Origin of the sequence: Lelliottia nimipressuralis (assembly GCF_041464075.1) — a bacterium.
Lineage (GTDB): Bacteria > Pseudomonadota > Gammaproteobacteria > Enterobacterales > Enterobacteriaceae > Enterobacter > Enterobacter nimipressuralis.
Genome location: NZ_CP167172.1, coordinates 802,924 through 918,266 on the forward strand (window position 1 = coordinate 802,924; position 115,343 = coordinate 918,266).

Annotated in this window: 100 protein-coding genes, 4 tRNA genes, 3 rRNA genes and 1 pseudogene (2 of these 108 only partly in view); 69 read left to right on the forward strand and 39 right to left on the reverse strand. The window is 55.0% G+C overall.

Annotation, left to right across the window (positions count from 1 at the left end):
• A protein-coding gene (gene acnB / locus ACB496_RS03740; protein WP_100777596.1) for a bifunctional aconitate hydratase 2/2-methylisocitrate dehydratase crosses the window boundary here: on the forward strand, positions 1-1,477 show its 3' portion. 1,121 nt of this gene lie to the left of the window's left edge; the window shows 1,477 of its 2,598 coding nt (coding positions 1,122-2,598); its start codon lies off the left edge, out of view; the stop codon is at positions 1,475-1,477.
• A 159-nt stretch (positions 1,478-1,636) separates the two neighbouring features.
• Positions 1,637-1,999, forward strand: coding sequence for a protein YacL (gene yacL / locus ACB496_RS03745; protein ID WP_100777595.1), 363 nt, complete (start codon positions 1,637-1,639; stop codon positions 1,997-1,999).
• A gap of 31 nt (positions 2,000-2,030) precedes the next feature.
• Here yacL and speD read toward each other — a convergent pair whose 3' ends face one another.
• From speD to ACB496_RS03760, 3 genes are all read right to left on the reverse strand, one after another.
• Positions 2,031-2,825: an adenosylmethionine decarboxylase gene (gene speD / locus ACB496_RS03750; protein ID WP_100777594.1), complete on the reverse strand. Its 795-nt coding sequence runs from the start codon at positions 2,823-2,825 to the stop codon at positions 2,031-2,033.
• 1 nt (position 2,826) lies between these two features.
• A complete protein-coding gene (gene speE / locus ACB496_RS03755; protein WP_100777593.1) occupies positions 2,827-3,696 on the reverse strand; it encodes a polyamine aminopropyltransferase in 870 nt (289 codons plus the stop codon).
• Between the two features lie 116 nt (positions 3,697-3,812).
• Positions 3,813-4,160, reverse strand: coding sequence for a YacC family pilotin-like protein (locus ACB496_RS03760; RefSeq protein WP_100780766.1), 348 nt, complete (start codon positions 4,158-4,160; stop codon positions 3,813-3,815).
• Between the two features lie 145 nt (positions 4,161-4,305).
• Between ACB496_RS03760 and cueO the strand changes: the two genes are divergently transcribed.
• Positions 4,306-5,877 carry a multicopper oxidase CueO gene (gene cueO, locus ACB496_RS03765; RefSeq protein WP_194512719.1) on the forward strand — a complete coding sequence of 524 codons (1,572 nt, stop codon included), beginning with the start codon at positions 4,306-4,308 and terminating at the stop codon, positions 5,875-5,877.
• An 84-nt stretch (positions 5,878-5,961) separates the two neighbouring features.
• Here the strand turns inward: cueO and ACB496_RS03770 are convergent, their stop codons facing one another.
• Positions 5,962-8,352 (reverse strand): glucose/quinate/shikimate family membrane-bound PQQ-dependent dehydrogenase, encoded by a 2,391-nt coding sequence (locus ACB496_RS03770; protein WP_129035411.1) that lies wholly within the window; start codon positions 8,350-8,352, stop codon positions 5,962-5,964.
• Between the two features lie 204 nt (positions 8,353-8,556).
• Between ACB496_RS03770 and hpt the strand changes: the two genes are divergently transcribed.
• On the forward strand, positions 8,557-9,093 hold the full coding sequence (hpt, locus tag ACB496_RS03775; protein ID WP_371974496.1) for a hypoxanthine phosphoribosyltransferase: 537 nt from the start codon (positions 8,557-8,559) through the stop codon (positions 9,091-9,093).
• Between the two features lie 106 nt (positions 9,094-9,199).
• Here the strand turns inward: hpt and can are convergent, their stop codons facing one another.
• On the reverse strand, positions 9,200-9,862 hold the full coding sequence (gene can / locus ACB496_RS03780; RefSeq protein ID WP_095280808.1) for a carbonate dehydratase: 663 nt from the start codon (positions 9,860-9,862) through the stop codon (positions 9,200-9,202).
• Positions 9,863-9,969: 107 nt separating this feature from the next.
• On the opposite strand from can, the gene ACB496_RS03785 reads away from it, so the two are divergent.
• The 4 genes from ACB496_RS03785 (at position 9,970) to ACB496_RS03800 (ending at position 13,522) form a co-directional block, all read left to right on the forward strand.
• Positions 9,970-10,896 (forward strand): ABC transporter ATP-binding protein, encoded by a 927-nt coding sequence (locus ACB496_RS03785; protein WP_100777589.1) that lies wholly within the window; start codon positions 9,970-9,972, stop codon positions 10,894-10,896.
• Complete coding sequence (locus tag ACB496_RS03790) at positions 10,893-11,663, forward strand: ABC transporter permease (RefSeq protein WP_100777588.1); 771 nt, start codon at positions 10,893-10,895, stop codon at positions 11,661-11,663. Before ACB496_RS03785 ends, ACB496_RS03790 begins: the two co-directional genes overlap by 4 nt.
• 107 nt (positions 11,664-11,770) lie before the next feature.
• Positions 11,771-12,211, forward strand: coding sequence for a PTS sugar transporter subunit IIA (locus ACB496_RS03795; protein ID WP_100777587.1), 441 nt, complete (start codon positions 11,771-11,773; stop codon positions 12,209-12,211).
• Between the two features lie 63 nt (positions 12,212-12,274).
• Positions 12,275-13,522: a polysaccharide deacetylase family protein gene (locus tag ACB496_RS03800; protein ID WP_100777586.1), complete on the forward strand. Its 1,248-nt coding sequence runs from the start codon at positions 12,275-12,277 to the stop codon at positions 13,520-13,522.
• Between the two features lie 2 nt (positions 13,523-13,524).
• On the opposite strand, the gene panD is transcribed toward ACB496_RS03800, so the two are convergent.
• The 9 genes from panD to thpR form a co-directional block, all read right to left on the reverse strand.
• Positions 13,525-13,905 (reverse strand): aspartate 1-decarboxylase, encoded by a 381-nt coding sequence (gene panD / locus ACB496_RS03805; RefSeq protein WP_095284178.1) that lies wholly within the window; start codon positions 13,903-13,905, stop codon positions 13,525-13,527.
• A gap of 111 nt (positions 13,906-14,016) precedes the next feature.
• A complete protein-coding gene (panC, locus tag ACB496_RS03810; RefSeq protein WP_100777585.1) occupies positions 14,017-14,871 on the reverse strand; it encodes a pantoate--beta-alanine ligase in 855 nt (284 codons plus the stop codon).
• Between the two features lie 11 nt (positions 14,872-14,882).
• Positions 14,883-15,674: a 3-methyl-2-oxobutanoate hydroxymethyltransferase gene (panB, locus tag ACB496_RS03815; protein WP_371974499.1), complete on the reverse strand. Its 792-nt coding sequence runs from the start codon at positions 15,672-15,674 to the stop codon at positions 14,883-14,885.
• 122 nt (positions 15,675-15,796) lie between these two features.
• A complete protein-coding gene (gene folK / locus ACB496_RS03820; RefSeq protein ID WP_371974501.1) occupies positions 15,797-16,276 on the reverse strand; it encodes a 2-amino-4-hydroxy-6-hydroxymethyldihydropteridine diphosphokinase in 480 nt (159 codons plus the stop codon).
• The gene (gene pcnB / locus ACB496_RS03825) at positions 16,273-17,673 is read right to left on the reverse strand and encodes a polynucleotide adenylyltransferase PcnB (protein WP_100777582.1); all 1,401 of its coding nucleotides are present in this window, start codon (positions 17,671-17,673) and stop codon (positions 16,273-16,275) included. The genes folK and pcnB overlap by 4 nt, the downstream gene beginning before the upstream one ends.
• 175 nt (positions 17,674-17,848) lie before the next feature.
• Positions 17,849-18,739, reverse strand: coding sequence for a tRNA glutamyl-Q(34) synthetase GluQRS (gene gluQRS / locus ACB496_RS03830; RefSeq protein ID WP_371974503.1), 891 nt, complete (start codon positions 18,737-18,739; stop codon positions 17,849-17,851).
• A gap of 71 nt (positions 18,740-18,810) precedes the next feature.
• Positions 18,811-19,266 (reverse strand): RNA polymerase-binding protein DksA, encoded by a 456-nt coding sequence (gene dksA, locus ACB496_RS03835; RefSeq protein WP_001155232.1) that lies wholly within the window; start codon positions 19,264-19,266, stop codon positions 18,811-18,813.
• 174 nt (positions 19,267-19,440) lie between these two features.
• Positions 19,441-20,145, reverse strand: a complete 705-nt coding sequence (gene sfsA / locus ACB496_RS03840) for a DNA/RNA nuclease SfsA (RefSeq protein WP_100777580.1) — start codon at positions 20,143-20,145, stop codon at positions 19,441-19,443.
• A 13-nt stretch (positions 20,146-20,158) separates the two neighbouring features.
• Positions 20,159-20,689 (reverse strand): RNA 2',3'-cyclic phosphodiesterase, encoded by a 531-nt coding sequence (gene thpR / locus ACB496_RS03845; protein WP_123429470.1) that lies wholly within the window; start codon positions 20,687-20,689, stop codon positions 20,159-20,161.
• A 72-nt stretch (positions 20,690-20,761) separates the two neighbouring features.
• On the opposite strand from thpR, the gene hrpB reads away from it, so the two are divergent.
• From hrpB to fhuB, 6 genes are all read left to right on the forward strand, one after another.
• Positions 20,762-23,191: an ATP-dependent helicase HrpB gene (hrpB, locus tag ACB496_RS03850; protein ID WP_371974507.1), complete on the forward strand. Its 2,430-nt coding sequence runs from the start codon at positions 20,762-20,764 to the stop codon at positions 23,189-23,191.
• A gap of 83 nt (positions 23,192-23,274) precedes the next feature.
• Complete coding sequence (gene mrcB / locus ACB496_RS03855; protein WP_100777577.1) at positions 23,275-25,797, forward strand: bifunctional glycosyl transferase/transpeptidase; 2,523 nt, start codon at positions 23,275-23,277, stop codon at positions 25,795-25,797.
• A 238-nt stretch (positions 25,798-26,035) separates the two neighbouring features.
• Positions 26,036-28,282, forward strand: coding sequence for a ferrichrome porin FhuA (gene fhuA / locus ACB496_RS03860; RefSeq protein ID WP_371974508.1), 2,247 nt, complete (start codon positions 26,036-26,038; stop codon positions 28,280-28,282).
• A gap of 47 nt (positions 28,283-28,329) precedes the next feature.
• Positions 28,330-29,127, forward strand: coding sequence for a Fe3+-hydroxamate ABC transporter ATP-binding protein FhuC (gene fhuC, locus ACB496_RS03865; protein ID WP_371974509.1), 798 nt, complete (start codon positions 28,330-28,332; stop codon positions 29,125-29,127).
• Positions 29,127-30,017 (forward strand): Fe(3+)-hydroxamate ABC transporter substrate-binding protein FhuD, encoded by an 891-nt coding sequence (fhuD, locus tag ACB496_RS03870; protein ID WP_100777574.1) that lies wholly within the window; start codon positions 29,127-29,129, stop codon positions 30,015-30,017. Before fhuC ends, fhuD begins: the two co-directional genes overlap by 1 nt.
• Positions 30,014-31,996 carry a Fe(3+)-hydroxamate ABC transporter permease FhuB gene (gene fhuB / locus ACB496_RS03875; RefSeq protein ID WP_371974510.1) on the forward strand — a complete coding sequence of 661 codons (1,983 nt, stop codon included), beginning with the start codon at positions 30,014-30,016 and terminating at the stop codon, positions 31,994-31,996. The genes fhuD and fhuB overlap by 4 nt, the downstream gene beginning before the upstream one ends.
• Positions 31,997-32,052: 56 nt before the next feature.
• Here fhuB and hemL read toward each other — a convergent pair whose 3' ends face one another.
• Entirely contained in the window at positions 32,053-33,333 is a 1,281-nt protein-coding gene (gene hemL, locus ACB496_RS03880; protein WP_100777572.1) for a glutamate-1-semialdehyde 2,1-aminomutase, read from the reverse strand.
• Positions 33,334-33,511: 178 nt separating this feature from the next.
• On the opposite strand from hemL, the gene clcA reads away from it, so the two are divergent.
• Both clcA and erpA read left to right on the forward strand, forming a co-directional pair.
• Complete coding sequence (clcA, locus tag ACB496_RS03885; RefSeq protein WP_107702230.1) at positions 33,512-34,912, forward strand: H(+)/Cl(-) exchange transporter ClcA; 1,401 nt, start codon at positions 33,512-33,514, stop codon at positions 34,910-34,912.
• Positions 34,913-34,997: 85 nt separating this feature from the next.
• Positions 34,998-35,342 (forward strand): iron-sulfur cluster insertion protein ErpA, encoded by a 345-nt coding sequence (gene erpA / locus ACB496_RS03890; RefSeq protein WP_100777570.1) that lies wholly within the window; start codon positions 34,998-35,000, stop codon positions 35,340-35,342.
• Positions 35,343-35,416: 74 nt separating this feature from the next.
• Here erpA and ACB496_RS03895 read toward each other — a convergent pair whose 3' ends face one another.
• The 3 genes from ACB496_RS03895 to mtnN are packed head-to-tail and all read right to left on the reverse strand — an operon-like array spanning position 35,417 to position 37,558.
• Complete coding sequence (locus tag ACB496_RS03895) at positions 35,417-36,040, reverse strand: TRIC cation channel family protein (RefSeq protein ID WP_100777569.1); 624 nt, start codon at positions 36,038-36,040, stop codon at positions 35,417-35,419.
• A gap of 29 nt (positions 36,041-36,069) precedes the next feature.
• Entirely contained in the window at positions 36,070-36,867 is a 798-nt protein-coding gene (gene btuF / locus ACB496_RS03900; protein ID WP_129035400.1) for a vitamin B12 ABC transporter substrate-binding protein BtuF, read from the reverse strand.
• Positions 36,860-37,558, reverse strand: a complete 699-nt coding sequence (mtnN, locus tag ACB496_RS03905; protein ID WP_100777567.1) for a 5'-methylthioadenosine/S-adenosylhomocysteine nucleosidase — start codon at positions 37,556-37,558, stop codon at positions 36,860-36,862. The genes btuF and mtnN overlap by 8 nt, the downstream gene beginning before the upstream one ends.
• Before the next feature lie 82 nt (positions 37,559-37,640).
• On the opposite strand from mtnN, the gene dgt reads away from it, so the two are divergent.
• The 3 genes from dgt to cdaR all read left to right on the forward strand — a co-directional run bounded on the left by dgt (position 37,641) and on the right by cdaR (position 42,046).
• Positions 37,641-39,155 (forward strand): dGTPase, encoded by a 1,515-nt coding sequence (dgt, locus tag ACB496_RS03910; RefSeq protein ID WP_312155753.1) that lies wholly within the window; start codon positions 37,641-37,643, stop codon positions 39,153-39,155.
• 130 nt (positions 39,156-39,285) lie between these two features.
• Positions 39,286-40,734 carry a serine endoprotease DegP gene (degP, locus tag ACB496_RS03915; protein WP_100777565.1) on the forward strand — a complete coding sequence of 483 codons (1,449 nt, stop codon included), beginning with the start codon at positions 39,286-39,288 and terminating at the stop codon, positions 40,732-40,734.
• A 154-nt stretch (positions 40,735-40,888) separates the two neighbouring features.
• Entirely contained in the window at positions 40,889-42,046 is a 1,158-nt protein-coding gene (cdaR, locus tag ACB496_RS03920; RefSeq protein ID WP_107702226.1) for a DNA-binding transcriptional regulator CdaR, read from the forward strand.
• Positions 42,047-42,130: 84 nt separating this feature from the next.
• Here the strand turns inward: cdaR and ACB496_RS03925 are convergent, their stop codons facing one another.
• From ACB496_RS03925 to map, 4 genes are all read right to left on the reverse strand, one after another.
• Positions 42,131-42,520: a DUF3461 family protein gene (locus tag ACB496_RS03925; RefSeq protein WP_100777563.1), complete on the reverse strand. Its 390-nt coding sequence runs from the start codon at positions 42,518-42,520 to the stop codon at positions 42,131-42,133.
• A 111-nt stretch (positions 42,521-42,631) separates the two neighbouring features.
• Positions 42,632-43,456 carry a 2,3,4,5-tetrahydropyridine-2,6-dicarboxylate N-succinyltransferase gene (gene dapD, locus ACB496_RS03930; protein ID WP_008501915.1) on the reverse strand — a complete coding sequence of 275 codons (825 nt, stop codon included), beginning with the start codon at positions 43,454-43,456 and terminating at the stop codon, positions 42,632-42,634.
• A gap of 34 nt (positions 43,457-43,490) precedes the next feature.
• Positions 43,491-46,166 (reverse strand): bifunctional uridylyltransferase/uridylyl-removing protein GlnD, encoded by a 2,676-nt coding sequence (gene glnD / locus ACB496_RS03935; protein ID WP_107702225.1) that lies wholly within the window; start codon positions 46,164-46,166, stop codon positions 43,491-43,493.
• A gap of 64 nt (positions 46,167-46,230) precedes the next feature.
• Positions 46,231-47,025 carry a type I methionyl aminopeptidase gene (gene map, locus ACB496_RS03940; RefSeq protein WP_102104629.1) on the reverse strand — a complete coding sequence of 265 codons (795 nt, stop codon included), beginning with the start codon at positions 47,023-47,025 and terminating at the stop codon, positions 46,231-46,233.
• A 322-nt stretch (positions 47,026-47,347) separates the two neighbouring features.
• Between map and rpsB the strand changes: the two genes are divergently transcribed.
• The 20 genes from rpsB (at position 47,348) to tilS (ending at position 70,843) form a co-directional block, all read left to right on the forward strand.
• Positions 47,348-48,073: a 30S ribosomal protein S2 gene (gene rpsB / locus ACB496_RS03945; RefSeq protein ID WP_100777560.1), complete on the forward strand. Its 726-nt coding sequence runs from the start codon at positions 47,348-47,350 to the stop codon at positions 48,071-48,073.
• Positions 48,074-48,194: 121 nt separating this feature from the next.
• Complete coding sequence (gene tsf, locus ACB496_RS03950; protein WP_100777559.1) at positions 48,195-49,046, forward strand: translation elongation factor Ts; 852 nt, start codon at positions 48,195-48,197, stop codon at positions 49,044-49,046.
• A 149-nt stretch (positions 49,047-49,195) separates the two neighbouring features.
• Entirely contained in the window at positions 49,196-49,921 is a 726-nt protein-coding gene (gene pyrH / locus ACB496_RS03955) for a UMP kinase (protein ID WP_100777558.1), read from the forward strand.
• A gap of 170 nt (positions 49,922-50,091) precedes the next feature.
• Positions 50,092-50,649 carry a ribosome recycling factor gene (frr, locus tag ACB496_RS03960; protein WP_095280841.1) on the forward strand — a complete coding sequence of 186 codons (558 nt, stop codon included), beginning with the start codon at positions 50,092-50,094 and terminating at the stop codon, positions 50,647-50,649.
• 98 nt (positions 50,650-50,747) lie between these two features.
• Positions 50,748-51,950, forward strand: a complete 1,203-nt coding sequence (gene ispC / locus ACB496_RS03965) for a 1-deoxy-D-xylulose-5-phosphate reductoisomerase (RefSeq protein WP_371974511.1) — start codon at positions 50,748-50,750, stop codon at positions 51,948-51,950.
• Between the two features lie 181 nt (positions 51,951-52,131).
• Positions 52,132-52,890, forward strand: coding sequence for a (2E,6E)-farnesyl-diphosphate-specific ditrans,polycis-undecaprenyl-diphosphate synthase (ispU, locus tag ACB496_RS03970; RefSeq protein ID WP_100777556.1), 759 nt, complete (start codon positions 52,132-52,134; stop codon positions 52,888-52,890).
• A gap of 12 nt (positions 52,891-52,902) precedes the next feature.
• A complete protein-coding gene (gene cdsA / locus ACB496_RS03975; RefSeq protein WP_371974512.1) occupies positions 52,903-53,760 on the forward strand; it encodes a phosphatidate cytidylyltransferase in 858 nt (285 codons plus the stop codon).
• 11 nt (positions 53,761-53,771) lie between these two features.
• Positions 53,772-55,124, forward strand: coding sequence for a sigma E protease regulator RseP (gene rseP / locus ACB496_RS03980; protein WP_102104631.1), 1,353 nt, complete (start codon positions 53,772-53,774; stop codon positions 55,122-55,124).
• Between the two features lie 31 nt (positions 55,125-55,155).
• A complete protein-coding gene (gene bamA, locus ACB496_RS03985) occupies positions 55,156-57,573 on the forward strand; it encodes an outer membrane protein assembly factor BamA (protein WP_102104632.1) in 2,418 nt (805 codons plus the stop codon).
• 122 nt (positions 57,574-57,695) lie between these two features.
• Positions 57,696-58,190 carry a molecular chaperone Skp gene (skp, locus tag ACB496_RS03990; protein ID WP_100777552.1) on the forward strand — a complete coding sequence of 165 codons (495 nt, stop codon included), beginning with the start codon at positions 57,696-57,698 and terminating at the stop codon, positions 58,188-58,190.
• 3 nt (positions 58,191-58,193) lie between these two features.
• Entirely contained in the window at positions 58,194-59,219 is a 1,026-nt protein-coding gene (gene lpxD, locus ACB496_RS03995; protein ID WP_100777551.1) for a UDP-3-O-(3-hydroxymyristoyl)glucosamine N-acyltransferase, read from the forward strand.
• 104 nt (positions 59,220-59,323) lie between these two features.
• Positions 59,324-59,779, forward strand: a complete 456-nt coding sequence (gene fabZ / locus ACB496_RS04000; protein WP_007373234.1) for a 3-hydroxyacyl-ACP dehydratase FabZ — start codon at positions 59,324-59,326, stop codon at positions 59,777-59,779.
• A gap of 3 nt (positions 59,780-59,782) precedes the next feature.
• On the forward strand, positions 59,783-60,571 hold the full coding sequence (lpxA, locus tag ACB496_RS04005) for an acyl-ACP--UDP-N-acetylglucosamine O-acyltransferase (RefSeq protein WP_371974513.1): 789 nt from the start codon (positions 59,783-59,785) through the stop codon (positions 60,569-60,571).
• Positions 60,571-61,719 carry a lipid-A-disaccharide synthase gene (lpxB, locus tag ACB496_RS04010; RefSeq protein ID WP_181827358.1) on the forward strand — a complete coding sequence of 383 codons (1,149 nt, stop codon included), beginning with the start codon at positions 60,571-60,573 and terminating at the stop codon, positions 61,717-61,719. Before lpxA ends, lpxB begins: the two co-directional genes overlap by 1 nt.
• Positions 61,716-62,312: a ribonuclease HII gene (gene rnhB / locus ACB496_RS04015; protein ID WP_102104634.1), complete on the forward strand. Its 597-nt coding sequence runs from the start codon at positions 61,716-61,718 to the stop codon at positions 62,310-62,312. Before lpxB ends, rnhB begins: the two co-directional genes overlap by 4 nt.
• 38 nt (positions 62,313-62,350) lie before the next feature.
• Positions 62,351-65,833: a DNA polymerase III subunit alpha gene (dnaE, locus tag ACB496_RS04020; protein WP_371974514.1), complete on the forward strand. Its 3,483-nt coding sequence runs from the start codon at positions 62,351-62,353 to the stop codon at positions 65,831-65,833.
• Between the two features lie 12 nt (positions 65,834-65,845).
• Positions 65,846-66,805 (forward strand): acetyl-CoA carboxylase carboxyl transferase subunit alpha, encoded by a 960-nt coding sequence (gene accA / locus ACB496_RS04025; RefSeq protein WP_100777546.1) that lies wholly within the window; start codon positions 65,846-65,848, stop codon positions 66,803-66,805.
• Positions 66,806-66,907: 102 nt separating this feature from the next.
• Positions 66,908-69,046, forward strand: coding sequence for a lysine decarboxylase LdcC (locus ACB496_RS04030; protein ID WP_371974515.1), 2,139 nt, complete (start codon positions 66,908-66,910; stop codon positions 69,044-69,046).
• 58 nt (positions 69,047-69,104) lie between these two features.
• The gene (locus ACB496_RS04035) at positions 69,105-69,494 is read left to right on the forward strand and encodes a VOC family protein (RefSeq protein ID WP_100777544.1); all 390 of its coding nucleotides are present in this window, start codon (positions 69,105-69,107) and stop codon (positions 69,492-69,494) included.
• A gap of 62 nt (positions 69,495-69,556) precedes the next feature.
• Positions 69,557-70,843 (forward strand): tRNA lysidine(34) synthetase TilS, encoded by a 1,287-nt coding sequence (tilS, locus tag ACB496_RS04040; RefSeq protein WP_371974516.1) that lies wholly within the window; start codon positions 69,557-69,559, stop codon positions 70,841-70,843.
• A gap of 28 nt (positions 70,844-70,871) precedes the next feature.
• Here the strand turns inward: tilS and rof are convergent, their stop codons facing one another.
• On the reverse strand, positions 70,872-71,132 hold the full coding sequence (rof, locus tag ACB496_RS04045) for a Rho-binding antiterminator (RefSeq protein WP_100777542.1): 261 nt from the start codon (positions 71,130-71,132) through the stop codon (positions 70,872-70,874).
• The gene (locus ACB496_RS04050) at positions 71,119-71,319 is read right to left on the reverse strand and encodes a YaeP family protein (protein WP_095280858.1); all 201 of its coding nucleotides are present in this window, start codon (positions 71,317-71,319) and stop codon (positions 71,119-71,121) included. The genes rof and ACB496_RS04050 overlap by 14 nt, the downstream gene beginning before the upstream one ends.
• Positions 71,320-71,517: 198 nt before the next feature.
• Here ACB496_RS04050 and ACB496_RS04055 point away from each other — a divergent pair, with 198 nt between their 5' ends.
• The 3 genes from ACB496_RS04055 to nlpE are packed head-to-tail and all read left to right on the forward strand — an operon-like array spanning position 71,518 to position 73,215.
• Positions 71,518-72,063, forward strand: a complete 546-nt coding sequence (locus tag ACB496_RS04055; RefSeq protein ID WP_100777541.1) for a YaeQ family protein — start codon at positions 71,518-71,520, stop codon at positions 72,061-72,063.
• Positions 72,060-72,482 (forward strand): alternative ribosome rescue aminoacyl-tRNA hydrolase ArfB, encoded by a 423-nt coding sequence (gene arfB / locus ACB496_RS04060; RefSeq protein WP_100777540.1) that lies wholly within the window; start codon positions 72,060-72,062, stop codon positions 72,480-72,482. Before ACB496_RS04055 ends, arfB begins: the two co-directional genes overlap by 4 nt.
• 34 nt (positions 72,483-72,516) lie before the next feature.
• On the forward strand, positions 72,517-73,215 hold the full coding sequence (nlpE, locus tag ACB496_RS04065) for an envelope stress response activation lipoprotein NlpE (protein ID WP_371974517.1): 699 nt from the start codon (positions 72,517-72,519) through the stop codon (positions 73,213-73,215).
• Positions 73,216-73,266: 51 nt separating this feature from the next.
• Here nlpE and proS read toward each other — a convergent pair whose 3' ends face one another.
• The 6 genes from proS to metN all read right to left on the reverse strand — a co-directional run bounded on the left by proS (position 73,267) and on the right by metN (position 78,846).
• Entirely contained in the window at positions 73,267-74,985 is a 1,719-nt protein-coding gene (gene proS / locus ACB496_RS04070) for a proline--tRNA ligase (RefSeq protein WP_371974518.1), read from the reverse strand.
• Positions 74,986-75,098: 113 nt separating this feature from the next.
• On the reverse strand, positions 75,099-75,806 hold the full coding sequence (gene tsaA, locus ACB496_RS04075; RefSeq protein ID WP_371974519.1) for a tRNA (N6-threonylcarbamoyladenosine(37)-N6)-methyltransferase TrmO: 708 nt from the start codon (positions 75,804-75,806) through the stop codon (positions 75,099-75,101).
• Entirely contained in the window at positions 75,803-76,207 is a 405-nt protein-coding gene (rcsF, locus tag ACB496_RS04080; protein WP_107702212.1) for an Rcs stress response system protein RcsF, read from the reverse strand. Before rcsF ends, tsaA begins: the two co-directional genes overlap by 4 nt.
• Before the next feature lie 107 nt (positions 76,208-76,314).
• Positions 76,315-77,130, reverse strand: a complete 816-nt coding sequence (gene metQ / locus ACB496_RS04085) for a methionine ABC transporter substrate-binding lipoprotein MetQ (protein WP_100777535.1) — start codon at positions 77,128-77,130, stop codon at positions 76,315-76,317.
• Between the two features lie 38 nt (positions 77,131-77,168).
• The gene (locus tag ACB496_RS04090) at positions 77,169-77,822 is read right to left on the reverse strand and encodes a methionine ABC transporter permease MetI (protein ID WP_003856130.1); all 654 of its coding nucleotides are present in this window, start codon (positions 77,820-77,822) and stop codon (positions 77,169-77,171) included.
• Positions 77,815-78,846: a methionine ABC transporter ATP-binding protein MetN gene (gene metN, locus ACB496_RS04095; protein ID WP_371974520.1), complete on the reverse strand. Its 1,032-nt coding sequence runs from the start codon at positions 78,844-78,846 to the stop codon at positions 77,815-77,817. Before metN ends, ACB496_RS04090 begins: the two co-directional genes overlap by 8 nt.
• Positions 78,847-79,034: 188 nt before the next feature.
• On the opposite strand from metN, the gene gmhB reads away from it, so the two are divergent.
• The 8 genes from gmhB (at position 79,035) to dkgB (ending at position 86,270) form a co-directional block, all read left to right on the forward strand.
• On the forward strand, positions 79,035-79,601 hold the full coding sequence (gmhB, locus tag ACB496_RS04100) for a D-glycero-beta-D-manno-heptose 1,7-bisphosphate 7-phosphatase (RefSeq protein WP_371974521.1): 567 nt from the start codon (positions 79,035-79,037) through the stop codon (positions 79,599-79,601).
• A 371-nt stretch (positions 79,602-79,972) separates the two neighbouring features.
• Positions 79,973-81,512, forward strand: a 16S ribosomal RNA gene (locus ACB496_RS04105).
• A 71-nt stretch (positions 81,513-81,583) separates the two neighbouring features.
• Positions 81,584-81,660, forward strand: a tRNA-Ile gene (locus tag ACB496_RS04110).
• Between the two features lie 110 nt (positions 81,661-81,770).
• Positions 81,771-81,846 (forward strand) — tRNA-Ala (locus ACB496_RS04115).
• Positions 81,847-82,053: 207 nt separating this feature from the next.
• Positions 82,054-84,960: ribosomal RNA gene (locus ACB496_RS04120) — 23S ribosomal RNA — on the forward strand.
• A gap of 95 nt (positions 84,961-85,055) precedes the next feature.
• Positions 85,056-85,171: ribosomal RNA gene (rrf, locus tag ACB496_RS04125) — 5S ribosomal RNA — on the forward strand.
• Together the 16S, 23S and 5S rRNA genes with 3 tRNA genes alongside form the textbook arrangement of a ribosomal RNA operon.
• A 55-nt stretch (positions 85,172-85,226) precedes the next feature.
• Positions 85,227-85,303 (forward strand) — tRNA-Asp (locus ACB496_RS04130).
• A gap of 163 nt (positions 85,304-85,466) precedes the next feature.
• A complete protein-coding gene (gene dkgB / locus ACB496_RS04135; RefSeq protein WP_371974522.1) occupies positions 85,467-86,270 on the forward strand; it encodes a 2,5-didehydrogluconate reductase DkgB in 804 nt (267 codons plus the stop codon).
• Here dkgB and yafC read toward each other — a convergent pair.
• A pseudogene (gene yafC, locus ACB496_RS04140) lies at positions 86,267-87,204 on the reverse strand (DNA-binding transcriptional regulator YafC). The gene dkgB and the pseudogene yafC sit on opposite strands and share 4 nt — an antisense overlap.
• 104 nt (positions 87,205-87,308) lie before the next feature.
• On the opposite strand from yafC, the gene ACB496_RS04145 reads away from it, so the two are divergent.
• The 3 genes from ACB496_RS04145 (at position 87,309) to ACB496_RS04155 (ending at position 90,271) form a co-directional block, all read left to right on the forward strand.
• Positions 87,309-88,484 carry an MFS transporter gene (locus ACB496_RS04145; RefSeq protein WP_371974523.1) on the forward strand — a complete coding sequence of 392 codons (1,176 nt, stop codon included), beginning with the start codon at positions 87,309-87,311 and terminating at the stop codon, positions 88,482-88,484.
• A gap of 138 nt (positions 88,485-88,622) precedes the next feature.
• On the forward strand, positions 88,623-89,423 hold the full coding sequence (locus ACB496_RS04150) for an endonuclease/exonuclease/phosphatase family protein (RefSeq protein ID WP_100777529.1): 801 nt from the start codon (positions 88,623-88,625) through the stop codon (positions 89,421-89,423).
• 77 nt (positions 89,424-89,500) lie between these two features.
• Complete coding sequence (locus ACB496_RS04155) at positions 89,501-90,271, forward strand: class I SAM-dependent methyltransferase (protein WP_371974524.1); 771 nt, start codon at positions 89,501-89,503, stop codon at positions 90,269-90,271.
• 55 nt (positions 90,272-90,326) lie between these two features.
• On the opposite strand, the gene mltD is transcribed toward ACB496_RS04155, so the two are convergent.
• Together mltD and gloB are read right to left on the reverse strand one after the other, a co-directional pair.
• The gene (mltD, locus tag ACB496_RS04160) at positions 90,327-91,685 is read right to left on the reverse strand and encodes a murein transglycosylase D (RefSeq protein WP_102104398.1); all 1,359 of its coding nucleotides are present in this window, start codon (positions 91,683-91,685) and stop codon (positions 90,327-90,329) included.
• A gap of 71 nt (positions 91,686-91,756) precedes the next feature.
• Complete coding sequence (gloB, locus tag ACB496_RS04165) at positions 91,757-92,512, reverse strand: hydroxyacylglutathione hydrolase (protein ID WP_371974525.1); 756 nt, start codon at positions 92,510-92,512, stop codon at positions 91,757-91,759.
• A gap of 32 nt (positions 92,513-92,544) precedes the next feature.
• Here gloB and ACB496_RS04170 point away from each other — a divergent pair, with 32 nt between their 5' ends.
• On the forward strand, positions 92,545-93,261 hold the full coding sequence (locus ACB496_RS04170; RefSeq protein WP_100777525.1) for a class I SAM-dependent methyltransferase: 717 nt from the start codon (positions 92,545-92,547) through the stop codon (positions 93,259-93,261).
• On the opposite strand, the gene rnhA is transcribed toward ACB496_RS04170, so the two are convergent.
• Positions 93,262-93,840 carry a ribonuclease HI gene (rnhA, locus tag ACB496_RS04175; protein WP_164971799.1) on the reverse strand — a complete coding sequence of 193 codons (579 nt, stop codon included), beginning with the start codon at positions 93,838-93,840 and terminating at the stop codon, positions 93,262-93,264. It abuts the gene before it with no gap.
• On the opposite strand from rnhA, the gene dnaQ reads away from it, so the two are divergent.
• The 9 genes from dnaQ to ACB496_RS04220 all read left to right on the forward strand — a co-directional run bounded on the left by dnaQ (position 93,794) and on the right by ACB496_RS04220 (position 102,888).
• Complete coding sequence (gene dnaQ, locus ACB496_RS04180) at positions 93,794-94,522, forward strand: DNA polymerase III subunit epsilon (RefSeq protein WP_371974526.1); 729 nt, start codon at positions 93,794-93,796, stop codon at positions 94,520-94,522. The genes rnhA and dnaQ overlap by 47 nt on opposite strands.
• 130 nt (positions 94,523-94,652) lie before the next feature.
• A tRNA-Asp gene (locus tag ACB496_RS04185) sits at positions 94,653-94,729 on the forward strand.
• A gap of 381 nt (positions 94,730-95,110) precedes the next feature.
• Positions 95,111-95,830, forward strand: coding sequence for a FadR/GntR family transcriptional regulator (locus ACB496_RS04190; protein WP_100777521.1), 720 nt, complete (start codon positions 95,111-95,113; stop codon positions 95,828-95,830).
• On the forward strand, positions 95,827-96,840 hold the full coding sequence (locus ACB496_RS04195) for an ABC transporter ATP-binding protein (protein ID WP_100777520.1): 1,014 nt from the start codon (positions 95,827-95,829) through the stop codon (positions 96,838-96,840). Before ACB496_RS04190 ends, ACB496_RS04195 begins: the two co-directional genes overlap by 4 nt.
• Positions 96,837-97,919 carry an ABC transporter ATP-binding protein gene (locus ACB496_RS04200; protein WP_319423982.1) on the forward strand — a complete coding sequence of 361 codons (1,083 nt, stop codon included), beginning with the start codon at positions 96,837-96,839 and terminating at the stop codon, positions 97,917-97,919. The genes ACB496_RS04195 and ACB496_RS04200 overlap by 4 nt, the downstream gene beginning before the upstream one ends.
• A 2-nt stretch (positions 97,920-97,921) precedes the next feature.
• Positions 97,922-99,436: an ABC transporter substrate-binding protein gene (locus tag ACB496_RS04205; RefSeq protein WP_371974527.1), complete on the forward strand. Its 1,515-nt coding sequence runs from the start codon at positions 97,922-97,924 to the stop codon at positions 99,434-99,436.
• 21 nt (positions 99,437-99,457) lie between these two features.
• Positions 99,458-100,399: an ABC transporter permease gene (locus tag ACB496_RS04210; RefSeq protein WP_100777518.1), complete on the forward strand. Its 942-nt coding sequence runs from the start codon at positions 99,458-99,460 to the stop codon at positions 100,397-100,399.
• Positions 100,400-100,401: 2 nt separating this feature from the next.
• Entirely contained in the window at positions 100,402-101,277 is an 876-nt protein-coding gene (locus ACB496_RS04215; RefSeq protein WP_100777517.1) for an ABC transporter permease, read from the forward strand.
• A 9-nt stretch (positions 101,278-101,286) separates the two neighbouring features.
• The gene (locus ACB496_RS04220) at positions 101,287-102,888 is read left to right on the forward strand and encodes a gamma-glutamyltransferase family protein (protein ID WP_100777516.1); all 1,602 of its coding nucleotides are present in this window, start codon (positions 101,287-101,289) and stop codon (positions 102,886-102,888) included.
• Positions 102,889-102,944: 56 nt separating this feature from the next.
• Here the strand turns inward: ACB496_RS04220 and ACB496_RS04225 are convergent, their stop codons facing one another.
• Positions 102,945-103,715, reverse strand: a complete 771-nt coding sequence (locus ACB496_RS04225; protein ID WP_107704208.1) for an amidohydrolase — start codon at positions 103,713-103,715, stop codon at positions 102,945-102,947.
• Positions 103,716-103,823: 108 nt separating this feature from the next.
• Complete coding sequence (fadE, locus tag ACB496_RS04230) at positions 103,824-106,268, reverse strand: acyl-CoA dehydrogenase FadE (protein ID WP_371974528.1); 2,445 nt, start codon at positions 106,266-106,268, stop codon at positions 103,824-103,826.
• A 318-nt stretch (positions 106,269-106,586) separates the two neighbouring features.
• Here fadE and lpcA point away from each other — a divergent pair, with 318 nt between their 5' ends.
• Together lpcA and ACB496_RS04240 are read left to right on the forward strand one after the other, a co-directional pair.
• Complete coding sequence (lpcA, locus tag ACB496_RS04235) at positions 106,587-107,165, forward strand: D-sedoheptulose 7-phosphate isomerase (protein ID WP_100777514.1); 579 nt, start codon at positions 106,587-106,589, stop codon at positions 107,163-107,165.
• 150 nt (positions 107,166-107,315) lie between these two features.
• Positions 107,316-108,083 carry a class II glutamine amidotransferase gene (locus tag ACB496_RS04240; protein ID WP_100777513.1) on the forward strand — a complete coding sequence of 256 codons (768 nt, stop codon included), beginning with the start codon at positions 107,316-107,318 and terminating at the stop codon, positions 108,081-108,083.
• Here the strand turns inward: ACB496_RS04240 and dpaA are convergent.
• A complete protein-coding gene (dpaA, locus tag ACB496_RS04245; RefSeq protein WP_100777512.1) occupies positions 108,054-108,794 on the reverse strand; it encodes a peptidoglycan meso-diaminopimelic acid protein amidase in 741 nt (246 codons plus the stop codon). The genes ACB496_RS04240 and dpaA overlap by 30 nt on opposite strands.
• A gap of 276 nt (positions 108,795-109,070) precedes the next feature.
• Here dpaA and dinB point away from each other — a divergent pair, with 276 nt between their 5' ends.
• Positions 109,071-110,129: a DNA polymerase IV gene (gene dinB, locus ACB496_RS04250; protein WP_102104390.1), complete on the forward strand. Its 1,059-nt coding sequence runs from the start codon at positions 109,071-109,073 to the stop codon at positions 110,127-110,129.
• Positions 110,130-110,241: 112 nt separating this feature from the next.
• On the opposite strand, the gene pepD is transcribed toward dinB, so the two are convergent.
• Complete coding sequence (gene pepD, locus ACB496_RS04255) at positions 110,242-111,699, reverse strand: cytosol nonspecific dipeptidase (RefSeq protein WP_371974529.1); 1,458 nt, start codon at positions 111,697-111,699, stop codon at positions 110,242-110,244.
• A 260-nt stretch (positions 111,700-111,959) separates the two neighbouring features.
• On the opposite strand from pepD, the gene gpt reads away from it, so the two are divergent.
• The 3 genes from gpt (at position 111,960) to crl (ending at position 114,230) form a co-directional block, all read left to right on the forward strand.
• Positions 111,960-112,418 (forward strand): xanthine phosphoribosyltransferase, encoded by a 459-nt coding sequence (gene gpt / locus ACB496_RS04260; protein ID WP_047174674.1) that lies wholly within the window; start codon positions 111,960-111,962, stop codon positions 112,416-112,418.
• A gap of 108 nt (positions 112,419-112,526) precedes the next feature.
• Positions 112,527-113,771: an esterase FrsA gene (gene frsA, locus ACB496_RS04265; protein WP_123430010.1), complete on the forward strand. Its 1,245-nt coding sequence runs from the start codon at positions 112,527-112,529 to the stop codon at positions 113,769-113,771.
• 57 nt (positions 113,772-113,828) lie between these two features.
• The gene (crl, locus tag ACB496_RS04270) at positions 113,829-114,230 is read left to right on the forward strand and encodes a sigma factor-binding protein Crl (RefSeq protein ID WP_100777508.1); all 402 of its coding nucleotides are present in this window, start codon (positions 113,829-113,831) and stop codon (positions 114,228-114,230) included.
• Between the two features lie 78 nt (positions 114,231-114,308).
• Here crl and phoE read toward each other — a convergent pair whose 3' ends face one another.
• Positions 114,309-115,343 carry the 3' portion of a phosphoporin PhoE gene (phoE, locus tag ACB496_RS04275; RefSeq protein ID WP_102104387.1) on the reverse strand. The gene runs 18 nt beyond the window's last position, so the window shows 1,035 of its 1,053 coding nt (coding positions 19-1,053); the start codon falls outside the window, past its right edge; its stop codon occupies positions 114,309-114,311.

Below are 115,343 nucleotides of genomic sequence, written 5' to 3' on the forward strand. Positions count from 1 at the left end.
CGTGGCGGAGAGCACTCGCGGCTACTCCCTGGCTCAGAAAATGGTTGGCCGCGCGTGCGGCGTGACGGGTGTTCGTCCGGGCGCGTACTGCGAACCTAAAATGACCTCCGTCGGTTCTCAGGACACCACCGGTCCTATGACCCGTGATGAGCTGAAAGACCTGGCGTGTCTGGGCTTCTCGTCCGACCTGGTGATGCAGTCCTTCTGCCACACGGCTGCCTATCCGAAGCCGGTAGACGTGACCACACACCACACGCTGCCAGACTTCATCATGAACCGTGGCGGCGTATCGCTGCGCCCTGGCGATGGCGTTATCCACTCCTGGCTGAACCGCATGCTGCTGCCGGATACCGTGGGTACCGGTGGTGACTCCCACACCCGCTTCCCGATCGGCATCTCCTTCCCGGCAGGCTCTGGCCTGGTGGCGTTTGCTGCCGCAACGGGCGTGATGCCGCTGGACATGCCGGAATCCGTTCTGGTGCGCTTCAAAGGCAAAATGCAGCCGGGTATCACCCTGCGCGATCTGGTGCATGCGATCCCGCTGTACGCGATCAAACAGGGTCTGCTGACCGTTGAGAAGAAAGGGAAGAAAAACATCTTCTCAGGCCGCATTCTGGAGATCGAAGGTCTGCCGGATCTGAAAGTTGAGCAGGCGTTTGAGCTGACGGATGCCTCTGCCGAGCGTTCTGCGGCAGGCTGTACCATCAAGCTGAACAAAGAGCCGATCGTTGAGTACCTCAGCTCTAACATCGTGCTGCTGAAGTGGATGATCGCAGAAGGTTACGGCGATCGTCGCACCCTCGAGCGCCGTGTGCAGGGTATGGAAAAATGGCTGGCCGATCCGCAACTGCTCGAAGCCGATGCTGACGCGGAATACGCGGCGGTTATCGACATCGATCTGGCGGATATCAAAGAACCAATCCTGTGCGCACCAAACGATCCTGACGATGCGCGTCTGCTGTCTGACGTGCAGGGCGATAAGATCGACGAAGTGTTCATCGGCTCTTGCATGACCAACATCGGCCACTTCCGCGCTGCCGGTAAGCTGCTGGATACCCACAAAGGCCAGCTGCCAACGCGTCTGTGGGTCGCTCCGCCAACGCGTATGGATGCGGCACAACTGACGGAAGAGGGCTACTACAGCGTCTTTGGTAAGAGCGGTGCGCGTATCGAAATCCCTGGCTGTTCCCTGTGTATGGGTAACCAGGCGCGTGTGGCTGACGGTGCAACGGTAGTTTCTACCTCGACCCGTAACTTCCCGAACCGTTTAGGGACCGGTGCGAACGTCTATCTGGCCTCTGCGGAGCTGGCGGCTGTTGCGGCGCTGATCGGCAAACTGCCGACGCCGGAAGAGTACCAGACCTTCGTTGCTCAGGTTGATAAGACGGCGGTGGATACCTATCGCTATCTGAACTTCGACAAGCTCTCTCAGTACACCGAGAAAGCCGACGGCGTGATCTTCCAGACCGCCGTGTAAGATGTTGCCGGGCGGCACCGCGCTGCCCGGCCTGCAAGACAATAAAACCCCGCGTTTTGCCCGCGGGGTTTTTTATTTTCCACTCCTGACACCCGTCCCGCTTTTTATCTCCTCTCTATCTGCGATAATTACGCCAATGGCTCTGCAGAGGAAAACACCATGGATTACGAATTTCTGCGCGATATCACCGGAGTGGTGAAAGTGCGTATGTCGATGGGCCACGAGGTGGTCGGGCATTGGTTTAACGAAGAAGTGAAAGAAAATCTCGCCCTGCTCGACGAAGTCGAAGACGCTGCGCAAACCGTAAAAGGCAGCGAGCGATCCTGGCAGCGCGTCGGACATGAATACACCCTCTGGATGGACGGGGAAGAGGTCATGGTGCGCGCCAATCAGCTTGAGTTTTCAGGCGATGAGATGGAAGAGGGGATGAGCTACTACGACGAAGAGAGCCTGTCGCTGTGCGGCGTGGAGGACTTTTTGCAGGTGGTAGCGGCGTACCGTGATTTCATGAAACAGAAGTAAATCAGCGGAGCTTCCTTGCCCCCCGTGCGCTTTACACGGCCGGAATATTGCGGCCGTAGTAGATTTCGCGCATCTCTTTCCAGAGCAGGTCGGTAATTTCCTTCCGCTCCTCTTCGCTTAAATCTTCTGGCCTGGTGTGGAACATGTAATGCTTCAGGTCGAATTCCTTCAGTAACATCTTGGTGTGGAAGATGTTTTCCTGATAGACGTTCACATCCATCATGTCATACAGCGCCTTCATGTCCTCGGACATAAAGTTCTGAATCGAATTGATCTCATGATCGATAAAATGCTTCATGCCGTTGATATCACGAGTGAAACCGCGCACGCGGTAGTCCACGGTGACAATATCGGATTCCAGCTGATGGATAAGATAGTTCAGCGCATTCAGCGGTGAAATCACCCCACAGGTGGAGACCTCGATGTCAGCGCGGAAGGTACACAGCCCGCCTTCCGGGTGGCTTTCAGGATAGGTGTGCACGCAGATATGGCTCTTATCGAGATGGGCGACCACCGCCTCGGGCAGCGGGCCAGGGTGCTCGGTGGGATCGATAAGCTGCGGGTCGATCGGCTCTTCGCTCACGAGGATCGTGACGCTGGCACCCTGCGGTTCATAGTCCTGACGCGCAATGTTCAGGATATTGGCCCCGATGATGGAGCAGGTTTCTGACAGGATCTCGGTCAGGCGGTTGGCATTGTAGAGTTCATCGATATAGGCGATATAACCATCGCGCTCCTCCGCTGTTTTCACGTAGCAGATATCGTAAATACAAAAACTCAGGCTTTTGGTCAGGTTGTTAAAGCCATGCAGTTTCAGCTTTTTCAATTTAGTTCACCCCCTTAGAGGACAGCGCGTCTTGCAGATATTGTGGCAGGGCAAAGGCCGCCGTGTGGACTGCCGGATTATAGTAGCGGCATTTCAGGCCTGCCTGATGGAAGCGTGCCTGGATTATCTCGGTCGACAGATGGCGTAGCGCCCCGTTATCCGTCGCCCAGGCAAAGGTCATGATGCCGCCGTAGTAGGTGGGGATCGCCGCCTGATAGAAGCTGACGTCATCAAAATAGGTGCTCAGCTTGCGATGGCTGTCGAGGGCTTCGTCCTGCTGCAGGAAACAGACGCCGTTCTGCGCCACGAAAATCCCGCCAGGGTTCAGGCAGCGTTTGCAGCCTTCGTAGAAGGACGAGGTGAAGAGCGTCGCGCCCGGCCCGATGGGATCGGTGCAGTCGGAGATGATCACATCGAAGGTCTGGCGGGTCTGATTAACGAAATTAACCCCGTCGTCGATCACCAGCGTAAAACGCGGATCGTCGTAGCTGCCCGCATTGTGGTTTGGCAGGTATTGGCGACAGAAAGAGACCACGCCGGCGTCGATCTCGACCATCGTGATACTCTCGACGGTTTTATGGCGGGAGACTTCGCGCAGCATTGCGCCGTCGCCGCCGCCGATAATCAGCACGTGTTTCGCGTGCCCGTGCGCCAGCAGCGGCACATGGGTCATCATTTCGTGATAGATAAACTCATCGCGCTCGGTGGTTTGCACCACACCGTCAAGAGCCATGACGCGCCCGAACGCGGCGTTCTCGAAAATGATCAGATCCTGATGATCGGTCTTCTCATGATAAAGCACGTTATCAACGGCAAAGTACTGACCAAACTGGTCATGCAGCGTTTCATGCCACAAGGTGTTATCGGTCACAGGCTGATACCTCCTTTGTTAACATCCATTACACCCACGCAAAATGGGCGCAACATCATAGCCAACAACGACCGCGCATGCACGGCCATCATTGCAACAAAGGGGCGCGGGAAGGGTTACTTCACGTAGGCGAGCAGGCTCAGCGAATCGCGGGCCAGCGCTTTGCATTTTTTCGCGACAGGAATGCCAATGCCGCTTAAATCGCGGTAACTGTCTTCACCGAGCGCCTTCATGTCAAAGCTATCGTAGTTGCTGAGATCCCATTGATTTTGCTGGGCAAAAAAAACCAGTGCACGACGAATCTGCCCGTTGGGTAAATTCTGGTATCCACAATCGTTTTTCAGGAAAACAAAAACTGCCGTCAGATCGGCCATATCTTCCGCTTCGTTTTCACTCAGCGCATAACTGTTCGCACTCATCGCCACCAGGCTGGCGAACAAAATTGTCCTGAAAAACGTCTTCATTGCTTTTACCACTGCGTCACGGAAATTAAACGTTAGCATACTTGATACCAGCGCGACGACCTTTATTATTGCCGCTTTACTTGACCTTCTCCCAAGGGGAGGGTTTAAGCTCAAAATATCGCCTGCACGGAAAAAAGGAATGAACATGCAACGTCGTGATTTTTTGAAATATTCAGCCGTACTGGGGGCTGCCAGCGCGTTACCTTTATGGAGCCGCGCCGCATTCGCCGCCGACAGACCCACCCTCCCCATCCCTGATTTACTGACTGCCGACGCCCGCAGTCGCATCCAGTTAATCGTTCAGTCGGGAAAATCGACCTTTGGCGCGCATCAGGCCACCACATGGGGATATAACGGTAATTTGCTCGGTCCGGCGCTTCAGCTTTCCCGGGGCAAACCGGTGACGGTGAATATTCATAATACCCTTGCGGAAGAGACGACGTTGCACTGGCATGGCCTGGAGGTTCCCGGCGAGGTCGACGGTGGCCCGCAGGGGGTGATCAAAGCGGGCGGTGAGCGCACGGTGACCTTTACCCCGGACCAGCACGCAGCGACCTGCTGGTTCCATCCCCATCAGCATGGCAAAACCGGGCATCAGGTGGCGATGGGGCTGGCGGGGCTGGTGCTCATTGAAGACGACGAAAGCCGGATGCTGCGTCTGCCAAAACAGTGGGGCATCGACGATGTGCCGGTGATCGTACAGGACAAGAAATTTACCGCTGAGGGGCAGATCGACTATCAGCTCGACGTGATGAGCGCCGCTGTCGGCTGGTTTGGCGATACGCTCCTGACCAACGGGGCGATTTATCCGCAACATTCAGCGCCGCGAGGCTGGCTGCGCCTGCGCCTGCTCAACGGCTGTAACGCGCGCTCCCTTAACTTTGCCACCAGCGATCAGCGTCCAATGTACGTGGTGGCGAGCGACGGCGGGCTGCTGGCTGAGCCGGTGAAAGTCAGCGAACTGCCGATGCTGATGGGCGAGCGTTTTGAAGTGCTGGTGGATATCAGCGACGGGAAACCGTTTGACCTCATTACGCTCCCGGTGAGTCAGATGGGGATGGCCGTTGCGCCGTTCGATAAGCCGCATCCGGTGCTGCGCATTCAGCCGCTGCGGGTGACGGCGTCCGGTACGCTGCCGGATACGCTGGCGGCCATGCCTGCGCTGCCGTCCCTCGACGGATTAACCCAGCGTAAACTCCAGCTGTCGATGGACCCCATGCTCGACATGATGGGCATGCAGGCATTGATGAACAAATATGGCGATCAGGCGATGGCGGGCATGCACCACGGCCAGTCGATGGGGCATATGAATATGGACCACGGCAAGATGGGCAACATGGGCCATATGAATCACGGCGGCGGGAAAGGGTTTGATTTCCATAACGCCAACCGTATCAACGGCCAGGCCTTTGATATGAACACCCCGATGTTTGCGGCCAGCAAGGGCCAGTACGAACGCTGGGTGATTTCAGGCGAGGGCGACATGATGCTGCATCCGTTCCACATTCACGGCACGCAGTTCCGCATTATCTCCGAGAACGGCAAAGCGCCTGCGGCACATCGAACGGGCTGGAAAGATACGGTGCGGGTGGAGGGCGGAGTAAGCGAAGTGCTGGTGAAGTTTGAGCATGACGCGCCGAAGGAGTTTGCCTATATGGCCCACTGCCATCTGCTGGAACATGAAGATACGGGGATGATGCTAGGGTTTACGGTGTAAAAAAGCCGGGCGGCGTTTCGCCTTACCCGGCCAGAGTTCTAAAAACGGCAACCCCAAGGTTGCCGTTTTGCATTTCACTCACATCTACTTCACATCATCCGGCAACGCATACGCGACGATATAGTCGCCCATCTTCGTGCCAAATGACCCGTGACCGCCCGCGGAGATGACAACGTACTGCTTGCCATTCGCTTCGTAGGTCATCGGTGTGGCCTGTCCACCGGCCGGCAGACGGCCTTGCCACAGTTTCTCACCGTTAGTCATGTTGTAGGCGCGCAGGTAGTTATCTGCGGTTGCCGCGATGAACAGGACGTTTCCGGCAGTAGAGATCGGGCCGCCGAGCATCGGCATACCCATATTGAACGGAACAGGAACCGGCATCGGGAACGGCATGCTGTCCTGTGGCGTACCAATACGTTTTTTCCATACCACCTGGTTCGTTTTCAGATCCAGCGCGGAGATATAACCCCAGGCAGGCTGTTTACACGGCAGGCCAAACGGAGAGAGGAACGGGTTCAGCGTAACGCCATACGGCACGCCGTACTGCGGCTGAATACCGGCTTCAGTGCCGCTGCCTTTCGCATCTTTCGGCTGCTCCATCGGGTTACCAGGACCGCGTGGGATCAGCTTCGAGACAAACGGCAGTGCCATCGGGTTGGCAATCGCCACCTGACGGTTTGGATCGACCGAGATGCCGCCCCATTCAAACATCCCCAGGTTACCCGGGAAGACCAGCGTGCCCTGCTCAGACGGCGGGGTGAAGATGCCTTCATAGCGCAGCTGATGGAACATCACGCGGCACACCAGCTGATCGAACATCGTGGCGCCCCACATGTCCGCACCGGTCAGATCTTTCTTCGGACGGAAGCTCAGGTCAGAGAACGGCTGCGTTTTCGAAACGTAGTCGCCTTTCGCTGCGCCCTGCGGTACCGGTTTTTCCGGAGCCGGAACCACCAGTTTGCCGTTAGAACGGTCGAGCACGAAGATGTTGCCGGTTTTCGCTGGCGCGTAGATGACCGGAACAGTTTTTCCGTTGACGGTAATGTCGGCCAGCGTTGGCTGGGACGGCATATCCATATCCCACAGATCGTGGTGAACGGTTTGATAGCTCCAGGCCAGTTTCCCGGTCGTTGCGTTCAGCGCCACGATGGCACTGGCGTAACGCTCCTGCTCTGGCGTGCGGTTCCCGCCCCAGATATCCGGCGTGGTCACGCCCATCGGCAGATAGACCAGATCCAGCTTCGCGTCATACGCTGCCGGTGCCCAGGAGTTCGGTGAGTTAAAGGTGAAGGTGTGTTCATCCGACGGGATGGCGTTAGGATCTTTCGCGCCCGGATCGAAGGCCCACAGCAGTTTGCCGGTGTTCACGTCGAAACCACGAATCACACCCGAGGTTTCACGGGTAGAGAAGTTATCCGTGACAGAACCGGCAATGACGATGGTTTTATCGGTGATGATCGGCGGTGACGTCGGCTCATACAGGCCCGGCGTGGTATCCGGCATGTTGGTCTGCAGGTTGAGGATACCTTTGTTGGCAAAGGTTTCGCACAGCTTGCCGGTTTCGGCGTTGATCGCAAACAGACGGCCATCGTTCACCGGCAGCATGATACGGCGAGGACAGTCAGCCACCACGTCCGGGCTGGCGTTGTCCGCGCGCGCTTCGTGGTAAGAGACGCCACGACAGGTCACGTGCTGGAAGGAGGTGTTGGTGTTCAGCTGCGGATCAAAGTGCCATTTTTCCTTACCGGTCGACGCATCCAGCGCGAACAGACGCTGGTGAGCGGTACACAGGTACAGCATGTCGCCCACTTTGATCGGGGTGACTTCGTTGGTCAGCTCACCCGGATCGTTCGGCTGCTTCAGATCGCCGGTACGGAACGTCCAGGCTTCTTTCAGGTTTTTCACGTTATCGGCGTTGATTTGCTTCAGCGGCGAGTAACGTTGTCCTTCCTGATTGCGCCCATACGCTGGCCAGTCGCCGTCAGCCACCTGAGAAATGGCGGCGGCAGGCGTGGAATCGGCACTCAGAGTACCTTTCACTTCCTGCGGATCGTTAAATCCGGCCCAGGTCAGAATGCCACCGGTGATGAGCAACGCCACGACCAGTGCCGCAACCGCACCGCTGGACGGCACCAGCAGGCGACGCCAGACGAAGGGCAAGATCAGCCAGATACCAAAGAAGACAAGAATGTCGCTACGCGGCGTGAGCGCCCAGAAATCGAAGCCGACCTCCCAGACACCCCAGATCATCGTTGCGAGCAGAAGTGCTGCGTAAAGCCACAGCGCGGAACGTTTACGCCGCAAAAGCAGGACGGTCACAGCAATCATAACCAGGCCCGCAATCGGGTAGTACCAGGAGCCGCCAAGCGCGACCAGCCATACGCCACCGATTAACAGATACAGCGCGCAGAATGCGGCAAAAGCGGCTGTTAACGTTACCAGTAGACGCGGCTGTTGAGATTTTATTTCAGCCATAGAAAAGTACTCTGTAGTTTGTTAATTATTTGATAGCAATTAATTATAGGTATTAACAAGTGTGATCGGAATCACAAAATGAGCTTTTTGTAACTCATGCGCCAGGCGAATCCATTTGCTGGTATACTGCCGTACTTGTGAATCATTGCCGGACGTATCTGCATCCGCAGTGATAGATTGGTTTTAAATCATACGGTTAGTAATATGAAACATAGTGTTGAAGTGATGATCCCGGAAGCGGAGATCAAAGCGCGTATCGCCGAACTGGGTCGTCAAATCACCGAACGTTATCAGGACAGCGGCAGCGATATGGTGCTGGTGGGTCTGCTGCGCGGCTCATTCATGTTCATGGCAGACCTGTGCCGTGAAGTTCGGGTGTCCCATGAAGTGGATTTCATGACCGCGTCCAGCTACGGCAGCGGTATGTCGACCACCCGTGACGTGAAAATCCTGAAAGATCTGGATGAAGATATTCGCGGCAAGGATGTGTTAATCGTAGAGGATATTATCGACTCCGGTAACACGCTCTCTAAAGTGCGCGAGATCCTGAGCCTGCGCGGCCCGAAATCCCTGGCGATCTGCACCCTGCTGGATAAACCGACTCGCCGTGAAGTTGATGTCCCGGTTGAATTTGTTGGTTTCTCGATTCCGGATGAGTTCGTGGTGGGTTACGGCATCGATTACGCACAGCGTTATCGCCATCTGCCGTATGTCGGGAAAGTGGTACTGCTGGACGAGTAATCTCAGTGGTCTAGCCCGGAAGCACTGTGCTTTCCGGGCCTGGAAAGCGTGAACGGCACATCTTAAGGCCGGGTAAGGCGAAGCCGCCGCCCGGCTTTTTTGCAGGTTATTTGTGGTTAACGTGCTTGAGCTTCAGGTTGGCAATCCCGGAACGGTAGCGCTGCTCCAGGGTTTCGCGGTTGGTGGCGGTCACTTCCAGATTGCGCAGCAATCCATCATGGATACCGTACGCCCAGCCGTGAACGGAGACTTTCTGCCCGCGCTTCCATGCTGACTGCATGATGGTGGAGTGGCCAAGGTTATAGACCTGCTCCATCACGTTAAGCTCGCACAGGGTGTCGAGGCGACGCTCCTGCGGCATTTCGCCCAGCAGTGAGCTATGTTTGAACCAGATATCGCGAATATGCAGCAGCCAGTTGTCGATCAGCCCCAACTCCGGGTTTTCGACCGCCGCCTGCACACCACCGCAGCCGTAATGGCCGCAGATAATAATGTGCTCAACTTCCAGCACATCAACCGCGTACTGCACGACGGAAAGGCAATTGAGATCGGTGTGAATGACCAGGTTTGCGACGTTACGGTGAACGAACAGTTCACCCGAATCAAGGCCTGTCAGGCGTTCCGCCGGGACGCGGCTGTCAGAGCATCCAATCCATAAAAAACGTGGATTCTGCGCCTTCGCCAGCTTCTCAAAAAATCCCGGGTCCTCTTCTACCAGCATTTTTGACCATAGTGCATTGTTGCTGATGAGTGTATCTATGTCATTCATAGAGGTTAACGACCTGTAACCGAGTAATAGCGTTGCGCTAATATAGGGTAACTCGACTTTTATTGAAACCACACAACGTGTGTCAGAACTATAGGTAAGTTTAATTCATGACTATCGCACTTGAGCTTAAGCAGCTTAAAAAAGTCTATCCGGGCGGCGTTCAGGCGCTGCGCGGAATTGATTTGCAGGTCGAAGCGGGGGATTTCTACGCCCTGCTGGGGCCGAATGGCGCGGGGAAATCCACGACCATCGGCATCATCAGTTCGCTGGTGAACAAGTCTTCGGGCAGCGTCGCGGTGTTTGGCTATGATCTCGAAAAAGATGTGGTCAACGCCAAACGTCAGCTGGGGTTGGTGCCGCAGGAATTTAACTTCAACCCGTTTGAAACCGTGCAGCAAATTGTGGTGAATCAGGCGGGTTACTACGGCGTAGAACGTCAGGACGCCATCGAGCGCAGCGAAAAGTACCTCAAACAGCTCGATCTGTGGGAAAAACGCGGCGAACGTGCGCGCATGCTCTCCGGCGGGATGAAGCGCCGTCTGATGATCGCCCGCGCCCTGATGCACGAGCCAAAACTGCTGATCCTTGATGAGCCAACGGCGGGTGTGGATATCGAACTGCGCCGCTCGATGTGGGGTTTCCTGAAGGATTTGAACGACAAAGGCACCACCATCATTCTGACCACCCACTACCTCGAAGAAGCTGAAATGCTGTGCCGCAATATCGGCATCATTCAGCGCGGCGAGCTGGTGGAAAACACCTCGATGAAGAATCTGCTGTCCAAGCTGAAGTCCGAAACCTTTATCCTCGATCTGGCGGCCAAAAGCCCGCTGCCGAAGCTGGAGGGCTATCAGTACCGTCTGGTGGACACGTCGACGCTGGAAGTGGAAGTCCTACGCGAGCAGGGCATTAACAGCGTCTTTGCGCAGCTGAGCGCGCAGGGCATTCAGGTATTAAGTATGCGTAACAAAGCTAACCGACTGGAAGAACTGTTTGTCTCGCTGGTCCAGGATAAACAAGGAGAGCAGGCATGATGCATCTTTACTGGGTGGCGCTAAAAAGTATCTGGGCCAAAGAGATTAACCGCTTTATGCGCATTTGGGTGCAAACCCTGGTGCCGCCGGTGATCACCATGACGCTCTATTTCATCATCTTCGGGAATCTGATTGGCTCCCGTATTGGTGAAATGCATGGCTTTACCTATATGCAGTTTATCGTGCCGGGCCTGATCATGATGGCGGTGATCACCAACGCCTATGCCAACGTAGCGTCGTCGTTTTTCAGCGCGAAGTTCCAGCGTAACATTGAAGAGCTGCTGGTGGCCCCGGTGCCAACGCACGTCATCATCGCCGGTTATGTGGGCGGCGGCGTAGCGCGCGGGCTGGCGGTAGGGATTCTGGTGACGGCTATCTCGCTGTTCTTCGTCCCGTTCCAGGTACATTCATGGATGTTCGTGGCGCTGACCCTGCTGATGACCGCGATCCTGTTCTCGCTGGCTGGCCTGTTGAACGCGGTGTTTGCGACCACTTTCGATGACATCAGCCTGATCCCGACCTTTGTCCTGACGCCGCTGACCTATCTCGGTGGGGTGTTCTACTCGCTGACGCTGCTGCCACCGTTCTGGCAGGCGCTGTCGCACCTGAACCCGATTGTCTACATGATCAGCGGCTTCCGCTTTGGCTTCCTCGGCATTACTGACGTGCCGCTGTTTACCACCGTCATCGTCCTCGCCGTCTTCATCATCGCTTTCTATATTCTGTGCTGGTATCTGATCCAGCGCGGACGCGGATTGCGCAGCTAATCCGCATCCCCGGCAGCACTCTGTCTGCCGGGGCATTTTCTTTGATAGTTATCACCATAAATTAATCTTCACTCCGCTAAACTACTTTCCCCTAAAGGAGAGACGCTATGTTGGGTTGGGTGATTACCTGTCATGATGACGATGCCCAGGCAATGATCGATCGCCTGGAAAAAAAATTGGGTCCGCTGCCTCAGTGCCGGGCGGTGAACTACTGGCGCGGGCTGAGCACCAACATGCTAAGCCGTATGATGTGCGATGCGCTGCATGAGACGGATACCGGTGAAGGCGTCATTTTTATGACCGACAAATCGGGCGCTGCGCCGTATCGCGCCGCCGCGTTGTTGAGTCACAAGCATGAAAACTGTGAAGTGATTTCCGGGATTAACTACGCATTGCTGGAGATGATGTACCCGCTGCGCGAAACGCTGAGCAGCGCGGAGTTCCGCGATACGCTGGTCGGGCAGGAAATCCCCGGCGTCAGTAGCCTCTGGCATCAGCAGCAGAAAAACCCGCCTTTTGTCCTGCTCCACGATCTGTATAAGAATTAAACATTGGTATTGATGTCGCTTTTGCTACAATGGCGACTGATTTTTAGTGTCGATAATAATCCCATGTTTATACGCGTTTTTTCCCTTCTGTTGCTGCTGGTCTCCGGCGGCGTCTCTGCCAGTTTATTAAGCCAGCAGGGCTTACCCGCTCAATATATGCAAACCACTGAAGATGCGGCGATCTGGGCGCAGGTGGGCAACGAGGTTGTTAACGTCGGCAATGTGCGCGCGGGGCAGATTCTTGCAGTCGTTCCTACGGCGGCAGACTACTACGAATTTCGCTTCGGCTTTGGCACCGGGTTTATCGACAAAGGCCATCTGGAAAAGGTGCAGGGGAAACAGCGCGTACAGGACAGTCTGGGCGATCTCAATAAACCGCTCAGTAACCAGAATCTGATCACCTGGAAAGACACCCCGGTGTATAACGCACCCAACAGCGGCAGCGCCCCGTTTGGTACGCTGAGTTCAAACCTGCGCTATCCCATTCTCAGCAAGCTGAAAGACAGACTCAACCAGACCTGGTTTCAAATCCGCATGGGCAACCGTCTGGCGTGGATCAGCAGCCTGGATGCGCAGGAAGACAGCGGCATTCCGGTGATCACTTATCACCATATTTTGCGCGATGAAGAGAACACCCGTTTCCGCCACACCTCCACGACCACCAGCGTGCGCGCCTTTAACAACCAGATGACCTGGCTGCGCGATCAGGGTTACACCACGCTGACGCTCTATCAGCTGGAAGGCTACGTGCGCAATAAAATGAACCTGCCCGCCCGCGCGGTGGTGATTACCTTTGACGATGGTCTGAAGTCGGTCAACCGCTACGCGTGGCCGATTCTGAAGCAGTACGGCTTTAAGGCGACGGCGTTTATCATCTCGTCGCGAATCAAAGGCCATCCGCAGAAGTGGGACCCGAAATCGCTGCAATTTATGAGCGTGTCGGAGCTGAAAGAGATTCAGGATGTGTTTGATATTCAGTCGCACACCCACTTCCTGCACCGCGTCGATGGCAATAAACATCCTATTTTGCTGAGCCGTAGCTACCACGTCATTCTGTTTGATTTTGAACGCTCGCGGCGCTCGCTGGCACAGTTCAACCCGCGCGTGCTCTATCTCTCGTATCCGTTCGGCGGTTACGATGACAAAGCGGTGAAAGCGGCGAACGACGCCGGTTTTCATCTGGCGGTGACGACGGTAAAAGGGAAGGTGAAACCGGGAGATAATCCGTTCTTACTGAAACGCCTGTATATCTTAAGAACGGATTCGCTGGAGACAATGTCGCGGCTGATCAGCAATCAGCCGCAGGGGTAACATCAGGCAACCTGAACCGGTACGGCTTTCGCGGTACGTTTCATCTCGTTGTCGCCGTCAAAATAGGCCACTTTAGGCTGCCAGCTGCGCGCCTGTTCGTCCGGCATGGTGACGTAGGTGGCGATAATCAGGATATCGCCCACGTCAGCACAATGTGCCGCCGCGCCGTTGACGGAGATGATTTTTGAGCCGCGCTCACCGGCAATCGCATAGGTAGAGAAGCGTTTGCCGTTGGTTACGTTGTAAATATCAATGGCTTCGTATTCGAGAATACCCGCCGCCTCAAGGAAATCCTGGTCAATCGCGCAGGAACCTTCGTAATGCAGGTCTGCCTGCGTCACTTTGACGCGGTGAAGCTTACCTTGCAGCATTGTGCGAATCATAACGTTACCTTTACTCTTCATGCAGTCCCTCTCCGGCTGGAGAGGGCAGGGTGGGGGGAAACATTCCCCAGGCAAATATTAGCGCAGTATTGCCCGATTTTTAGTCGCTGTCTACTGCGTCAGCTCAACCACTTTGTTGTCGATGAGGCGCGCCTGACCGAGCCATGCGGCCACCAGAATCACCGCGCGTTTGCTGGTGTCTGAAAGCGCCAGCAGCGTGTCCGCATCGCGGATTTGAACGTCGTCGGCACGCAGCCCTTTTTCGTTCAGCTCCTGTTCCGCGATAGCGATAATCTCTTCCGCCGTCAGTTCGTTAGCTTCCAGCTTCTCCGCCATCGCGTTCATGACTTTGCTCAGCGCCGGCGCGATTTTGCGCTGGTCAGCGGTCAGATACCCGTTGCGTGAGCTGAGTGCCAGACCGTCTTTGGCGCGCACAATCGGCACGCCGACGATCTCAATGTCGTAGCCCATGTCTGCGACCATTTTGCGGATCAGGGCCAGCTGCTGGAAATCCTTCTCGCCAAAGCAGGCGATATCCGGCTGCACCAGGTTGAAGAGCTTGCTGACGATGGTCGAAACGCCGCGGAAATGCCCCGGACGGCTGGCCCCTTCGAGCATGGTTGAAATGCCCGGCACATCGACGAAGGTCGCCCCTTCGGTGCCCTGCGGATAAATATCGTCAGGCGTGGGTGAGAAGACGAAATCCACATGGTGTTTTTTGAGCTTTTCACAATCTTCCTGCAGCGTGCGCGGATAGCGCGCCAGATCGTCGGCACGATCGAACTGCATCGGGTTAACGAAAATCGTCACCACGACGACATCGGCGCGGGCTTTCGCTTCGTCGACCAGTTTCATGTGGCCATCATGCAGATTGCCCATGGTCGGGACCAGGGCGATACGTTTACCCTCCTGACGCAGGCGGCGAATGTGCTGACGCAGCAGTGGCAAGGTTTCAATGATTAGCACAATGAGACTCCTTAATGGAAACTGTGTTCTTCAGCCGGGTAAACACCGGATTCGACGTCGGCAATATACTGCCTGACCGCAGCGCGCATGTCGCCCGCGGTGCTTAGGAAATTCTTCGCAAATTTAGGGATGTGGCCGCCGGTGATGCCGAAAGCGTCGTGCATCACCAGGATTTGCCCGTCGGTCACGTTGCCTGCGCCAATGCCAATCACGGGGATTGAGAGCGCTTCGGTGACGCGTTTGGCCAGTTCAACGGGCACACACTCCAGCACCAACAGCTGCGCACCGGCGGCTTCCAGCGCCAGCGCGTCGTCCAGCAGCGTTTGACCTGCTTCGCCGCGCCCCTGAACTTTATATCCGCCGAAAATATTCACCGACTGCGGCGTTAAACCGAGATGGCCGCAAACCGGCACCGCGCGCTCGGTCAGTTTTTTTACGGTGTCGACCAGCCAGGCACCGCCTTCGATTTTCACCATATTGGCGCCTGCGCGCATCACGGCGGCGGCATTTTCGAAGGCTTGTTCTGGCGTGGCATAGGCCATGAAAGGCAGGTCGGAAAGCAGCAGGCACTCTGGTGCACCGCGACGAACGGCGCGGGTATGGTAAGCAATATTTTCTACCGTCACTGGCAGGGTGGAATCATGTCCTTGTACCGTCATCCCTAACGAGTCGCCGACCAGCATGACCTTAATGCCTTCGTCGGCAAACAGCTTCGCGAAGCTGTAGTCATAGGCGGTGATCGTGGCGAAGCGTTTTTTTTCCTGTTTGCATTTCTGCAATAAGGCGATGGTGGTTGGTTTCATAATGTTTCCTGATAGCCCAAAACGAATCTTTGCGCATTCTAACAGTAACATTCGGGGGAACAATGATTTTAGGCAACCGATTAACACCAATTATTTTAGGGGTTATCAGCAAAATAACGGGATTACCAGAGGGCGGGTTTTTCGACGTTGAGCTGCTGCAAAATCGCCTGCAGCGATTCGCCGTTGGGGAAGGTTAATTCAGGGGCGACTTCCCACAGCGGCCAGAGCATAAAACCGCGATTTTTCATGTCGTAATGCGGCACCGTCAGGCGTTCCGTATTAATGACTTCATCACCGAACAGCATGATATCGAGATCCAGCGTGCGTGGTCCCCAGCGTTCTGCTTTACGCTGGCGGCCCTGCTGAAGCTCAATACGCTGGGTGCTATCCAGCAAGGTTTCGGCATCGAGGGATGTTTCAAGCACCACGGCGGCGTTCAGGTAATCAGGCTGATCCTGCGGTCCGAGCGGCGGCGTGCGGTAAAACGCAGAAACCTTCACGAGGCGGCTCTGCGGGATCTCGCTTAACGCCTGAACGGCAGCATTAACCTGCTCCAGAGGAGAGGCCAGATTGCTGCCGATGGCGATATACGCGAGGGTCATGCGCTGCCTTCGCGGCGCGGGGCGCGCTTGCGTGGGCGACGATGACGGCGACGCGGTTCTGGCTCTTCATCCAGATTGGTGAGCATCCCTTTCTGTTCCGGCGGAGCGGAAACCTGGAATTCGCCCCACCACTGGGCCAGACTTTGCAGCTCTTTGTTGTTCTCGATCTCAGCGCGCAGCGCCAGCAGATCGTAAGCCGCGCGGAATTTCGGATGTTCCATCAGCTTCCACGCGCGCTTGCCCTGACGGCGAGACATGCGTAATTGCAGCTGCCAGATATCGCGAACCAGCGTGGTGATGCGCTTAGGAATCGCCAGCGTACGGCAGGCTTCGTCCAGCACGTCGTTGGCGGCCAGCGCAAAGGCATCGTAATAGGCCAGGCCGCTTTCCTGAGCAATTTTCTGCGCAGTTTCGAGCAGCGGATACCAGAACATCGCCGCGAACAGGAACGCCGGGTTCACACGCATATCGTTATGAATGCGGGTGTCAGTGTTTTTCAGCACCTGAGCGATAATGCGCTCCATCGGGCTGTCACCGCTTTCGGTGAAGTAGCGCACGATGGTCGGGAAGAGCGGCTGGAAAAGGCTGTTTTCGCGCAGCAGTTTATAGGTTTCATACCCGTAACCGGCTTGCAGCATTTTCAGCGCTTCTTCGAACAGACGCGCCGGTGGCACGTCGTTGATAAGCGTTGCCAGACGCGGAATCGGCTCAGCGGTCTCTGGGCTTATCTGCATATTCAGCTTGGCGGCGAAGCGCACGGCGCGCAGCATGCGCACCGGATCTTCGCGGTAGCGAGTTTCAGGATTGCCAATCAGGCGAATCACGCCCTCTTTCAGGTCCTGTACGCCGCCCACGAAATCACGCACCGTGAAATCGGCCACGCTGTAGTAAAGGCTGTTGATGGTGAAATCGCGACGCTGGGCATCTTCTTCGATGGAACCAAAGATGTTGTCACGCAGCAGCATGCCGTTCTGGCCACGCTGAGAGGTCGTGCGATCGGTTGGTGCGCCGGCTTCGTGATGGCCACGGAAGGTTGCCACTTCGATAATTTCCGGACCAAACATCACGTGTGCAAGACGGAAACGACGGCCTACCAGACGACAGTTGCGGAATAATTTACGCACCTGTTCCGGCGTGGCGCTGGTCGTCACATCAAAATCTTTTGGTTTTTTGCCAAGCAGTAAATCGCGAACCCCGCCGCCCACGAGATAGGCCTCGTAGCCTGCTTTATTCAGACGATAGAGCACCTTGAGGGCATTTTCACTGATATCTTTGCGGGAAATAGTGTGCTGCTCACGCGGAATAACCGACATATGGGATTGAGCAATAGCGTCATTCGCTACGCTCTCATCGCGGCTTAGCACCTTACGGCAAAAATTAGCGACTCGAGTAAAAATAGTACACCTCGGTAGTGTGTTTCATATATTGGACAAAAAATTACACGTCATCTTTTATGCTGCCTCTGCGTTGGCTGCCTTCGCTCTCACGGGCCATTTACATGCGTAAACTCGCGGTGATTCACTCAGTTGCCGCCTTGATACAGCGGAGATGCTTCGTGTAAAAAGCGGCTAATCATAGCTCAGCGAGACGCATTTGAGAATGCTGGATTTTTGGCACGGCAGAGAGCGACCAGCCCTCGACGGCTTTTTCCAGCAATTCATCAACGGATAAATCCTGCCATTCATTGTTCACATTTTGGTTTAGAAATCGTAATGCGTCGATCAAAACGGGGCGCGGATCCCCGTCAGGCAGCGCGGGCGCGTGATTCTGCTTGGAAAGTTTATTCCCGTGTTCATTCAGCGCCAGCGGCAAATGAATATAGTCCGGAACCTTCCAGCTTAACTGCTGGTAGAGCGAAATTTGTCGCACTGTCGGTTCAATCAAATCTGCGCCGCGCACAATTTCTGTCACGCCCTGGAAATGATCGTCCACCACCACAGCAAGATTATAAGCAAATAAGCCATCGCGACGATGAATAATAAAATCTTCACGCGCCAGACGCTCATCGGCGTTAATTTCGCCGAGCAGTAAATCCTTAAAGCGGGTGACAGGATGATGCTGAAGCAGACGCACCGCCGCATTCTCCGGCCCGTTATTCAGGGTTCGGCAATGGCCGTCATAGACGCCGCCTGCCTGCTGAATACGCGCACGGGTGCAGGTGCAGTAATAAGACAGCCCTTGCTCATACAGCCACGCCAGCTGTTCGCGGTAAGCCTCGTGGCGGTTTGACTGCCACAATACTTCTCCGTCCCAGTTCAAACCGTAATGTTCCAGCTGACGCAGGATGGTTTCTGCTGCACCGGGAACTTCACGAGGGGGATCAATATCTTCGATACGCACGCGCCAGAGGCCGTGCTGAGAACGCGCTTGCAGGTAGCTGCCGAGAGCGGCGATGAGCGAACCAAAGTGCAGCTCACCAGAGGGAGATGGCGCAAAGCGCCCGATATAGTCGGATTGAGGCATAGTCACAGCAGACAAAAAGTCACAAGGCGGGAGTGACTCCCGCCTTTATGATCGTTACGACAGAACAGGAATTAACCTGCCATCTGTTTTTCGCGGATTTCAGCCAGCGTTTTGCAGTCGATGCACAGATCGGCAGTCGGACGCGCTTCCAGGCGACGAATGCCAATTTCCACACCGCAGGACTCGCAGTATCCGAAATCTTCGTCCTCGACCTTCTTCAGCGTTTTCTCAATCTTTTTGATGAGTTTGCGTTCGCGGTCACGGTTACGCAGTTCGAGGCTGAACTCTTCTTCCTGAGCGGCACGGTCTACCGGGTCCGGGAAGTTTGCTGCTTCGTCTTGCATATGGGTAACAGTGCGATCGACTTCATCCCTAAGTTGATTACGCCATGCTTCAAGAATACGCTTGAAGTGAGACAGCTGGGCTTCGTTCATATACTCTTCGCCCGGTTTCTCTTGGTACGGCTCCACCCCAGCGATGGCGAGAATACTCAGGGACGATGTTTTACGGTTTTGCCCTTCTTGCATGTTGCTTCTCCTTAACACGCACTATCGATCCCCGTGTGGGGGAAAAATCAGGTCGCTATAAATAGCAGATGCTTTTCCGTAAGGCAATTATCTAAACGTAACACTTGACAAGCCTGTGAGGAAAAGCGTATTTGCGCACGCGGCCAGAACACCAAATCGTCATCTTCTAACCCCTTATAACACAACGGGGAGCGTCGACTTCAGAGTCATATTATCGGCAGAAAGTTCCGCTTTATAAGCGAAAACTTCTACCCCCTGCTTTTGTGCCTCATTCAACAATTGTGCGTACTTTGGGTCAATGTGGCGGGCGGGTGAGAATCGTTCAATCGCTGAATGCAACACCGCAAACAGCAATACGGCGCGCTTGCCCGCCGCCGCAACACTCATTAGCTCTCGCAGATGCTTTTGGCCGCGTAGCGTCACCGCATCCGGAAAGTAGCCATTATCCCTGTCTGCTAACGTCACTGATTTGACTTCAATATAGCACTCAGGGCGGTCATCCGCCTGTAGCATGAAGTCAATTCTGCTGCCTTCCTCGCCATATTTCACTTCGCCTTTCAGCGTGCTGTAACCCATAAGCTCTGGAATCAGCCCGGCGTCGATGGCCTCTTTCACCAGCGGGTTGGCGCGCTGGGTATTCACGCAGATAAAGGCGCCTTGCTGGGTCTCGGTGATTTCCCAGGTATGCGCATATTTACGCTTAAGATTGGCAGAGGTGGAGTACCAGACCGTATCGCCCGGCGTGGCGCAGCCCGTCATCGCGCCGGTGTTCGGGCAGTGCAACGTGAGATGCTCGCCCTCGGGGGTGATCACGTCGGCCAGAAAGCGCTTGTAGCGCTGAATCAGGGTGGCTTGCTGTAAGGCAGGGCTAAACTTCATCGTGAGTCCTTGATTATTCGCTTAACGTCCAGCGCGTCAGCGGCGTGTAGCGGGTGCGTCCCTGATGGAATACGGATTCGTAGAGGACAAATTCGGTTACCGGAAAGGCCCAGCTAAAGCCTGGGGCGGGAATGGCAACCGCATGCGCGGTATTACGCAGCAGGGTGAGGTGCGGGTGAAAGGGCTGCGGACTTTGATAGCAGCCACTGCGAGCGGCCTGGGCGCGCAGCAGATTCGCCAGCTGCAACAACCCGCGCGGCGGCTGACGCGTCCCGAGCCACACAACGCGAGAGCGCAGCCACTGCCCGGCGTCGTCCAGATTGAGGGTAAAACCCGGCTGGCGGATCCGCCCGGCCATCGCCGACAGCGCTTGCTGCTTTTCTGCGCTGACCTCACCGAGAAACGCCAGCGTCAGGTGTAAGTTGGCGGCCGCAACCGGGCGGCCCGCTTCGGTCGGAAAATTCGCCGCGCGCCAGCGGACGATTTGCCGCTGAACAGTGGCCGGTGGCTCAATGGCGAAAAACAGTCGTTTTGAATCAGACATAGGGGGGCTCGGTAATGATATGCGCCGATGCTACAATGTCCGCCGTCTAATGTTAACCCTCTGGAGCTGTTCGTGTCCTCATTGCCGGTCGCCGCCGTACTTCCCGAGCTACTTGCCGCGTTACAACATGCCCCTCAGATCCTGCTGAATGCGCCCACGGGCGCCGGTAAATCGACCTGGTTGCCGCTGCAGATCCTCAAAGAGGGGAATATTCCCGGAAAAATTCTTCTGCTGGAACCGCGCCGACTGGCGGCCCGCAACGTGGCACAACGCCTCGCCGAACTACTGAATGAAAAGCCGGGCGAAACGATCGGCTACCGCATGCGCGCCGAAACCTGCGTCGGCCCCGCGACGCGCCTCGAAGTGGTGACGGAGGGCATTCTCACCCGAATGCTGCAAAACGATCCGGAACTGAGCGGCGTGGGGCTGGTGATCCTCGATGAATTCCACGAACGCAGCCTGCAGGCTGATCTGGCGCTGGCGCTGCTGCTCGATGTTCAGCACGGGCTGCGCGACGATCTCAGGCTGCTGATGATGTCGGCGACGCTCGACAACCCACGTCTGCAACAAATCCTTCCCGATGCACCGGTGATCGCCTCCGAAGGGCGGGCATTTCCCGTCGATCGCCGCTACCAGTCGCTGTCGGCGAACCAGCGCTTTGATGAGGCGGTCGCTATCGCTACCGCGGAGCTGTTGCGCCACGAGTCTGGCTCGCTGCTGCTCTTTTTACCAGGCGTTGGCGAAATTCAGCGTGTGCAGGAGAAACTGGCGTCACGCGTTGGCAGCGATGTGCTGCTCTGCCCTCTGTATGGCGCACTGTCGCTGAACGAACAGCGTAAAGCGATTCTTCCGGCACCTGCCGGGCAGCGCAAGGTGGTGCTGGCGACCAACATTGCCGAAACCAGTTTAACGATCGAGGGCATTCGTCTGGTGGTCGATACGGCGCAGGAGAGGGTGGCGAGCTTCGATCCGCGCACCGGCCTGACCCGCCTGCTCACGCAGCGCATCAGCCAGGCATCCATGACCCAGCGCGCAGGCCGCGCCGGACGCCTGGAGCCGGGGATTTGTCTGCACCTGACCAGCGCCGAGCAGGCAGAACGTGCGGCGACGCAGAGCACGCCGGAAATTCTGCAAAGCGATCTCTCCGGTCTGCTGCTGGAGCTGTTGCAATGGGGCTGCCCGGATCCGAGTCAACTGGTCTGGCTCGATCAGCCGCCTGCGGTGAATCTGGCGGCGGCGCGCAGGCTGCTTACTCAGCTTGGTGCGCTAGAGAATGAACGCCTGACACCTCGCGGCCAGAAAATGGCGACCCTTGGCAACGAACCGCGTCTGGCGGCGATGCTGGTGGCGGCAAAAGAGGATGATGAAATCGCCACTTCCGCGAAGCTGGCGGCGATTCTGGAAGAGCCTCCGCGTGGCGGGAGCAGCGATTTGGCCTCGGCCTTTTCGCGCAATCAGCCCAACTGGCAGCAGCGCGCCCAGCGGCTTTGTCAGCGCCTGAACCGCCGTGGCGGAGCGCTGGACAGCGATCTGATTCCCGGCCTGCTGGCGCAGGCTTTCCCGGATCGCATCGCACGCAGGCGGGGCATCGATGGCCGCTACCAGCTGGCGAACGGCATGGGCGCGATGCTTGACAGCGATGACGCGCTCACTCGCCACGAATGGCTGATAGCACCGCTGCTGTTGCAGGGCAGTTCGTCCCCGGACGCGCGAATTTTACAGGCGATAGCGGTGGATATCGACGCGCTCACACGCGCCTGCCCGCAGCTGTTGCAGCAGTCGGACACCATCGAGTGGGACGACGCGCAGGGCACCCTGAAAGCATTTCGCCGAAGCCAGATCGGCAAACTGACCATCAGCGTTAAACCGCTGGCGAAACCGTCGGAAGACGAGCTGCATCAGGCGATGCTCAACGGAATTCGCGATAAAGGACTAACTGTGCTGAACTGGACGCCGGAAGCGGAACAGTATCGCCTGCGCTTACACTGCGCCGCGCGCTGGCTGCCGGAGTACCCGTGGCCCGAGGTGGACGACGATGCGCTGCTGGCCTCCCTGGAAACCTGGTTACTGCCAGAAATGGGCGGTGTGCACTCCCTGAAAGCGCTGAAATCACTGGATGTGAAGGCCGCGCTTGAGAATTTACTCGACTGGTCATTACGTCAACGACTGGTGAGTTCGCTCCCCTCGCATTACACTGTGCCGACCGGAAGCCGGATCGCCATTCGATATCATGAGGATAATCCTCCGGCACTGGCGGTACGGATGCAGGAGATGTTTGGTGAAGCCACCACGCCGTCGATAGCCGACGGGCGCGTTCCACTGGTGCTGGAGCTGCTGTCGCCCGCCCATCGTCCATTGCAAATCACGCGCGATCTCGGTGCTTTTTGGGCCGGTAGCTATCGCGACGTGCAGAAAGAGATGAAAGGGCGTTATCCGAAACACGTCTGGCCGGACGATCCGGCGAATACCGCGCCGACGCGGCGGACGAAGAAGTATTCATAGGTTTTGAGAGATTTCTTCTTTCACCGTTGGGTGGAAGAAAAGAGAATCGGGCCATTGCGCCTGGAATGTTGCGGAGAGAAAGCATGGCGGGGAATGACCGCGAGCCAATAGGACGTAAGGGTAAACCTGCGCGTCCGGCGAAGGAAAAAATCAGCCGTCGTCGCCTCAGAGATGAGGAGTATGACGATGACTATGAAGACGATGATGAGGATGAACCCATGCCGCGGAAAGGAAAAGGCAAAGGGCGGAAGCCTCGTGGCAGACGCGGCTGGTTCTGGCTGCTGCTGAAGCTGTTTATTGTATTTGTTGTTCTGATGGCGATTTACGGTGTGTACCTGGATCAGAAGATCCGCAGCCGTATCGATGGTAAAGTCTGGCAGTTACCTGCGGCGGTGTACGGTCGCATGGTGAACCTTGAGCCGGACATGTCCATCAGCAAGAACGAAATGGTCAAACTGCTGGAAGCCACGCAGTACCGTCAGGTGTCGAAAATGACCCGTCCTGGCGAGTTTACCGTGCAGGCGAGCAGCATCGAGATGATTCGCCGTCCGTTCGATTTCCCGGACAGCAAAGAGGGGCAGGTGCGCGCGCGTCTGACCTTTGACGGCGACCACCTGGAAACCATTGAGAACCTGGACAGCAACCGTCAGTTCGGTTTCTTCCGTCTCGACCCGCGCCTGATCACCATGCTCTCCTCGCCAAACGGCGAGCAGCGTCTGTTTGTCGCGCGTAATGGCTTCCCGGATCTGCTGGTTGATACCCTGCTGGCCACCGAAGACCGCCACTTCTACGAGCACGACGGCGTGAGCCTGTACTCCATCGGGCGTGCGGTGCTGGCGAACCTGACGGCCGGTCGTACGGTGCAGGGGGCGAGTACCCTGACCCAACAGCTGGTGAAAAACCTGTTCCTCTCCAGCGAACGCTCTTACTGGCGTAAAGCCAACGAAGCGTACATGGCTGTGCTGATGGACGCCCGCTACAGCAAAGACCGTATTCTTGAGCTGTACATGAACGAGGTGTATCTCGGTCAGAGCGGCGATAACGAAATCCGCGGTTTCCCGTTGGCGAGCCTCTACTACTTTGGCCGTCCGGTGGAAGAGCTGAGCCTCGACCAGCAGGCACTGCTGGTGGGGATGGTGAAAGGCGCGTCAATCTATAACCCGTGGCGCAACCCGAAACTGGCGCTGGAGCGTCGTAACCTGGTTCTGCGCTTGCTGCAACAGCAGCAGGTGATCGATCAGGAGCTGTACGACATGCTGAGCGCGCGTCCGCTGGGCGTGCAACCGCGCGGTGGCGTGATTTCGCCACAGCCTGCATTTATGCAGATGGTGCGTCAGGAGCTGCAGACCAAACTCGGCGACAAAGTGAAAGATCTCTCCGGCGTGAAGATCTTTACCACCTTTGACTCCGTGGCGCAGGACGCCGCTGAGAAAGCTGCCGTTGACGGCATTCCGGTGCTGAAAAAGCAGCGCAAGCTGAGCGATCTGGAAACCGCAATGGTCGTCGTCGATCGTTATAGCGGTGAAGTGCGCGCGATGGTGGGCGGGGCAGAGCCGCAGTTTGCGGGCTACAACCGTGCGATGCAGGCGCGTCGTTCGATTGGTTCTCTGGCAAAACCGGCGACCTATCTGACTGCTCTGAGCCAGCCGAATCAGTATCGACTCAATACCTGGATTGCCGATGCGCCGATTGCGCTGCGTCAGCCGAATGGCCAGGTATGGTCTCCGCAGAACGACGATAAACAGTTCAGCGGCCAGGTCATGCTGGTGGATGCTCTGACGCGCTCGATGAACGTCCCGACGGTTAACCTCGGTATGGCGCTGGGGCTGCCGGCGATCACCGACACCTGGCAGAAACTGGGTGTGCCAAAAGATCAGCTGCACCCGGTGCCAGCGATGATTCTGGGGGCGCTGAACCTGACGCCTATCGAAGTGGCGCAGGCCTTCCAGACCATCGCCAGTGGCGGTAACCGTGCGCAGCTCTCTGCGGTGCGCTCGGTGATTGCTGAAGACGGTACGGTGCTTTATCAGAGCTTCCCGCAGGCAGAACGCGTAGTTCCCGCGCAGGCCGCTTACATGACCCTGTGGACCATGCAGCAAGTGGTGCAGCGCGGTACGGGTCGCCAGTTGGGCGCGAAATATCCGGGCCTGCATCTGGCGGGTAAAACCGGGACTACCAACAACAACGTCGATACCTGGTTTGCCGGGATTGATGGCCGCGAAGTGGTGATCACCTGGGTTGGACGTGATAACAACCAGCCGACCCGTCTGTACGGTGCGAGCGGTGCGATGTCTATCTACCAGCGTTACCTGACCAACCAGTCGCCGGTGCCGCTGAACCTGACACCGCCAGAAGATATCGTCGATATGGGCGTGGATGAGTCGGGTAACTTCGTCTGCGGCGGCGGGATGCGTTCTCTGCCGGTCTGGACGGACAAACCGGAATCACTGTGCCAGCAAAGCCAGCCAGAACAGCCGACGGGCAATCCGTTTGAGCAGTCTCAGCCTCAACAGCAGCCGCAGCAGCAACAGCAGCAGCCGCAGAATGAGAAGAAAGACAGCGACGGCGTGGCGGGCTGGATCAAAGATATGTTTGGCAGTAACTAAGTCTGAGAATTCCCTCTCCTGCGGAAGAGGGAGTTTATTCACGCATAAAGAACATATTCCTAACCCTTATTTAATCCTGCTTTAACTCCTCATTTTCCCTCTGGTTATTTCTTAAACCCTCAATTCTTGTAGGGCCGCATATCGCTTGCTATGCCGCCAGCGTTTCGCATATTATTCTGCGGTCATAATAATAATTCTCGTTTACGTTATCATTCACTCTTTCATCAGAGATATACCAATGGCGCTCAAAACTGCTCAGCCAAAGAGTCCTTCGCTGCGTAAAATCGCGGTCGTTGTAGCCACAGCGGTAGGCGGCATGTCTGCTTTTGCACATGCGGCTGACACCCCCAAAAAAGAAGACACCATTACGGTGACGGCGGCCCCAGCGGCACAAGAAAGTGCATGGGGACCGGCGGCAACCATCGCGGCGCGTCAGTCCGCAACCGGCACCAAAACCGATACCCCTATTCAAAAAGTCCCGCAGTCTATTTCTGTGGTGACCTCCGAAGAGATGGCGCTGCATCAGCCACGCTCGGTGAAAGAGGCGTTGAGCTACACCCCAGGCGTTGCAGTTGGCACGCGTGGCGCATCAAACACCTATGACTATCTGGTCATTCGCGGCTTTGCAGCCGATGGTCAGAGCCAGAACAACTACCTCGACGGTATGAAGATGCAGGGCAACTTCTACAACGACGCGGTGATTGACCCTTATATGCTGGAGCGCGCTGAAATCATGCGCGGTCCGGTTTCCGTGCTGTACGGAAAAAGCAGCCCAGGCGGTTTGCTGAACATGGTGAGCAAGCGCCCAATGACGGAGCCGCTGAAAGAGATCCAGTTCAAAGTCGGCACCGACAGCCTGTTCCAGACCGGGTTTGACTTCAGCGATGCAATCGATGATGACGGCGTCTACTCCTACCGTCTGACCGGCGTAGCGCGTTCCAATAACGCCCAGCAGGAGCGTGCGGAAGAGCAGCGTTATGCTATCGCGCCGTCGTTCTCCTGGCGTCCGGATGACAAAACTAACTTCACCTTCCTCTCTTACTTCCAGAATGAGCCAGAAACGGGCTACTACGGCTGGTTGCCAAAAGAGGGTACGGTTGATCCGCTGCCAAACGGCAGCCGTCTGCCGACCGACTTCAACGAAGGTGCGAAGAACAATACCTACTCCCGTAACCAGAAAATGGTTGGGTACAGCTTCGACCACGAATTCAACGACACCTTTACCGTGCGTCAGAACCTGCGCTTTGCTGAGAATAAAACCTCGCAAAACAGCGTCTACGGTTACGGTGTCTGTACCGATCCGTCGAATGCGGGCAGCAAACAGTGTGCGGCCTTAGCGCCGGCGGACAAAGGTCATTATCTGGCGCGTAAATACGTGGTTGATGATGAGAAGCTGCAAAACTTCACCGTGGATACCCAGTTGCAGAGCAAATTTGCGACCGGTGCCGTTGACCACACCCTGCTGACCGGCGTTGACTTTATGCGCATGCGTAACGACATCAACTCCTGGTTCGGCTACGACGACTCCGTGCCGTTGCTGGATCTCTACAATCCGGTGTACACCGATTTCGATTTCAATTCGAAAGATCCGGCTACGTCCGGTCCGTATCAGATCCTGAACCGTCAGAAACAAACGGGCCTGTACGTTCAGGACCAGGCGCAGTGGGATAAAGTGCTGGTGACTCTGGGCGGTCGTTACGACTGGGCCGATCAGGAATCCTACAACCGAGTAGCCAATACCACCTCCAAACGTGACGATACCCAGTTCACCTGGCGTGGTGGCGTTAACTACCTGTTTGATAACGGCGTAACCCCGTACTTCAGCTACAGCGAATCCTTCGAACCGGCGTCTCAGACCGATGCGCAGGGTAAACTGTTCTCGCCGTCTAAAGGTAAGCAGTACGAAGCGGGCGTGAAATATGTGCCGAGCGATCGTCCTATCGTGTTGACCGGTGCGATCTACCAGCTGACCAAAACCAACAACCTGATGGCTGATCCGGCAGGCTCATTCTTCTCCGTTGAGGGTGGCGAAATTCGTTCACGCGGCGTGGAAATTGAAGCTAAAGCGGCGCTGTCTGCGAGTGTTAACGTCGTAGGTTCTTACACCTACACGGATGCGGAATACACCACCGACACCAACTACAAAGGCAACACGCCTGCGCAGGTGCCAAAACACATGGCTTCTCTGTGGGGTGACTACACCTTCTTTGATGGCGCACTGTCTGGCCTGACACTCGGGACCGGCGGCCGTCTGACCGGTTCCAGCTATGGCGACCCGGCGAACTCCTTCAAAGTGGGCAGTTACACCGTTGTCGATGCCCTGGTCCGTTACGATCTGGCGCGCTTCGGTATGGCGGGTTCCAACGTGGCGGTTCACGTCAACAACCTGTTGGATCGTGAATACGTCGCAAGCTGCTTCAACACCTACGGCTGCTTCTGGGGTGCTGAACGCCAGGTTGTCGCCACCGCGACCTTCCGCTTCTAATCTCTCTTCGGGCACGGTTCGCCGTGCCCTTTAACAAGTTGGCCACTATGCAGGAAAATAGACCGCACTCCGATACCACGTTTGCGCTTAATAACACCTCCTTTCGCGTCCCTGGACGCACGCTGCTGCATCCGCTCTCTTTGACATTCCCTGTCGGCAAAGTCACGGGCCTTATCGGTCACAACGGTTCGGGTAAATCCACCTTGCTCAAAATGCTGGGTCGCCATCAGCCGCCGTCCGAAGGGGAGATCCTGCTCGACGGGCAGCCGCTTGAGAGCTGGAAAAGCAAAGCCTTTGCCCGCAAAGTCGCCTATCTGCCGCAGCAACTGCCGCAGGCTGAAGGGATGACCGTGCGCGAACTGGTGGCGATTGGACGTTATCCGTGGCACGGCGCGCTCGGGCGGTTTGGTGTGGCTGACAGAGAGAAAGTGGAAGAGGCGATCGCGCTGGTGGGGTTAAAACCGCTGGCGCACCGTCTGGTGGATAGCCTCTCCGGCGGCGAGCGTCAGCGCGCGTGGATCGCGATGCTGGTGGCTCAGGACAGCAACTGCCTGCTGCTGGATGAGCCGACCTCGGCGCTGGACATCGCCCATCAGGTGGATGTGCTGGCGCTGATTCATCGCCTCAGCCAGCAGAAAGGGCTGACGGTGATCGCCGTTCTGCACGATATCAATATGGCCGCGCGCTACTGCGATTATCTGGTGGCCCTGCGTGGGGGCGAGATGATTGCGCAAGGTACGCCGTCTGAGCTGATGCGCGGCGAAACGCTGGAACTGATCTACGGAATTCCAATGGGTATCCTGCCTCACCCGGCAGGGGCTGCACCGGTGAGCTTTGTGTATTGATGCTGGATCCAACTTTGATAAGTCGCCGTCGGTTACTGACGGCGCTGGCGCTTTCGCCACTGCTGTTAAAAATGAATACCGCGCGTGCGGCTTCTATTGATCCGCATCGCATCGTGGCGCTGGAGTGGCTGCCGGTTGAGCTGATGCTGGCGCTGGGCATCGCACCGTACGGCGTGGCGGATATTCCTAACTACAACATGTGGGTCAACGAGCCGAAGATCCCCGCGTCAACCATCGATATCGGCCTGCGCACCGAGCCGAATCTCGAACTCCTGACGCAGATGAAACCCTCGTTTTTGGTCTGGTCTGCGGGCTACGGCCCTTCGCCGGAGACACTGGCGCGCATTGCGCCGGGCCGGGGGTTCACCTTCAGCGACGGTAAAAAACCGCTGACCATGGCGCGTCATTCGATTAATGAAATGGCCCAACTTCTGGACCGCGAGGCGGCGGCAAAACAGCACCTCGACCATTTCGACGGTTTTATCGATTCGCTCAAACCCCGCTTTGCCGCGCGTGGCAACCGTCCGTTGCTGATGGTCACGCTGCTGGATGCGCGTCATGTGCTGGTGTTTGGCAAAAACTGCCTGTTCCAGGAAGTGCTCGATCGCTTCGCTATTACAAATGCCTGGGAAGGGGAGATGACCTTCTGGGGCAGTACCACCGTCGGCATCGATCGTCTGGCGCAGTTCCGCGATGTGGATGTGCTCTGTTTCGATCATGGCAATGACCGTGAGATGCAAACTCTGATGGCGACGCCGCTGTGGCAGGCGATGCCGTTCGTGCGCGAGCAGCGTTTCCAGCGTGTGCCTGCGGTGTGGTTCTACGGAGCGACGCTGTCGGCGATGCACTTTGCCCGCGTGCTTGATGGCGCATTGGGAGGCAAAGCATGAGATCGCGGATCGCACTTTTCCCGACGCTGCTGTTAACCGTCGTTTTCGTCGTTGCACTGTTCTTAACCTGGTCAAATCTGTCGATTGCGCTGCCGCGCGCGCAGTGGGGCCAGGCCTTCTCCGTACCGGATATCGATAACATCCAGCAGATGCTGTTCCACTACAGCCTGTTGCCACGCCTGGCGATTTCATTGCTGGTGGGCGCGGGGCTGGGGCTGGTCGGCGTTCTGTTCCAGCAGGTGCTGCGTAACCCGCTGGCGGAACCGACGACGCTTGGGGTCGCCACTGGCGCACAGCTTGGTATCACGATTACCACGCTCTGGGCGCTGCCCGGCGCACTCACCAGCCAGTTCGCTGCGCTGGCGGGGGCCTGTGTGGTCGGTGCGCTGGTCTTCGGTGTGGCGTGGGGGAAACGTCTTTCTCCGGTAACGCTGATTCTGGCCGGGCTGGTGGTGAGCCTCTACTGCGGGGCCATCAACCAGCTGCTGGTGCTGTTCCATCATGACGAGCTGCAAAGCATGTTCCTGTGGAGCACCGGGACGCTGACCCAGACCGACTGGAGTATCGTGCAACGCCTGTGGCCACAGCTGATCGGCGGCGTAGTGCTGACCCTGCTGCTGCTGCGTCCGCTGACGCTGATGGGGCTGGATGATGGCGTGGCGCGCAATCTCGGGCTGGCGCTTTCTCTGGCACGTCTCGCCGCGCTGACGCTGGCGATTGTGCTCAGCGCACTGCTGGTAAATGCGGTCGGGATAATCGGTTTCATCGGCCTGTTTGCACCGTTACTGGCGAAAATGCTCGGTGCGCGCCGCCTGCTGTCGCGACTGATGCTGGCGCCGTTAATTGGGGCGTTGATCCTCTGGCTGTCGGATCAAATCATTCTCTGGCTCGCCCGCGTGTGGATGGAAGTCTCCACCGGTTCCGTCACCGCATTGATTGGCGCGCCGCTGCTGCTGTGGCTGCTGCCGCGTCTGCGCAGCATGAGCGCGCCCGCGATGGACGCCGGGGATAAAGTCTATGCCGAGCGTCAGCACATTCAGTGGTTTGTGCTGACCGGGCTGATCGTGTTGCTGTTTGTCGCGTGGATTGCCCTCTCACTGGGGCGCGATGCGAGCGGCTGGCACTGGGCGACAGGCCCGATGCTGGATGAACTGCTGCAATGGCGCTGGCCGCGTATTTTCTCGGCGCTGATCGCAGGCGTGATGCTGGCGGTCGCCGGGTGCATTATCCAGCGTCTGACGGGTAACCCGATGGCCAGTCCGGAAGTGCTGGGCATCAGCTCCGGCGCGGCGTTTGGTGTGGTGATGATGCTGTTCTTCGTACCGGGCGATGCGTTTGGCTGGCTGATGCCTGCGGGCAGTATCGGTGCCGCCGCCACGCTGATGATCATTATGATCGCCGCCGGTCGCGGGGGCTTTTCTCCGCACCGGATGCTGCTTGCCGGTATGGCGCTTAGCACTGCATTTACCATGCTGTTGATGATGCTGCAGGCCAGCGGCGATCCGCGCATGGCGCAGATCCTGACCTGGATCTCGGGTTCGACTTACGGCGCGACGGGGACACAGGTGGTGCATTCCGGGATTGCGATGATCTTGCTGCTGGCAATCACGCCGTTGTGCCGCCGCTGGATGACGATTCTGCCGCTGGGCGGTGAAACGGCACGCGCGGTCGGGATTGCACTGACGCCATCGCGCGTCGGCTTGCTGCTGCTGGCGGCCTGCCTGACTGCCGTCGCGACCATGACCATCGGCCCACTCAGCTTTGTTGGCCTGATGGCGCCGCACATCGCGCGCATGATGGGGTTCCGCCGCACGATGCCGCATATCGTGATCTCCGCGCTGGTGGGCGGGATGATACTGGCGATCGCAGACTGGCTGGGCAGGATGGTGCTGTTTCCGTATCAGATCCCGGCGGGGCTGCTGTCGACATTTATTGGTGCGCCGTACTTTATTTATTTGCTGAGAAAGCAGAGCCGATAAAAAAACGGCAGCCGAGAGGCTGCCGTTTTTCTTTTACTTTGTTAGCCGCGTGGCGATTAAAGCTTCGCAAACACCTTACGCGCTGCGTCGATGGTGTTATTGATATCTTCTTCGCTGTGCGCTACGGACATAAAGCCCGCTTCAAACGCTGACGGTGCCAGATACACGCCCTCTTCCAGCATCAGATGGAAGAAACGCTTAAAGCGCTCAACGTCGCACTTCACCACGTCCTGATAGCAGGTCACGGTTTTCGCATCGGTGAAGAAGATCCCGAACATGCCGCCCACATGGTTCACCACCAGCGGAATGCCCGTTTCTTCCGCGGCTTCCAGCAGCCCGTTAGCCAGTTGGGTGGTCAAATCGGTCAGGGTTTCGTGAATACCCGGCTGCGCCACTTCGGTCAGGCAGGCAAAACCTGCCGCCATCGCAATCGGGTTACCGGACAGGGTGCCCGCCTGATAAACCGGACCCGTCGGGGCCAGCGCTTCCATCACCTCTTTGCGTCCACCAAAGGCGCCCACCGGCATACCGCCGCCGATGATTTTACCCAGACAGGTCAGGTCTGGTACCACGTCGTAATAAGACTGAGCACCCGCCAGCGCCACGCGGAAGCCGGTCATTACTTCGTCGATGATCAGCAGCGCACCGAATTCGTCGCACAGCGCGCGCAGGCCTGGCAGGAATTCTGGCTGCGGAGGGATACAGTTCATGTTACCCGCGACCGGTTCCACGATGATGCAGGCGATCTCCTGCGGATACTGTTCGAAGGCGGCGCGAACCGTCTCCAGATCGTTATAGGTGCAGGTCAGGGTGTGTTTGGCAAAATCTGCCGGTACGCCCGGAGAGTTCGGCTGGCCGAGGGTCAGCGCGCCGGAACCGGCTTTTACCAGCAGACAGTCGGCATGGCCGTGATAGCAGCCTTCGAATTTGATAATTTTGTCGCGACCGGTGAAGCCGCGCGCAAGGCGGATAGCGCTCATGGTGGCTTCCGTACCGGAGTTCACCATGCGCACCATGTCCATGGTCGGGACCAGTTCGGTCACCAGTTCCGCCATTTTGACTTCCATCTCGGTAGGTGCACCGAAGCTCAGGCCGCGCTGTGCCGCTTCAATCACCGCATTGCGGATAGTCGGGTGGTTGTGACCCAGCACCATCGGACCCCAGGAGCCGACATAATCGATATAGGCTTTGCCGTCCACATCGTACAGATACGCGCCGTCCGCACGTTCAATAAACAGCGGCGTTCCGCCGACGCCCGTAAAGGCGCGAACAGGAGAGTTGACCCCGCCTGGGATTAGCTCGCGTGCTGCACTGTAGAGGTTTTCAGACTTACTCATAGCGTCGTTCCTGGTTCGTAGAAAAGGGTTTAGCCAGCTATTCTAAGGGATTCGCCGAAGGTTATAAAATTTTTGCCCCAATGATCCTGAACAATTGTTTAGGATTTTTCAGGCGACGGGCAGCGTCAGGGGCATTAAAATCCCTGCGTTAATTGTATGACCAATAAAAGAAGCCGTGATGACAGCACAAAACTCCTCTTTTGAAGAACAGCAATTTGCCCGCCAGCGCCGTCGGGTCAGCGTTCGACGCTTATTGAATCGCGACAAAACGCCGCTGGTGATTCTGGTGATGGCCGCAGTAGTCGGAACGCTCGCAGGGCTTGTGGGCGTGGCGTTTGAGAAAGCCGTCAATGGCGTACAAAACTGGCGCATCGGCACGCTGGGCGGTGTGGCCGATAACCCGTGGCTGCTGTGGTCGATGGCTTTTGGATTGTCGGCGCTTCTGGCAATGCTGGGCTATTTCCTGGTACGCAAATTTGCCCCGGAGGCGGGCGGTTCCGGTATTCCTGAGATCGAAGGCGCGCTGGAAGAGCTGCGTCCGGTGCGCTGGTGGCGCGTGATTCCGGTGAAATTCATCGGTGGGATGGGGACGCTCGGGGCTGGCATGGTGTTAGGCCGTGAAGGGCCAACGGTGCAACTCGGCGGAAATATCGGGCGGATGGTGGCGGATGTTTTCCGCATGCGCAGCGGCGAAGCGCGCCATACGCTGCTGGCGACCGGGGCCGCGGCGGGGCTTTCGGCGGCCTTCAACGCGCCGCTGGCCGGGATACTGTTTATCATCGAAGAGATGCGCCCGCAGTTTCGCTACAACCTTATCTCGATCAAGGCGGTCTTCACTGGCGTGATCATGTCGAGCATTGTGTTTCGCATTTTCAACGGCGAATCCGCAGTCATTGAGGTGGGTAAGCTCACCAATGCGCCGGTGAACACGCTGTGGCTGTATCTGATTCTGGGGATGATTTTTGGCGTGCTGGGGCCGCTGTTTAATTTCCTGATACTCAAAACACAGGATATGTTCCAGCGCATTCACGGCGGTAATATCACGAAATGGGTGTTGATCGGCGGTCTGCTCGGCGGGATGTGCGGTGTGCTGGGCGTGATCGAACCGGGTGCAGCAGGCGGCGGATTCAACCTGATTCCCATCGCCGTGGCCGGTAATTTTAGCCTGGGAATGCTGCTGTTTCTGTTTATCTCCCGCGTGGTGACGACGCTGCTCTGTTTTTCCTCGGGCGCCCCGGGCGGAATTTTTGCGCCGATGCTGGCGCTGGGAATGTTGCTCGGCACCGCTTTTGGAATGGCCGCCGCAGCGGGATTCCCGGCGTATGAGTTGCAGGCCGGGACCTTTGCCGTTGCCGGAATGGGGGCGCTGCTGGCGGCGTCGTTGCGCGCGCCACTGACCGCCATCGTGCTGGTTCTGGAGATGACCGACAATTATCAGCTCATTTTGCCAATGATCATTACCTGTCTCGGCGCGACACTATTAGCCCAATTCCTGGGCGGAAAGCCGTTATACTCCACCATTCTTGCGCGTACCCTGGCGAAGCAGGAGGCGGCACTGGCTGAGAAGCAGAATACTTGAATGAATTACCAGGGTATTAGATAATGAAAAAAAGAATTGGATGTTTTTTAATCCGATTCAGTAGCAGTATTCATGGGAGCAAAAAATGAGTGATGACGTAGCGCTGCCGTTGCAGTTTACCGAAGCAGCAGCCATTAAAGTGAAAAGCCTGATTGCGGATGAAAATAATCCGGAGCTGAAACTGCGTGTTTATATTACCGGCGGTGGTTGCAGCGGCTTCCAGTATGGTTTCACCTTTGACGATCAGATCAACGACGGTGACATGACCATTGAGAAGCAGGGTGTCGCGCTGGTCGTTGACCCGATGAGCCTGCAATATCTGGTCGGTGGCGCGGTGGATTACACCGAAGGCCTGGAAGGTTCGCGCTTTGTGGTGACTAACCCGAACGCGAAAAGCACCTGTGGGTGTGGATCTTCGTTCAGTATTTAACTGTGATGCGGCCTTTTCCGACCAGGAAAGGGTACGAACACCAAAAACGGCAACCTTGGGTTGCCGTTTTGCTTTTACCTTCCGTTTTCATCCAGTGCAAACGTCGGCAGCTTCAGGTGCCAGCGAATTGCCGCCAGACGAATCACCAGGGTCACCACCATGCCGATCATCGCTGCGGTTTCTAGCTCTACGCCAAAGGTGTAGAACGCGGTTGCGTGGACAATTCCGCCGATAATACAGGCGGTGGCGTAGATTTCGGTGCGCAGAATCATTGGGATTTCGCGCGCCAGAATATCGCGGATAATCCCGCCGCCGACGCCGGTCAATACGCCCATGCAGATTGCCACCAGCGGGCCGGTTCCTGCCATGAAGGCTTTATTGACGCCAATCCCGACAAACACCGCCAGACCCACGGCATCGAGCACCGGCAAGATCCATTTTGGTAACCGGCGGGGCTGGCGCACCAGCACGATCGTCAGCAGGCACGTCACCATCGCGACCACCAGATCGGTGGGATCTTTGACCCAAAATACCGGGCCATGATCGAGCGCCATATCGCGGATCGTCCCACCGCCGACGGCCGTCACCACGCCGAGCACTAATACGCCAAAGGGGTCCATGCGTAATTTGCCCGCAAGCAGAACGCCGGAGATAGCAAAAACGGCTGTGCCAAGGATATCCAGCCAATAAACGAGCATTTTTCAATCCTCAGAGGATGAGGGCCTAATTAATGGCTCTGCGCCAGGGCAGAGCAGAGTTGTTTTGCGGCGAGGATAATACGCGGGCTTGCCCGTTCAAACCAGTCACTGTGTAGGGCAATAACGGGAATTTTTAGCTGGCTTTGCCAGAAATTTTCAATTTTCGGAATCTCACTCGCATTCCCTATCACCACAATGGCCTGTGGCTGACGCGCCAGTACCTGTTCGCGGCTGACCTGAGGCCAGGGAACGCGGCTTGCTGCGAAGATATTTTCACCGCCACACACTTCCAGAACCTGATTCTGAATAGACCCTTTTCCGGTGGTAAACAGCGGCTGGCTGCCAAACTGCAGGAAGACGCGCTTTTTCACCGGCGTGTCGTATTTTTTCTTCAGTGCAGCGTAGTCATTCAGCATTTGCTGTGCGGCCTGTAGCGCTTTTTCAGGCGTCGGGCTCCAGGGGGCTAAATCGCGTAACGCCTGCGCCACTTGCTCAATGCTGATGGCATCGACCCACAGCACTTTTATCCCCAGCGATGAGAGCTGATTGACCTGACGTTCGGCATTCCCGCCGCGCCAGGCAAGCACCAGGTCCGGCTTTAGCGCCACGATGCGCTCGAGATTCATCCCCTGCCAGGTCGAGACCTCTTCGATCTTTTTCGCTTCCGGGGGATAGTCAGAAAAGCTGCTCACACCCACGGGGGTGATCCCGGCGGCAAAAGCCAGTTCCGTATTGGCGGGGGAGAGGGTAATAACACGCGGCGCGGCCACAAGCCACGCCGGTGCAAGCAAGAAGAGGGCGACCAGCGCCCTTGCATACTTAGCCACGCGCCAGTTTCTGCACCAGGGTTTCGACCATGATGGTGGACTGTTTGGCGGCAACTGCCAGGAACTCGTCGAAGCTCAGGTGGGATTGCTGATCGGCCACGTCGGAGATGGCGCGAACCACCACAAACGGCACGCTGAAGTTGTGGCACACATGCGCAATAGCGGTCGCTTCCATCTCTACGGCAATCGCCTGAGGGAAGTTGTGGCGGATTTTCGCCAGACCGACAGAGCCGTTGATGAACGCATCACCGCTGACAATCAGACCGCGCACGGCGTTCAGGTTCAGCTCGGCGATGCAGCTTTCTGCGGCAGCAATCAGCTTATCGTCGGCTTTAAAGCCTGCCGGGCAGCCAGGCAGCTGGCCATATTCGTAACCGAATGCCGTGACATCGGCATCGTGATAGCGCGCTTCATCGGAGACCACGATATCGCCCACTTTCAGCGTAGGAGCCAGACCGCCCGCAGAACCGGTGTTGATGATTACGTCCGGTTTGCAGCGCTCAAGCAGCAGGGTCGCGCCCAGTGCTGCCGCCACTTTACCGATGCCTGATTTCAGCAGAGCGACGTCAGTTCCGTTCAACTGGCCGGTGTAGATTTCACACCCACCCAGAGAGAGCGTCTGACAGTTCTCAATTTTGTCACGCAGCAGCGTAACTTCTTCTTCCATTGCACCAATAATGCCGATTTTCATAGATTTACTCGCGATGTGCCTTGTTAAGATGCATAGTCTATCATGCGCATCAGGGGAAACGCATTCTCAGGCGGGGGAGCTCATGGCACCAATCGATTTTCGCAACAAAATTAACTGGCATCGTCGTTTCCGTTCTCCGCAGGGAGAAAAGAGTGAGCACGAGATCCTGCGTATCTTCGAAAGCGATCGCGGGCGCATTGTGAACTCCCCGGCGATCCGCCGCCTGCAACAAAAAACCCAGGTGTTCCCGCTGGAGCGCAATGCCGCGGTTCGCACGCGCCTCACCCATTCCATGGAAGTACAGCAGGTCGGGCGTTACATCGCCAAAGAGATTTTAAGTCGCCTGAAAGAGCAGCGTTTGCTCGAAACCTACGGTCTGGATGAATTGACCGGGCCGTTCGAGAGCATCGTGGAGATGGCCTGTCTGATGCATGACATTGGCAACCCGCCGTTTGGTCATTTTGGCGAGGCGGCGATAAACGACTGGTTCAAACAGAAGCTGTTCCCCTCCGATGCGGCAAGCCAGCCGCTGAGCGATGACCGTTGTATCGTCAGGGCGCTTCGTCTGCGCGAAGGCGAAGAGACCTTAAACGATTTGCGCCGCAAGGTGCGGCAGGATCTTTGCCAGTTCGAAGGCAATGCGCAGGGGATTCGGCTGGTGCACTCCCTGATGCGCATGAACCTGACGTGGGCGCAGGTCGGCTGCATTCTAAAATACACTCGCCCGGCTTGGTGGATGGGTGAACCGCCTGCGACGCACAGCTATTTAATGAAAAAGCCCGGCTATTATTTATCCGAAGAACGCTATATTGAAAGGCTGCGTAAAGAACTTTCGCTGACGCCGCATGGCCGCTTTCCATTGACCTGGATTATGGAAGCCGCAGACGATATCTCCTATTGTGTGGCCGATCTGGAAGACGCGGTTGAGAAAAGAATATTCAGCGTTGAAGAGCTTTACCAGCATCTTTACGAGGCCTGGGGCACGCATGAGAAAGGCTCTCTGTTTTCTCAGGTGGTCGAAAACGCGTGGGATAAATCGCGTTCTAATTCATTGAGTCGCAGCACCGAAGATCAGTTCTTCATGTATTTGCGCGTCAATACATTAAATAAACTGGTGCCCTACGCGGCATCACGTTTTATCGATAATTTGCCGGCGATTTTTAGCGGTGAGTTTAATCACGCGCTGCTGGAAGATGACAGTGGTTTCAGCCAACTGCTTGAGTTGTATAAGAACGTTGCGATGCGGCATGTATTCAGCCATCCCGACGTCGAACAGCTGGAATTGCAGGGTTACCGGGTGATCAGCGGCCTGTTGGAAATTTATCGACCGCTGCTGCAATTATCCGTCGACGATTTTACCGAGCTGGTGGAAAAAGATCGTATTAAGCGTCTGCCGATAGAAACGCGGCTGCTGCATAAACTCTCGACACGCCATCGTCTTGCCTACGTCGAAGCGGTGAGTAAAATTGATCGCGATACCGTGCAGTGGCCGGTGCTGGAATATTATTATCGCTGCCGTCTTATTCAGGACTATATCAGCGGAATGACCGATTTGTATGCATGGGATGAATACCGGCGCCTGATGGCAGTGGAATAATGAATGAGTTTTGTAAAGACGAACAATAAATTTTTACTTTTTCCAAAAACTTAATCCCGGAACTTCGGGCTATAAAACGAATCTGATGTACACAGCAATTTTGCGTTATCTGTAAATCGAGATTGAGAACATGAAAAAAACCACATTAGCAATGAGTGCACTGGCTCTGAGTTTAGGTTTAGCGTTATCCCCTCTGACTGCCACCGCAGCCGAGACCGCCTCTTCGGCCGCCACGGCGCAGCAGATGCCAAGCCTTGCCCCGATGCTCGAAAAAGTGATGCCATCGGTGGTGAGTATTAACGTTGAGGGGAGCACAACCGTTAATACACCGCGCATGCCGCGCAACTTCCAGCAGTTCTTCGGTGACAACTCACCGTTCTGCCAGGACGGTTCCCCGTTCCAGAGTTCGCCATTCTGTCAGGGTGGCGGCGCGGGCGATGATGGCCCAGGTGCGGGTAACGGCGGCGGTCAGCAGCAGAAATTCATGGCGCTCGGCTCAGGTGTCATTATTGATGCCGCGAAAGGCTATGTCGTGACCAACAACCACGTGGTGGACAACGCCAGCACCATCAAAGTGCAACTGAGCGATGGCCGTAAATTTGATGCCAAAGTGGTGGGTAAAGATCCACGTTCTGACATCGCTCTGATCCAGATTCAGGATCCGAAAAACCTGACGGCGATTAAGCTCGCTGACTCCGATGCTCTGCGCGTTGGTGATTACACCGTGGCAATCGGTAACCCGTTTGGTCTGGGTGAAACCGTGACTTCCGGTATCGTTTCTGCGCTGGGTCGTAGCGGCCTGAATGCGGAAAACTACGAAAACTTCATTCAGACCGATGCGGCGATTAACCGTGGTAACTCCGGCGGTGCGCTGGTGAACCTGAACGGTGAGCTGATCGGGATTAACACCGCGATCCTGGCACCGGACGGCGGCAACATCGGTATCGGCTTTGCGATCCCAAGCAACATGGTGAAAAACCTGACCAGTCAGATGGTTGAGTTTGGCCAGGTGAAACGCGGCGAGCTGGGTATTCTGGGTACAGAGCTGAACTCCGAGCTGGCGAAAGCAATGAAAGTTGACGCTCAGCGCGGCGCATTCGTCAGCCAGGTCATGCCGAGCTCTTCTGCGGCGAAGGCCGGTATCAAGGCCGGTGATGTCATCACCACCCTGAACGGCAAGCCAATCAGCAGCTTCGCGGCGCTGCGTGCTGAAGTCGGCTCTATGCCGGTCGGCAGCAAAGTGAACCTGGGCCTGCTGCGCGATGGCAAACCGGTGAACGTGAGTCTGGAACTGCAGCAGAGCAGCCAGAATCAGGTCGACTCCAGCACTATCTTCAGCGGTATTGAAGGTGCGGATATGAGCAACAAAGGCGCGGATAAAGGTGTGGTGGTGAGCAATGTCAAAGCTAACACTCCGGCGGCGCGTATTGGCCTGAAAAAAGGCGATGTGATTATCGGCGCAAACCAGCAGCCGGTGAAAAACATCGCGGAACTGCGCAAAATTCTCGACAGTAAACCAACGGTGCTGGCGCTGAATATTCAGCGTGGTGACACTACGCTGTACCTGTTGATGCAGTAATCCCCTCAGCCCCTGCCTGCTATCAGGCAGGGGCTTTCTTCGTTTCTGTGACCCTTTCCACAAGTCCATACTTCTCCCCCTGACTTTGTGCATCCGCACAATGCGACACCCTGTGAACTCCCCTATGCTTGAGCTCAGCTCACAGGAGGGTTACATGGCTGGCTGGCATCTTGATACCAAAATGGCGCAGGAAATCGTGGCGCGAACCATGCGCATCATCGATACCAATATCAACGTAATGGATGCCCGTGGGCGAATTATCGGCAGCGGCGATCGCGAGCGCATTGGGGAATTGCACGAAGGCGCGCTTCTGGTGCTTTCCCAGGGACGGGTGGTGGATATCGACGATGCGGTGGCGCGACACCTGCACGGCGTGCGTCAGGGGATAAACCTGCCGCTGCGCCTGGAAGGGGAGATCGTGGGCGTCATCGGCCTGACCGGTGAACCGGAATCACTGCGTAAATACGGTGAACTGGTGTGCATGACCGCCGAGATGATGCTGGAGCAATCGCGCCTGATGCACCTCCTGGCCCAGGACAGCCGTCTGCGCGAAGAGCTGGTGATGAACCTGATTCAGGCCGAAGAGCACACGCCGGCGCTCACGGAGTGGGCGCAGCGTCTGGGTATCGATCTCAATCAACCGCGCGTGGTGGCGGTGATTGAGGTAGACAGCGGTCAGCTTGGTGTGGATAGCGCAATGGCGGAGCTGCAGCAGCTGCAAAACGCGCTGGTGACACCGGAGCGGAATAACCTGGTAGCGATCGTGTCGCTCACGGAAATGGTGGTGCTAAAACCGGCGCTGAACCCGTTTGGCCGCTGGGATGCGGAAGACCATCGGCGTCGGGTTGAGCAACTTATCTCACGCATGAAAGAGAACGGGCAGCTGCGTTTCCGCGTCGCGCTCGGCAACTATTTCACCGGGCCGGGCAGCATCGCGCGTTCATGGCGAACGGCGCGCACCACCATGATGGTGGGGAAGCAGCGGATGCCCGAAAGCCGGGGCTATTTCTATCAGGATTTAATGTTGCCGGTGCTGCTCGACAGTTTACGCGGCGGCTGGCAGGCCAATGAGCTGGCGCGACCGCTGGTGCGCCTGAAAGCGATGGATAATAACGGGCTACTGCGCCGTACGCTGCAGGCCTGGTTTCGTCATAACGTTCAGCCGCTGGCGACCTCAAAAGCGCTGTTTATTCACCGCAATACGCTGGAATACCGGTTGAACCGTATATCGGAACTGACCGGGCTGGATCTGGGGAATTTCGATGACAGGTTGCTGCTGTATGTGGCGTTGCAGCTGGATGAGCAGCGGTGATGTACGGCCTGACGCCTTAACTCCGCGCTTTTTTACGGAAGAGTGAAAAACAAAAAACGGCAACCGGGAGTTGCCGTTTTACATTTATTTCCCGCGCGTTAACTTCTCAAGATCCGATTCAATTTCGCTGATCTTGTTGGTCACAACGCTTTCAAGATGACGCAGATCGTCAAGGATCTTACGTTTAAGATCGACTTCGGTGCGATCGCGCTGGCAGATCTGATCGAGTTCATCAATGACATAGCGGAGATTCGGGCTGATTTCCTGAACCTCTTTATACCCCTGGCCGACGCCATCAGCGACGACGGTTTTACGTTGACGCGGGTATTTGAACTTCACGCTCTTCGCGAAAAACTCTCCTTTGTCCTTGTGAAAATAGATTTTCAGAATATCGTTGTTCGCTTCCTGGCGGAGGCTGTAACGATCAATTTCATCAGGATTGGTAATGCCCAGACTTTTCAGATTATCGTACATAGCGGTACCCTTGAGCTCAACATAACCTATGAATAATTAACGAAAAAATCTATCTTCGCCACCATCAGATGTAAAAAAAGCGGGGTGGCCCCCGCTTTTTGTTATACCCGATTAATCGATGGTACGCAGCAGTTCGTTGATACCGACTTTGCCCCGCGTTTTCGCATCGACTTTTTTCACGATAACCGCACAGTACAGGCTGTATTTGCCATCTTTAGACGGCAAGTTACCGGAAACGACAACCGAACCGGCCGGAACGCGACCGTAATGCACTTCACCCGTTTCACGATCGTAAATGCGGGTGCTCTGACCGATGTAGACGCCCATTGAGATCACTGAGCCTTCTTCTACGATCACGCCTTCAACCACTTCGGAGCGCGCGCCGATGAAGCAGTTGTCTTCGATGATGGTTGGGTTAGCCTGCAGTGGCTCAAGAACGCCACCGATGCCGACGCCACCGGACAGGTGAACGTTTTTACCGATCTGCGCGCAGGAACCGACGGTTGCCCAGGTATCCACCATGGTGCCTTCGTCAACGTAAGCACCGATGTTCACGTAGGATGGCATCAGTACGGTGTTGCGTGCGATAAACGCGCCCTGGCGAACGGCCGCAGGCGGAACCACGCGGAAACCTTCTTTCTGGAAACGCGCTTCGTCGTAATCAGCGAATTTCATCGGCACTTTATCGAAGTAGCGGCTTTCTGCTCCGTCGATAACCTGGTTATCGTTAATACGGAAAGAGAGCAGCACGGCTTTCTTCAGCCACTGATGAGTTACCCACTGGCCGTCAATTTTTTCCGCGACACGCAGCGCGCCGGAATCAAGCAGAGAAATCACCTGATTCACCGCTTCGCGGGTGACGGTATCCACATTTGCCGGGGTAATTTCGGCGCGACGCTCAAAGGCGGACTCAATAACGTTCTGTAACTGCTGCATTGTTTTTACTCTTTCCATTTCACTAAAAAACACGTCACCCTTTATCGTTTGGATTGAGGGCTGCTGTCAACCGTTGTTGTACCTCAAGTTGCAGCTCATTATTAAGGGCACGTCGGTCGGCGGTGGCGATTATGAATAAATCTTCTACTCGCTCGCCAATGGTTGTAATTCTGGCGCCATGCAGCGAAATTCCCAGATCCGCAAAAACCTGGCCAACACGCGCAAGCAGGCCCGGCTGGTCAAGGGCGATCAGTTCGAGGAACGATTTCCGGTCCGTATGGGTCGGCAGGAAATTGACCTCCGTATCGACGGTAAAATGGCGCAATTTCGCTGGCTGGCGACGCGGCTGTGGCGGCTGCCAGCTGTGCTGGGTAATCGCCTGTTCCAGACCGAAGCGAATGCCTTCGTGCCTGTCGGATGAGAGCGGGCTGCCGTCCGGCTCCAGCACGATAAAGGTGTCCATCGCCATGCCGTCGCGGGTGGTGAAAATTTGCGCGTCGTGAACGCTCAGATTGCGCCGGTCAAGTTCAGCGCAGACGGCGGCAAACAGATAGGCCCGATCCGGGCTCCAGATGAAGATTTCGGTCCCGCCGCGCGTTGCCTGTGGACTTAGCAGGATCAGCGGTTTTTTCAGATCATGCTTCAGCAGATGCCGCGCGTGCCAGGCGAGCTGATTTGGGCTGTGGCGGACAAAGTAGTTGGCCCGGCAGCGCGACCAGATCTGATGCAGCGCTTCCTCATCAATGTTGTCCATTCGCAGCAGCGCCAGCGCCTGAAGCTGGTGGTGACGCACGCGTTCACGCATATCCGGCGTGTTTTGCATCCCGCGGCGCAGCTGTTTCTCGGTCGCGAAGTAGAGTTCGCGCAACAGGCTCTGCTTCCAGCTGTTCCACAGGGTTTCGTTGGTGGCGCAGATATCTGCGACCGTCAGGCAGACCAGAAAACGCAGGCGGTTTTCGGTTTGGACGATTTCGGCGAACTGTTTGATCACTTCCGGGTCCTGAATATCGCGGCGCTGCGCGGTGACGGACATCAGCAGATGATGGCGTACCAGCCAGGCGACCAGCTGGGTTTCGCGCGAATTCAGGCCGTGTAGTTCAGCAAATTTCAGCACGTCCTGGGCTCCGAGCACCGAGTGGTCGCCACCGCGCCCTTTGGCGATATCGTGGAACAGGGCGGCAATCAGAATCAGTTCCGGGTGGCTGAGGCGCGGCCAAAGCTCAACGCACAGCGGGTGCTTCGACCGTGTCTCTTCTTTAGCGAAACTTTCCAGTTTCAGCATCACGCGAATGGTGTGTTCGTCCACCGTGTAGGCGTGGAACAGGTCAAACTGCATCTGGCCGACAATGTGCGACCACTGAGGCATGTAGGCCCAGAGCACGCTATGGCGGTGCATCGGCAGCAGACCACGGCTGACAGCACCGGGGTGGCGTAACATGCTCAGAAAGAGCGAACGCGCTTCCGGGATATAGCACAGAGGCTGCGTCAAATGGCGGCGCGCATGGCGCAGATGACGCAACGTGGTGGAGTAGATCCCGGTGATCGTGCTGTTGCGCACCATGGTGTAGAACATCCGCAGGATCGCTTCCGGCTCGCGAATAAACAACGTTTCATCGCGCAGGTCGATGAGGGTGCCACGCAGCTGGAATTCGTCATCAATTGGACGCGGTTTTTCATCGGTGGTCAGCGCCAGGATGGCTTCATCAAAGAGCTGCAATAGCATCTGGTTAAGCTCAGAGACGCGGCGGGTGACGCGGAAGAAATCCTTCATCATCTGTTCAACCGGCTCGTTGCCTTCGCCGCTGTAGTTCAGGCGCTGGGCGACGCTGAGCTGGCGGTCGAACAAGAGACGGTTATCGTAACGGGTCACTTCCAGATGCAGGGCAAAACGGATGCGCCACAGCAGATGCAGGCATTCGTTAAGCTCGTTGCGTTCGGCTTCGGTTAAAAAGCCAAAACCGACCATCTCATCCATAGACGTCGCGCCAAAATGGCGACGGGCGACCCATTGTAAAGTGTGAATGTCGCGCAGGCCGCCGGGGCTGCTTTTGATGTCCGGCTCGAGGTTATAGCTGGTGCCGTGATAGCGCTGGTGGCGTACGTTTTGCTCTTCTACTTTTGCGGCGAAGAAGCGCTCCGACGGCCAGAAACCGTCGCTGAAGATATGTTTTTGCAGCTCAAGGAACAGGGCGACGTCGCCGATCAGCAGGCGCGTTTCAATCAGGTTGGTGGCGACCGTGAGATCGGATAACCCTTCCAGCAGGCACTCTTCGAGCGTGCGGACGCTGTGGCCAACTTCCAGCTTCACGTCCCACAGGAGCGTCAGGAGTTCGCCAATTTTTTGCGCCTGTTCGTCGGGCAGTTTTTTGCGGCTCAGCACCAGCAGGTCGATATCGGAAAGCGGGTGCAGTTCACCGCGCCCGTAGCCGCCCACGGCGACCAGCGCGACGTCGCTTATCTGACCAAAGCCGTACTCGATCCACAGGCGTTGCAGCAGCTGATCGATAAATTCGGTGCGCGCTTCGATGAGCTCTTCCGCCGAAATACCCTCGTCAAAGGCTTTACCCAGCCAGCGCTGAAAAACGTCGATATGCGCTTTAATATCCGCCACCGTGAGCTCGCGCTGCGGCCAGACTCCAGGGTTGTCCGGCTGGTCGGGCAGGGTGGGGAGTGCCGTGTTCGGATACTGTTCGGGTAAAAGGTTACTCATCTCGTGCGCCACCCATAAGTAAAAGCTATAGCCATTAAAAAAGCCGGCATTTGCCGGCTTCTTATCATTCGTTGTGCGAGAGTATCGCCGGGATGGTGTCATCCTTTCGCAACGTCATAATTTCGCAGCCGTTGTCTGTTACCACAATAGTATGCTCGTACTGCGCAGACAAGCTTCTGTCTTTGGTTTTTACCGTCCAGCCATCTTTCATGGTACGGATACGGTAGTCGCCGGAGTTCACCATCGGTTCGATAGTGAAGGTCATGCCTTTTTGCAGCACCACACCGCCGTCATCCGCATCGTAATGCAGAACCTGCGGCTCTTCGTGGAACACGCGGCCAATGCCGTGACCACAGTATTCGCGCACGACGGAGAAACCTTCCGCTTCCACGAATTTCTGGATCGCGGCACCAATGGTACGCAGGCGGATGCCCGGCTTAACCATTTTCAGCGCCAGGTAGAGGCTCTCCTGGGTGATGCGGCACAGACGCTCGCCGAGGATGGTCGGTTTGCCGACGATAAACATTTTGGAGGTGTCGCCGTGATACTCGTCTTTGATGACGGTCACGTCGATGTTAACGATATCGCCATCTTTCAGCAGCTTCTCGTCATCCGGAATACCGTGGCACACCACTTCATTAATAGAGATGCAGACGGATTTCGGGAAACCGTGATAGCCGAGGCAGGCGGAGACCGCGTGCTGCTCGTTGACGATATAGTCGTTACAGATGCGATCCAGTTCGCCGGTGCTGACGCCCGGTTTGATGTACGGTTCGATCATTTCCAGCACTTCAGCGGCCAGACGACCGGCGACGCGCATTTTTTCAATTTCTTCAGGGGTCTTAATAGAGATAGCCATGTAATCTGTCCATCGGTGTCGATTTTTTCGACAATACTAGTCTAAGTGTTGTCAATGGTACCAGTCTGGAGCGTTGCCTGCCAAATTGAGAATCATTAACAGCACACACCGCCAACAATTATTGGTTTATGGTGGCGTTTTGTGGTATAAAGCGCGCCGGACTTCCGATCCATTTGTAATACACAAGATGGACCAGAGGCGACAACTCTCACATTGTGTAAATAACACACACGTATCGGCACATATTCCGGGGTGCCCTTCGGGGTCGGTAATATGGGATACGTGGAGGCATAACCCCAACTTTTAAATAGAGGTTTTAAACATGGCAACTGTTTCCATGCGCGACATGCTCAAGGCTGGTGTTCACTTCGGTCACCAGACCCGTTACTGGAACCCGAAAATGAAGCCTTTCATCTTCGGCGCGCGTAACAAAGTTCACATCATCAACCTTGAGAAAACTGTACCAATGTTCAACGAAGCCCTGGCTGAGCTGAACAAGATCTCTTCCCGTAAAGGTAAGATTCTGTTCGTTGGTACTAAGCGCGCTGCAAGCGAAGCTGTGAAAGAAGCTGCAAACAGCTGCGATCAGTTCTTCGTGAACCATCGCTGGTTGGGCGGCATGCTGACCAACTGGAAAACTGTTCGTCAGTCCATCAAGCGCCTGAAAGATCTGGAAACCCAGTCTCAGGACGGTACTTTCGATAAGCTGACCAAAAAAGAAGCGCTGATGCGTACTCGTGAGCTGGACAAGCTGGAAAACAGCCTGGGCGGCATCAAAGATATGGGCGGTCTGCCAGACGCTCTGTTCGTTATCGACGCTGATCACGAGCACATCGCAATCAAAGAAGCTAACAACCTGGGTATCCCGGTATTCTCTATCGTTGATACCAACTCCGATCCGGACGGCGTTGACTTCGTTATCCCGGGTAACGACGATGCAATCCGTGCTGTTAGCCTGTACCTGAGCGCTGTTGCTGCTACCGTTCGTGAAGGCCGTTCCCAGGATCTGGCTTCCCAGGCGGAAGAAAGCTTCGTAGAAGCTGAATAATAAGGTTCTGTCCCTTATTTAGTACCGTGTATAAATAGGGGCCTCTATCTGGCCCCTTTTTCACTTTTAAGCCTGTCTGGTTTCTTAAACCGGGCAGGACATCTCTCCCGAGGATTAAAGAATGGCTGAAATTACCGCATCCCTGGTAAAAGAGCTGCGCGAGCGTACTGGCGCAGGCATGATGGATTGCAAAAAAGCGCTGACTGAAGCGAACGGCGACATCGAGCTGGCAATCGAAAACATGCGTAAATCCGGCGCAATCAAAGCGGCGAAAAAAGCAGGTAACGTTGCAGCTGACGGCGTGATCATCACTAAGATCGACGGCACCTACGGCATCATTCTGGAAGTTAACTGCCAGACTGACTTCGTCGCTAAAGACGGCGGTTTCCAGGCTTTCGCAAACAAAGTACTGGACGCAGCGGTTGCTGGCAAAATCACTGACGTTGACGTTCTGAAAGCACAGTTCGAAGAAGAACGTGTTGCTCTGGTTGCTAAAATCGGTGAGAACATCAACATCCGTCGTGTTGCAGCACTGGAAGGCGACGTTCTGGGTTCATACCAGCACGGCGCACGTATCGGTGTTCTGGTTGCGGCTAAAGGCGCTGACGAAGAGCTGGTTAAACAGCTGGCTATGCATATCGCTGCAAGCAAGCCAGAATTCGTGAAACCAGAAGACGTGTCTGCTGAAGTAGTAGAAAAAGAGTACCAGGTTCAGCTGGACATCGCCATGCAGTCTGGCAAGCCTAAAGAAATCGCAGAGAAAATGGTTGAAGGCCGCATGAAGAAATTCACCGGCGAAGTTTCTCTGACTGGCCAGCCTTTCGTTATGGATCCAAGCAAATCTGTTGCTCAGCTGCTGAAAGAGCACAACGCTGACGTAACTGGCTTCATCCGCTTCGAAGTGGGCGAAGGCATCGAGAAAGTTGAAACTGACTTCGCAGCAGAAGTTGCTGCAATGTCCAAGCAGTCTTAATGATTGCGAAGGAGCCGCCTGAGGGCGGCTTCTTTTTGCCCCTCATGTGTAAATCAGACAGAGCCCTCTGGTTTCTGTACTGATAAGCGGCATACTATGTCGCCAGAATTAACCCCCATCTTAATCGTTGACAGTCTCAGGAAAGAAACATGGCTACCAATGCAAAACCCGTGTACAAACGCATTCTGCTTAAGCTGAGTGGCGAAGCACTGCAGGGAACGGAAGGCTTCGGTATTGACGCAAGCATTCTTGACCGCATGGCACAGGAAATCAAAGAACTGGTTGAACTGGGTATCCAGGTTGGCGTAGTTATTGGCGGTGGCAACCTCTTCCGTGGCGCTGGTCTGGCGAAAGCGGGTATGAACCGCGTTGTGGGCGACCACATGGGTATGCTGGCAACCGTGATGAATGGCCTGGCGATGCGTGATGCGCTTCACCGTGCCTATGTGAACGCCCGCCTGATGTCCGCTATTCCGTTGAATGGCGTATGTGATAACTACAGCTGGGCAGAGGCGATCAGCCTGCTGCGCAATAACCGCGTCGTGATCCTCTCCGCCGGTACCGGTAACCCGTTCTTTACGACCGACTCCGCAGCGTGCCTGCGCGGGATCGAGATCGAAGCTGACGTGGTGCTGAAAGCCACCAAAGTCGACGGCGTGTTTACTGCCGATCCAGCAACCGATCCGACTGCGACCATGTATGATCAGCTGAGCTACAACGAAGTGCTGGATAAAGAGCTGAAAGTGATGGATCTTGCCGCCTTCACGCTGGCTCGTGACCACAAATTACCGATTCGTGTTTTCAACATGAATAAGCCTGGTGCACTGCGTCGCGTAGTGATGGGCGAAAAAGAAGGCACTTTGATCACGGAATAATTTCCGTTGACGACAAATACAGGTAAGATTCCGCATTACTTTTGTAGTGGGTTTGTTACCTGGACGCGCCTTTGGCGTTGTCATGAATTAAACGCGACTATACTTAGCACACCTATAGCGGCTGTGCTGGCGGATAGTCTGCCTGAGACTAGTGTTCAAGGATTCGTAACGTGATTAACGACATCAGAAAAGATGCTGAAACACGCATGGAAAAATGCGTAGAAGCGTTCAAAAACCAAATCAGCAAAGTGCGTACTGGTCGTGCTTCCCCAAGCCTGCTGGATGGCATTGTAGTGGAATACTACGGTACCCCAACTCCGCTGCGTCAGCTGGCGAGCGTAACGGTTGAAGACACCCGTACCCTGAAAATCAACGTTTTCGATCGTTCATTGGGCCCGGCTGTTGAAAAAGCCATCATGGCTTCCGATCTGGGTCTGAACCCAAGCTCTGCGGGCACTGATATCCGCGTTCCGCTGCCTCCACTGACAGAAGAGCGTCGTAAAGAGCTGATCAAAGTCGTGCGTGGCGAAGCTGAAGGCGCTCGCGTTGCCGTGCGTAACGTGCGTCGTGATGCGAACGATAAAGTGAAAGCACTGCTGAAAGAGAAAGAAATCAGCGAAGATGACGATCGTCGTTCTCAGGACGACGTGCAGAAAATGACTGACGCTGCGATCAAGAAAGTTGACGCGGCGCTGGCAGATAAAGAAGCGGAACTGATGCAGTTCTGATTTCTGACGTCATCTGATAAAACGCCGTTCAGAAAGTCCTGTGACTTTGCTGGCGGCGTTTTGCTTTTATATGGTCTAACTTTTCTTCCGGGCATCTCATGAAGCATTTAACTCTTCTCGGCTCGACCGGCTCTATCGGTTGCAGCACTCTCGACGTTGTTCGTCACAACCCTGACCAGTACACGGTAATCGCCCTCGTGGCCGGTAAGAACGTGCAGCGCATGGTTGAACAGTGTCTGGAGTTTACTCCCCGCTATGCGGTGATGGATGACGAGGAAAGTGCTCGCCAGGTCAAAACGTTACTGACAGAGAATGGCAGTCGCACTGAGGTTTTAAGTGGCCAGCAGGCCGCATGCGAAATGGCTGCGCTAAGTGACGTGGACCAGGTCATGGCGGCCATCGTGGGGGCAGCGGGTTTACTGCCAACGCTTGCTGCTATTGATGCCGGTAAAACGGTACTGCTGGCAAATAAAGAGTCGCTGGTGACCTGCGGCCGCCTGTTTATGGAAGCCGTGAAAGCGCGAGGTGCGCGACTTTTACCGGTAGATAGCGAACATAACGCGATTTTTCAGAGTTTACCGCAACCTTTTCAGGAAAACCTGGGGTACGCTTCACTTGAGCAGAATGGCGTGGTGTCAATTTTGCTTACCGGGTCTGGTGGCCCATTCCGTGAAACGCCGCTGTCTGAACTGGCCGCAATGACGCCCGATCAGGCCTGTCGGCATCCGAACTGGTCGATGGGACGTAAAATCTCCGTCGATTCCGCCACTATGATGAACAAAGGTCTGGAATACATTGAAGCTCGCTGGTTGTTTAATGCATCGGCGAAACAGATGGAAGTGCTGATCCACCCGCAGTCGGTGATTCACTCGATGGTGCGCTATCAGGACGGTAGCGTGCTGGCGCAACTGGGCGAACCGGACATGCGCACGCCTATCGCCCATTCGATGGCGTGGCCAAACCGTGTAGTCTCGGGGGTAAAACCGCTCGACTTTTGCAAAATCAGCTCACTGACTTTCAGCGAGCCTGACTACGATCGCTACCCTTGTCTGAAACTGGCGATGAACGCCTTCGATCAGGGACAAGCGGCGACTACCGCGCTCAATGCCGCCAATGAAGTGACCGTTGAGGCATTTCTGAATCAGCACATCCGCTTTACGGATATCGCGGCACTCAATCTTTCGGTGCTTGAAGCGATGGATTTGCGTGAACCGCAGTGCGTGGAAGAAGTGCTGGCAGTCGATGCGCAAGCGCGCGTCGTTGCACGCGAACAAGTGACGCGTCTCGCAAGCGGGCGATAATCCACCCACGAGTCGTCGTGCTATTTGTTAGCGTTGGGCTTCGGTGATATAGTCTGCGCCACCTGATCGCTGGTATTTGACGTAGAGTGGTCAGGTAAGCCGTGGTTTACACGGCTTTTTTGTGGAAAGGCTTCAGTATTCCTGAGTACCGTTAAATCCTTTCAGGGACTAAAAACGCGTTATGTTGTCTGCGAATCAACCAATAAGCGAAAACTTGCCAGCTCATGGCTGTCGCCATGTAGCAATCATCATGGATGGCAATGGCCGCTGGGCGAAAAGACAAGGGAAGATACGAGCCTTTGGGCATAAAGCTGGGGCGAAATCTGTTCGCCGCGCCGTATCTTTTGCCGCCAATAACGGCATTGATGCGTTAACGCTCTATGCTTTCAGCAGTGAAAACTGGAATCGACCGCCGCAGGAAGTGACTGCGTTGATGGAATTGTTTGTGTGGGCGCTCGACAGCGAAGTAAAAAGCCTGCACCGCCACAACGTCCGCTTGCGCATTATCGGTGATACCAGTCGTTTCAACTCACGTCTGCAGGAACGCATTCGTAAAGCGGAAGCGGTGACCGAAAATAATACCGGTCTGACGCTCAATATCGCGGCGAATTACGGCGGACGTTGGGACATTATCCAGGGTGTTCGGCATCTGGCTGAGCAAGTTCAGGAAGGGCTGTTAAGACCCGACCAAATTGATGAAGAGGCGCTGGGTCAGCAAATCTGCATGAACGAACTGGCACCTGTGGATTTGGTTATTAGGACAGGGGGAGAACATCGAATCAGTAACTTTTTGCTTTGGCAAATTGCCTATGCCGAACTTTACTTTACGGATGTTCTTTGGCCCGATTTTGATGAACAAGACTTTGAAGGTGCGCTGAATGCCTTTGCCAATCGTGAGCGTCGCTTCGGCGGCACTGAGCCAGGCGCCGAAAAAGTCTGATGGGGGTAGCTTTTGCTGAAGTATCGCCTGATTTCCGCTTTTGTATTAATACCCATCGTTATCGCGGCGCTGTTTTTACTGCCGCCGGTGGGATTTGCCATTGTCACGCTGGTGGTGTGTATGCTCGCCGCGTGGGAATGGGGGCAGCTTAGCGGCTTTACTTCGCGCACTCAGCGGGTATGGCTGGCTGTACTCTGTGGCCTGTTACTGGCGCTGATGCTGTTGTTGTTGCCTGAGTATCATCACAATATCCATCAGCCATTGATTGAGGGTTCCCTGTGGGCCTCGCTGGGCTGGTGGGTTGTCGCATTGCTGCTGGTGCTTTTTTATCCCGGCTCTGCAACATTCTGGCGTAACTCTAAAACGCTGCGCCTGATTTTCGGCCTGCTCACAATTGTTCCTTTTTTCTGGGGTATGCTTGTGCTGCGTGTCTGGCACTACGACGACAACCACTACAGCGGCTCACTGTGGCTGCTCTATGTGATGATTCTCGTCTGGGGTGCTGACTCCGGGGCCTATATGTTTGGTAAACTCTTTGGCAAACATAAACTGGCGCCGAAAGTGTCGCCTGGTAAAACCTGGCAGGGGTTCATCGGCGGTCTGTTTACGGCGGCGATTATCTCCTGGGGATATGGCATGTGGGCGAATCTTGACGTTGCGCCGAGCACGCTGCTGATTTGTTCTATTTTTGCCGCACTGGCGTCCGTTCTTGGGGATTTAACCGAGAGCATGTTCAAGCGTGAAGCAGGGATCAAAGACAGCGGTCACCTTATCCCAGGACATGGTGGAATACTGGATCGCATCGATAGCCTGACGGCTGCGGTACCGGTCTTCGCATGCCTGTTGTTGCTGGTATTTGGCACGATTTAACGGAAGGTTTTATGCTGAGCATCCTATGGAATCTGGCGGCGTTCATTGTTGCACTTGGTGTACTCATCACTGTGCACGAATTTGGCCATTTCTGGGTTGCGCGGCGTTGCGGTGTGCGGGTCGAGCGTTTTTCGATTGGCTTCGGTAAAGCGCTTTGGCGTCGCACTGACCGCCATGGTACTGAGTTTGTTATTGCGCTGATCCCGCTCGGCGGCTACGTGAAAATGCTGGATGAGCGCGTAGAGCCTGTTGCGCCTGAGATGCGCCACTACGCCTTCAACAACAAAACCGTCGGCCAGCGCGCCGCCATCATTGCTGCCGGTCCGGTAGCGAACTTCATCTTCGCCATCTTCGCCTATTGGCTGGTGTTTATCATCGGTGTCCCTGGTGTTCGTCCGGTTGTTGGTGAAATAACCGCCAACTCCATCGCCGCGACGGCGCAAATTGCACCGGGCATGGAACTTAAAGCGATCGATGGTATCGAAACCCCTGATTGGGAAGCTGTCAGGCTGCAATTGGTTTCTAAAATCGGCGATGATCAGACCACCATCACTGTTTCACCCTTTGGTGCCAGTCAGCGTCAGGACAAAGTCCTCGATTTGCGTCACTGGGCGTTTGAGCCAGATAAAGAAGATCCGGTTGCGGCATTGGGCATTCGCCCACGCGGTGCGCAGATCGAACCGGTGTTAGCTGAAGTGCAGGCTGATTCGGCGGCGAGTAAAGCAGGTTTGCAAGCGGGCGACAGGATCGTTAAAGTCGATGGTCAACCGTTAACACAATGGATGACGTTTGTTATTCTGGTGCGCGATAATCCTGGCACACCGCTGGCAGTTGAGATCGAACGACAGGGGAGTCCGCTCTCCTTGACGCTAATCCCGGACACCAAGCCGGGTGGTGGTAAGGCAGAAGGATTTGCGGGCGTAGTGCCCAAAGTGATTCCGCTGCCAGATGAGTACAAGACAATACGCCAGTATGGGCCGTTCAGCGCCATCCTTGAAGCCACGGATAAAACATGGCAACTGATGAAGCTGACGGTCAACATGTTGGGGAAATTGATTACCGGTGACGTAAAACTGAACAACCTCAGTGGGCCGATTTCTATCGCTCAAGGGGCTGGGATGTCAGCGGAATTCGGGGTGATTTACTATCTCATGTTTCTCGCGCTCATTAGCGTGAACCTCGGGATAATCAACCTGTTCCCGCTTCCCGTATTAGACGGGGGGCATCTGCTGTTTTTAGCGATCGAAAAGCTAAAAGGTGGACCGGTATCCGAGCGAGTTCAAGACTTTAGTTATCGCATTGGCTCGATACTGCTAGTGCTGTTAATGGGGCTTGCGCTTTTCAATGATTTCTCTCGGTTGTAAGAGAGATAGTTAGGAAGAATGCATAATAACGATGGCGATGAAAAAGTTGCTCATAGCGTCGCTGCTGTTTAGCAGCGCAACCGTATACGGTGCTGAAGGTTTCGTAGTGAAGGATATTCATTTCGAAGGTCTTCAGCGTGTCGCCGTCGGTGCGGCCCTCCTCAGTATGCCAGTTCGCCAGGGCGACACGGTTAATGATGAAGATATCAGTAACACCATTCGTGCACTGTTTGCCACTGGCAACTTTGAGGACGTTCGCGTCTTGCGCGATGGTGATACGCTGCTGGTTCAGGTGAAAGAACGCCCGACGATTGCCAGTATCACTTTCTCCGGTAACAAATCGGTGAAAGACGATATGCTCAAGCAAAACCTTGAAGCATCTGGTGTTCGTGTGGGTGAATCTCTGGACCGCACAACCCTGTCCGACATCGAAAAAGGACTGGAAGATTTCTACTACAGCGTTGGTAAGTACAGTGCGAGCGTCAAAGCCGTTGTCACTCCGCTGCCGCGTAACCGCGTCGATCTGAAACTCGTCTTCCAGGAAGGCGTTTCAGCGAAGATCCAGCAGATCAACATCGTGGGCAACCACGCGTTCAGTACGGACGAGCTGATCTCTACCTTCCAGCTGCGCGATGAAGTGCCGTGGTGGAACGTAGTCGGCGATCGTAAATACCAGAAACAGAAGCTGGCGGGCGATCTCGAAACCCTGCGTAGCTACTATCTGGACCGCGGTTATGCCCGTTTCAACATTGACTCTACTCAGGTCAGTCTGACTCCGGACAAGAAAGGTATCTACATTACGGTTAACATCACTGAAGGCGATCAGTACAAGCTTTCCGGTGTTGAAGTAAGCGGAAACCTGGCGGGTCATTCCGCTGAGATCGAGAGTCTGACCAAGCTTGCACCGGGTGAACTGTATAGCGGCGCGAAAGTAACCAAAATGGAAGACGGCATTAAAAAGCTGCTCGGCCGTTATGGTTATGCCTACCCGCGCGTACAGACTCAGCCAGAAATCAACGACACGGATAAAACCGTTAAGCTCCACGTTAACGTGGATGCGGGTAACCGTTTCTATGTGCGTAAAATTCGCTTTGAAGGTAACGATACCTCCAAAGACTCCGTACTGCGTCGCGAAATGCGCCAGATGGAAGGCGCATGGTTGGGCAGCGACCTCGTTGACCAAGGTAAAGAGCGTCTGAACCGTCTGGGTTACTTCGAAACGGTCGATACCGATACACAGCGCGTATCAGGCAGCCCGGATCAGGTAGACGTGGTTTACAAGGTGAAAGAGCGTAACACCGGTAGCTTCAACTTCGGCGTGGGTTACGGCACCGAAAGTGGCGTGAGTTTCCAGGTCGGCGTTCAGCAGGATAACTGGTTAGGTACGGGCTATTCCGTTGGTATCAACGGTACCAAGAACGACTACCAGACCTATTCCGAGTTCTCTGTTACTAACCCATACTTCACCGTTGACGGTGTGAGCCTGGGCGGTCGTATTTTCTATAACGACTTTAAAGCAGACGATGCGGACCTGTCCTCGTACACCAACAAAAGTTACGGTGTGGATGGCACGCTTGGCTTCCCGATTAACGAATACAACACCCTGCGTGCTGGTTTAGGTTACGTGCATAACGACCTGTCCAATATGCAACCGCAGGTGGCAATGTGGCGTTATCTGGACTCTATCGGTCAGTCGGCGAGCACCTCCAGCGACAACAACGGTTTCGCTGCAGATGACTTCACCTTCAACTACGGTTGGACGTATAACCGCCTTGACCGTGGTTTCTTCCCGACAGCGGGTTCTCGCGTCAACCTGAACGGTAAAGTGACCGTTCCGGGTTCTGATAACGAGTTCTACAAAGTTACGCTGGACACGGCGTCTTACTTCCCAATTGATGAGGATCACAAGTGGGTTGTACTCGGTCGTACACGTTGGGGTTACGGTGATGGCTTAGGTGGCAAAGAGTTGCCATTCTATGAGAACTTCTATGCCGGTGGTTCCAGCACAGTACGTGGTTTCCAGTCCAATAACATTGGTCCGAAAGCGGTGTACTACGGCGGCAACGACTCTGATAACTGTGATAAGAAGTCTTCGTCAGAAGTCTGTAGCTCTGATGACGCGGTGGGCGGTAACGCCATGGGCGTCGCCAGCCTGGAGATCATTACGCCTACGCCGTTCATCAGCGATAAGTATGCGAACTCTGTGCGTACCTCGTTCTTCTGGGATGCGGGTACCGTGTGGGATACCAACTGGGATAACACTGCACAGATGAAAGCAGAAGGTGTGCCGGATTACAGCGATCCGAGCAACATTCGCATGTCTGCAGGTATCGCATTACAATGGATGTCACCGTTGGGGCCGTTGGTCTTCTCCTACGCCCAGCCGTTTAAGAAATACGATGGAGACAAAGCGGAACAGTTCCAGTTTAACATTGGTAAAACCTGGTAATTATCCGTTGCAATGGAATGCGTTGGCAGTGTAGCGCTGACAACCGGCGATCGCATAGACGATCGCCTTGCCACGCAAAGAACGGTACCTTCGGGTACCAATGGGATGGTAAGGAGTTTATTGTGAAAAAGTGGTTATTAGCTGCAGGTCTGGGTTTGGCAATGGTGACTTCTGCTCAGGCAGCGGACAAAATTGCAATCGTCAACATGGGTAATCTTTTCCAGCAGGTAGCCCAGAAAACGGGTGTTTCTGCGACTCTGGAAAACGAATTTAAAGGCCGTGCTGGTGAACTGCAAGGTATGGAAAACGATCTTCAGTCCAAAATGCAGCGTCTGCAGCGTGATGGTTCTACCATGAAAGCGAGCGACCGTAGCAAGCTGGAAAAAGACGTAATGGCTCAGCGTCAGACTTTCTCTCAGAAAGCACAGGCTTTCGAGCAGGATCGTCAGCGTCGTTCTAACGAAGAGCGTGGCAAACTGGTAACTCGTATTCAGTCTGCTGTGAAAGCTGTTGCAGCCGATCAGAACATCGATCTGGTTGTTGATGCGAATGCCGTTGCTTTCAACAGTAGCGATGTGAAAGACATCACTGCTGATGTACTGAAACAGGTTAAATAAGTAATGCCTTCAATTCGACTGGCTGATCTCGCTCAGCAGTTGGATGCAGAATTACACGGTGATGGCGATATCGTCATCACCGCTGTTGCGTCCATGCAATCTGCTAAAGCAGGCACAATAACGTTCATGGTAAGCCCGAAGTACCGTGAGCACCTGGCTCAATGCCAGGCGTCTGCTGTCGTTCTGACGCAGGACGACCTTCCGTTTGCCACGACAAGCGCACTGGTAGTAAAAAATCCCTACCTGACTTACGCGCGTATGGCTCAAATTCTTGATACCACGCCGCAGCCGGCGCAGAACATTGCTGCCAGTGCAGTTATTGATCCGACGGCGAAGCTGGGTAATAACGTTGCAATTGGCCCGAACGCCGTTATCGAATCCGATGTTGTTCTCGGTGATAACGTGGTGATTGGCGCGGGTTGTTTCGTGGGTAAACAGACTAAAATTGGTGCAGGCTCCCGTTTGTGGGCCAATGTGACCGTCTATCATGAGATCGAAATCGGCGAAAATTGCCTGATCCAGTCCAGTACCGTGATCGGTTCGGATGGGTTTGGTTATGCCAACGATCGTGGTAACTGGATTAAGATCCCTCAGCTCGGCCGGGTAATTATCGGCGATCGCGTTGAGATCGGCGCATGCACAACGATTGACCGCGGTGCCCTCGACGACACCATCATTGGTAATGGTGTTATCATTGATAACCAATGTCAGATTGCGCATAACGTTGTGATTGGCGACAATACAGCTGTTGCAGGTGGCGTGATCATGGCAGGCAGTCTGAAAATTGGCCGTTACTGCATGATCGGTGGTGCCAGCGTGATTAACGGGCATATGGAAATATGCGACAAGGTCACGGTGACAGGCATGGGTATGGTGATGCGTCCTATCACTGAGCCTGGTGTCTACTCCTCCGGCATTCCGCTGCAACCGAACAAAGTGTGGCGTAAAACCGCAGCTCTGGTGATGAACATTGATGATATGAGCAAGCGTCTCAAAGCGATTGAGCGCAAAATCGATCAACAAGACTAAACGTTCATCCCTATAACGCTAAATTTCCCGGCCTGTCGGCTTTCTTATAAACCGGCAGGCCGTGTTATTATTGCTATTCAGTAAATTTTGACAGGAAGAGTATTTTGACTACCGACACTCATACTCTGCATATTGAAGAGATTTTAGAGCTTCTGCCGCACCGCTACCCGTTTTTGCTGGTAGATCGTGTGCTGGATTTTGAAGAAGGTCGTTTTCTGCGCGCAGTGAAAAATGTCTCTGTAAATGAGCCATTCTTCCAGGGACATTTCCCTGGTAAACCTATCTTCCCGGGTGTGTTGATCCTGGAAGCGATGGCACAGGCTACCGGTATTCTGGCGTTTAAAAGCGTCGGTAAACTGGAGCCAGGTGAACTGTATTACTTCGCGGGTATTGATGAAGCGCGCTTTAAGCGCCCAGTCGTGCCTGGTGATCAGATGATCATGGAAGTGACTTTTGAAAAAACGCGCCGTGGCCTGACGCGCTTCAAAGGCGTTGCGCTGGTTGACGGCAAAGTTGTTTGCGAAGCGACCATGATGTGTGCGCGTAGCCGGGAGGCCTGATACGTGATTGATAAATCCGCCTTTATTCATCCAACCGCCATTGTGGAAGAGGGCGCCGTTATTGGTGCTAACGCCCACATTGGTCCTTTTTGTATTGTCGGACCCCATGTCGTTATTGGCGAGGGTACCGTACTGAAATCTCACGTGGTGGTGAATGGTCATACGACTATTGGCCGCGATAATGAGATCTATCAGTTTGCCTCCATTGGCGAAGTGAACCAGGATCTGAAATATGCTGGCGAACCGACCCGTGTGGAAATCGGCGATCGCAACCGCATTCGCGAAAGCGTCACCATTCATCGTGGCACAGTACAGGGTGGTGGATTGACGAAGGTGGGCAGCGACAACCTCTTTATGGTCAACGCGCATATCGCGCACGACTGTACTGTGGGCAGCCGCTGTATCCTCGCCAACAACGCAACGCTGGCAGGACACGTATCGGTTGACGATTTCGCAATCATTGGCGGCATGACCGCAGTCCATCAATTCTGCATCATTGGTGCACACGTGATGGTCGGCGGTTGCTCCGGTGTGGCGCAGGATGTCCCACCGTATGTGATTGCGCAGGGCAACCATGCGACGCCGTTTGGCGTCAACATTGAAGGTCTCAAGCGTCGTGGCTTTAGCCGCGAAGCGATTACCGCGATCCGCAACGCGTACAAACTGTTGTACCGTAGCGGCAAAACGCTGGAAGAGGCCAAGCCAGACGTTGCAGAGCTGGCAGAACAGCACCCTGAAGTGAAAGCGTTCACCGAGTTTTTTGAACGCTCAACTCGCGGTCTGATCCGTTAATGGTCGACACTCGTCCATTAACGATAGCCCTGGTCGCCGGAGAAACCTCCGGCGATATTCTTGGTGCAGGTCTTATCCGCGCACTCAAGGCTCGCGTACCCAATGCCCGCTTTGTCGGCGTGGCAGGCCCGCTGATGCAGGCCGAAGGCTGTGAAGCCTGGTACGAAATGGAAGAGCTGGCGGTGATGGGCATTGTTGAAGTGCTAGGCCGTTTGCGCCGCCTGCTGCACATCCGTGCCGATCTCACCCGTCGTTTTACCGATCTCAAACCCGATGTGTTCGTCGGGATCGATGCCCCTGATTTCAATATTACCCTCGAAGGGAACCTGAAAAAGCAGGGTATCAAAACGATCCACTACGTCAGTCCGTCCGTCTGGGCGTGGCGACAGAAACGTGTTTTCAAAATAGGCAGATCGACCGATCTGGTGCTTGCTTTTCTGCCTTTCGAAAAAGCGTTTTACGATAGATTCAATGTTCCCTGCCGCTTTATCGGCCACACCATGGCAGACGCCATGCCGCTGGATCCGGATAAAAACGCGGCGCGCGATATTCTTGGCATTCCTCACGACGCCCACTGCCTGGCCCTGTTGCCAGGGAGCCGCGGTGCTGAAGTGGAAATGCTCAGCGCCGATTTCCTGAAAACGGCGCAAATCCTTCGCCAGACTTACCCCGATCTTGAAGTCGTTGTGCCGCTGGTAAATGCCAAACGCCGCGAGCAGTTCGAGCGTATCAAAGCCGAAGTGGCCCCTGATCTGCACATCCACCTTCTGGATGGCAAAGGCCGCGAGGCGATGTTCGCCAGCGACGCTGCGCTGCTGGCCTCGGGAACTGCGGCGCTGGAATGCATGCTCGCGAAATGTCCGATGGTAGTGGGTTATCGCATGAAGCCGTTCACCTTCTGGCTGGCGAAACGTCTGGTGAAGACGGATTATGTCTCATTACCTAACCTGCTTGCCGGGCGCGAGCTGGTGAAAGAGTTACTGCAGGATGAGTGTCAGCCTCAGGCATTAGCTGATGCGCTGCTGCCCTTGCTGGCAGACGGCAAAACCAGCCACCAGATGCATGACACTTTCCGGGAGTTGCATCAGCAGATCCGCTGTAATGCCGATGAGCAGGCGGCTGATGCGGTGCTGGAGTTAGCAAAATGATGGAATTTGTTTACCCTCACACGCACCTGGTTGCGGGTGTGGACGAAGTCGGACGCGGTCCGCTGGTAGGTGCGGTAGTGACCGCTGCCGTGATCCTCGATCCGGCTCGCCCGATTGTCGGGCTGAACGACTCAAAAAAGCTGTCTGAAAAACGCCGTCTGGCGTTGTTCGATGAGATTAAAGAAAAAGCGCTGGCGTGGAGCTTAGGCCGCGCCGAGCCAGAAGAGATCGACACGCTGAACATTTTGCATGCCACGATGCTGGCGATGCAGCGTGCCGTTGCCGGGCTGAATATTGTCCCTGAATATGTGCTGATCGACGGAAACCGCTGTCCTGCGCTGCCTATGCCGTCGATGGCGGTGGTGAAGGGCGATAGCCGTGTGGCTGAAATCAGCGCAGCGTCTATCATTGCCAAAGTCACGCGCGATGCCGAAATGGCCGCGCTGGACCTCACCTTTCCCCAGTATGGCTTTGCCCAGCACAAGGGGTATCCAACCGCTTTCCATCTGGAAAGACTGGCTGAACACGGCGCAACTGAACATCATCGGCGCAGTTTTGGTCCGGTGAAACGCGCACTGGGACTGGTGTCCTGAATCAATACGCAAGCAATTAAGTAACGCGGAATCTGAAGATGGCTGAACCACGTTTCGTACACCTGCGGGTGCATAGCGACTACTCCATGATTGATGGGCTGGCGAAGACCGGGCCGCTGGTAAAAAAGGCGGCCTCCCTTGGCATGCCTGCGCTGGCGATCACCGATTTCACCAACTTATGCGGTCTGGTGAAGTTCTACGGAACGGCGCACGGCTCCGGCCTGAAGCCGATTGTCGGCGCGGATTTTCACGTCCAGTGCGATTTGATCGGCGATGAGCTGACGCAGATTTCCGTGTTAGCCATGAATAACACCGGCTACCAGAACCTGACGCTGCTGATTTCCCGCGCCTACCAGCGCGGCTACGGCGCGGCGGGTCCGTGGATCGATCGCGAGTGGCTGGCAGAACTGAACGAAGGCTTACTGCTGATCTCCGGTGGCCGCCTGGGCGATGTGGGCAAAAGCCTGCTGCGCGGCAACAGCGCATTGGTGGATCAGTGCGTTGCATTTTATGAAGAACACTTCGCGGATCGTTTCTATCTTGAGCTGATCCGCACCGGTCGTCCTGATGAAGAAAGCTATCTGCATGCGGCGGTGGCCCTTGCGGAAGAACGCGGTCTGCCCGTCGTCGCGACCAACGACGTGCGTTTCCTTGAGCCTGGCGACTTTGATGCGCACGAGATCCGCGTGGCCATCCACGATGGTTTTACTCTCGACGATCCCAAGCGTCCGCGTAACTATTCGTCGCAGCAGTACATGCGCAACGAAGACGAAATGTGTGAGCTGTTTGCCGACATTCCGGAAGCGCTGGAAAACAGCGTCGAAATTGCCCGCCGTTGTAACGTCACTGTTCGTTTAGGCGAATACTTCCTGCCGCAATTCCCGACCGGTGATATGACCACCGAAGATTTCCTCGTGGTGAAATCGAAAGAGGGTCTGGAAGAGCGTCTCGAATTCCTGTTCCCGGATCCGGCCGAACGCGCCGAAAAACGTCCGGCCTACGATGAGCGTCTGGATATTGAACTCCAGGTGATCAACCAGATGGGGTTCCCCGGCTACTTCCTGATCGTTATGGAGTTTATCCAGTGGTCGAAGGATAACGGCGTGCCGGTCGGCCCTGGGCGTGGTTCCGGTGCGGGTTCACTTGTCGCCTACGCGCTCAAAATCACCGACCTCGATCCGCTGGAATTCGACCTGCTGTTTGAACGTTTCCTTAACCCGGAACGTGTTTCGATGCCCGACTTCGACGTTGACTTCTGCATGGAGAAACGCGACCAGGTGATTGAGCACGTTGCGGACATGTACGGTCGTGACGCGGTATCGCAGATTATTACCTTCGGTACGATGGCGGCGAAAGCGGTTATCCGCGACGTGGGGCGCGTCCTCGGCCATCCGTACGGTTTTGTCGATCGCATCTCCAAACTGGTGCCACCTGATCCAGGTATGACGCTGGCGAAAGCCTTTGAAGCGGAACCTCAGCTGCCGGAAATCTACGAAGCTGACGAAGAGGTGAAAGCGCTGATCGACATGGCGCGCAAGCTGGAAGGTGTCACGCGTAACGCCGGTAAACACGCCGGTGGCGTGGTCATCGCGCCGACTAAAATCACCGATTTTGCCCCGCTGTATTGCGATGAATCAGGGCAACATCCGGTCACCCAGTTTGATAAGAACGACGTAGAGTACGCGGGCCTGGTGAAGTTCGACTTCCTTGGTTTGCGAACGCTCACTATCATCGACTGGGCGCTGAAGATGATTAACCCGCGCCGGGCCAAACAGGGCCTGGAGCCGATTGATATCGCCGCCATCCCGCTCGATGATAAGAAAAGCTTCGACATGCTGCAGCGCTCGGAAACCACAGCGGTATTCCAGCTTGAATCGCGCGGCATGAAAGATCTGATTAAACGTCTTCAGCCCGACTGCTTCGAAGATATGATCGCACTGGTGGCCCTGTTCCGTCCGGGGCCGTTGCAGTCAGGGATGGTAGATAACTTTATCGACCGTAAGCATGGTCGCGAAGAGATCTCTTACCCTGACGTCCAGTGGCAGCACGAGTGTCTGAAACCCGTTCTTGAGCCAACCTACGGCATTATTCTGTACCAGGAACAGGTGATGCAGATTGCTCAGGAGCTTTCCGGCTACACCCTTGGCGGCGCGGATATGCTGCGTCGTGCGATGGGTAAGAAAAAGCCGGAAGAGATGGCCAAGCAGCGCGGCACCTTTGAAGAGGGTGCGAAAAGCCGTGGCGTTGACGGTGAGCTGGCGATAAAAATATTTGACCTGGTAGAGAAATTCGCTGGTTACGGATTTAACAAATCGCACTCTGCTGCTTATGCGCTGGTTTCGTATCAAACCCTGTGGCTGAAAGCGCACTACCCGGCAGAATTTATGGCGGCCGTAATGACCGCCGATATGGATAACACCGAGAAAGTGGTCGGCCTGGTCGACGAATGCTGGCGCATGGGGCTGAAAATCCTGCCTCCTGATATTAACGCCGGGATGTACCATTTCCACGTCAACGACGACGGCGAAATTGTCTACGGGATTGGCGCCATCAAGGGCGTAGGCGAAGGTCCAATCGAAGCCATTATCGAAGCGCGTAACAATGGCGGTTACTTCCGCGAGCTTTTCGATCTCTGTGCCCGTACCGACACTAAAAAGCTGAACCGCCGGGTGCTGGAAAAACTGATTATGTCCGGGGCGTTTGACCGCCTCGGGCCGCATCGCGCAGCGCTGATGAATTCCCTCGCCGATGCGCTGAAAGCCGCCGATCAGCACGCAAAAGCGGAAGCGATCGGTCAGGCGGATATGTTTGGCGTGCTGGCAGAAGAGCCTGAGCAAATTGAGCAATCATATGCCAACTGCCAGCCGTGGCCGGAACATACGGTGCTGGAAGGGGAGCGTGAGACGTTAGGGTTGTACCTGACGGGGCACCCGATCAACCAGTATCTGAAAGAAATTGAGCGCTATGTCGGAGGCTACAGGCTAAAAGACATGCATCCGACAGAACGTGGTAAAATGACCACGGTGGCGGGGCTCGTCATTGCTGCGCGGGTTATGGTCACCAAGCGCGGTAATCGCATCGGCATCTGTACGCTGGATGACCGTTCCGGGCGGCTGGAGGTGATGTTATTCACCGAAGCGCTGGAAAAATACCAGCATTTGCTGGAAAACGACCGCATACTTATCGTCAGCGGACAGGTCAGCTTTGATGACTTCAGCGGCGGGCTTAAAATGATGGCCCGTGAAGTGATGGATATTGACGAAGCCCGGGAAAAATATGCTCGCGGGCTTGCTATCTCGCTGACGGACAGGCAAATTGATGACCAGCTTTTAAACCGACTCCGTCAGTCTCTGGAACCCCATCGATCGGGGACCATTCCAGTACATCTCTACTATCAGAGGGCGGATGCACGCGCGCGGTTGCGCTTTGGTGCAACGTGGCGTGTCTCTCCGAGCGATCGTTTACTTAACGATCTCCGTGGCCTCATTGGTTCGGAGCAGGTGGAACTGGAGTTTGACTAATACAGGAATACTATGAGTCTGAATTTCCTTGATTTCGAACAGCCGATTGCAGAGCTGGAAGCGAAAATCGATTCTTTGACAGCGGTAAGCCGTCAGGATGAAAAACTGGATATTAACATCGACGAAGAAGTGCATCGTCTGCGTGAAAAAAGCGTAGAACTGACGCGCAAAATCTTTGCCGATCTCGGCGCATGGCAGATTGCCCAGCTGGCTCGTCATCCACAGCGCCCGTACACCCTGGATTATGTCCGCCTGGCGTTTGATGAATTTGACGAACTGGCAGGCGATCGCGCTTATGCTGACGACAAAGCCATTGTTGGCGGTATCGCTCGCCTGGACGGTCGCCCGGTGATGATCATTGGTCATCAGAAAGGCCGTGAAACCAAAGAGAAAATCCGTCGTAACTTTGGGATGCCAGCGCCGGAAGGCTACCGTAAGGCCCTGCGCCTGATGGAAATGGCAGAGCGCTTTAACATGCCGATCGTGACCTTTATCGACACCCCGGGTGCATACCCAGGTGTTGGTGCAGAAGAGCGCGGTCAGTCTGAAGCTATCGCACGTAACCTGCGTGAAATGTCGCGTCTGTCCGTTCCGGTGATTTGTACCGTGATCGGTGAAGGCGGTTCCGGTGGCGCACTGGCTATCGGCGTGGGCGATAAAGTGAATATGCTGCAGTACAGCACCTATTCCGTTATCTCCCCTGAAGGCTGTGCGTCCATTCTGTGGAAGAGCGCAGACAAAGCGCCGCTGGCAGCGGAAGCAATGGGTATCATCGCACCACGTCTGAAAGAGCTGAAACTGATCGATACCGTGATCCCAGAACCACTGGGTGGCGCGCACCGTAAGCCGGAAGTGATGGCCGCTTCCCTTAAGGCGCAGCTGCTGGCTGATTTGGCCGATCTCGATGTGCTGAGCAAAGAAGACCTGCTCAACCGTCGCTATCAGCGCCTGATGAGCTACGGTTACGCGTAAGTTGCACACATAAATCTTAAAAGCCGCACACTGTTGCGGCTTTTTTTATACCTGCCGTTTACCTCGGCTATGCTTATCTAATGTTTTTCAAGGAGGTAGACCATGAACATCATTGCTATCATGGGTCCACATGGCGTCTTTTATAAAGACGAGCCCATCAAGGAGCTGGAAAAATCACTGCAGTCCCGCGGATTTCAGCTTATCTGGCCGAACAACAGCGCCGATCTGCTAAAGGTTATCGAACACAATCCGCGCATCTGTGGCGTCGTTTTCGACTGGGATGAGTACGACCTGGAGCTGTGCAGCGATATCAATCAACTTAATGAATATCTGCCGCTGTACGCCTTTATCAATACCCATTCGACGATGGATGTCAGCGCTCATGATATGCGCATGGCGCTGTGGTTTTTTGAGTATGCCCTCGGCGCTGCCGACGATATTGCGACGCGCATCGAGCAATACACGCATGAGTATCTCGATAACATCACGCCTCCTTTTACCCGCGCGCTGTTCAATTACGTAAAAGAGGGCAAATACACCTTCTGCACGCCGGGCCATATGGCGGGTACGGCGTATCAGAAAAGCCCGGTGGGCTGCCTGTTCTACGATTTCTTTGGCGGCAACACGCTGAAAGCGGATGTCTCGATTTCGGTCACAGAGCTGGGATCGCTGCTGGATCACACCGGCCCGCACCTAGAGGCGGAAGAGTATATTGCCCGCACCTTCGGCGCCGAGCAGAGTTATATGGTGACGAACGGCACGTCGACTTCCAATAAGATTGTCGGGATGTACGCCGCCCCGGCCGGAAGTACGCTGCTGATTGATCGCAACTGTCACAAATCGCTGGCCCATCTGCTGATGATGAGCGATGTCGTCCCGCTCTGGCTGTCGCCGACGCGAAATGCGTTAGGCATCCTGGGGGGCATTCCACGCAGGGAGTTTTCCCACGCCGCCATAGAACAAAAAGTCGCATCTGTTGAGGGGGCGAGCTGGCCCATTCACGCCGTGATCACCAACTCGACCTACGACGGGCTGCTATACAACACTAACTGGATCAAACAGACGCTGGATGTCCCCTCGATCCACTTTGATTCCGCCTGGGTTCCTTACACAAATTTCCACCCGATCTATGCGGGCAAAAGCGGAATGAGCGGTGAGCGGGTGCCGGGCAAAGTGTTCTTCGAAACCCAGTCGACGCACAAGATGCTGGCGGCGTTCTCGCAGGCATCGTTGATCCACATTAAGGGTGAATACGACGAAGAGACCTTCAACGAAGCCTTTATGATGCACACCACCACATCGCCGAGCTATCCGCTGGTGGCCTCGATTGAAACGGCAGCCGCGATGCTGAGGGGGAATCCGGGCAAACGCTTGATCAATCGTTCGGTGGAGCGAGCGCTCCATTTCCGCAAAGAGGTCCAGCGACTCAAAGACGAAGCCGACGGCTGGTTCTTTGATATCTGGCAGCCGGAGGAGATTGATGAAGCGGAGTGCTGGTCCGTCGCGCCAGGCGAGAGCTGGCATGGATTCCGCGATGCTGATGCGGATCATATGTTCCTCGATCCGGTAAAAGTCACCATTCTGACGCCGGGAATGGATGAGCAGGGGACGATGAGCGATGACGGCATTCCCGCGGCGCTGGTGGCGAAATTCCTCGATGAGCGCGGCGTAGTGGTGGAGAAAACCGGGCCGTACAATCTGCTATTTTTGTTCAGTATTGGCATCGATAAAACCCGCGCAATGGGGCTATTACGGGGACTGATGGAGTTCAAACGTGCCTACGATCTCAATCTGCGGGTAAAAAATATGCTGCCGGATCTGTATGCCGAAGATCCAGATTTCTACCGCAACATGCGGATCCAGGATCTGGCTCAGGGGATCCACAAGCTGATCCGCCAGCACGATCTGCCCCGGTTAATGCTACAGGCGTTTGACGTTTTACCTGAAATGAAACTGACGCCGCACAAAGCCTGGCAACGTCAGGTGAAAGGGGAAGTGGAAACTATCGAGCTGGAAAATCTGGTGGGACGCATATCGGCGAATATGATCCTGCCTTATCCGCCAGGCGTTCCGCTTTTGATGCCGGGCGAGATGATTACCGAACAAAGCCGGGCTGTGCTCGATTTCCTGCTGATGCTGTGCTCGGTGGGGCGGCACTATCCCGGGTTTGAGACCGACATTCACGGGGCGAAACGCGATGAAAACGGCGGCTACTGGGTGCGAGTCTTAAAAAATAGCTGAGCCCTTGCGTGCCAGGGGGCTCGGTTGTAACGTTTACTCCTCATAAAAAGGAGAGGCTATGCTGGGTTTAAAACAGGTTCACCATATTGCGATCATTGCGACTGACTATGCCAAAAGTAAGGCATTTTATTGCGACATTCTCGGGTTCACGCTGATGAGCGAAGCGTATCGCGCCGAGCGTGATTCGTGGAAAGGTGACCTGGCGTTGAACGGGCAATATGTGATTGAGCTTTTCTCATTTCCTTTCCCGCCAGCACGCCCGTCGCGGCCTGAAGCCTGTGGGCTTCGCCATCTGGCCTTCAGCGTAGGGGATATCGAGCAGGCGGTGCAGCATCTCGACGCGCATGGCGTGAAGTGCGAAGCCATTCGCATCGATCCCTTTACCGACAAGCGCTTTACGTTCTTCAACGATCCGGACGGTTTGCCGCTGGAGCTTTATCAGCAGTAATGCTTGCCATCCATGACAATGCTCGGTAATTTTCCGGGCATTGTCTCTCTGTGAATTCCGCTATGACCCAACCTGCGATTGCCCAGTCAGTTTCTCCTTACCGCCAGCTGCTGGTGGGCTTTAGCGGTGGCCTGGATTCAACCGTCCTGCTGCACCGACTGATGCTATGGCGCGAACAGGAATCGGATGTGCAAATCCGCGCGATTCATATTCATCACGGGCTGAGTCCCTTTGCCGATGAGTGGGTCGCTCACTGCGAGTCGCTTTGCCTGGCCTGGAATATCCCGCTTTTGATTGAACGTGTGACGCTGTTGGATGAAGGTCTCGGGACTGAAGCTCAGGCACGGAAAGCGCGCTATGCTGCCTTTGAGAAATCACTTCTGCCCGGCGAAGCGATTGTCACGGCGCAGCATCTCGACGATCAGTGTGAAACCTTCTTATTAGCGCTCAAACGTGGCAGCGGCCCGGCAGGATTATCCGCGATGGCTGAGTGCAGTGAATTTGCCGGTACGCACTTATTACGCCCATTGCTGGGGGAAACCCGCGCTTCACTGGAGCGCTGGGCGCAGGAACATAATCTTCGTTGGATTGAAGATGAAAGTAATCAGGATGACGCCTACGACCGGAACTTCCTGCGCCTGCGCATTTTGCCCGAACTTTCTCAGCGTTGGCCGCATTTTGCCGAGGCGACGGCAAGGAGTGCGAAATTATGCGCAGAGCAGGAGAGCTTGCTGGATGAACTCCTCAGCGAAGAGCTGGAGAGCCTGATGTCGCAAGAGCGAGCGCTGCGCATTGCGCCGCTGCAGGCGATGAGCGCGGTGCGCCGTGGAGCGCTGCTGCGACGCTGGCTGGCCGGTCATAATGCCCAGATGCCCTCGCGCGACATGCTCAACCGCATCTGGGAAGAGATCGTGCAGGCGCGCGAAGATGCCAATCCGTGCTTACGCTTTAACGATTTTGAACTGAGACGCTACAAAGAGCAGCTCTGGTGGATCAAGCATCAGCCGTCACTGGCCGATGAAATCCTTCCGTGGGACAACATCCTTGAGCCACGGGAACTGCCGCAGGGCGCGGGCCAGGTTTGTCTTGAAGGTGCCGGGAATGTACGGCTGCCGGAAGCGGGTGAAAAGGTAACGATCCGTTTTAAGGCCAGCGGGAATTTACACATTGTGGGTCGCAACGGCGGGCGCAAGCTGAAAAAAATCTGGCAGGAGTGCCATATCCCGCCCTGGCGACGTGATTCCACGCCCCTGCTTTTTTATGGCGAAAACTTGATTGCGGCGGCGGGCGTGTTTATCACGCAGGAAGGCTGGGCGGAACAGGGTGTGAGTTTCGAGCGGAAAGCGTAACGGGCAGTGAGCTGCCCGTTAAAAGGAATTAGGATTCGCTCACCACGACGGTGCCGATATCCGGATGACTAAAGCTGGCAATTTTATCGAGACGAAGTTCACGCGTTGCACCTGCGTCTTCGACGACCAGATATTCAACGTTCTTACGTGATACAAGGTCACTCGCTTTTGCTTTCAGCTCCTCGCCGTCTTTTAAGGCCAGCGCCAGGATCAGGTGATTCTGGCAGGCAAGCTCGAGGTTATCGTAGTCATCACAGTTGATGGGTTGATAGGTATCATTCATTGACATAATCGCTCACCAGTAAATTCGCAGCAGCATACGCCGCTTTTTCCCTGACCGATTCTGAAAGGCTGGCGTCCGACGCCACTTCATTCAGCACTTTCAATACACAGCCCAACGCATCCGGGATATACCCCAGATCTCCGCTGGCAATTTCCGCATACCTTTTGCGAATTAACTCACAATAATTTTCCACATCCCCTCCTGCCAGCGCACTGACGTTACTGTGAGATACACTTAAGCCTACGAAGATAAACTCGGTTTAGCAAGGTGACTATACCATACTCATTCAAGCAATATCAGCGCCTTGATATTGCTGAGATTCGCCGCTGCGTAACAGCCTTTTGGCCGGAATTTCGCTACAATGGGCACCTGATTCGAATGGAGTTCTCTCATGGCGCTGAAAGCGACAATTTATAAAGCGGTAGTCAACGTAGCTGACCTTGACCGCAACCAGTTTCTCGATGCGTCGTTAACGCTGGCCCGTCACCCGTCCGAAACGCAGGAGCGCATGATGCTGCGCCTGCTGGCGTGGATTAAGTACGCCAATGAACGCCTGCAATTTACGCGTGGTTTGAGCGCTGAAGAAGAGCCGGAAGCCTGGCTGCGTAACGATCATATGGGTATCGATTTGTGGATCGAACTGGGTCTGCCGGACGAGCGTCGTATCAAAAAGGCCTGCACTCAGGCGGCTGAAGTCGCGATTTTCGCCTATAATCAGCGTGCTGCGGAGATCTGGTGGCAGCAAAACCAGCGTAAATGCGCGCAGTATTCGCACCTGTCGGTATGGTATCTGGATGACGAACAGCTGGCGCAACTGACCGCGTTTGCCACCCGTACGATGGCACTGCAGGCGACGATTCAGGATGGGGCAATCTGGCTGTCTGATGCTCAGAATAATCTGGAAATTCATCTGACTGCGTGGCAATCCCCGTCATGATTGTGGTGTCCCGAACCGTTACCATTCCTGATAATGAGCTGGAAATTACCGCGATCCGGGCTCAGGGGGCGGGCGGCCAGCATGTAAATAAAGCCTCAACGGCGATTCATCTGCGCTTTGACATTCGGGCCTCCAGCCTGCCAGAGTCCTATAAAGAAGCCCTGCTGGCTGCCAGCCATCATCTGATTACCAGCGATGGCGTCATCATTATTAAGGCGCAAGAGTACCGCAGCCAGGATTTGAATCGCGAAGCCGCACTTTCCCGGCTGGTGGCGGTCATACAGGAGCTTACGGCGGTGCAAAAAAGCCGCCGCGCCACACGACCGACGCGGGCGTCGAAAGAGCGCCGATTGTCATCAAAAGCGCAGAAATCCACCGTAAAATCACTGCGTGGAAAAGTACGTCGGCCCCAGGAATAACGTACCAGGATTACATTGTTATAAGGAATTCATCGTGAATAAAGCGATATTGTCAGTGTTGGCCGCGTCCACACTGTTTGCATTAATAGGGTGTAACAACCGCGCCGAGATGCAGACTCTGCAACCGACGCACTCCGAAGAGTTGAAGCCGATGCAGCAGAGCTGGCGCGGCGTTCTGCCGTGCGCAGACTGTGAAGGTATTGAAACGACTCTGTTCCTGGAAAAGGACGGTTCATGGGTCATGAACCAGCGCTATCAGGGCGCGAAAGAGCCCTCTTCCTTTGCATCTTATGGCAATTGGGCACGCACGGCTGAGAAGCTGGTGCTGACGGATGCTGAAGGCGAGAAAACCTATTTCCGTGCCAAAGGCGAAGGCATGGAGATGCTGGATCGAGAAGGGAATCCAATCGAGTCCCAGTTTAATTACACCCTTGCACCAGTTAAAGCAGCGCTGCCGTCCACCCCAATGGCAATGCGCGGCATGTATTTCTACATGGCGGATGCAGCGGTCTTCACCGACTGTGTAACAGGCAAAAAAGTGAGTGTCGCGAATAATGCCCAGCTGGAACGTGATTATGCCGTGGCGCGCGGGAATGACAGCAAGCCGGTACTGTTGACGGTGGACGGTCACTTCACGCTGGAGCCGAACCCGGACAGCGGTGAGATGGTCAAAACGCTGGTAACGGATAAGAATGCGAAGTTTGTGGCGGGTAAAGACTGCGACAGTAAGTAAGTCTGAATCAGACGTAAAAGAAAACCCCGCCGAGGCGGGGTTTTTTATGTCTTAACCTTTGATGGCTTTCACCAGGTAATCAAGAATGTCGCCAGTCTTGATCATCTGCTTCTCGCCGCTGCGTCGGTATTTGTATTCAATCTCGTCGCTGTCGAGGTTACGGTCGCCGATGACGACTGTGTGTGGGATACCGATCAGTTCCATATCCGCAAACATCACGCCCGGACGCTCTTTACGGTCGTCCATCAGCACTTCGATGCCCTGCGCGCGCAGTTCGCTGTACAGTTTCTCAGCCAGTTCCTGAACACGGTAAGACTTGTGCATGTTCATTGGCAAAATTGCTACCTGGAACGGCGCGATATTGTCTGGCCAGACGATGCCGCGCTCGTCGTGGTTCTGCTCAATGGCAGCAGCCACAACGCGCGTCACACCGATACCGTAGCAACCCATGGTCAGGATCTGGTTGCGACCGTCTTCACCCTGAACGGCTGCGTTCAGCGCCTGGGAGTACTTCGTCCCCAGCTGGAAGATATGGCCCACTTCGATACCGCGTTTAATCTGAAGATGACCCTGGCCGTCCGGGCTTGGATCGCCGGCAACCACGTTACGGATATCCGCCACTTCTGGCGTCGCAGTGTCGCGATCCCAGTTGATGCCAAAGTAGTGCTTACCGTCGATGTTAGCGCCAGCAGAGAAATCGCTCATGGCGGCAACGGTACGGTCGATAACGACTGGAACCGGTAGATTAACCGGACCCAGTGAACCTGGACCTGCATTAATCACCGCGCGGATTTCCGCTTCGGTAGCAAATGTCAGCGGGCTTGCGACCTGCGGCAGTTTTTCGGCTTTCACTTCGTTCAGCTCGTGATCGCCACGAACCAGCAGGGCAACCAGCGGATACGCGCTACCTTCAACGGATTTCACCAGCAGCGTTTTCACCGTTTTCTCAATCGGCAGATTGAACTGCTCAACCAGCTCGGCGATGGTTTTCGCGTTTGGCGTGTCGACCAGTTTCATCTCTTCGGTCGCCGCTGCGCGCGGAGTGGCAGGTGCCAGCGCTTCGGCAAATTCGATATTCGCCGCGTAGTCAGAGGTATCGGAGAAGATCACATCATCTTCGCCGCTCTGAGCCAGCACCTGGAATTCGTGGGAGGCGCTACCGCCGATTGAACCGGTATCAGCCTGTACAGCGCGGAAATCCAGACCCATACGGGAGAAGATTTTGCTGTAGGCACCGTACATCACGTCGTAAGTTTCCTGCAGGGATTCCTGTGAGGTATGGAAAGAGTAGGCATCTTTCATCAGGAATTCGCGGGAACGCATCACGCCGAAACGCGGGCGAACTTCGTCACGGAACTTGGTCTGGATCTGGAAGAAGTTCAGCGGCAGCTGTTTGTACGAGTTCAGCTCGTTACGGATCAGGTCAGTGATCACTTCTTCATGCGTTGGGCCGAGCACAAACGGACGCTCGCCGCGATCAACAAAGCGCAGCAGTTCCGGGCCGTACTGCTCCCAGCGACCACTTTCCATCCACAGGTCAGCGGGCTGAACCACAGGCATGGACACCTCGATAGCACCGGCGTTGTTCATCTCTTCACGCACGATGTTTTCGACTTTTTTCAGGACGCGCAGGCCGGTCGGCAACCAGGTGTACAACCCGGAGGCCAGCTTGCGGATCATCCCGGCGCGCAGCATCAGCTGGTGGCTGATGACTTCAGCGTCGGCAGGTGTCTCCTTCAGTGTGGAGAGCAGATATTGGCTAGTACGCATGTTGTTACGGTTCCATTTCGACGATTGGACCAGGCTGAAACGTCAGACTGACACAAAAAAAGTGGTTTAGTTTACCAGTGTGGCAAAGATGCCAAAAGAGAGGAAAAATAAAATTAGCGCTCTTCCAGCGCAAAGACTTCAAAACCTGCCTCGGTGACGCGCCAGCGTACGTTAAAATCGAGCAACAGGACGGCGTATGTTTTGCCTGCCTCTTCCTCTTTTCTGTAGGCGGGTCGCGGATCTTGCGCCAGAACGTCGACAATAAAATCCTTCAGACGAGGGTAACGCTTTTCCAGATGCAGGAGCTGCGCGCAGACCGCTGCCGTGAATCCAACGGGCATATCTGCCGTTGGGGCCTGCTGGGCATAGCTCGCGCGAGCGTCGGGCAGCGCTTCGGCAAAGGGCAGATAGGGTTTGATATCCACCACGGGCGTGCCGTCGACCAGATCCAGACTGCCTAACTGCAGAATCACCTGATCCTTCTGGCAGCGAATGCCTTGTAGCTCAACGAGCGACATGCCTACAGGATTTGGGCGGAAGGTCGAACGCGTGGCAAACACCCCCATTCTGGCATTCCCGCCCAGTCGGGGAGGGCGTACCGTCGGGCGCCAGCCACCTTCCATCGTTTGATGAAAGATAAACAGCACCCACAGATGGCTGAATGCCTCCAGGCCACGCACCGCATCGGCCTGGTTATAAGGGGCAATTAAGTGAAGTTCGCCGCCGCCGCTTTTGACCAGACCAGGCTGGCGTGGCACGGCAAACTTCTCTTTATAAGGCGAGCGGATAACACCTATCTGCTCAAACTGAAATGCACTCATTTAGCCGTGACGTTAAGGGCGTTGCCCATACACACAGCCTGACGATAGCAGCCTGGCGTACCGCTGGTAACTTCACAGCTGTGCAGCAAGACGGCGTTGGCTTTCATTTTGGCGGCATTAATCTGCAGGCGTTTACGCGCCGTTGGGATATTTGGCGGAGAGTCCTGATTGCTGGCCTGGCAGGATTCACCGGTGACTTCACCCAGATCGCGGAATGGCTTGCCAATCAGATCTTCAGCTTTGGTGTAGATTTTTACCGGCGCAGGACGCGGCGGTTTTGGTTTTGCTGGCTCCACCTTCGGTGGGGTTGCAGTGCTTTTAACAGGTTCAACAGGAGATCTGCTTAGCATTGAACAGCCGCTCAGCATGAGTGCTAAAAGACAGATCGGTAAAGCACGCATAATATTTCCTCAATGAATAATCAAATCGTCAGTTATTGAATCAGTTGCCTGCATAAATGACAAGACGGGCTTTCGCCCGTCTTGAATGATATTACAGAAAGGTCAGATTACCAGCCTTTAACAGCGCCGCCGTTAAACACTTTGTTGGCTTCCTGGTAAACTTCTTCAGACTGGTATGCCTGAACGAATTTTTTCACGTTTTCCGCGTCTTTGTTATCTTCGCGGCTCACGATCAGGTTAACGTACGGGGAGTCTTTGTCTTCAACAAAGATGCCGTCTTTTGCTGGTGTCAGGCCAATCTGGCTGGCGTAAGTAGTATTGATAACTGCCAGAGCAATCTGCGCATCGTCCAGAGAGCGTGGCAGCTGTGGTGCTTCCAGCTCAACCAGCTTCAGGTTTTTCGGGTTTTCAGTCACATCCAGCACGGTTGGCAGCAAGCCCACGCCATCTTTCAGTTTGATCAGCCCCACTTTCTGCAGCAGCAGCAGGGAACGGCCCAGGTTGGTTGGGTCGTTAGGAATCGCGACCTGAGAACCCGGCTGCAGTTCTTCCAGAGATTTGATTTTTTTAGAGTAGCCAGCAATTGGGTAAACGAAGGTGTTCGCTACGGCAACCAGTTTGTAGCCACGGTCTTTAATCTGCTGATCCAGATATGGTTTGTGCTGGAAGGCGTTAGCATCGATGTCGCCTTTGCTCAGCGCTTCGTTCGGCAGAACATAGTCGTTAAAGGTTACCAGCTCAACGTCCAGGCCATACTTCTCTTTTGCGACTTTCTGCGCAACTTCTGCAACCTGCTGTTCAGCGCCAACAATGACGCCCACTTTGATATGGTTTGGATCTTTTTCATCCTGACCGCAACCCACCAGAGCCAGGGAGCCGATCAGTGCGCCTACCGCAGCAAAGGTCTTCAATTTAAACGTCATGTTATATCCTTAATTCGTCGAGTTTGCGTTGTGTAACGTTATTTGTGAGTAACAGCCCGGACGATGCGATCGCCAGAGAATTGAATGAGATAAACCAGCACAACCAGCAATACCAGAACGGTGTTCATTACGGTAGCGTTATAACCAATATAACCATATTGATAGCCGATCTGACCCAGACCGCCCGCCCCGACAGCACCGCCCATGGCGGAATACCCGACCAGCGTGATAAGGGTAATCGTTGCCGCATTCACCAGACCTGGCAGCGCTTCGGGCAACAGCACTTTGCGTACGATCTGCATTGGCGTCGCGCCCATGGCACGAGAGGCTTCGATCAGACCGGTTGGAATTTCCAGCAGGGCATTTTCAACCATACGCGCGATAAACGGCGCGGCGCCTACGGTCAGCGGCACAATGGCAGCCTGCAGACCAATCGATGTCCCCACGATGACACGAGTAAATGGAATCATCCACACCAGCAGGATAATAAAAGGAATCGAACGGAAGATGTTTACCAGCGCAGAGAGCGTGCGGTAAAGCTTCGCGTTTTCGATAATTTGCCCTGGACGCGTGACGTACAGCAGCACGCCAACCGGCAGGCCAATCACAAAACCAAAGAATCCTGATACGAAGGTCATTGCCAGCGTTTCCCAAACGCCGCGAACCAGCAGCCACATCATCGGCTCAGACATAACCCAGTACCTCTACTTTTACATGGTGTTCCTGCAGCCAGGCAATTGCGGCTTGCGTCTCTTCTTGTGTTCCGTGCATTTCCGTCAGCATGATGCCGAACTTCACGCCACCGGCGTAATCCATCTGAGCGCTGATAATGTTGTTATTCACATTAAAGCGGCGTGCGGTTTCGGAAAGCAGAGGGGCATCAACGGACTGACCGGTGAATTCCATGCGCAGCATTGGAACGCTGTCAGGAGCTGATCCCACTTTTAAACGCGCCAGATAATCTTCCGGAATATCCAGGTGCAGAGTGGATTGAATGAACTGCTGGGCAAGGGGCGTTTTCGGATGCGAGAACACTTCGCTGACGGTGTCCTGCTCGATCAGTTCACCGTTGCTGATTACCGCAACGCAGTCGCAGATGCGCTTAACGACATCCATCTCATGAGTAATAAGAAGGATGGTCAGACCGAGACGACGGTTAATGTCTTTCAATAATTCCAGAATAGAGCGGGTGGTTGCCGGATCCAGTGCGCTGGTGGCTTCATCGCAGAGCAGCACTTTAGGGTTGCTTGCCAGCGCACGGGCAATCGCCACGCGCTGTTTCTGGCCACCGGACAGATTAGCCGGGTAGCTGTCATGCTTATCAGACAGGCCAACCAGCTCCAGCAGCTCGGTTACCCGGCGTTTCACTTCTTCTTTTGGCGTGTTGTCCAGCTCCAGCGGAAGTGCGACGTTACCAAAAACAGTGCGTGATGCCAGCAGGTTAAAGTGCTGGAAAATCATGCCTATCTGACGACGGGCCTGAGTTAATTCTTTTTCGGAAAGTTTGGTCAGCTCCTGGCCGCCAACCTGGACGCTACCTTCGGTCGGACGCTCGAGCAGGTTAACGCAACGGATGAGCGTACTTTTACCGGCACCCGATGCGCCAATGACGCCATAAATCTGTCCAGCCGGAACATGCAGGCTGACATTGTTCAGCGCCTGAATGGTTCGGGTTCCTTGCTGGAACACTTTGGTGATATTGGAAAGTTTAATCATTAGATTATTTTTATCGTATGTAAGTTAGCCGTGGCATTTTGTTCTGCCAGATACGGGGTTCAACCGTAAACAAAATGGATGTTAAGGCATCCAGACGTCTAAATCAATCCAACAGTGCGCGATGAGCACTTTCTTGCGCGGTGAAACATGAGATAATAGCGGCACATGCCTTTTTCAGGAGCAAACCCGTGGCAAAATCAGTACCCGCAATTTTTCTCGATCGTGACGGCACCATTAATGTCGATCACGGTTATGTGCATGAGATTGATGAGTTCGAATTCATCGACGGCGTTATTGACGCCATGCGCGAACTTAAAGCGATGGATTATGCGCTGGTGGTGGTGACCAATCAGTCGGGGATCGCCCGGGGTAAATTTACCGAAGCGCAATTCGAAACGCTGACCGAGTGGATGGACTGGTCACTGGCCGATCGGGATGTAGAGCTGGACGGTATCTATTATTGTCCGCATCACCCGCAAGGGACCGTCGAAGAATACCGCCAGACATGTGATTGCCGTAAACCTCATCCTGGGATGTTTATCTCTGCGCAGGAATTCCTGCACATTGATATGGCCTCTTCTTATATGGTGGGCGACAAACTGGAAGATATGCAGGCGGCAACAGCAGCAGGCGTGGGCACTAAAGTATTAGTTCGCACCGGTAAGCCGGTTACCCCAGAAGCTGAAAGCGCGGCAGATCTGGTACTGAATAGCCTTGCAGACCTGCCAAAAGCGCTCAAAATGCAGCAAAAATAGGCGTCACGTTGAAAAAATGAGCGGTTGAAATAAAAATGTATTTTTCCGCTTGTCATTCCTCTGAAGCTCCCTATAATGCGCCTCCATCGACACGGCAGATGTGAATCACTTCACACAAACAGCCGGTTCGGTTGAAGAGAAAAAATCCTGAAATTCAGGGTTGACTCTGAAAGAGGAAAGCGTAATATACGCCACCTCGCAACGGTGAGCGAAAGCCGCGTTGCACTGCTCTTTAACAATTTATCAGACAATCTGTGTGGGCACTCAAAGTGACATGGATTCTAAACGTCGCAAGACGCTAAATGAATACCAAAGTCTCTGAGTGAACATACGTAATTCATTACGAAGTTTAATTCACGAGCATCAAACTTAAATTGAAGAGTTTGATCATGGCTCAGATTGAACGCTGGCGGCAGGCCTAACACATGCAAGTCGAGCGGTAGCACAGAGAGCTTGCTCTCGGGTGACGAGCGGCGGACGGGTGAGTAATGTCTGGGAAACTGCCTGATGGAGGGGGATAACTACTGGAAACGGTAGCTAATACCGCATAACGTCGCAAGACCAAAGAGGGGGACCTTCGGGCCTCTTGCCATCAGATGTGCCCAGATGGGATTAGCTAGTAGGTGGGGTAACGGCTCACCTAGGCGACGATCCCTAGCTGGTCTGAGAGGATGACCAGCCACACTGGAACTGAGACACGGTCCAGACTCCTACGGGAGGCAGCAGTGGGGAATATTGCACAATGGGCGCAAGCCTGATGCAGCCATGCCGCGTGTATGAAGAAGGCCTTCGGGTTGTAAAGTACTTTCAGCGAGGAGGAAGGCATTGTGGTTAATAACCACAGTGATTGACGTTACTCGCAGAAGAAGCACCGGCTAACTCCGTGCCAGCAGCCGCGGTAATACGGAGGGTGCAAGCGTTAATCGGAATTACTGGGCGTAAAGCGCACGCAGGCGGTCTGTCAAGTCGGATGTGAAATCCCCGGGCTCAACCTGGGAACTGCATTCGAAACTGGCAGGCTAGAGTCTTGTAGAGGGGGGTAGAATTCCAGGTGTAGCGGTGAAATGCGTAGAGATCTGGAGGAATACCGGTGGCGAAGGCGGCCCCCTGGACAAAGACTGACGCTCAGGTGCGAAAGCGTGGGGAGCAAACAGGATTAGATACCCTGGTAGTCCACGCCGTAAACGATGTCGACTTGGAGGTTGTTCCCTTGAGGAGTGGCTTCCGGAGCTAACGCGTTAAGTCGACCGCCTGGGGAGTACGGCCGCAAGGTTAAAACTCAAATGAATTGACGGGGGCCCGCACAAGCGGTGGAGCATGTGGTTTAATTCGATGCAACGCGAAGAACCTTACCTACTCTTGACATCCACGGAATTTAGCAGAGATGCTTTAGTGCCTTCGGGAACCGTGAGACAGGTGCTGCATGGCTGTCGTCAGCTCGTGTTGTGAAATGTTGGGTTAAGTCCCGCAACGAGCGCAACCCTTATCCTTTGTTGCCAGCGGTTCGGCCGGGAACTCAAAGGAGACTGCCAGTGATAAACTGGAGGAAGGTGGGGATGACGTCAAGTCATCATGGCCCTTACGAGTAGGGCTACACACGTGCTACAATGGCGTATACAAAGAGAAGCGACCTCGCGAGAGCAAGCGGACCTCATAAAGTACGTCGTAGTCCGGATTGGAGTCTGCAACTCGACTCCATGAAGTCGGAATCGCTAGTAATCGTAGATCAGAATGCTACGGTGAATACGTTCCCGGGCCTTGTACACACCGCCCGTCACACCATGGGAGTGGGTTGCAAAAGAAGTAGGTAGCTTAACCTTCGGGAGGGCGCTTACCACTTTGTGATTCATGACTGGGGTGAAGTCGTAACAAGGTAACCGTAGGGGAACCTGCGGTTGGATCACCTCCTTACCTGAAAGAACCTGCCTTTGTAGTGTCCACACAGATTGTCTGATGAAAAATAAGCAGTAAAAAATCTCTGCAGGCTTGTAGCTCAGGTGGTTAGAGCGCACCCCTGATAAGGGTGAGGTCGGTGGTTCAAGTCCACTCAGGCCTACCAAATTTATCCTGATACTGCGTTGTGAAACGGCTCGCATACTTCAGTATGCTTCGTCCTTCCACGCCTTGTCTCAGTATAAATTACCGGTAATGAGATTTAGCATTTGTGATGGGGTTATAGCTCAGCTGGGAGAGCGCCTGCCTTGCACGCAGGAGGTCTGCGGTTCGATCCCGCATAGCTCCACCATCCTTTTACTGCGAACAACAAGAAAACTTCAGAGTGTACCTGAAAAGGTTCACTGCGAAGTTTTGCTCTTTAAAAATCTGGATCAAGCTGAAAATTGAAACGACACACTGCGTCTGTTCTCCGTAATAAGAACAGAGTGACGGTGTGTTCGAGTCTCTCAAATTTTCGCGACACGAGGGTGTTTTACGAAACATCTTCGGGTTGTGAGGTTAAGCGACTAAGCGTACACGGTGGATGCCCTGGCAGTCAGAGGCGATGAAGGGCGTGCTAATCTGCGATAAGCGTCGGCGAGGTGATATGAACCTTTGACCCGGCGATACCCGAATGGGGAAACCCAGTGTGTTCCGACACACTATCATGTCATGAATACATAGTGGCATGAGGCGAACCGGGGGAACTGAAACATCTAAGTACCCCGAGGAAAAGAAATCAACCGAGATTCCCCCAGTAGCGGCGAGCGAACGGGGAGGAGCCCAGAGTCTGAATCAGCGCGTGTGTTAGTGGAAGCGTCTGGAAAGTCGCACGATACAGGGTGAAAGTCCCGTACACAAAAATGCACACGTTGTGAACTCGAAGAGTAGGGCGGGACACGTGGTATCCTGTCTGAATATGGGGGGACCATCCTCCAAGGCTAAATACTCCTGACTGACCGATAGTGAACCAGTACCGTGAGGGAAAGGCGAAAAGAACCCCGGCGAGGGGAGTGAAAAAGAACCTGAAACCGTGTACGTACAAGCAGTGGGAGCCTCTTTTATGGGGTGACTGCGTACCTTTTGTATAATGGGTCAGCGACTTATATTCTGTAGCAAGGTTAACCGTATAGGGGAGCCGAAGGGAAACCGAGTCTTAACTGGGCGTTAAGTTGCAGGGTATAGACCCGAAACCCGGTGATCTAGCCATGGGCAGGTTGAAGGTTGGGTAACACTAACTGGAGGACCGAACCGACTAATGTTGAAAAATTAGCGGATGACTTGTGGCTGGGGGTGAAAGGCCAATCAAACCGGGAGATAGCTGGTTCTCCCCGAAAGCTATTTAGGTAGCGCCTCGTGAACTCATCTTCGGGGGTAGAGCACTGTTTCGGCTAGGGGGCCATCCCGGCTTACCAACCCGATGCAAACTACGAATACCGAAGAATGTTATCACGGGAGACACACGGCGGGTGCTAACGTCCGTCGTGAAGAGGGAAACAACCCAGACCGCCAGCTAAGGTCCCAAAGTCATGGTTAAGTGGGAAACGATGTGGGAAGGCACAGACAGCCAGGATGTTGGCTTAGAAGCAGCCATCATTTAAAGAAAGCGTAATAGCTCACTGGTCGAGTCGGCCTGCGCGGAAGATGTAACGGGGCTAAACCATGCACCGAAGCTGCGGCAGCGACACTTAGGTGTTGTTGGGTAGGGGAGCGTTCTGTAAGCCGTTGAAGGTGTGCTGTGAGGCATGCTGGAGGTATCAGAAGTGCGAATGCTGACATAAGTAACGATAAAGCGGGTGAAAAGCCCGCTCGCCGGAAGACCAAGGGTTCCTGTCCAACGTTAATCGGGGCAGGGTGAGTCGACCCCTAAGGCGAGGCCGAAAGGCGTAGTCGATGGGAAACAGGTTAATATTCCTGTACTTGGTGTTACTGCGAAGGGGGGACGGAGAAGGCTATGTTAGCCGGGCGACGGTTGTCCCGGTTTAAGCATGTAGGCGGAGGTTCCAGGTAAATCCGGTACCTTTTTAACGCTGAGGTGTGATGACGAGGCACTACGGTGCTGAAGTAACAAATGCCCTGCTTCCAGGAAAAGCCTCTAAGCATCAGGTAACATCAAATCGTACCCCAAACCGACACAGGTGGTCAGGTAGAGAATACCAAGGCGCTTGAGAGAACTCGGGTGAAGGAACTAGGCAAAATGGTGCCGTAACTTCGGGAGAAGGCACGCTGGTGTGTAGGTGAAGTCCCTGCGGACGGAGCTGAAACCAGTCGAAGATACCAGCTGGCTGCAACTGTTTATTAAAAACACAGCACTGTGCAAACACGAAAGTGGACGTATACGGTGTGACGCCTGCCCGGTGCCGGAAGGTTAATTGATGGGGTTAGCGGCAACGCGAAGCTCTTGATCGAAGCCCCGGTAAACGGCGGCCGTAACTATAACGGTCCTAAGGTAGCGAAATTCCTTGTCGGGTAAGTTCCGACCTGCACGAATGGCGTAATGATGGCCAGGCTGTCTCCACCCGAGACTCAGTGAAATTGAACTCGCTGTGAAGATGCAGTGTACCCGCGGCAAGACGGAAAGACCCCGTGAACCTTTACTATAGCTTGACACTGAACACTGGTCCTTGATGTGTAGGATAGGTGGGAGGCTTTGAAGCGTGGACGCCAGTCTGCGTGGAGCCAACCTTGAAATACCACCCTTTAATGGCTGGTGTTCTAACGTAGACCCGTAATCCGGGTTGCGGACAGTGTCTGGTGGGTAGTTTGACTGGGGCGGTCTCCTCCTAAAGAGTAACGGAGGAGCACGAAGGTTAGCTAATCCTGGTCGGACATCAGGAGGTTAGTGCAATGGCATAAGCTAGCTTGACTGCGAGAGTGACGGCTCGAGCAGGTGCGAAAGCAGGTCATAGTGATCCGGTGGTTCTGAATGGAAGGGCCATCGCTCAACGGATAAAAGGTACTCCGGGGATAACAGGCTGATACCGCCCAAGAGTTCATATCGACGGCGGTGTTTGGCACCTCGATGTCGGCTCATCACATCCTGGGGCTGAAGTAGGTCCCAAGGGTACGGCTGTTCGCCGTTTAAAGTGGTACGCGAGCTGGGTTTAGAACGTCGTGAGACAGTTCGGTCCCTATCTGCCGTGGGCGCTGGAGAATTGAGGGGGGCTGCTCCTAGTACGAGAGGACCGGAGTGGACGCATCACTGGTGTTCGGGTTGTCATGCCAATGGCATTGCCCGGTAGCTAAATGCGGAAAAGATAAGTGCTGAAAGCATCTAAGCACGAAACTTGCCCCGAGATGAGTTCTCCCTGACTCCTTGAGAGTCCTGAAGGAACGTTGAAGACTACGACGTTGATAGGCTGGGTGTGTAAGTGCAGCGATGTATTGAGCTAACCAGTACTAATGAACCGTGAGGCTTAACCTTACAACGCCGAAGATGTTTTGGCGAAGCAGAGACAGTCGATTTTCAGCTGATACAGATTAATTAATGCGCAGAGATGCGTGTTGATACAGAATTTGCCTGGCGGCTTTAGCGCGGTGGTCCCACCTGACCCCATGCCGAACTCAGAAGTGAAACGCCGTAGCGCCGATGGTAGTGTGGGGTCTCCCCATGTGAGAGTAGGGAACTGCCAGGCATCAAATTAAGTAGTAAACCGGTGCATGAATCCGGTAGTTACAGAAGTCTTCGGTGGAGCGGTAGTTCAGTCGGTTAGAATACCTGCCTGTCACGCAGGGGGTCGCGGGTTCGAGTCCCGTCCGTTCCGCCACTTATTAAAAGCCCTGAGTTAACGCTCAGGGCTTTTTCTTGTCTGAAATTTAATTATTGCTATAAACGCAAAAATCCTCTGCATATTTCACTCTTTTTCAACATACCTATACCACGCGATAATCATCCTCAGTTAACGAACATAATGATTAAAGAGGATTTACATGACTATCCCTGCATTCGGTCTTGGCACCTTCCGCCTGAAAGACGACGTCGTCATCGCATCTGTTAAAACCGCTCTCGAATTAGGTTATCGTACCGTCGATACGGCACAAATTTATGGCAATGAAGCGGCTGTAGGCCAGGCCATTGAAGAAAGCGGCGTACCACGTGAAGAATTATTTATTACGACGAAGATCTGGACGGAAAACCTCAGCAAAGACAAGCTGATCCCAAGCCTGAAAGAGAGCCTGGAAAAGCTGCGCACCGATTATGTCGATCTGACGCTCATCCACTGGCCTTCACCAGGTGATGCTGTTTCTGTTGAAGAAACTATGCTGGCACTTCTGGAAGCTAAAAAGTTAGGTTTGACTCGCAACATCGGGATCTCGAATTTCACTATTCCATTGATGGAAAAGGCGATTGCGGCCGTTGGCGCAGAAAATATTGCCACCAATCAGATTGAGCTGTCCCCGTACCTGCAAAACCGTAAAGTGGTGAACTGGGCGAATGAGAAAGGTATTCACATCACGTCGTACATGACGCTGGCGTATGGTAAAGCGTTGAAAGATGAAGTCATTGCGCGTATTGCTGATAAGCACAATGCAACGGCGGCGCAGGTTATCCTGGCGTGGGCGATGGGGGAAGGTTATGCCGTGATCCCTTCTTCAACGAAACGTGAGAACCTGGCGAGCAACCTTCTGGCGCGGGATCTCAACCTAGATGCTGAAGATCAAAAAGCGATCGCTGCGCTTGATTGCAACGACCGCCTGGTCAGCCCGGAAGGTCTGGCCCCAAACTGGGATTAATTTAACTCACCCTCTGTAGCCTCAAACCCTCTCACAGCTCCTTCGGGAGCTGTTTTATATGCTCACTCAGAAAGTCGATAAATGCCCGGATACGGGTACTGACTGCGCGGTCGCTGTAATAAACTGCACTGAAGGGCATCTCCACCGGCAGACGTTTGTCCTCCATCAACTCGACCAGCTCACCTCGGGCTATTTCTTTATTAATCATATAGTCAGACAGACAGGCAATCCCATTCCCGCTAAGGCAGAGCTGTTTCAATGTCTCCCCACTATTAGAAGACAGCCCGCTGGTAATCTCATGAAGTTGACCGTCGCTGCAGGCAATCGGCCAGGTATTCAGCGATAACGGCTCTGTGAATCCCAGACAGAGATGGTTTTTTAACTCCTCTACCGTCTCAGGTTTACCATATTGCGCAATATAGTCGGGTGAGGCGATGATTTTGCGATAGCTGGTAAACAGCGGACGGGCGCGCAGACTCGAGTCCGTCAGCGTTCCGGCGCGAATGGCCACATCCACTTTGCGCTCAATCAGGTTGATGAACGTCTCAGAGGATACAAGCGACAAGGTCATCTCTGGGTAACGTTCGCGAAAGGGTTTCACTAATGGCATCAGAAAATGCAGCACGACGGGAGTGGCCGCATCGATGCGCAAAAGCCCGCGCGGTGTACTCCGTGTTTCCATGATCTCTGTTTCTGCTGCGGCCATCTCCTGCAAAATCGACTGCACCCGGCGAAAATAACGCTCACCTTCTTCGGTCAGGCTCAGCTGCCGCGTCGTCCGGTTCAGCAAACTCACCCCAAGCTTCATTTCCAGCTTTTTGACGGAACGGCTAATCGCCGAATTTGCCTGTCCCAGCTGCTCTGCAGCCCGGCTAAAACTCCCGCTTTCCACGACAGCCACGAAGATTGCCAGCTCTTCTGAGGTTGCTTTCATTATTGCACCACCCGCAAAATTCTATTGATATTTTGACCATTTTTGTTATTTAAACACTGGCGCATACTTCGTGTCATCTTAATCCTGATGATACGGAGTATTTTATGCCACTGGCGCTTCTTGCCCTGACGATCAGTGCCTTCGCAATTGGCACGACCGAATTTGTCATCGTAGGTTTGGTTCCTACGATTGCCGATCAACTTTCTATCTCTCTACCTTCTGCCGGTTTGCTGGTCTCCATTTACGCGCTGGGCGTTGCGATTGGCGCACCTGTTCTGACTGCGTTAACCGGACGTTTCCCACGTAAACAGCTGTTAATGGCGCTGATGGTGCTCTTTACCGCCGGGAACATCCTCGCCTGGCAGGCACCGGACTACACCACGCTGGTGATTGCCCGCCTGCTGACTGGCCTCGCGCATGGCGTGTTCTTCTCGATTGGCTCAACCATCGCGACCAGCCTGGTACCCAAAGAGAAAGCGGCATCTGCCATCGCCATTATGTTCGGCGGTTTAACGGTTGCACTGGTGACAGGCGTACCACTGGGCACCTTTATCGGACAGCATTTTGGCTGGCGTGAAACTTTCCTGGCCGTCTCACTGCTGGGGGTCATTGCACTGATTGCAAGCCTGATCCTTGTACCGTCAAATATTCCCGGTCGTGCGAGTGCCAGTCTCCGCGATCAGGTGAAAGTGCTGACGCACCCTCGATTGCTGATTATCTATGCCATCACGGCTCTGGGCTACGGCGGTGTCTTTACGGCGTTCACCTTCCTGGCTCCGATGATGCAGGATTTGGCCGGCTTCTCGCCGAGTGCAGTGAGCTGGATCTTGCTGGGATATGGGGTTTCTGTCGCAATCGGTAATATCTGGGGCGGCAAACTTGCCGATAAACACGGTGCTGTACCGGCGCTGAAATTCATCTTCGCGGCTCTGGTTGTACTGCTGATGGTATTCCAGTTTACCGCCGCCATACAGTACGCGGCGCTGGGCACGATTCTGGTGATGGGGATCTTCGCCTTCGGCAATGTGCCCGGCCTGCAGGTCTACGTAGTGCAGAAGGCCGAACTGTATACACCTAACGCCGTAGATGTCGCCTCTGGCCTTAACATCGCCGCATTTAACGTAGGGATCGCGCTGGGTTCCATCATCGGCGGGCAAACGGTTGAGCACTTTGGTTTAGCGCAAACGCCGTGGATTGGTGCCGTGATCGTCCTCGCTGCTTTCCTGCTGATTGGCCTGAGTGGCCGTCTCGATAAAACGGCTCGTGTAGCACTGGGATAAGTATCAGTAAGCGCTTGCTTACAAAACCAGACAGAGGTTTATGAGTAATTGCGTTGAAAGTGTGACCTAAAATCCCTATAACAGTAGAACCAGTCCGTTTTCCGGGCTGGTTCAAAGCTATAGAGGTCGTTTCGAAAAGTGCGAAAAAATACCTATGCCATGCGCTATATTGCCGGACAACCTGCGGAGAGAATTTTGCCTCCGGGGTCGTTTGCGAGTCTTGGCCAGGCATTGCCCGCTGGCGCCCCCTTAAGCAGCGATGACAAAATTCGCGTGCTGGTGTGGAATATCTTCAAGCAGCAGCGTGCAGAGTGGTTATCCGTTCTGAAGAATTTCGGTAAGGATGCGCATCTGGTGCTGTTGCAGGAGGCGCAAACCACTCCTGAACTGGTTCGGTTTGCAACTACCAACTACCTTGCCGCAGATCAGGTTCCCGCTTTTGTCTTGCCCCAACACCCCTCGGGCGTTATGACGCTCTCTGCTGCGCACCCGGTTTACTGCTGTCCACTGCGTGAGCGCGAGCCTATTCTGCGTCTGGCAAAATCGGCATTAGTCACCGTCTATCCTCTGCCCGATACCCGCCTGCTGATGGTGGTAAACATTCACGCCGTGAATTTTAGCCTGGGTGTCGATGTGTATAGTAAGCAGTTACTTCCCATTGGCGATCAGATCGCGCATCACAGTGGGCCGATTATTATGGCGGGGGATTTCAATGCCTGGAGTCGTCCGCGCATGAATGCGTTGTATCGCTTTGCGCGCGAAATGTCCTTGCGCGAAGTGCGTTTCACCGACGATCAGCGGCGCAAAGCGTTTGGTCGTCCGCTTGATTTTGTCTTCTATCGTGGTCTGAATGTGCACGAAGCCTCTGTACTGGTGACGCGCGCCTCCGATCACAATCCACTACTTGTTGAATTCAGTCCCGGCAAACCTGAGAAGTAATGGTGCGTCAGGTCTGCCGTCGGGCAGGCCTGTGCAGGTACTGCCCTTTATTTTTATCACAACCAAAGGACAGTACGATGACAACACAATCCCATCATGACAACGTAGAAAAACAGTTCGGTTCCCAGGCAAGCGCCTATCTGACCAGTGCGGTACACGCCTCTGGCCGCGACCTGGTGCGTCTCGGCGAGCGCCTGGCTGCATTTCCGCAGGCGCAGGTTCTTGATTTAGGCTGTGGAGCAGGACATGCCAGCTTTGTCGCTGCACAGCATGTCGCGCACGTTACCGCTTACGATCTGTCTGGCCAGATGCTCGAGGTTGTCGCCCACGCTGCGAAAGACAAAGGGCTGAATAAAATTTCGACCCGCCAGGGCTACGCTGAATCACTTCCTTTTGACGACGAAACCTATGACGTGGTGATCAGCCGCTACTCCGCCCATCACTGGCACGATGTCGGCCAGGCACTGCGCGAAATCAAACGCGTGCTGAAGCCGGGCGGGATTTTTATCATTATGGATATCATGTCACCCGGAAACCCGGTTCGTGATATCTGGCTGCAGACCGTTGAAGCCCTGCGTGATACCTCGCACGTGCGCAACTATTCGAGTGGTGAATGGTTCGCGATGATTACCGAAGCCGGTTTAGTTTCCCGCTCTCTGGTGACGGACCGCCTGCCGCTGGAGTTCTCCTCATGGATTGCGCGTATGCGCACACCCGACACGTTAAGCCAGGCGATTCGTTTGTACCAGGAGAGTGCCTCGGCGGAAGTGAAAGCGTACTTTGAATTGCAGGAAGAGGGATCGTTTACCAGCGATACGATCCTGGCGGAAGCGCAAAAAGCCGGATAAGAAAAAACAAAAAAGGCACCGGGGGAATCGGTGCCTTTTTCTATGGGCTTGGCTGTCAGGAGTCTGGCGTCGTGCTGTTTTTAACAAACAGTGTCAGCTGATCGCCTGGCTGCAGATTGGCCGTATCGTCATTCCAGCGCATCACATCTTTGATGTTCACGCCGTGCGTTTTCGCGATACTGGACAGTGAATCGCCTTTGCGTACGCGATAAGTAATGCTATCGCTGTTGCGGGCGAGACGCTGTGCGCTGCTGCCAGCGCCAACCGTCAGGTTCTGGCCAACTTTCAGGTTTGAACCGCGCAGATTGTTCCACTGCTGCAGATCCTTCGTGCTCACGCCAAGACGTGATGCAATGCCTGAAATGGTATCGCCGGAGCGAACCTTATAGCTACGGCTGCTGACGGATGAAACATCTGCAATCAGCGTTGACTGAACGGCAGCAATTTCACCTGATGCGAGAGACTCACGTAACTGTGCTGCATGCTTCTGCGGCACCAGTACGTACTGAGGCCCATTGGCACCCAGCGTTGAGCCTTTCACGCCTGCGTTAAAGGTCTTCAGCTTTGTCACCGACATTCCCGTCATATCAGCAACCTGTTTCATATCAACCGGGCTGCTGAGGCTCACTCTGGCCAGCGCGCGACTTTCGTCAGACGTTGGCAGATTTACACCATAACGTTTACTGTTCTTGAGAATATCGCTCAAAGCCAGCATCTTCGGTACGTAAAGCTTGGTTTCCTGTGGCAATGAGAGAGACCAAAAATCGGTGGGTTTACCACGCGCCTTGTTCGCTTTCATTGCCTTCATTACCCGACCTTCACCGCTGTTATACGCTGCGACTGTTAACAACCAGTCACCGTCAAACATCTTATTCAGACGCTGCATCATGTCGAGAGCGGCAGTCGTTGAAGCGACCACATCCCGACGCGCATCGTAGCCGCGAGTCTGTTTCAAACCATAATTGCGCCCTGTGCTCGGAATGATCTGCCAAATGCCTGCGGCATTGGCGCCAGACGTCGCGTGCGGGTCAAAAGCGCTCTCCACTATGGGTAGTAGTACCAGTTCCATAGGCATGTTACGTTTCTTAACTTGCCCTGCTATCCAGTACATATACGGCTCTGCCCGTAAAGTTACATCGTGGAGATAGCTCTTATTACTTAAATACTTCTGTTTCTGATCGCGAATCCGGTTGTTTTCCGGAATCCCCATCTTCAGCTCGTCGCTAATAGAGGCCCACAAGTCCTGTTCCTGCGCGAATGATGTCCCATCGTCCATCCAACGCGCCTGACTTGTAAACTTCCCTGCTTCCCCTTGACCAGCTGCAGAAAGGCTCTGTGCGTGCTGCTGTATGTTGCCAGTGTTCTGGCACCCAGCAAGCAGGACAGAGGCGAGTAATATCGCTTTTGCCTTCATGTGTGTGTCAATAGTTGCTTAAAAGACGAGCGATAATAACGGCGAAACTTTCAAAAGGCAACCCGCAATTGTCAGAAGTCATCTTTCTTTGACCGTAACCATGCAAAACGCTCTTCAGGTTGTTGCAAATTTGTTTCTTGGTTAATTTTGTTAATTAAATCAATATCATTGGTTCTCAAAAATAAATTTATTTTGCGCTCATTTTTCAGAATTACGGGCAGTGTATTTTGTTTTTTTACCCGTAACTCATTCACTTTGTGGTAATAATCCTGAATCGCAGGATCGTCAGGCAGGATGCTCAATGCAAACTTCATATTTGCTAATGTATATTCGTGGGCGCAGCAAACGAGGGTATCATCCGGGAGAACGTTTATCCTCTGGAAGGATTGGTACATCTGGGTTGGTGTCCCTTCGAACAATCTTCCGCACCCGCCGGAGAACATCGTGTCACCGCAGAAAAGATAAGGGAAACTGAAGAAAGAAATGTGTCCGGAAGTGTGACCGGGTGTAGCAAATACAGAAAAATCGTATCCCAGTATGAGGATTTTTTCGCCATCTTCGACTACCCGAGTCGTGCCCTTATCTTGTGTCTCCTGTGGACCATAAACCACTAAATGGGGATATTTCGCCCGCAAAGCAGGGACACCGCCGACATGATCGTGATGATGGTGAGTCAGCAAAATGGCCTCTGGCTGCCAGCCATTTTCCTCGATAGCCTGCAATACCGGTGCCGCATCGCCTGGATCGACAATAATGCAACGCTTATCATCGCCGACTAAAACCCAGATGTAGTTGTCCTGAAACGCGGGAATGCTGATAAGATTCATAAATTACCTCTCATTACGTAACGGGTGTGTTGATGAAGCCGGCAAGGATACCTCAGATTGTCTCAGCACCAGAGCACTGGTCCCAGTTGCGGTGGGGTGAATACTATCGCGAGGCGCTTGAGCGTCAGCTCAATCCCTGGTTTGCAAAAATGTATGGTTTTCATCTGCTTAAGATTGGCAATTTGAGCGCGGAAATCAACTCCGAAAGCTGCGCCATCTCCCATCAGGTGAATGTATCCCTTAACGGTCACCCCCTTCAGGTTAAAGCCGATCCGCTTCATTTGCCATTCGCCGAGAAATCCGTCGACGCCTGCCTGATGGCCCACACGCTCCCCTGGTGCAGCGACCCGCACCGTTTACTGCGCGAAGCCGACCGCGTGCTAATCGATGACGGCTGGCTGGTCCTCAGCGGTTTCAATCCGATGAGCCTGATGGGATTGCGCAAGCTGGTGCCCGTTTTGCGCCGCACGCCGCCCTATAACAGCCGCATGTTTACCTTTACACGTCAGCTCGACTGGCTGTCATTACTGAATTTTGAAGTGATGTACTACAGCGGCTTCCAGGTTTTACCCTGGGCGGGGAAGGGCGGTAAAATGCTGACAACCCATCTGCCAGCACTTGGCTGCATGCAGCTCATCGTCGCGCGTAAGCGAACGGTTCCACTTACGCTGAACCCGATGAAGCAGAGCAAATCAAAAGCACAAATCCGACAGACGGTCGGGGCGACGCGACAGTACCGAAAACCCTGATCAGGATTCCGGCTGATAGCCCACGTCATCGTGGATCGGATTCATCGCCGCTTCGCGCGCCAGAACGTCGCAACGTTCGTTTTCCGGATGCCCCGCATGCCCTTTGACCCATTCCCACTTAATGGTGTGATGGCTCAGTGCCGCGTCCAGACGCTTCCAGAGATCGACATTCTTGACCGGTTTCTTATCGGCCGTTTTCCAGCCACGCTTTTTCCAGTTATGGATCCACTGGGTAATCCCCTGGCGCACATACTGGCTGTCGGTACTGATAACCACATCGCAATCTTCTTTTAATGCTTCCAGCGCGACGATCGCGGCCATCAACTCCATGCGGTTATTGGTGGTCAGACGAAAACCTTCATTAAAGGTCTTCTCATGCTCACGGTAACGCAAAATGGCGCCGTAGCCGCCCGGTCCTGGATTCCCGAGGCAAGATCCATCGGTGAAAATTTCTACCTGCTTAATCATCTCTGGTAGACTTCCTGTATTTGAAACGATCAGTAAAACGACGAGTCTGACATAAATGACCGATATGAGCACTGCAATTACACGACAGATCGTCCTCGATACCGAAACCACCGGTATGAACCAGATTGGCGCACATTACGAAGGCCATAAGATCATTGAGATCGGTGCCGTCGAAGTGGTGAACCGTCGTCTCACCGGCAATAACTTCCACGTGTACCTCAAGCCCGACCGTCTGGTGGACCCGGAAGCGTTCGGCGTTCACGGAATTGCCGATGAGTTTCTATTGGATAAACCGACCTTCGCCGATGTTGCCGATGAGTTTATGGACTACATCCGCGGGGCTGAACTCGTCATCCATAATGCTTCGTTCGATATCGGCTTTATGGACTATGAGTTCAGTAAGCTCAACCGCAATATCCCGAAAACCAATACCTTCTGCAAAGTCACCGACAGCCTGGCGCTGGCGAGGAAGATGTTTCCGGGCAAGCGTAACAGCCTCGATGCCCTCTGCTCGCGCTACGAAATAGATAACACCAAGCGTACGCTTCACGGCGCACTGCTCGATGCCCAGATTCTGGCGGATGTCTATCTGACCATGACGGGTGGCCAGACTTCGATGGCGTTTAGCACCGAAAACGACTCCCGTCAGGCGGGTGACACCGGAATTCAGCGCGTGGTGCGTCAGGCGAGCCGTCTGCGGGTGATTACAGCCAGTGACGAAGAGATCGCCGCCCATGAATCGCGTCTCGATATCGTGCAAAAGAAGGGCGGCAGCTGCCTCTGGCGCGCATAAAAGATGCCGTTATGCTGTAAAAAGCACCGTGTGGGCGAATTTTGCAGCAACTGATTCAAAAGTTGAGAAAAAGCGTTGACGGGATCAGAACCAAACCGTAATATTCGCCTCGTTCCCAAGGGAACAATGCGGAGCGGTAGTTCAGTCGGTTAGAATACCTGCCTGTCACGCAGGGGGTCGCGGGTTCGAGTCCCGTCCGTTCCGCCACATTAGAAAGCCTGAATCAGAAATGATTCAGGCTTTCGTCATTTCAGCGCCTTATCTCTCTTATCTCCCCTCTGATTTTAGTTAACAAAAAGTTAATATTAGCAGTGCAATTTATTAACAATTGTTCGATTTTGGTGCGATGGTTGCACTTTTAGTGTGCAATTCCGTCTCTTCCCTTCGCTCCAGACGTTTCCTCTTGTAACAATCCTGTAAAAATAAGTCTCAAATAATCATTAGCTTACTTACGGTTTTCCAGAAAGTTCCTGAACCAATGATTTATTGGTTCATTAATTGCTTAACTCTATGTGCAATAAGACGTTATCTATATCAATAACTTATTGTTAATAAAAATAAAGCAATGATGAGAGCAGGCGAACCAATATGGAAAAATCGTCACGGTTTCTGGCAAATTCCAGCACCGCACTTGAGCAGTTGCGCGGTCTGATCAACCAGCACGAGTCAACACCAGGCATTCCGCTGCCCACTGAACGTGAGCTGTCGGAAACACTCGGCGTGGGGCGACGCGAAGTTCGTCGTGCGCTGGACGTGCTGGAAGAAGAGGGACGCATCTGGCGCAAGCAGGGCAAAGGCACTTTCATTGGCCCTGCCGCACCGGTTGAACCTCTTGCGCTTCAGGGGCTGGTGCAGCAAACCAATCTGCTGGAAGTGATGGAAGCCCGCCTGCAGCTCGAACCCGGCTTAGCCCGTCTTGCGGCACTGCGTGCCACCAGGGAAAACCTCGCGCTGATGCAGCGCATGCTGGAACGCATCGACAAGGTCAGCCCGGATGACCGCGATCTTAACGAACTGTGGGACAGCGCCTTTCACCGCGCCATTGCTGAGGCTGCGGGTAATCGCCTGATGCTGGGGTTGTTCGATGCTATTGATGCAGTCCGGCGCGAACCTAGCTGGCAGCACCTGCGTGAGCTGGCGCGTACCCCAGAGCGCGTCGACAGCTACAACGATCACCACCACAAAATCATGACGGCGATTATCCACCGCCAGCCCAATGAAGCAGCCGCGGCGATGCGCGAACACCTGCTCACCCTGCAAACTGCCCTGATTCAGGCCATCAACCTTGAGGATGATTCCCTGTTATGACGACGATCCCTTTTAAGGAGGCAGCGCCGGTCCTTCGCCTGCACAATCTCAATGTGAAATTCGCTGGATCGCCGGTCAGCGTGCTCGACGGCATCTCCCTGACCGTGAAATCCGGTGAAACGCTGGCGCTGGTGGGGGAGTCCGGTTGCGGAAAAAGTATCACGTCGCTGGCGCTGATGGGGCTGCTGCCTGCCAGTGCGCAAATTGTCAGCGGTGAAATGCAGTTCCGTCGCCACGACCTGCGCAAGCTCTCCCCGCGTGAATATGCCGATCTGCGCGGCAGTGAACTGGCGATGATCTTTCAGGAGCCGATGACCTCCCTCAACCCGGCTTTTACTCTCGGCGATCAGCTTAGCGAAGCGGTGATCCGCCACCAGAAAATGTCGAAATCCGATGCCATGAACGTGGCGCTGCAAATTCTGGAAAAGGTGCAGATCCCGGCGCCGGAGATGCGTCTTAAATCTTATCCCCATCAGCTTTCCGGCGGGATGCGCCAGCGTGTGATGATTGCGATGGCGCTCATTAACCACCCGCGCCTGCTGATTGCCGACGAACCGACCACCGCGCTGGACGTGACAATCCAGGCGCAAATCCTGACGTTGCTGAATACCTTAAAAGCCGAAACCGGCACCGCCGTGCTGATGATCACCCACGATCTGGGTGTGGTGGCGGAAGTCGCGCAGCAGGTGGCGGTGATGTATGCCGGACAGGTCGTGGAGCAGGGCAGCGTCGAGAGTATTTTTGCCGATCCGCAGCACCCCTACACCATCGGTCTGATGGGGTCGATTCCGTCTCTCGGTGCGCGTAAAGGCCAGCTTTCGACCATTCCGGGCAGCGTGCCGTTGCCCGAATCGATGCCGAAGGGCTGCCGTTTCGCCACCCGTTGTCCGTTCGCCCAGACGCGCTGCCACGATGAAAAACCGCAGCTTCACACCCTTGGAGCGGGCCATCAGGTGGCCTGTTTCCGTGTGCCCCTTGAGCAACACATTGCGCTGGGAGAAATCGCATGACCACCCCGATCCTCGAAGCTCGCGATCTGAGCAAACTCTTCCCCGGCCCGAAAAAACTCTTCGCGCCGGCCCGTTTTGTCACCGCTGTCGACCGGGTTTCACTCGCCGTGATGCCGGGCGAAACGCTGGCCATTGTCGGCGAGTCTGGCTCCGGGAAATCCACCCTCGGTCGACTGCTGCTTCGCCTGCTGGCGGCCAGCGAAGGGCGCGTGTTCTATCAGGGCGAAGAGATTACCCACGCGTCGGGTTCGCGCCTGAACCAGCTTCGTCGTGAACTGCAAATCATCTTTCAGGACCCGTTCGCCTCGCTCAATCCGCGCATGACGGTAGAGCAGATCGTCGGTGAACCCCTGTGGCTGCACCAGAATATGAAAAAAGCCGACCGCCAGTATCGCGTCGCGGAACTGCTGAAAACCGTCGGGCTGCCTGCCGCCTGGGCCGGACGCTATCCGCACGAGTTTTCCGGCGGACAGCGTCAGCGTATCGGCATTGCGCGTGCGTTAGCCTCCGGGCCAAAACTGCTGCTGGGCGATGAGCCGGTTTCCGCGCTGGATGTCTCCGTGCAGGCGCAGGTAGTGAACCTGCTCGAAAGCCTGAAACATCAGCTGGGGCTGACAATGGTGATTGTCGCTCACGGCCTTGCGGTCATTCGCCATATGAGCGACCGCGTGGCGGTGATGTATCTCGGCCAGATTGTTGAGCTGGCTACCGTCGATGAAATCTTTGACGCGCCGCTGCACCCGTACACGCAGGCGCTGATTGCCTCTGCGCCCCAGATGCAGCCGGGCATGGAACGTGACGCGCCGCTGTTGCAGGGCGACTTACCGAATCCGGCGAATCCCCCTTCCGGGTGTCGGTTCCACACCCGTTGCCCGTATGTCACGGATGAATGCCGCCAGGTCGAACCGATCGCACAGGTTCTGGAGGGCGGGCGCCAGGTCGCTTGCCATCGCTGGCAGGAAATTAATCGCGATCGCAGTGTTATCCAGATAGCACCGCCATCCGCTGCCTTTTTGCGCCGCCGCGCGCTGTTTGAACATGCGGCATCACTCTCGTCTCTTCCAGCAAGGAACTCATGATAATGACAATGCGTAATTCTCTTTTGACCGTACTGGGAAGTGTTATGTTGTTGGGCGCAGCACTCCCTGCGCACTCGGAAAGCGTTCTGCGAATTGGTCTGGGCGCAGACCCGGATATGCTCGATCCTCATCTGGCGCGCACCTACTATGGCCGCTTCGTTTTTGCCTCTCTGTGCGACCGGCTGGTGGACGTGGATGAAAATCTGAAGGTCGTGCCGGGCCTGGCAAAAGACTGGTCCTGGAGCGACGACAGCAAAACCCTGACCATGAATCTGCGTGAGGGGGTGACCTTCCACGACGGCGAAAAATTTGACGCTGAAGCGGCGAAATATAACCTCGAACGCGCCCTGACCTTAAAAGGCTCGCTGCGTAAAAGTGAAATCTCTTCTGTCGAATCGGTGGAAGTGAAAAGCCCGACCCAAATTGCCATTCACCTGAAAACGCCGGATGCCGCACTGCTGATGCAGTTGACCGACCGCGCAGGGGCGATGATGGCGCCAGAAGCGGCCAAAAAGCCGGATTTCGCCGCCCATCCTGTCTGCTCTGGCCCATACAAATTTGACAGCCGTGTCTCTCAGGACCGCATCGTTCTGAGCCGTTTCGACAACTACTGGAACAAAGACGCCTATCACTTCGACAAAATCATCTATCTGCCGATCCCGGATGCCTCGGTGCGCCTGGCAAACCTGCGCGCGGGTGACCTCGATCTGACAGAAGGAATCGCCGCCAGCGACGTGAAAACCGTCGAAGCCGACAGCAAACTGGCGTTGGCGAAAGTGACTGGTCTCGGTTATCAGGGGATCACTTTCAACATCAATAACGGCAAAGTTCCGGCCAACGATCCGTTCAAAGATGCGCGCGTCCGTGAAGCCTTCTCACTGGCCATCGACCGCGATGCGCTGAACCAGGTGGTGTTTGAAGGGTTGTATACCCCGGCAAACCAGGCGTTTTCGCCGGTCAGCCCTTACCACGTCAAGGTGCCGGTTCCGGCCCGCGATGTGGAAAAAGCGAAATCCCTGCTAAAAGCGGCGGGCATCAACGGGCCGCTGAACGTCAATCTGCTGGTGCCGAACAACCCAACGTCACAGCAGGTGGGTCAGGTTCTGCAGGCGATGACGGCGGAAGCGGGCTTTAACCTGAATCTGCAAATGACGGAATTCGCCACGCTGCTCGATCGTCAGCAGAGCGGTGACTATCAGCTGAGCTTCTCCGGCTGGTCCGGTCGTCCGGATCCAGACGGCAGCATCTTTGGTTTCATCAACAGCAAAGGCAACCTCAACGACGGCCGTTACAGCAATGCGCAGGTCGACGAGTGGCTGACCCAGGCGCGTCTGAGCACCGATCCCGCCGCCCGCCAGCCGCTGTACGACAAGGTCGTAAAACAGCTGCAAACGGACATGCCGATTGCTTATCTCTACTTTGAGCCGCGCATTTTTGGCCTGAACAAGAGCGTGCAGGGCTTCAAACCGTACCCGGACGGCATCGTGCGTCTGGCGGGCTTGTCGCTTGCTAAGTAACTGAGGGCGTGAGGAGAAACCATGCTGGAACTGATTTGCAAACGCCTGCTGCTGGCGATCCCGACCTTACTGCTGGTGAGCATGATGGTCTTCGGGCTGCAAAAACTGCTGCCCGGCGATCCGCTGATTGCGATGGCGGGCGAAGAGCGCGATCCGGCGGTGATTGCTCAGCTGCGCGCAGAACTGAATCTCGATGCGCCGCTGCCGGTGCAATATTTTGACTGGCTGACGCGTGCGCTGCAGGGCGATCTTGGGGTCTCTTTACGCACTCACGAGCCCGTGACGTCGCTGATTGCCAGCAAACTGCCGGTCACGATGGAGCTGTCGCTGCTGGCGATGATCATTGCGCTGGTGTTCGGCATCAGCATGGGGATCCTCGCGGCGGTTAACAAAAACAGCTGGGTCGATCACGGTGCCAACTTTGTGGCGATCTCGGGGATCTCGATACCGCACTTTTGGCTGGGGATCCTGTTAATTCTGGTCTTCTCGGTCAATTTGCAGTGGCTGCCCGCCTCCGGCTATGTGCCGTTCAGCGAAGATCCGCTGCAAAACCTGCGCACGCTGCTGCTGCCTGCGTCGGTGCTCGGCACCGGCCTGGCGGCGACGCTGATGCGCCACACGCGCGCCTCAATGATCGCCGTGCTGAAAGCCGATTATATCCGTACCGCGCGGGCAAAGGGGCTGCTGCCGAAAGCGGTGATCCTCAAGCACGCGTTTCGCAACGCGCTGGTGCCGGTGATCACGCTCACCACGCTGCTGTTTGGTGAACTGCTGGGCGGCGCGGTGCTGACCGAGCAGGTCTTCACGATTCCGGGCTTTGGCAAAATGATCGTCGATTCGGTGTTTAACCGTGATTACGCGGTGGTGCAGGGCGTGGTGCTGATCGTGGCGATTGGCTTCCTGATGCTGAACCTGCTGGCTGACGTGCTCTACGTCCTCATCAACCCGAAAATGCGAGGTTAATCGTGGCTGAACTGACAACTCAAACCGTAGTACCTGCGTTGCCGCGCGCGCAGAATCGGGTGCTGAAGAAATTTCTCGCCAATAAAAGCGCGGTGATTGGCGCGGTGATTGTCGGCATCTTTGTGCTCATCGCCCTGATTGCCCCCTGGCTTGCCCCGTTTGATCCTGTCAAAGCTAACTTCCTGGCGGTGCGTAAGCCGCCGTCAGAGCTGTATTGGTTTGGCACCGACGAGCTGGGCCGCGACATTCTCTCGCGCATCGTCTGGGGCGCGCGAACGTCCCTGATGGCGGGCTGTATGTCGGTGGTCATTGCCGTGGTGATCGGGGTACCGCTCGGGCTGGTGGCCGGTTACTTCCAGGGGATCTGGGACGGCGTGATCTCACGCTTTATCGAAGCGCTGCTGGCATGCCCGTTCCTGATCATGGCGATCGCCCTGGGGGCGTTTTTAGGCCCAAGCCTGACGAACGCGATGATCGCCATCGGGCTGTCGGCTATGCCGATCTTTGCCCGTCTGACGCGCGGCCAGGTGATCGCCATTCGTAATGAAGAGTACATCGACGGCGCGAAGGCGATTGGCCTGCCGGATCGCTGGATCATCGTGAAATATGTGCTGCCCAATGTGATGTCACCAATTCTGGTGCAGGCCACGCTGGCGATTGCCTCCGCCATTATCGCCGAGGCCAGCCTGTCGTTTCTTGGCCTTGGTCAGCAGCCGCCGAATCCGTCCTGGGGCTCGATGCTCAACACGGCAAAAGGTTTTCTGGAACAGGCGCCATGGATGTCTGTTTTCCCTGGTATCGCCATTTTCCTTGCGGTACAGGGCTTTAATTTACTCGGTGACGGGCTGCGCGATGCGCTCGATCCGCGCCACGACTAAGGAGTCATGATGACCAAAGCGCTTGATTTTACGACCGGTTACGATTCACGACGCCCGCCAATGATGGGGCACAACGCGGTCGCCACTTCGCAGCCGCTGGCGGCGCAGGCCGGGATGCGGATGTTACAGCTTGGCGGTAACGCCGTTGATGCCGCCATTGCCACGGCCATGGCCCTGACGGTGGTTGAACCGACGGGCTGCGGCATCGGCAGCGACGCCTTTGCCATCGTCTGGGACGGCGAAAAGCTGCACGGTCTGAACGCGTCAGGCCGTTCGCCTGCCAGCTGGCATGCGGATCTGTACGCGGGCAAAACCGACGTGCCAGAGCTTGGCTGGGACGCGGTGACGGTACCGGGCGCCGTCTCCGGCTGGGTAGCACTGGCCGAGCGTTTTGGCACGCTGCCGCTGACGACCCTGGCACAACCGGCCATTGAGTACGCGCGTAATGGTTTCCCGGTGTCGCCGCTGATTGGTCACCTGTGGCAGCGCGGCTTTAACAAACTGAAAGATCAGCCGGGCTTTAGCGCCTGCTTTGCGCCAGAGGGCCGCGCGCCGCGCATCGGTGAGATATTCCGTAACCCGGCGCAGGCCAACTCTCTGGAGCTGATCGCCAAAACCAACGGCGAAGCCTTCTATCGCGGTGAGCTGGCGCAGAAAATCGCTGCCTTCGCCAAAGAACACGGCGCGCATCTGACGGCAGACGATCTGGCGAATCATCGCGTCGACTGGGTGGAGCTGCTGTCGCGCGATTTCGCCGGTGGATCGGTGCAGGAACTGCCGCCAAACGGGCAGGGGATCGCCACGCTTATTGCGCTGGGGATTCTTGAGCAGTGCGGGATCGAAAAACATCATCCGGACTCTGTGCAATCTCTGCATCTGTCGATCGAGGCGATGAAGCTGGCGCTGGCGGATCTCGATCGCTACGTGGCCGACGAAGAGCACATGGAGTTTGCCGCGAAAGAGCTGTTAAGCGACCACTATCTGAAATCGCGCGCGGCGCTGATCGATCAGGATAACGCCTCTGATTTCACCTACGGTGCGCCGACCCAAAGCGGTACGGTTTACCTCTCTGCCGCCGATTCCAGCGGGATGATGATTTCCTTTATCCAGTCCAACTTTATGGGCTTTGGCTCAGGCGTCGTGGTGCCGGACACGGGCATTAGCCTGCAAAATCGTGGCTGCGGCTTTGTGCTAGATCCTAAACACCCTAATGCCCTGGCGGGCAGTAAGCGTCCGTTCCATACCATTATTCCAGGTTTCGCAATGGACGGGCAGGGTAAACCGCTGATGTCGTTTGGCGTGATGGGCGGGCCAATGCAGGCGCAGGGGCACATGCAGATGGCGCTGCGTATTATGCTGCACGGGCAAAACCCCCAGGCGGCGATCGATGCGCCGCGCTGGCGCGTGGTGAAGGGCCGGGAAGTGATCGTTGAATCGAGCTTCGATCGTAATACCATTGCGGCGCTGCGCGAACGCGGGCATCAAATTACGGTGGAAGATCCGCTGCAGGATTATAACTTTGGCGGCGCGCAGGTGATTTACCGCATGCCGGAAGGGCACTACGTCGCCGCAACCGAAAGCCGCAAAGACGGGCAGGCGTTAGTGAGTTAACAAGCCGCCATCAGCATGTGTAAACCGGGTGAGGCGCTGCCGCACCCGGTTTTTTTTCATCCAATACTAAAGGGATCCGCGTCCTGCCATGCCGGAAACTTCTCCCGGTACTCTTTCAGTGCCGTCAGCGAAAGCTCGGCGTCGATACGCGTCGCCTGATGCGGCTCGGCGGTGGCAATAATTTCCCCCTGCGGATTCACCACCCGGCTATCGCCGCGGTAGTGATGCCCGTTGCCATCGGTGCCTACGCGGTTACAGCCGACCACATACGCCTGATTCTCAATGGCGCGCGCCACCAACAGCGCTTGCCAGTGCAGCGAGCGTGGCGCAGGCCAGTTGGCGACGTAGAGCGCCAGATCGTAATCATTACGGTTGCGTGACCAGACCGGGAAGCGCAGGTCGTAACAGACCAGCGGCAGAATGCGCCAGCCGCGCCACTCAAACACCACCCGCTCGTTACCCGCCTCGTAGTGATGATGCTCATCGGCCATGCGGAACAGGTGGCGTTTATCGTAAAAATGCAGCGTGCCGTCTGGCTCCACCAGCAGGAAGCGGTTCACCGGCCCGCGCTCGGTCTGCAGCGCGGCGCTCCCCGCGACGAGAGCGTTCGTCTGCCGGGCCTTGCTGTGCATCCAGGCGACGACGTCATCCTGCGCCAGAGACTGCTTTGCCGCCTCCATGGCGAACCCGGTAGTGAACATCTCCGGCAGCACAATCACATCGCGTCCGGTGATCTCTTCGAGCTGACGATCAAAATGGCGCAGGTTGGCGGGACCGTCCATCCACACCAGGGGCTGTTGTAAAAGGGTAATCTTCAAACCAGGCACAATCATGACTCCTCGAAAGACGGCTTTTTGACACTGTAGCACGGGAAAAAGAGAAAATGTGGCAATAAAAAACCCCGCACGCGGCGGGGTTTATGGAAGCGATGCGGGTTAGGCCGCTTCAGGTTTGCGGACCTTCTCCGGCAGCTTTACCGGTCGGGTCGCCAGCTCGTCGTGCTCGAAATCATCCACGTTAATGCTGCGCAGACGGCTCTCTTCCGCTTTCACCAGTACTGCGGCTTCATTCTGATCGATGATGCCACCCGCCAGCGCCTGTTTGGCCAGTTCATCCAGGCGAGTAAACGGCAGGTTTTTGCCCAGCTGTTTACAGATTTTCTGGTGAACAGGATCGGCCGCCATCACATCCAGCAGCGCCTCTTCCAGCAGACCAACCGGGTTATGCTCGGTAGGTTTCAGGTACTGACCGCGACCGATACGGGAGCGGGTTGCACTTGGAACCTGCAGGATCTTCGCCACTTTGTGATCCAGGATATCGGACGGTGCCAGATGATGACGACCGGTTGGGAAGATCACCACGCGCAGTGCGCCTGCCACAAAGCGGTTCGGGAAGTTTGCCAGCAGATCGTCAATCGCCTGCTCTGCCTGATAGAGCGCATCCTGCACGCCCCAGTGGACTAACGGCAGATCCGCTTCATGACGGCCTTCATCGTCATAACGTTTCAGGACCGCAGAGGCAAGGAACACCTGGCTCAGGACATCGCCCAGACGCGCAGAGATACGCTCGCGACGCTTCAGGCTGCCGCCGAGGACTGCCATCGACACGTCTGACAGCAGCGCCAGGTTCGCGCTCAGGCGGTTGAGATGCTGGTAGTAACGTTTGGTCGCATCACCCGTTGGTGTGGCGCTGGTGAGACCGCGCGTCAGGCCCAGCCAGAAGCTGCGCATTTTGTTGCTGCCGACATGGCCGATGTGTTTAAACAGCAGCTTGTCGAACGCATTCACGTCGTTGTTTTGCGCCGCAGCCATCTCTTCCAGTACATACGGATGGCAGCGAATCGCGCCCTGACCGAAGATCATCATGCTGCGGGTGAGGATGTTAGCGCCTTCCACGGTGATGGCAATCGGTGCGCCCTGATAGCCGCGCGCCAGGAAGTTACCTTCGCCGAGCATAATGCCTTTACCGCCAGCAATATCCATCGCATCAATAATTGACTGCTGCGCACGATGGGTACAGTGATACTTCACGATAGCCGACAGCACAGCCGGTTTTTCGCCCAGCATGATGCCGTAGGTGATCAGCGACGCCGCCGCATCCATCACGTAAGCGTTGCCCGCGATGCGCGCCAGTGGCTCTTCGATACCTTCCATCTTACCGATGGAAATTTTGAACTGACGGCGGATATGGGCGTAAGCACCAATCCCCATCGCGACGGATTTCAGGCCACCGGTAGAGTTCGACGGCAGGGTGATACCGCGACCGACCGACAGACATTCCACCAGCATACGCCAGCCCTGTCCGGCCATTTTCGGACCGCCGATGATGTAATCAATCGGTACAAAGATATCTTCGCCACGGGTCGGACCGTTCTGGAACGGTACGTTCAGCGGGAAGTGACGACGACCAATTTCGACGCCAGGCGTAGAGGTTGGGATCAGCGCACAGGTGATGCCCAGATCTTCCTCGTCGCCCAACAGTCTGTCCGGGTCAGAGAGTTTGAACGCCAGGCCCAGTACGGTGGCAATCGGTGCCAGCGTAATGTAACGCTTGTTCCAGGTCAGGCGCATACCCAGCACCTGCTGGCCCTGCCACTCGCCCATGCAGACTACGCCGGTATCCGGGATCGCACCCGCATCAGAGCCAGCTTCCGGGCTGGTCAGCGCGAAGCAAGGGATTTCCTGACCACGCGCCAGACGCGGCAGATAGTGATCTTTTTGCTCTTCGGTGCCGTAATGCTGCAGCAGTTCGCCCGGGCCTAAGGAGTTTGGTACGCCGACGGTGATCGCCAGGATCCCTGACACACCCGCCAGTTTTTGCAGCACGCGAGCCTGAGCGTAAGCGGAGAACTCCAGGCCGCCGTACTCTTTCTTGATGATCATCGCGAAGAAGCGATGCTCTTTCAGATAGGCCCACAGTTCCGGAGGCAGATCGGCCATTTCATGGGTGATCTGGAAGTCGTTCGCCATGCGGCACGCTTCTTCTACCGGACCATCAATAAAGGCTTGTTCTTCTGCTGTCAGCCGTGGCTGCGGGTAGTTGTGCAGCTTTTTCCAGTCCGGGTTGCCCTGGAATAGATCGCCTTCCCACCAGGTAGTACCCGCGTCGATGGCTTCTTTTTCCGTGCGTGACATCGGTGGCATCACTTTACGGAAGCCGCGGAACACCGGGGCGGAAATCATCGACTTACGCATCGTAGGCACGTTGAGCGGCAGCAGGATAATCGCCAGCGGCAGCACAACCCAGATATTCCACAGACCAGACAGGCCAAGCGCAGCCGTCCAGGCCAACAGAATCAGGCTACTCAGTAATAAACTGACACGGTGATAGAACAACACACCGAGCAGAACAACGGTTGCGATAATGCTCAAAATCATCATAAAGAAAAGCTCCCTTGCTTGTAGGAGGTCTGACCACTTGTGATGATATGGTTGTAGTGGATGTTATTTCTTTTAGCAATGCATTCACAAAATAATTACAACCTGGTTCACATTGTTCAGGTTTTGACAGGCACGAATAATCAAAACGCCGAAGGATCTGCATCGCCATGACCAGGAGCAGACTTAAGTCAGTGAGAGGGGAAGAGCAGGCACTGCCAGCGCATATACCACGTCAAGTATGACGGGTATAGCTTCTCGCTTTTCTCGCGATCCGGTACACTCCCTGTGTTATTTCATCAATACTGAAGGATTATCCTCATGTACCAGGATCTTATTCGTAACGAACTGAACGAAGCGGCGGAAACGCTGGCCAACTTTCTGAAAGATGAAGCCAATATTCACGCGATTCAGCGCGCGGCGGTTCTGCTGGCAGACAGTTTCAAAGCCGGCGGCAAAGTGCTCTCCTGCGGTAACGGCGGTTCACATTGCGATGCGATGCACTTCGCTGAAGAGCTGACCGGCCGCTACCGTGAAAACCGTCCGGGCTACCCGGCGATCGCGATTTCTGACGTTAGCCACATCTCCTGCGTGGGTAACGACTTCGGTTACGATCATATTTTCTCGCGCTATGTTGAAGCGGTAGGGCGTGAAGGCGATGTGCTGCTGGGGATCTCCACGTCGGGTAATTCCGGTAACGTCATCAAAGCCATTGACGCTGCGCGTGAGAAGGGGATGAAAGTCATCACTCTGACCGGCAAAGATGGCGGCAAAATGGCGGGCTCGTCGGATATCGAAATCCGCGTGCCGCATTTTGGTTATGCTGACCGTATTCAGGAAATTCACATCAAAGTGATTCATATCCTGATCCAGTTGATCGAAAAAGAGATGGTTAAGTAAGAAGGCTATTTTATTTGCCATTTTGAATCCGGGCAGTGCTCGAAATCCTCACGTACTACGTGTACGCTCCGGTTTCTGCGCGCTGTCCGAATCCAAACTGGCTGCAACAATTACGCCTTCCCGCGTTAAGGCGTTTTGTGGAGGTGATGTATGTGCGAATTGCTCGGGATGAGCGCCAATGTGCCAACCGATATCTGCTTTAGTTTCACCGGGCTGGTGCAGCGCGGTGGAGGAACCGGGCCGCATAAAGACGGCTGGGGCATTACCTTCTACGAAGGCAAAGGCTGTCGCACGTTCAAAGATCCGCAACCCAGCTTCAACTCTCCCATCGCCCGACTGGTCCAGGATTATCCGATAAAATCCTGCTCGGTCATTGCCCATATTCGTCAGGCGAATCGGGGCGAAGTGGCGCTGGAAAATACCCATCCGTTTACCCGTGAACTGTGGGGCCGCAACTGGACTTACGCCCATAACGGGCAGTTGACCGGCTATAAATCGCTGGAGACGGGCAATTTCCGTCCGGTGGGTGAAACAGACAGTGAGAAAGCGTTTTGCTGGTTACTGCACAAGCTGACAGAGCGCTACCCGCGCACGCCGGGAAATATGGAAGCAGTGTTTAAATACATCGGCACGCTGGCCTGTGAACTGCGTGAGAAGGGTGTGTTTAACATGCTGCTGTCAGATGGGCGCTATGTGATGGCGTTCTGCTCGACCAATCTTTTCTGGATCACGCGTCGCGCGCCCTTTGGCGTGGCAAAACTGCTGGATCAGGATGTGGAAATTGATTTTCAAACCGAGACCACACCCAACGATGTGGTCACGGTGATTGCCACTCAGCCCCTGACGGGCAATGAAACCTGGCAAAAGATTATGCCAGGCGAGTGGGCACTATTTTGTCTCGGGAACCGTGTAGTTTGACGCCAGCTGCGGGTGAACGACTTCATGACTCAGCGGTTTGCTGACAATGTATCGACCATCCGCGACCGAGACGGTCGGCGGCTTGTGCGTCTGCTGGAAGTAGTCGTAACCCGGTTTCAGCTGTTTCCAGAAATCCGCGTAGGTCGAATACTTGTGGCGCTGCATGTTGGCATCGGTCATGCGGAACGGATAGATGCTCACCTGCACGCCCGCCTGGCCGAAGACTAACGCGCCGGTCACAAACTGGAAAATCTCATCAATACCGCTGTCTGTCATGGCGTAGCAGCCGATAGACACGCAGGCACCGTGAATCATCAGGTATTTGCCTTCGTAACCATGGGCACGATCGTAGGCGTTCGGAAAGCCGATATTGATGGCTTTATAGAAGCGGCTGTCGGGTTTGAGCTGATTGCGCTGAACGGTATAAAACCCTTCAGGACTTTTGAAATCACCCTGACGTTGTTTCGGACCTAATCCGCCGGAATAGTTACAGATTTTGTAGCTATCAAGCAGTTGATATGTCTCGCCCATTTTGACAAATAGATCGAGCGTGCGTTCTTCCTTGAAGATCTGAATATAAACCGGTGATCCCATTAATTGTTGTTTATATTCTTTGCTGACCGGTGTGGTTGAACTGTTGCTGCCAAGCAGCCCTGCGAACGAGACACACGGGATCAGAAGCATCGCAATGAACAATGCGATTTTACGCATACTACAAGTTCCTTGATAAAGCCAAACCAACTTGCCAGGACGGCAAAAGAGACCCGAAATCAGAATTTTCTGGATTAGGAGCGCTCACATTAGCATCGCTGCATTTTTTCGCAAGAGTGAACTAATGAGTTTACAAATTAGTTGGCATTTATAGCTTATCAGACCGCGTTTGAAACCAGGAACTTTGCGTAATTGTGGAGGATGTGAAGACGCTGATACTTTTCAATTCTGAATTTTTAACTGTATACTTATCCAGTGAAAGGGTGAGGGTTAAGTATGCGCAAAATAATCCATGTCGATATGGACTGCTTTTTTGCCGCCGTAGAGATGCGTGATAATCCGGCGCTGCGGGATGTCCCCATCGCCATTGGCGGCAGCCGCGTTAAGCGTGGTGTGATCAGCACTGCCAACTATCCGGCGCGCAAATTTGGCGTGCGCAGCGCCATGCCCACGGCGATGGCACTCAAACTCTGTCCTCATCTCATTCTGTTGCCCGGCCGCTTTGATGCTTACAAAGAGGCCTCGGCCCATATCCGGGAAATCTTCTCCCGCTACACGTCGCTCATCGAACCCCTTTCTCTCGACGAAGCCTATCTCGACGTCACGGACAGTCTGCACTGCCACGGCTCCGCCACGCTGATGGCGCAGGAGATCCGCCAGACCATTTTTAAAGAGCTCAATTTAACGGCCTCCGCCGGGATTGCGCCGGTCAAATTCCTCGCCAAAATCGCCTCGGATCTGAATAAACCGGACGGGCAATATGTCATCACGCCTGATGAGGTCCCGGCTTTTTTGAAGACCCTGCCGCTGGGCAAAATCCCCGGCGTCGGCAAAGTCTCGGCCGCGAAGCTGGAAACGCTGGGTCTACGCACCTGCGAAGACGTGCAGAACAGCGATCTGGCAATGCTGCTCAAACGCTTTGGCAAATTTGGCCGGGTGCTGTGGGAGCGCAGTCAGGGGATTGATGAGCGCAGCATTAACAGCGAGCGGCTGCGTAAATCGGTGGGGGTGGAGCGCACCCTTGCGGAAGATATCCACGAGTGGAGTGACTGCGAAACCATTATTAACGAGCAGCTCTACCCCGAGCTGGAGCGGCGTCTGGCAAAGGTGAAACCCGATCTGCTGATTGCCCGGCAGGGGGTAAAACTCAAGTTTAACGACTTCCAGCAAACAACCCAGGAGCATGTCTGGCCGCGGCTCAATAAAGACGACCTGATCGCAACGGCGAAGAAAGCCTGGCAGGAGCGCCGCGGGGGAAGGGGAGTGCGGCTGGTGGGTTTACACGTCACGCTGCTGGACCCGCAGCTGGAGCGACAGCTGGTGCTGGGGCTATAAAACGTATAAAAAAGCCCGGTAGCGCTTCGCTTACCGGGCTTATGTCTACATATCGCTATGGCACTGATTCTGCTGGCCCGACAACGCACTGCCGCCGGGCACGTACAGCGTCTTACTTAGCCGGAATCGCTTTCAGCAGTTCTGTCAGCAGCGTCCAGTAGTGGCCCACGCTTTCGATATGCACCTGCTCGTCCGGAGAGTGTGGCCCGGTAATGGTCGGCCCAATAGAGACCATATCCATATCCGGATACGGTTTCTTGAACAGACCGCACTCCAGACCCGCGTGGATCACCTGAATGTTCGGCGTGCTGTTGAACAGACGCTGATAGGTTTCACGCACCAACGCCATGACCGGAGAGGTCGCGTCTGGCTGCCAGCCTGGGTAGCTGCCCTTGGCGGAGGTTTTCGCACCAGAGAGTTTGCCCAGTGATTCCAGCATGCTCACGACATACTCTTTACCGCTGTCGATAAGAGAGCGGATCAGGCAGATGATTTCCGCGCTGTCGTCGCTCATGGTGACAACGCCGACGTTCAGGGAGGTTTCCACCACGCCTTTCGCCACGTCAGAGTTGCGGATCACGCCGTTTGGTGTGGCGTTCAGCAGCTGCACAAAGCGGTCGCGTGACTCGGTCGTCAGCGCGGCTTTATCGCTGGATACGGCTTCCAGAACCACGGTCAGGTTTTTCTCTTTGACTGACAGTTCGTTTTTCAGGATATCCAGGTAGACGTTCGCCAGGGTTTTCAGCTCGTCGGCTTTGTTTGCTGCAACGGCAACGGTGGCGAAGGCTTCGCGAGGAATCGCGTTACGCAGGCTACCACCGTTGAAGTCCACCAGACGCAGATCCAGCTCAGCCGCGTGGCCTGCCAGGAAGCGCGCCAGCAGTTTGTTGGCATTGCCCAGACCTAAATGGATATCGCCGCCTGAGTGACCGCCTTTCAGCCCTTTCAGCGTCAGCTTGAAGGTCTTGAAGCCAGCCGGAACCGCTTCACGGGTCAGAGGCAGGGTAGAGATGAAATCAATGCCCCCCGCGCAACCCATGTAGATCTCACCCTCTTCTTCAGAGTCGGTGTTGATCAGGATATCTGCCTGCAGCCAGTTGGCCTGCAGACCAAAAGCGCCGTCCATACCCGCTTCTTCGGTCATGGTCAGCAGCACTTCCAGCGGGCCGTGCTCAACGCGATCGTCAGCCAGCACCGCCAGCGCGGAGGCCATACCGATGCCGTTATCTGCGCCCAGCGTGGTGCCGCGTGCTTTAACCCATTCGCCGTCGATGTACGGCTGAATCGGATCTTTTGTGAAGTCGTGGTCGGTATCGTTGTTTTTCTGCGGCACCATATCCAGGTGCGCCTGCAGCACAACCGGTTTGCGGTTTTCCATACCTGCGGTGGCCGCTTTACGAATCAGAATATTGCCAACCTGGTCACGCTCTGCGTGCAGGCCTTTTTCCTTCGCCCAGCCCATAATATGTTCGGCAAGCTGTTCTTCGTGATAGGAAGGGTGAGGAATGGAACAGATTTTGGCAAAAATATCCCACAGCGGCTGTGGCGATAATTGAGACAGTTCAGACACGATAAGTCTCCTTGTCGTGGCGCTGCAAACAAGCTTGCAGGTCACAGGGTTAGCAGAGTGATAGTCAGCACAAGTCGGGCTTGCGAGATGAGGTTGAGAATACCACTTTCTCCGTTCGCTGCTAGCATTAAGCACGTAAAAACTCCGCCCCGCGCCGCTAAACACTGGTTTTTAGTGCGTCAGATCTCTATAATCTCGCGCAACCTATTTCCCCCTCGAACACTTTTTAAGCCGTATATAAACAGGCTGGGACACTTCACATGAGCGAAAAATACGTCGTCACCTGGGACATGTTGCAGATTCACGCGCGCAAACTGGCTGCACGCCTGATGCCTTCTGAACAGTGGAAAGGCATTATTGCCGTGAGCCGTGGCGGTCTGGTACCGGGCGCATTGCTGGCTCGTGAACTGGGTATTCGCCATGTCGATACCGTCTGCATCTCCAGCTATGACCACGATAACCAGCGCGAGCTGACCGTGCTGAAACGCGCTGAAGGCGACGGCGAAGGCTTTATCGTCATCGACGATCTGGTCGATACCGGCGGCACTGCCGTTGCGATCCGTGAAATGTATCCAAAAGCGCATTTCGTCACCATCTTCGCCAAACCAGCTGGTCGTCCGCTGGTCAACGACTATGTTATCGACATCCCGCAGGATACCTGGATTGAACAGCCGTGGGATATGGGCGTGGTCTTCGTACCGCCGATTTCTGGCCGTTAATTACAGAACGAAATTATTTTTAACGCCCGGTGATGCCGGGCGTTGTTTTTTTTAGCCTCCAGCGCGTTACAATGCCTCTATGTGACGTAATCATGGAGGCAGCGCGCAATGACCCAGGCGAATCTCAGCGAAACCCTGTTCAAACCTCGTTTCAAACACCCGGAAACGTCGACTCTTGTTCGTCGCTTCAACCCTGGCACTCAGCCTGCTGTGCAGTCCGCTCTGGACGGCAAAAACGTGCCGCACTGGTATCGCATGATTAACCGTCTGATGTGGATCTGGCGCGGCATTGATGCCCGTGAAATTCTCGACGTCCAGGCGCGCATCGTCATGAGCGAGGCCGATCGCACCGACAGCGATCTCTACGATACGGTCGTCGGCTATCGCGGTGGTAACTGGATTTACGAATGGGCGACGCAGGCGATGCTCTGGCAGCAGAAGGCTAACCAGGAGCAGGACCAGACCCTCAGCGGAAAGCACTGGCTCCACGCCGCCAACCTTTACAGCATCGCCGCCTATCCGCATCTGAAGGGTGACGATCTGGCAGAACAGGCGCAGGCGCTGGCAAACCGTGCCTACGAAGAAGCAGCCCAGCGTTTGCCGTGCAACGTGCGTGAACTGGAGTTCACCATTCCCGGCGGTGCGCCGGTCACCGGCTTTTTACACATGCCCCCTGGCGACGGCCCGTTCCCGACGGTGATGATGTGCGGTGGGCTGGACTCCCTGCAGATTGATTATTTCAGCCTGTTTGAGCGCTACTTTGCACCAAAAGGGATCGCGATGCTGACGCTCGATATGCCGTCGATCGGGTTTTCTTCTAAGTGGAAGCTGACGCAGGACTCCAGCTTATTGCACCAGCATGCGTTAAAATCGCTCGAAAATATTCCCTGGGTGGACCACACCCGCGTGGCGGCATTTGGCTTCCGGTTTGGCGCCAACGTTGCGGTACGCCTGGCCTATCTGGAATCGTCGCGCCTGAAAGCGGTGGCCTGTCTTGGGCCGGTGGTTCATGCGCTGCTCAGCGATCCCACCCGTCAGGGGAGCGTGCCGGAGATGTATTTAGACGTGCTGGCGAGCCGCCTTGGCATGCATGATGCATCAGACGAAGCGCTGCGTGTGGAACTGAACCGTTATTCATTAAAGACCCAGGGCCTGCTCGGACGCCGCTGTCCGACGCCAATGCTGTCAGGTTTCTGGAAAAACGATCCTTTCAGCCCGGAAGAAGAGTCGCGTTTAATCACCTCGTCATCTTCCGATGGCAAGCTGCTCGAGATACCCTTCAGTCCGGTGTATCAGAATTTTGACAAAGCATTGAACGAGATTACACGCTGGATCACCAAGAGATTGTGTTAAGAGATTGCTAAATTTTGACGGTTTGGTAAAACAGTGGCTTCACAAAAGGAGATCGCAATGACGTTACCGAGTGGACACCCGAAAAGTAGACTGATTAAGAAGTTCATGGCTCTTGGCCCGTATATTCGAGAAGAGCAGTGTGAAGAGAATCGCTTTTTTTTCGACTGCCTGGCTGTTTGCGTCAACGTGAAGCCTGCACCCGAAAAACGGGAGTTCTGGGGCTGGTGGATGGAAATGAACGCAGAAGAGAAGCGTTTTACGTATAGCTATCACTTTGGCCTGTTTAACAAAGATGGACACTGGGAAGCGACAACTATCAAGGATCAGGAAGTGATCGACCGCCTGGAGCTAACGCTGCGTGGATTCCACGACCGAGCGCGCGATCTGCTGGCGACCTTAGATTTAAAGCTCGAACCGGCTGATAATTTTACTAACCAGCAGGTCAAACTCTCCGCTTAACGCCTTACCCGCAAAAAAGCGACAGACAATAAAAAACCCGGCTGCTCTCGCGCCGGGCTTTTTTTTCATTCATCGATATCAGAACTGGTAAGTCATACCCAGAGCGACGATATCATCGCTGCTCACGCCCAGTTTATTATCGTCATCAATCTGGTTGATTTTATAATCAACAAACGCAGACATGTTTTTGTTGAAATAATAGGTCGCGCCGACGTCGATATATTTCACCAGATCTTCATCACCGATGCCTTCAATATCCTTGCCTTTCGACTGGACATAGCCCAAGGACGGACGAAGACCGAAATCGAACTGATATTGTGCGACAACTTCGAAGTTCTGCGCTTTATTCGCGAAACCACCGGAAATTGGCGTCATATTACGGGTTTCAGAATACATCGCCGCCAGGTAGATATCATTGGCGTCATATTTCAGACCGGTTGCCCAGGCTTCGGCTTTTTCGCCTTCACCGCGTGCTAGCAGGTTCTGCGCGTTGGTGCGGTCAGAGTTGGTGTACGCCCCGCTGACGGCGAAATCGCTGCCACCGAAATCATAGGTCAACGAGGTGCCGAAGCCGTCGCCGTTCTGTTTTTTCGCATCACGGCCTTCGTTTTTGCCCTGATACTGCAGGGTCATGTCCAGGCCATCAATCGCACCGAAGAAGTCGGTGTTGCGGTAGGTGGCGAGGCCGGTGGCACGTTTGGTCATGAAGTTATCGGTTTGCGCCGAAGAGTCGCCGCCGAATTCCGGGAACATATCAGTCCAGGCTTCCACGTCATACAGCGCGCCCAGGTTACGACCGTAGTCGAAGGAGCCGATATCTTTCAGCTTCAGACCGGCAAAGGCCAGACGGGTTTTCTGCGTGGAATCACTCTCGGCTTTATTGCCGGAGAATTCTGCTTCCCAGCGACCGTAACCGGTCAGCTGATCGTTAATTTGTGTTTCGCCTTTAAAGCCGAAACGGACATACGTCTGGTCGCCGTCTTTGGTATCATCATCACTCAGGTAGTGCATTGCTTTTACTTTGCCGTACACGTCCAGTTTATTTCCGTTCTTATTATAAACTTCAGCTGCGTGTACAGATGCGGAAGCCACAACGCCCATTACCACTAATGC

Excerpts from the sequence above, each read along its gene's own strand:
- ACB496_RS04220 (WP_100777516.1), top strand. The coding sequence starts at position 101,287 with ATGACCAAAGCGCTTGATTTTACGACCGGTTACGATTCACGACGCCCG.
- crl (WP_100777508.1), top strand. The coding sequence starts at position 113,829 with ATGACGTTACCGAGTGGACACCCGAAAAGTAGACTGATTAAGAAGTTC.
- thpR (WP_123429470.1), bottom strand. The coding sequence starts at position 20,689 with ATGTCTGATTCAAAACGACTGTTTTTCGCCATTGAGCCACCGGCCACT.
- proS (WP_371974518.1), bottom strand. The coding sequence starts at position 74,985 with ATGCGTACTAGCCAATATCTGCTCTCCACACTGAAGGAGACACCTGCC.
- ACB496_RS03795 (WP_100777587.1), top strand. The coding sequence starts at position 11,771 with ATGTTGGGTTGGGTGATTACCTGTCATGATGACGATGCCCAGGCAATG.
- fhuB (WP_371974510.1), top strand. The coding sequence starts at position 30,014 with ATGAGATCGCGGATCGCACTTTTCCCGACGCTGCTGTTAACCGTCGTT.
- cdaR (WP_107702226.1), top strand. The coding sequence starts at position 40,889 with ATGGCTGGCTGGCATCTTGATACCAAAATGGCGCAGGAAATCGTGGCG.
- sfsA (WP_100777580.1), bottom strand. The coding sequence starts at position 20,145 with ATGAAGTTTAGCCCTGCCTTACAGCAAGCCACCCTGATTCAGCGCTAC.
- dnaE (WP_371974514.1), top strand. The coding sequence starts at position 62,351 with ATGGCTGAACCACGTTTCGTACACCTGCGGGTGCATAGCGACTACTCC.
- dgt (WP_312155753.1), top strand. The coding sequence starts at position 37,641 with ATGGCACCAATCGATTTTCGCAACAAAATTAACTGGCATCGTCGTTTC.
- ACB496_RS04205 (WP_371974527.1), top strand. The coding sequence starts at position 97,922 with ATGACAATGCGTAATTCTCTTTTGACCGTACTGGGAAGTGTTATGTTG.
- arfB (WP_100777540.1), top strand. The coding sequence starts at position 72,060 with ATGATTGTGGTGTCCCGAACCGTTACCATTCCTGATAATGAGCTGGAA.
- bamA (WP_102104632.1), top strand. The coding sequence starts at position 55,156 with ATGGCGATGAAAAAGTTGCTCATAGCGTCGCTGCTGTTTAGCAGCGCA.
- lpxD (WP_100777551.1), top strand. The coding sequence starts at position 58,194 with ATGCCTTCAATTCGACTGGCTGATCTCGCTCAGCAGTTGGATGCAGAA.
- hpt (WP_371974496.1), top strand. The coding sequence starts at position 8,557 with ATGAAACATAGTGTTGAAGTGATGATCCCGGAAGCGGAGATCAAAGCG.
- fhuD (WP_100777574.1), top strand. The coding sequence starts at position 29,127 with ATGCTGGATCCAACTTTGATAAGTCGCCGTCGGTTACTGACGGCGCTG.
- tsf (WP_100777559.1), top strand. The coding sequence starts at position 48,195 with ATGGCTGAAATTACCGCATCCCTGGTAAAAGAGCTGCGCGAGCGTACT.
- can (WP_095280808.1), bottom strand. The coding sequence starts at position 9,862 with ATGAATGACATAGATACACTCATCAGCAACAATGCACTATGGTCAAAA.
- gloB (WP_371974525.1), bottom strand. The coding sequence starts at position 92,512 with ATGAATCTTATCAGCATTCCCGCGTTTCAGGACAACTACATCTGGGTT.
- dapD (WP_008501915.1), bottom strand. The coding sequence starts at position 43,456 with ATGCAGCAGTTACAGAACGTTATTGAGTCCGCCTTTGAGCGTCGCGCC.
- rpsB (WP_100777560.1), top strand. The coding sequence starts at position 47,348 with ATGGCAACTGTTTCCATGCGCGACATGCTCAAGGCTGGTGTTCACTTC.
- ACB496_RS04055 (WP_100777541.1), top strand. The coding sequence starts at position 71,518 with ATGGCGCTGAAAGCGACAATTTATAAAGCGGTAGTCAACGTAGCTGAC.
- ACB496_RS04145 (WP_371974523.1), top strand. The coding sequence starts at position 87,309 with ATGCCACTGGCGCTTCTTGCCCTGACGATCAGTGCCTTCGCAATTGGC.
- rof (WP_100777542.1), bottom strand. The coding sequence starts at position 71,132 with ATGTCAATGAATGATACCTATCAACCCATCAACTGTGATGACTACGAT.
- ACB496_RS04035 (WP_100777544.1), top strand. The coding sequence starts at position 69,105 with ATGCTGGGTTTAAAACAGGTTCACCATATTGCGATCATTGCGACTGAC.
- ACB496_RS04155 (WP_371974524.1), top strand. The coding sequence starts at position 89,501 with ATGACAACACAATCCCATCATGACAACGTAGAAAAACAGTTCGGTTCC.
- dinB (WP_102104390.1), top strand. The coding sequence starts at position 109,071 with ATGCGCAAAATAATCCATGTCGATATGGACTGCTTTTTTGCCGCCGTA.
- hemL (WP_100777572.1), bottom strand. The coding sequence starts at position 33,333 with ATGAGTAAGTCTGAAAACCTCTACAGTGCAGCACGCGAGCTAATCCCA.
- ACB496_RS04090 (WP_003856130.1), bottom strand. The coding sequence starts at position 77,822 with ATGTCTGAGCCGATGATGTGGCTGCTGGTTCGCGGCGTTTGGGAAACG.
- ACB496_RS03785 (WP_100777589.1), top strand. The coding sequence starts at position 9,970 with ATGACTATCGCACTTGAGCTTAAGCAGCTTAAAAAAGTCTATCCGGGC.
- erpA (WP_100777570.1), top strand. The coding sequence starts at position 34,998 with ATGAGTGATGACGTAGCGCTGCCGTTGCAGTTTACCGAAGCAGCAGCC.
- clcA (WP_107702230.1), top strand. The coding sequence starts at position 33,512 with ATGACAGCACAAAACTCCTCTTTTGAAGAACAGCAATTTGCCCGCCAG.
- fadE (WP_371974528.1), bottom strand. The coding sequence starts at position 106,268 with ATGATGATTTTGAGCATTATCGCAACCGTTGTTCTGCTCGGTGTGTTG.
- fhuC (WP_371974509.1), top strand. The coding sequence starts at position 28,330 with ATGCAGGAAAATAGACCGCACTCCGATACCACGTTTGCGCTTAATAAC.
- ACB496_RS04170 (WP_100777525.1), top strand. The coding sequence starts at position 92,545 with ATGAAGCCGGCAAGGATACCTCAGATTGTCTCAGCACCAGAGCACTGG.
- panD (WP_095284178.1), bottom strand. The coding sequence starts at position 13,905 with ATGATTCGCACAATGCTGCAAGGTAAGCTTCACCGCGTCAAAGTGACG.
- ACB496_RS03895 (WP_100777569.1), bottom strand. The coding sequence starts at position 36,040 with ATGCTCGTTTATTGGCTGGATATCCTTGGCACAGCCGTTTTTGCTATC.
- lpxB (WP_181827358.1), top strand. The coding sequence starts at position 60,571 with ATGGTCGACACTCGTCCATTAACGATAGCCCTGGTCGCCGGAGAAACC.
- ispU (WP_100777556.1), top strand. The coding sequence starts at position 52,132 with ATGTTGTCTGCGAATCAACCAATAAGCGAAAACTTGCCAGCTCATGGC.
- dksA (WP_001155232.1), bottom strand. The coding sequence starts at position 19,266 with ATGCAAGAAGGGCAAAACCGTAAAACATCGTCCCTGAGTATTCTCGCC.
- dpaA (WP_100777512.1), bottom strand. The coding sequence starts at position 108,794 with ATGCGTAAAATCGCATTGTTCATTGCGATGCTTCTGATCCCGTGTGTC.
- metQ (WP_100777535.1), bottom strand. The coding sequence starts at position 77,130 with ATGACGTTTAAATTGAAGACCTTTGCTGCGGTAGGCGCACTGATCGGC.
- panB (WP_371974499.1), bottom strand. The coding sequence starts at position 15,674 with ATGAAACCAACCACCATCGCCTTATTGCAGAAATGCAAACAGGAAAAA.
- ACB496_RS03925 (WP_100777563.1), bottom strand. The coding sequence starts at position 42,520 with ATGTACGATAATCTGAAAAGTCTGGGCATTACCAATCCTGATGAAATT.
- rnhB (WP_102104634.1), top strand. The coding sequence starts at position 61,716 with ATGATGGAATTTGTTTACCCTCACACGCACCTGGTTGCGGGTGTGGAC.
- ACB496_RS03790 (WP_100777588.1), top strand. The coding sequence starts at position 10,893 with ATGATGCATCTTTACTGGGTGGCGCTAAAAAGTATCTGGGCCAAAGAG.
- pyrH (WP_100777558.1), top strand. The coding sequence starts at position 49,196 with ATGGCTACCAATGCAAAACCCGTGTACAAACGCATTCTGCTTAAGCTG.
- dnaQ (WP_371974526.1), top strand. The coding sequence starts at position 93,794 with ATGAGCACTGCAATTACACGACAGATCGTCCTCGATACCGAAACCACC.
- ACB496_RS04210 (WP_100777518.1), top strand. The coding sequence starts at position 99,458 with ATGCTGGAACTGATTTGCAAACGCCTGCTGCTGGCGATCCCGACCTTA.
- ispC (WP_371974511.1), top strand. The coding sequence starts at position 50,748 with ATGAAGCATTTAACTCTTCTCGGCTCGACCGGCTCTATCGGTTGCAGC.
- mrcB (WP_100777577.1), top strand. The coding sequence starts at position 23,275 with ATGGCGGGGAATGACCGCGAGCCAATAGGACGTAAGGGTAAACCTGCG.
- ACB496_RS03770 (WP_129035411.1), bottom strand. The coding sequence starts at position 8,352 with ATGGCTGAAATAAAATCTCAACAGCCGCGTCTACTGGTAACGTTAACA.
- metN (WP_371974520.1), bottom strand. The coding sequence starts at position 78,846 with ATGATTAAACTTTCCAATATCACCAAAGTGTTCCAGCAAGGAACCCGA.
- ACB496_RS04190 (WP_100777521.1), top strand. The coding sequence starts at position 95,111 with ATGGAAAAATCGTCACGGTTTCTGGCAAATTCCAGCACCGCACTTGAG.
- accA (WP_100777546.1), top strand. The coding sequence starts at position 65,846 with ATGAGTCTGAATTTCCTTGATTTCGAACAGCCGATTGCAGAGCTGGAA.
- gpt (WP_047174674.1), top strand. The coding sequence starts at position 111,960 with ATGAGCGAAAAATACGTCGTCACCTGGGACATGTTGCAGATTCACGCG.
- ACB496_RS04200 (WP_319423982.1), top strand. The coding sequence starts at position 96,837 with ATGACCACCCCGATCCTCGAAGCTCGCGATCTGAGCAAACTCTTCCCC.
- ACB496_RS03760 (WP_100780766.1), bottom strand. The coding sequence starts at position 4,160 with ATGAAGACGTTTTTCAGGACAATTTTGTTCGCCAGCCTGGTGGCGATG.
- folK (WP_371974501.1), bottom strand. The coding sequence starts at position 16,276 with ATGACCCTCGCGTATATCGCCATCGGCAGCAATCTGGCCTCTCCTCTG.
- rcsF (WP_107702212.1), bottom strand. The coding sequence starts at position 76,207 with ATGCGTGCTTTACCGATCTGTCTTTTAGCACTCATGCTGAGCGGCTGT.
- degP (WP_100777565.1), top strand. The coding sequence starts at position 39,286 with ATGAAAAAAACCACATTAGCAATGAGTGCACTGGCTCTGAGTTTAGGT.
- cueO (WP_194512719.1), top strand. The coding sequence starts at position 4,306 with ATGCAACGTCGTGATTTTTTGAAATATTCAGCCGTACTGGGGGCTGCC.
- ACB496_RS03800 (WP_100777586.1), top strand. The coding sequence starts at position 12,275 with ATGTTTATACGCGTTTTTTCCCTTCTGTTGCTGCTGGTCTCCGGCGGC.
- ACB496_RS04195 (WP_100777520.1), top strand. The coding sequence starts at position 95,827 with ATGACGACGATCCCTTTTAAGGAGGCAGCGCCGGTCCTTCGCCTGCAC.
- dkgB (WP_371974522.1), top strand. The coding sequence starts at position 85,467 with ATGACTATCCCTGCATTCGGTCTTGGCACCTTCCGCCTGAAAGACGAC.
- lpcA (WP_100777514.1), top strand. The coding sequence starts at position 106,587 with ATGTACCAGGATCTTATTCGTAACGAACTGAACGAAGCGGCGGAAACG.
- mtnN (WP_100777567.1), bottom strand. The coding sequence starts at position 37,558 with ATGAAAATCGGCATTATTGGTGCAATGGAAGAAGAAGTTACGCTGCTG.
- rseP (WP_102104631.1), top strand. The coding sequence starts at position 53,772 with ATGCTGAGCATCCTATGGAATCTGGCGGCGTTCATTGTTGCACTTGGT.
- mltD (WP_102104398.1), bottom strand. The coding sequence starts at position 91,685 with ATGAAGGCAAAAGCGATATTACTCGCCTCTGTCCTGCTTGCTGGGTGC.
- ACB496_RS04240 (WP_100777513.1), top strand. The coding sequence starts at position 107,316 with ATGTGCGAATTGCTCGGGATGAGCGCCAATGTGCCAACCGATATCTGC.
- map (WP_102104629.1), bottom strand. The coding sequence starts at position 47,025 with ATGGCTATCTCTATTAAGACCCCTGAAGAAATTGAAAAAATGCGCGTC.
- frsA (WP_123430010.1), top strand. The coding sequence starts at position 112,527 with ATGACCCAGGCGAATCTCAGCGAAACCCTGTTCAAACCTCGTTTCAAA.
- fhuA (WP_371974508.1), top strand. The coding sequence starts at position 26,036 with ATGGCGCTCAAAACTGCTCAGCCAAAGAGTCCTTCGCTGCGTAAAATC.
- tsaA (WP_371974519.1), bottom strand. The coding sequence starts at position 75,806 with ATGAGTGCATTTCAGTTTGAGCAGATAGGTGTTATCCGCTCGCCTTAT.
- tilS (WP_371974516.1), top strand. The coding sequence starts at position 69,557 with ATGACCCAACCTGCGATTGCCCAGTCAGTTTCTCCTTACCGCCAGCTG.
- glnD (WP_107702225.1), bottom strand. The coding sequence starts at position 46,166 with ATGAGTAACCTTTTACCCGAACAGTATCCGAACACGGCACTCCCCACC.
- yacL (WP_100777595.1), top strand. The coding sequence starts at position 1,637 with ATGGATTACGAATTTCTGCGCGATATCACCGGAGTGGTGAAAGTGCGT.
- ACB496_RS04030 (WP_371974515.1), top strand. The coding sequence starts at position 66,908 with ATGAACATCATTGCTATCATGGGTCCACATGGCGTCTTTTATAAAGAC.
- gluQRS (WP_371974503.1), bottom strand. The coding sequence starts at position 18,739 with ATGCCTCAATCCGACTATATCGGGCGCTTTGCGCCATCTCCCTCTGGT.